The organism is Rhizobium sp. L9, from assembly GCF_002531885.1.
In the GTDB taxonomy this organism is placed as follows: domain Bacteria; phylum Pseudomonadota; class Alphaproteobacteria; order Rhizobiales; family Rhizobiaceae; genus Rhizobium.
This window is the reverse complement of record NZ_NWSZ01000012.1, coordinates 1-113,813: the sequence shown is the minus strand read 5'-3', so window position 1 is coordinate 113,813 and position 113,813 is coordinate 1. Positions and strand designations below refer to the sequence as shown.

The 113,813-nt window shown below is 61.2% G+C and carries 108 protein-coding genes and 1 riboswitch; of the genes, 48 read left to right on the top strand and 60 right to left on the bottom strand.

Going from position 1 to position 113,813, the window contains the following annotated elements; translation table 11 throughout:
- Positions 1-64 precede the first annotated feature (64 nt).
- The 7 genes from CO660_RS14315 to CO660_RS14285 all read left to right on the top strand — a co-directional run bounded on the left by CO660_RS14315 (position 65) and on the right by CO660_RS14285 (position 6,075).
- A complete protein-coding gene (locus tag CO660_RS14315; RefSeq protein ID WP_097599259.1) occupies positions 65-619 on the top strand; it encodes an alpha/beta hydrolase in 555 nt (184 codons plus the stop codon).
- 94 nt (positions 620-713) lie between these two features.
- Positions 714-3,005, top strand: a complete 2,292-nt coding sequence (locus CO660_RS14310; protein ID WP_097599258.1) for an EAL domain-containing protein — start codon at positions 714-716, stop codon at positions 3,003-3,005.
- A 271-nt stretch (positions 3,006-3,276) separates the two neighbouring features.
- The gene (gene purC, locus CO660_RS14305; RefSeq protein ID WP_085780082.1) at positions 3,277-4,041 is read left to right on the top strand and encodes a phosphoribosylaminoimidazolesuccinocarboxamide synthase; all 765 of its coding nucleotides are present in this window, start codon (positions 3,277-3,279) and stop codon (positions 4,039-4,041) included.
- 34 nt (positions 4,042-4,075) lie between these two features.
- Positions 4,076-4,318 (top strand): phosphoribosylformylglycinamidine synthase subunit PurS, encoded by a 243-nt coding sequence (gene purS, locus CO660_RS14300; RefSeq protein WP_085778308.1) that lies wholly within the window; start codon positions 4,076-4,078, stop codon positions 4,316-4,318.
- A 46-nt stretch (positions 4,319-4,364) separates the two neighbouring features.
- Entirely contained in the window at positions 4,365-4,919 is a 555-nt protein-coding gene (locus CO660_RS14295; RefSeq protein ID WP_097599257.1) for an RNA 2'-phosphotransferase, read from the top strand.
- Positions 4,916-5,587, top strand: a complete 672-nt coding sequence (gene purQ, locus CO660_RS14290; RefSeq protein ID WP_097599256.1) for a phosphoribosylformylglycinamidine synthase subunit PurQ — start codon at positions 4,916-4,918, stop codon at positions 5,585-5,587. The genes CO660_RS14295 and purQ overlap by 4 nt, the downstream gene beginning before the upstream one ends.
- Positions 5,588-5,676: 89 nt before the next feature.
- A complete protein-coding gene (locus CO660_RS14285; protein WP_097599255.1) occupies positions 5,677-6,075 on the top strand; it encodes a hypothetical protein in 399 nt (132 codons plus the stop codon).
- A 21-nt stretch (positions 6,076-6,096) separates the two neighbouring features.
- Here CO660_RS14285 and CO660_RS14280 read toward each other — a convergent pair whose 3' ends face one another.
- Positions 6,097-6,351 (bottom strand): DUF1127 domain-containing protein, encoded by a 255-nt coding sequence (locus CO660_RS14280; RefSeq protein ID WP_097599254.1) that lies wholly within the window; start codon positions 6,349-6,351, stop codon positions 6,097-6,099.
- A gap of 81 nt (positions 6,352-6,432) precedes the next feature.
- Between CO660_RS14280 and CO660_RS14275 the strand changes: the two genes are divergently transcribed.
- The 4 genes from CO660_RS14275 (at position 6,433) to CO660_RS14260 (ending at position 11,157) form a co-directional block, all read left to right on the top strand.
- Positions 6,433-7,851 (top strand): PLP-dependent aminotransferase family protein, encoded by a 1,419-nt coding sequence (locus CO660_RS14275; protein ID WP_097599253.1) that lies wholly within the window; start codon positions 6,433-6,435, stop codon positions 7,849-7,851.
- 121 nt (positions 7,852-7,972) lie between these two features.
- Positions 7,973-8,551, top strand: a complete 579-nt coding sequence (locus tag CO660_RS14270; protein WP_097599252.1) for an acyloxyacyl hydrolase — start codon at positions 7,973-7,975, stop codon at positions 8,549-8,551.
- Between the two features lie 121 nt (positions 8,552-8,672).
- Positions 8,673-10,904, top strand: a complete 2,232-nt coding sequence (purL, locus tag CO660_RS14265) for a phosphoribosylformylglycinamidine synthase subunit PurL (protein WP_097599251.1) — start codon at positions 8,673-8,675, stop codon at positions 10,902-10,904.
- 19 nt (positions 10,905-10,923) lie between these two features.
- Positions 10,924-11,157 (top strand): BolA family transcriptional regulator, encoded by a 234-nt coding sequence (locus CO660_RS14260; protein WP_004676237.1) that lies wholly within the window; start codon positions 10,924-10,926, stop codon positions 11,155-11,157.
- Between the two features lie 254 nt (positions 11,158-11,411).
- Here the strand turns inward: CO660_RS14260 and CO660_RS14255 are convergent, their stop codons facing one another.
- From CO660_RS14255 to CO660_RS14210, 10 genes are read right to left on the bottom strand one after another with little or no spacing between them, the layout of a single operon-like run.
- Positions 11,412-12,449, bottom strand: a complete 1,038-nt coding sequence (locus tag CO660_RS14255; protein WP_097599250.1) for a Gfo/Idh/MocA family oxidoreductase — start codon at positions 12,447-12,449, stop codon at positions 11,412-11,414.
- Positions 12,450-12,452: 3 nt separating this feature from the next.
- Positions 12,453-12,902, bottom strand: a complete 450-nt coding sequence (gene aroQ, locus CO660_RS14250; protein ID WP_097599249.1) for a type II 3-dehydroquinate dehydratase — start codon at positions 12,900-12,902, stop codon at positions 12,453-12,455.
- 31 nt (positions 12,903-12,933) lie between these two features.
- Positions 12,934-13,302 (bottom strand): 5-carboxymethyl-2-hydroxymuconate Delta-isomerase, encoded by a 369-nt coding sequence (locus tag CO660_RS14245; RefSeq protein WP_097599248.1) that lies wholly within the window; start codon positions 13,300-13,302, stop codon positions 12,934-12,936.
- 15 nt (positions 13,303-13,317) lie between these two features.
- Positions 13,318-14,178 (bottom strand): shikimate dehydrogenase, encoded by an 861-nt coding sequence (locus tag CO660_RS14240; protein WP_176536289.1) that lies wholly within the window; start codon positions 14,176-14,178, stop codon positions 13,318-13,320.
- Between the two features lie 18 nt (positions 14,179-14,196).
- On the bottom strand, positions 14,197-14,970 hold the full coding sequence (locus tag CO660_RS14235; RefSeq protein ID WP_085778319.1) for an amino acid ABC transporter ATP-binding protein: 774 nt from the start codon (positions 14,968-14,970) through the stop codon (positions 14,197-14,199).
- A 7-nt stretch (positions 14,971-14,977) separates the two neighbouring features.
- Positions 14,978-15,802: a transporter substrate-binding domain-containing protein gene (locus CO660_RS14230; RefSeq protein ID WP_097599246.1), complete on the bottom strand. Its 825-nt coding sequence runs from the start codon at positions 15,800-15,802 to the stop codon at positions 14,978-14,980.
- A gap of 44 nt (positions 15,803-15,846) precedes the next feature.
- The gene (locus tag CO660_RS14225) at positions 15,847-16,497 is read right to left on the bottom strand and encodes an amino acid ABC transporter permease (protein WP_097599245.1); all 651 of its coding nucleotides are present in this window, start codon (positions 16,495-16,497) and stop codon (positions 15,847-15,849) included.
- A gap of 9 nt (positions 16,498-16,506) precedes the next feature.
- Complete coding sequence (locus CO660_RS14220) at positions 16,507-17,175, bottom strand: amino acid ABC transporter permease (protein ID WP_097599244.1); 669 nt, start codon at positions 17,173-17,175, stop codon at positions 16,507-16,509.
- Between the two features lie 46 nt (positions 17,176-17,221).
- Positions 17,222-18,043, bottom strand: a complete 822-nt coding sequence (locus CO660_RS14215; RefSeq protein ID WP_097599243.1) for a sugar phosphate isomerase/epimerase — start codon at positions 18,041-18,043, stop codon at positions 17,222-17,224.
- The gene (locus CO660_RS14210) at positions 18,043-18,777 is read right to left on the bottom strand and encodes a GntR family transcriptional regulator (protein WP_097599242.1); all 735 of its coding nucleotides are present in this window, start codon (positions 18,775-18,777) and stop codon (positions 18,043-18,045) included. Before CO660_RS14210 ends, CO660_RS14215 begins: the two co-directional genes overlap by 1 nt.
- 253 nt (positions 18,778-19,030) lie before the next feature.
- On the opposite strand from CO660_RS14210, the gene CO660_RS14205 reads away from it, so the two are divergent.
- The 4 genes from CO660_RS14205 to CO660_RS14190 are packed head-to-tail and all read left to right on the top strand — an operon-like array spanning position 19,031 to position 22,193.
- Positions 19,031-19,924, top strand: a complete 894-nt coding sequence (locus tag CO660_RS14205) for an intradiol ring-cleavage dioxygenase (protein ID WP_097599241.1) — start codon at positions 19,031-19,033, stop codon at positions 19,922-19,924.
- A gap of 21 nt (positions 19,925-19,945) precedes the next feature.
- Positions 19,946-20,728 carry a 2-oxo-hept-4-ene-1,7-dioate hydratase gene (gene hpaH / locus CO660_RS14200; protein ID WP_097599240.1) on the top strand — a complete coding sequence of 261 codons (783 nt, stop codon included), beginning with the start codon at positions 19,946-19,948 and terminating at the stop codon, positions 20,726-20,728.
- 7 nt (positions 20,729-20,735) lie between these two features.
- Complete coding sequence (gene hpaI / locus CO660_RS14195; protein ID WP_097599239.1) at positions 20,736-21,500, top strand: 4-hydroxy-2-oxoheptanedioate aldolase; 765 nt, start codon at positions 20,736-20,738, stop codon at positions 21,498-21,500.
- 12 nt (positions 21,501-21,512) lie between these two features.
- Entirely contained in the window at positions 21,513-22,193 is a 681-nt protein-coding gene (locus CO660_RS14190) for a transporter substrate-binding domain-containing protein (protein WP_097599238.1), read from the top strand.
- Positions 22,194-22,283: 90 nt separating this feature from the next.
- On the opposite strand, the gene CO660_RS14185 is transcribed toward CO660_RS14190, so the two are convergent.
- On the bottom strand, positions 22,284-23,474 hold the full coding sequence (locus tag CO660_RS14185) for a hypothetical protein (RefSeq protein WP_097599237.1): 1,191 nt from the start codon (positions 23,472-23,474) through the stop codon (positions 22,284-22,286).
- 161 nt (positions 23,475-23,635) lie between these two features.
- On the opposite strand from CO660_RS14185, the gene CO660_RS14180 reads away from it, so the two are divergent.
- The 5 genes from CO660_RS14180 (at position 23,636) to CO660_RS14160 (ending at position 27,528) form a co-directional block, all read left to right on the top strand.
- Positions 23,636-23,860, top strand: a complete 225-nt coding sequence (locus CO660_RS14180) for a hypothetical protein (RefSeq protein WP_097599236.1) — start codon at positions 23,636-23,638, stop codon at positions 23,858-23,860.
- A gap of 168 nt (positions 23,861-24,028) precedes the next feature.
- Positions 24,029-24,364 carry a Grx4 family monothiol glutaredoxin gene (gene grxD / locus CO660_RS14175; RefSeq protein WP_011425564.1) on the top strand — a complete coding sequence of 112 codons (336 nt, stop codon included), beginning with the start codon at positions 24,029-24,031 and terminating at the stop codon, positions 24,362-24,364.
- Between the two features lie 137 nt (positions 24,365-24,501).
- Positions 24,502-25,707, top strand: a complete 1,206-nt coding sequence (locus tag CO660_RS14170; RefSeq protein ID WP_097599235.1) for a multidrug effflux MFS transporter — start codon at positions 24,502-24,504, stop codon at positions 25,705-25,707.
- 35 nt (positions 25,708-25,742) lie between these two features.
- Positions 25,743-27,020 (top strand): multidrug effflux MFS transporter, encoded by a 1,278-nt coding sequence (locus CO660_RS14165; protein ID WP_097599234.1) that lies wholly within the window; start codon positions 25,743-25,745, stop codon positions 27,018-27,020.
- A 34-nt stretch (positions 27,021-27,054) separates the two neighbouring features.
- Positions 27,055-27,528 carry a GNAT family N-acetyltransferase gene (locus CO660_RS14160; RefSeq protein WP_097599233.1) on the top strand — a complete coding sequence of 158 codons (474 nt, stop codon included), beginning with the start codon at positions 27,055-27,057 and terminating at the stop codon, positions 27,526-27,528.
- A 43-nt stretch (positions 27,529-27,571) separates the two neighbouring features.
- Here the strand turns inward: CO660_RS14160 and CO660_RS14155 are convergent, their stop codons facing one another.
- From CO660_RS14155 to CO660_RS14110, 10 genes are all read right to left on the bottom strand, one after another.
- Complete coding sequence (locus CO660_RS14155) at positions 27,572-28,396, bottom strand: inositol monophosphatase family protein (protein ID WP_097599232.1); 825 nt, start codon at positions 28,394-28,396, stop codon at positions 27,572-27,574.
- 33 nt (positions 28,397-28,429) lie between these two features.
- A complete protein-coding gene (locus CO660_RS14150) occupies positions 28,430-29,257 on the bottom strand; it encodes an inositol monophosphatase family protein (protein ID WP_097599231.1) in 828 nt (275 codons plus the stop codon).
- A gap of 48 nt (positions 29,258-29,305) precedes the next feature.
- The gene (gene ttcA, locus CO660_RS14145; RefSeq protein ID WP_097599230.1) at positions 29,306-30,178 is read right to left on the bottom strand and encodes a tRNA 2-thiocytidine(32) synthetase TtcA; all 873 of its coding nucleotides are present in this window, start codon (positions 30,176-30,178) and stop codon (positions 29,306-29,308) included.
- A gap of 58 nt (positions 30,179-30,236) precedes the next feature.
- Positions 30,237-31,166, bottom strand: a complete 930-nt coding sequence (locus CO660_RS14140; protein WP_097599229.1) for a glutaminase — start codon at positions 31,164-31,166, stop codon at positions 30,237-30,239.
- Positions 31,167-31,235: 69 nt separating this feature from the next.
- Entirely contained in the window at positions 31,236-31,853 is a 618-nt protein-coding gene (gene rpsD / locus CO660_RS14135; protein ID WP_064685423.1) for a 30S ribosomal protein S4, read from the bottom strand.
- A 225-nt stretch (positions 31,854-32,078) separates the two neighbouring features.
- Positions 32,079-33,590: an ATP-binding protein gene (locus CO660_RS14130; protein ID WP_085778337.1), complete on the bottom strand. Its 1,512-nt coding sequence runs from the start codon at positions 33,588-33,590 to the stop codon at positions 32,079-32,081.
- Positions 33,591-33,718: 128 nt separating this feature from the next.
- The gene (gene murI / locus CO660_RS14125) at positions 33,719-34,519 is read right to left on the bottom strand and encodes a glutamate racemase (protein WP_097599228.1); all 801 of its coding nucleotides are present in this window, start codon (positions 34,517-34,519) and stop codon (positions 33,719-33,721) included.
- Complete coding sequence (locus tag CO660_RS14120; RefSeq protein WP_097599227.1) at positions 34,500-35,330, bottom strand: RNA methyltransferase; 831 nt, start codon at positions 35,328-35,330, stop codon at positions 34,500-34,502. Before CO660_RS14120 ends, murI begins: the two co-directional genes overlap by 20 nt.
- 4 nt (positions 35,331-35,334) lie before the next feature.
- Positions 35,335-37,368, bottom strand: coding sequence for an FUSC family protein (locus tag CO660_RS14115; protein WP_097599226.1), 2,034 nt, complete (start codon positions 37,366-37,368; stop codon positions 35,335-35,337).
- Between the two features lie 74 nt (positions 37,369-37,442).
- Entirely contained in the window at positions 37,443-37,985 is a 543-nt protein-coding gene (locus CO660_RS14110) for a hypothetical protein (RefSeq protein WP_097599225.1), read from the bottom strand.
- A 188-nt stretch (positions 37,986-38,173) separates the two neighbouring features.
- Between CO660_RS14110 and CO660_RS14105 the strand changes: the two genes are divergently transcribed.
- From CO660_RS14105 to CO660_RS14095, 3 genes are all read left to right on the top strand, one after another.
- Positions 38,174-39,385 carry an NADP-dependent isocitrate dehydrogenase gene (locus CO660_RS14105; RefSeq protein ID WP_097599224.1) on the top strand — a complete coding sequence of 404 codons (1,212 nt, stop codon included), beginning with the start codon at positions 38,174-38,176 and terminating at the stop codon, positions 39,383-39,385.
- 65 nt (positions 39,386-39,450) lie between these two features.
- Positions 39,451-39,897, top strand: a complete 447-nt coding sequence (locus CO660_RS14100) for a GNAT family N-acetyltransferase (protein ID WP_097599223.1) — start codon at positions 39,451-39,453, stop codon at positions 39,895-39,897.
- 75 nt (positions 39,898-39,972) lie between these two features.
- Positions 39,973-40,599: a glutathione S-transferase family protein gene (locus CO660_RS14095; protein WP_097599222.1), complete on the top strand. Its 627-nt coding sequence runs from the start codon at positions 39,973-39,975 to the stop codon at positions 40,597-40,599.
- Between the two features lie 47 nt (positions 40,600-40,646).
- On the opposite strand, the gene CO660_RS14090 is transcribed toward CO660_RS14095, so the two are convergent.
- The 3 genes from CO660_RS14090 to recA all read right to left on the bottom strand — a co-directional run bounded on the left by CO660_RS14090 (position 40,647) and on the right by recA (position 45,534).
- A complete protein-coding gene (locus CO660_RS14090; RefSeq protein WP_097599221.1) occupies positions 40,647-41,498 on the bottom strand; it encodes an AraC family transcriptional regulator in 852 nt (283 codons plus the stop codon).
- Positions 41,499-41,635: 137 nt separating this feature from the next.
- On the bottom strand, positions 41,636-44,290 hold the full coding sequence (gene alaS, locus CO660_RS14085) for an alanine--tRNA ligase (protein WP_097599220.1): 2,655 nt from the start codon (positions 44,288-44,290) through the stop codon (positions 41,636-41,638).
- 155 nt (positions 44,291-44,445) lie between these two features.
- Entirely contained in the window at positions 44,446-45,534 is a 1,089-nt protein-coding gene (gene recA, locus CO660_RS14080; RefSeq protein WP_097599370.1) for a recombinase RecA, read from the bottom strand.
- Positions 45,535-45,763: 229 nt separating this feature from the next.
- On the opposite strand from recA, the gene CO660_RS14075 reads away from it, so the two are divergent.
- The gene (locus tag CO660_RS14075) at positions 45,764-46,708 is read left to right on the top strand and encodes a carbohydrate kinase family protein (RefSeq protein ID WP_097599369.1); all 945 of its coding nucleotides are present in this window, start codon (positions 45,764-45,766) and stop codon (positions 46,706-46,708) included.
- Positions 46,709-46,797: 89 nt separating this feature from the next.
- Entirely contained in the window at positions 46,798-47,724 is a 927-nt protein-coding gene (locus CO660_RS14070) for a pseudouridine-5'-phosphate glycosidase (RefSeq protein WP_097599368.1), read from the top strand.
- Between the two features lie 269 nt (positions 47,725-47,993).
- Here the strand turns inward: CO660_RS14070 and CO660_RS14065 are convergent, their stop codons facing one another.
- A complete protein-coding gene (locus CO660_RS14065; protein ID WP_097599219.1) occupies positions 47,994-50,594 on the bottom strand; it encodes a PAS domain-containing sensor histidine kinase in 2,601 nt (866 codons plus the stop codon).
- A 304-nt stretch (positions 50,595-50,898) separates the two neighbouring features.
- Between CO660_RS14065 and CO660_RS14060 the strand changes: the two genes are divergently transcribed.
- Positions 50,899-51,924 carry a flagellar biosynthetic protein FliO gene (locus CO660_RS14060; protein WP_176536288.1) on the top strand — a complete coding sequence of 342 codons (1,026 nt, stop codon included), beginning with the start codon at positions 50,899-50,901 and terminating at the stop codon, positions 51,922-51,924.
- 404 nt (positions 51,925-52,328) lie between these two features.
- Positions 52,329-52,964 (top strand): DUF1062 domain-containing protein, encoded by a 636-nt coding sequence (locus CO660_RS14055; RefSeq protein WP_097599217.1) that lies wholly within the window; start codon positions 52,329-52,331, stop codon positions 52,962-52,964.
- Between the two features lie 91 nt (positions 52,965-53,055).
- Here CO660_RS14055 and dksA read toward each other — a convergent pair whose 3' ends face one another.
- A complete protein-coding gene (gene dksA / locus CO660_RS14050) occupies positions 53,056-53,475 on the bottom strand; it encodes an RNA polymerase-binding protein DksA (protein ID WP_008525884.1) in 420 nt (139 codons plus the stop codon).
- A 275-nt stretch (positions 53,476-53,750) separates the two neighbouring features.
- On the opposite strand from dksA, the gene CO660_RS14045 reads away from it, so the two are divergent.
- The 4 genes from CO660_RS14045 (at position 53,751) to CO660_RS14030 (ending at position 57,633) form a co-directional block, all read left to right on the top strand.
- Positions 53,751-54,245 (top strand): histidine phosphatase family protein, encoded by a 495-nt coding sequence (locus CO660_RS14045; RefSeq protein ID WP_085778348.1) that lies wholly within the window; start codon positions 53,751-53,753, stop codon positions 54,243-54,245.
- Between the two features lie 75 nt (positions 54,246-54,320).
- Positions 54,321-55,796, top strand: coding sequence for a YcjX family protein (locus CO660_RS14040; protein ID WP_097599367.1), 1,476 nt, complete (start codon positions 54,321-54,323; stop codon positions 55,794-55,796).
- On the top strand, positions 55,793-56,872 hold the full coding sequence (locus CO660_RS14035; protein WP_097599216.1) for a TIGR01620 family protein: 1,080 nt from the start codon (positions 55,793-55,795) through the stop codon (positions 56,870-56,872). The genes CO660_RS14040 and CO660_RS14035 overlap by 4 nt, the downstream gene beginning before the upstream one ends.
- Before the next feature lie 209 nt (positions 56,873-57,081).
- Positions 57,082-57,633 carry a hypothetical protein gene (locus CO660_RS14030; protein WP_085778351.1) on the top strand — a complete coding sequence of 184 codons (552 nt, stop codon included), beginning with the start codon at positions 57,082-57,084 and terminating at the stop codon, positions 57,631-57,633.
- 67 nt (positions 57,634-57,700) lie between these two features.
- Here CO660_RS14030 and folK read toward each other — a convergent pair whose 3' ends face one another.
- From folK to folP, 3 genes are read right to left on the bottom strand one after another with little or no spacing between them, the layout of a single operon-like run.
- The gene (gene folK / locus CO660_RS14025; RefSeq protein ID WP_097599215.1) at positions 57,701-58,219 is read right to left on the bottom strand and encodes a 2-amino-4-hydroxy-6-hydroxymethyldihydropteridine diphosphokinase; all 519 of its coding nucleotides are present in this window, start codon (positions 58,217-58,219) and stop codon (positions 57,701-57,703) included.
- Positions 58,212-58,577, bottom strand: a complete 366-nt coding sequence (folB, locus tag CO660_RS14020) for a dihydroneopterin aldolase (protein WP_008525873.1) — start codon at positions 58,575-58,577, stop codon at positions 58,212-58,214. Before folB ends, folK begins: the two co-directional genes overlap by 8 nt.
- Positions 58,574-59,443, bottom strand: a complete 870-nt coding sequence (gene folP, locus CO660_RS14015; RefSeq protein ID WP_097599366.1) for a dihydropteroate synthase — start codon at positions 59,441-59,443, stop codon at positions 58,574-58,576. The genes folB and folP overlap by 4 nt, the downstream gene beginning before the upstream one ends.
- A 102-nt stretch (positions 59,444-59,545) precedes the next feature.
- Between folP and CO660_RS14010 the strand changes: the two genes are divergently transcribed.
- Positions 59,546-60,172, top strand: a complete 627-nt coding sequence (locus CO660_RS14010) for a DUF922 domain-containing protein (protein ID WP_097599214.1) — start codon at positions 59,546-59,548, stop codon at positions 60,170-60,172.
- Positions 60,173-60,522: 350 nt separating this feature from the next.
- Here the strand turns inward: CO660_RS14010 and CO660_RS14005 are convergent, their stop codons facing one another.
- Together CO660_RS14005 and CO660_RS14000 are read right to left on the bottom strand one after the other, a co-directional pair.
- Positions 60,523-60,843, bottom strand: coding sequence for a 2Fe-2S iron-sulfur cluster-binding protein (locus tag CO660_RS14005; protein WP_011425597.1), 321 nt, complete (start codon positions 60,841-60,843; stop codon positions 60,523-60,525).
- Between the two features lie 206 nt (positions 60,844-61,049).
- Positions 61,050-61,433, bottom strand: coding sequence for an Hpt domain-containing protein (locus CO660_RS14000; RefSeq protein WP_097599213.1), 384 nt, complete (start codon positions 61,431-61,433; stop codon positions 61,050-61,052).
- A gap of 463 nt (positions 61,434-61,896) precedes the next feature.
- Here CO660_RS14000 and CO660_RS13995 point away from each other — a divergent pair, with 463 nt between their 5' ends.
- The 3 genes from CO660_RS13995 (at position 61,897) to CO660_RS13985 (ending at position 70,825) form a co-directional block, all read left to right on the top strand.
- Positions 61,897-69,003 carry a hypothetical protein gene (locus tag CO660_RS13995; protein ID WP_097599212.1) on the top strand — a complete coding sequence of 2,369 codons (7,107 nt, stop codon included), beginning with the start codon at positions 61,897-61,899 and terminating at the stop codon, positions 69,001-69,003.
- A gap of 104 nt (positions 69,004-69,107) precedes the next feature.
- Entirely contained in the window at positions 69,108-69,689 is a 582-nt protein-coding gene (locus tag CO660_RS13990) for a cysteine hydrolase family protein (RefSeq protein ID WP_097599211.1), read from the top strand.
- Between the two features lie 260 nt (positions 69,690-69,949).
- A complete protein-coding gene (locus CO660_RS13985) occupies positions 69,950-70,825 on the top strand; it encodes a D-alanyl-D-alanine carboxypeptidase family protein (protein WP_097599210.1) in 876 nt (291 codons plus the stop codon).
- A 36-nt stretch (positions 70,826-70,861) separates the two neighbouring features.
- On the opposite strand, the gene CO660_RS13980 is transcribed toward CO660_RS13985, so the two are convergent.
- The 5 genes from CO660_RS13980 to CO660_RS13960 all read right to left on the bottom strand — a co-directional run bounded on the left by CO660_RS13980 (position 70,862) and on the right by CO660_RS13960 (position 76,295).
- Positions 70,862-72,115, bottom strand: a complete 1,254-nt coding sequence (locus CO660_RS13980) for a sensor domain-containing diguanylate cyclase (protein WP_097599209.1) — start codon at positions 72,113-72,115, stop codon at positions 70,862-70,864.
- Between the two features lie 147 nt (positions 72,116-72,262).
- The gene (locus CO660_RS13975; RefSeq protein ID WP_097599208.1) at positions 72,263-72,874 is read right to left on the bottom strand and encodes an ABC-type transport auxiliary lipoprotein family protein; all 612 of its coding nucleotides are present in this window, start codon (positions 72,872-72,874) and stop codon (positions 72,263-72,265) included.
- A gap of 25 nt (positions 72,875-72,899) precedes the next feature.
- The gene (locus CO660_RS13970; protein ID WP_097599207.1) at positions 72,900-74,270 is read right to left on the bottom strand and encodes an MlaD family protein; all 1,371 of its coding nucleotides are present in this window, start codon (positions 74,268-74,270) and stop codon (positions 72,900-72,902) included.
- Positions 74,271-74,278: 8 nt separating this feature from the next.
- A complete protein-coding gene (locus CO660_RS13965) occupies positions 74,279-75,124 on the bottom strand; it encodes an ABC transporter ATP-binding protein (protein WP_085778360.1) in 846 nt (281 codons plus the stop codon).
- Position 75,125: 1 nt separating this feature from the next.
- Positions 75,126-76,295 (bottom strand): MlaE family lipid ABC transporter permease subunit, encoded by a 1,170-nt coding sequence (locus tag CO660_RS13960; RefSeq protein WP_176536287.1) that lies wholly within the window; start codon positions 76,293-76,295, stop codon positions 75,126-75,128.
- 97 nt (positions 76,296-76,392) lie between these two features.
- Here CO660_RS13960 and dgcA point away from each other — a divergent pair, with 97 nt between their 5' ends.
- Positions 76,393-77,376 (top strand): N-acetyl-D-Glu racemase DgcA, encoded by a 984-nt coding sequence (gene dgcA / locus CO660_RS13955; RefSeq protein WP_097599205.1) that lies wholly within the window; start codon positions 76,393-76,395, stop codon positions 77,374-77,376.
- Here dgcA and CO660_RS13950 read toward each other — a convergent pair.
- Together CO660_RS13950 and CO660_RS13945 are read right to left on the bottom strand one after the other, a co-directional pair.
- Positions 77,328-78,545: an MFS transporter gene (locus tag CO660_RS13950; RefSeq protein WP_097599204.1), complete on the bottom strand. Its 1,218-nt coding sequence runs from the start codon at positions 78,543-78,545 to the stop codon at positions 77,328-77,330. The two genes, dgcA and CO660_RS13950, sit on opposite strands and share 49 nt — an antisense overlap.
- Positions 78,546-78,710: 165 nt before the next feature.
- Entirely contained in the window at positions 78,711-79,523 is an 813-nt protein-coding gene (locus CO660_RS13945; RefSeq protein ID WP_097599203.1) for a UDP-2,3-diacylglucosamine diphosphatase, read from the bottom strand.
- A gap of 269 nt (positions 79,524-79,792) precedes the next feature.
- Between CO660_RS13945 and CO660_RS13940 the strand changes: the two genes are divergently transcribed.
- Both CO660_RS13940 and CO660_RS13935 read left to right on the top strand, forming a co-directional pair.
- Entirely contained in the window at positions 79,793-80,125 is a 333-nt protein-coding gene (locus CO660_RS13940) for a hypothetical protein (protein WP_097599365.1), read from the top strand.
- Positions 80,126-80,307: 182 nt separating this feature from the next.
- Positions 80,308-81,057, top strand: a complete 750-nt coding sequence (locus CO660_RS13935; protein ID WP_097599364.1) for a phosphoglycerate mutase family protein — start codon at positions 80,308-80,310, stop codon at positions 81,055-81,057.
- A 65-nt stretch (positions 81,058-81,122) separates the two neighbouring features.
- Here the strand turns inward: CO660_RS13935 and CO660_RS13930 are convergent, their stop codons facing one another.
- Complete coding sequence (locus tag CO660_RS13930; protein ID WP_097599363.1) at positions 81,123-82,562, bottom strand: FAD-binding oxidoreductase; 1,440 nt, start codon at positions 82,560-82,562, stop codon at positions 81,123-81,125.
- A gap of 225 nt (positions 82,563-82,787) precedes the next feature.
- On the opposite strand from CO660_RS13930, the gene CO660_RS13925 reads away from it, so the two are divergent.
- Positions 82,788-85,100: an NADP-dependent malic enzyme gene (locus CO660_RS13925; protein ID WP_097599202.1), complete on the top strand. Its 2,313-nt coding sequence runs from the start codon at positions 82,788-82,790 to the stop codon at positions 85,098-85,100.
- 77 nt (positions 85,101-85,177) lie between these two features.
- Here the strand turns inward: CO660_RS13925 and CO660_RS13920 are convergent, their stop codons facing one another.
- The 7 genes from CO660_RS13920 to CO660_RS13890 form a co-directional block, all read right to left on the bottom strand.
- Positions 85,178-86,035, bottom strand: coding sequence for a transporter substrate-binding domain-containing protein (locus CO660_RS13920; RefSeq protein WP_097599201.1), 858 nt, complete (start codon positions 86,033-86,035; stop codon positions 85,178-85,180).
- A gap of 33 nt (positions 86,036-86,068) precedes the next feature.
- The gene (locus CO660_RS13915; protein WP_097599200.1) at positions 86,069-86,836 is read right to left on the bottom strand and encodes an ATP-binding cassette domain-containing protein; all 768 of its coding nucleotides are present in this window, start codon (positions 86,834-86,836) and stop codon (positions 86,069-86,071) included.
- Positions 86,833-87,573: an ABC transporter permease gene (locus CO660_RS13910; RefSeq protein WP_097599362.1), complete on the bottom strand. Its 741-nt coding sequence runs from the start codon at positions 87,571-87,573 to the stop codon at positions 86,833-86,835. The genes CO660_RS13915 and CO660_RS13910 overlap by 4 nt, the downstream gene beginning before the upstream one ends.
- Positions 87,573-88,295 (bottom strand): ABC transporter permease subunit, encoded by a 723-nt coding sequence (locus CO660_RS13905; RefSeq protein WP_097599361.1) that lies wholly within the window; start codon positions 88,293-88,295, stop codon positions 87,573-87,575. The genes CO660_RS13910 and CO660_RS13905 overlap by 1 nt, the downstream gene beginning before the upstream one ends.
- A gap of 81 nt (positions 88,296-88,376) precedes the next feature.
- The gene (locus CO660_RS13900) at positions 88,377-89,231 is read right to left on the bottom strand and encodes a transporter substrate-binding domain-containing protein (RefSeq protein ID WP_097599199.1); all 855 of its coding nucleotides are present in this window, start codon (positions 89,229-89,231) and stop codon (positions 88,377-88,379) included.
- Positions 89,232-89,287: 56 nt separating this feature from the next.
- Positions 89,288-90,964: a M28 family peptidase gene (locus tag CO660_RS13895; RefSeq protein ID WP_097599198.1), complete on the bottom strand. Its 1,677-nt coding sequence runs from the start codon at positions 90,962-90,964 to the stop codon at positions 89,288-89,290.
- The gene (locus tag CO660_RS13890; RefSeq protein WP_097599197.1) at positions 90,957-92,381 is read right to left on the bottom strand and encodes a M20 family metallopeptidase; all 1,425 of its coding nucleotides are present in this window, start codon (positions 92,379-92,381) and stop codon (positions 90,957-90,959) included. The genes CO660_RS13895 and CO660_RS13890 overlap by 8 nt, the downstream gene beginning before the upstream one ends.
- A gap of 175 nt (positions 92,382-92,556) precedes the next feature.
- Here CO660_RS13890 and CO660_RS13885 point away from each other — a divergent pair, with 175 nt between their 5' ends.
- A complete protein-coding gene (locus CO660_RS13885) occupies positions 92,557-93,198 on the top strand; it encodes a GntR family transcriptional regulator (RefSeq protein ID WP_097599196.1) in 642 nt (213 codons plus the stop codon).
- Between the two features lie 172 nt (positions 93,199-93,370).
- On the opposite strand, the gene CO660_RS13880 is transcribed toward CO660_RS13885, so the two are convergent.
- Positions 93,371-93,898 (bottom strand): ribonuclease H, encoded by a 528-nt coding sequence (locus tag CO660_RS13880; RefSeq protein WP_097599195.1) that lies wholly within the window; start codon positions 93,896-93,898, stop codon positions 93,371-93,373.
- Positions 93,899-94,050: 152 nt separating this feature from the next.
- On the opposite strand from CO660_RS13880, the gene CO660_RS13875 reads away from it, so the two are divergent.
- Positions 94,051-94,647 (top strand): demethoxyubiquinone hydroxylase family protein, encoded by a 597-nt coding sequence (locus CO660_RS13875; RefSeq protein ID WP_097599194.1) that lies wholly within the window; start codon positions 94,051-94,053, stop codon positions 94,645-94,647.
- Positions 94,648-94,673: 26 nt separating this feature from the next.
- Here the strand turns inward: CO660_RS13875 and CO660_RS13870 are convergent, their stop codons facing one another.
- The 3 genes from CO660_RS13870 to CO660_RS13860 all read right to left on the bottom strand — a co-directional run bounded on the left by CO660_RS13870 (position 94,674) and on the right by CO660_RS13860 (position 96,787).
- Complete coding sequence (locus tag CO660_RS13870; RefSeq protein WP_097599193.1) at positions 94,674-95,111, bottom strand: lactoylglutathione lyase; 438 nt, start codon at positions 95,109-95,111, stop codon at positions 94,674-94,676.
- Positions 95,112-95,189: 78 nt separating this feature from the next.
- Positions 95,190-96,428, bottom strand: coding sequence for a DUF6596 domain-containing protein (locus CO660_RS13865; protein WP_097599192.1), 1,239 nt, complete (start codon positions 96,426-96,428; stop codon positions 95,190-95,192).
- Positions 96,425-96,787, bottom strand: coding sequence for a YciI family protein (locus CO660_RS13860; protein WP_097599191.1), 363 nt, complete (start codon positions 96,785-96,787; stop codon positions 96,425-96,427). The genes CO660_RS13865 and CO660_RS13860 overlap by 4 nt, the downstream gene beginning before the upstream one ends.
- Positions 96,788-97,066: 279 nt before the next feature.
- Between CO660_RS13860 and CO660_RS13855 the strand changes: the two genes are divergently transcribed.
- Complete coding sequence (locus CO660_RS13855) at positions 97,067-98,167, top strand: DUF2865 domain-containing protein (protein WP_097599190.1); 1,101 nt, start codon at positions 97,067-97,069, stop codon at positions 98,165-98,167.
- Between the two features lie 3 nt (positions 98,168-98,170).
- Here CO660_RS13855 and bluB read toward each other — a convergent pair whose 3' ends face one another.
- Positions 98,171-98,860, bottom strand: a complete 690-nt coding sequence (gene bluB, locus CO660_RS13850; RefSeq protein ID WP_097599189.1) for a 5,6-dimethylbenzimidazole synthase — start codon at positions 98,858-98,860, stop codon at positions 98,171-98,173.
- Positions 98,861-98,901: 41 nt separating this feature from the next.
- A riboswitch (cobalamin riboswitch) is annotated at positions 98,902-99,088 on the bottom strand.
- Positions 99,089-99,369: 281 nt separating this feature from the next.
- Between bluB and CO660_RS13845 the strand changes: the two genes are divergently transcribed.
- Entirely contained in the window at positions 99,370-100,434 is a 1,065-nt protein-coding gene (locus CO660_RS13845; protein WP_097599188.1) for a 3-deoxy-7-phosphoheptulonate synthase, read from the top strand.
- On the opposite strand, the gene CO660_RS13840 is transcribed toward CO660_RS13845, so the two are convergent.
- Positions 100,431-101,258 carry a TolB family protein gene (locus tag CO660_RS13840; RefSeq protein WP_097599187.1) on the bottom strand — a complete coding sequence of 276 codons (828 nt, stop codon included), beginning with the start codon at positions 101,256-101,258 and terminating at the stop codon, positions 100,431-100,433. The two genes, CO660_RS13845 and CO660_RS13840, sit on opposite strands and share 4 nt — an antisense overlap.
- Positions 101,259-101,391: 133 nt before the next feature.
- Positions 101,392-103,071 (bottom strand): NAD+ synthase, encoded by a 1,680-nt coding sequence (locus CO660_RS13835; protein WP_097599186.1) that lies wholly within the window; start codon positions 103,069-103,071, stop codon positions 101,392-101,394.
- Between the two features lie 189 nt (positions 103,072-103,260).
- Here CO660_RS13835 and CO660_RS13830 point away from each other — a divergent pair, with 189 nt between their 5' ends.
- Positions 103,261-103,791: a DUF1003 domain-containing protein gene (locus CO660_RS13830; RefSeq protein WP_085778378.1), complete on the top strand. Its 531-nt coding sequence runs from the start codon at positions 103,261-103,263 to the stop codon at positions 103,789-103,791.
- 17 nt (positions 103,792-103,808) lie between these two features.
- On the opposite strand, the gene CO660_RS13825 is transcribed toward CO660_RS13830, so the two are convergent.
- On the bottom strand, positions 103,809-104,210 hold the full coding sequence (locus tag CO660_RS13825) for a GFA family protein (RefSeq protein ID WP_097599185.1): 402 nt from the start codon (positions 104,208-104,210) through the stop codon (positions 103,809-103,811).
- A gap of 286 nt (positions 104,211-104,496) precedes the next feature.
- Between CO660_RS13825 and CO660_RS13820 the strand changes: the two genes are divergently transcribed.
- Positions 104,497-106,335 (top strand): ABC transporter ATP-binding protein, encoded by a 1,839-nt coding sequence (locus CO660_RS13820; RefSeq protein ID WP_097599184.1) that lies wholly within the window; start codon positions 104,497-104,499, stop codon positions 106,333-106,335.
- A gap of 55 nt (positions 106,336-106,390) precedes the next feature.
- On the opposite strand, the gene CO660_RS13815 is transcribed toward CO660_RS13820, so the two are convergent.
- Entirely contained in the window at positions 106,391-107,764 is a 1,374-nt protein-coding gene (locus CO660_RS13815) for a 3-deoxy-7-phosphoheptulonate synthase class II (protein WP_097599183.1), read from the bottom strand.
- Positions 107,765-107,951: 187 nt separating this feature from the next.
- On the opposite strand from CO660_RS13815, the gene CO660_RS13810 reads away from it, so the two are divergent.
- A complete protein-coding gene (locus CO660_RS13810; RefSeq protein ID WP_097599182.1) occupies positions 107,952-109,235 on the top strand; it encodes a pilus assembly protein TadG-related protein in 1,284 nt (427 codons plus the stop codon).
- Positions 109,236-109,241: 6 nt separating this feature from the next.
- On the opposite strand, the gene gor is transcribed toward CO660_RS13810, so the two are convergent.
- Entirely contained in the window at positions 109,242-110,627 is a 1,386-nt protein-coding gene (gene gor / locus CO660_RS13805; protein ID WP_097599181.1) for a glutathione-disulfide reductase, read from the bottom strand.
- Between the two features lie 187 nt (positions 110,628-110,814).
- Between gor and CO660_RS13800 the strand changes: the two genes are divergently transcribed.
- The gene (locus tag CO660_RS13800; RefSeq protein WP_020921455.1) at positions 110,815-111,048 is read left to right on the top strand and encodes a hypothetical protein; all 234 of its coding nucleotides are present in this window, start codon (positions 110,815-110,817) and stop codon (positions 111,046-111,048) included.
- Between the two features lie 40 nt (positions 111,049-111,088).
- On the opposite strand, the gene CO660_RS13795 is transcribed toward CO660_RS13800, so the two are convergent.
- From CO660_RS13795 to rpiA, 3 genes are all read right to left on the bottom strand, one after another.
- Positions 111,089-111,373, bottom strand: coding sequence for an acylphosphatase (locus CO660_RS13795; RefSeq protein WP_085778384.1), 285 nt, complete (start codon positions 111,371-111,373; stop codon positions 111,089-111,091).
- 94 nt (positions 111,374-111,467) lie between these two features.
- On the bottom strand, positions 111,468-112,043 hold the full coding sequence (locus tag CO660_RS13790) for a DUF2059 domain-containing protein (RefSeq protein WP_097599180.1): 576 nt from the start codon (positions 112,041-112,043) through the stop codon (positions 111,468-111,470).
- 15 nt (positions 112,044-112,058) lie between these two features.
- Positions 112,059-112,757 carry a ribose-5-phosphate isomerase RpiA gene (rpiA, locus tag CO660_RS13785; protein ID WP_097599179.1) on the bottom strand — a complete coding sequence of 233 codons (699 nt, stop codon included), beginning with the start codon at positions 112,755-112,757 and terminating at the stop codon, positions 112,059-112,061.
- 238 nt (positions 112,758-112,995) lie between these two features.
- Here rpiA and CO660_RS13780 point away from each other — a divergent pair, with 238 nt between their 5' ends.
- The gene (locus tag CO660_RS13780) at positions 112,996-113,700 is read left to right on the top strand and encodes an HAD family hydrolase (protein ID WP_097599178.1); all 705 of its coding nucleotides are present in this window, start codon (positions 112,996-112,998) and stop codon (positions 113,698-113,700) included.
- The last annotated feature ends 113 nt before the right edge of the window (positions 113,701-113,813 follow it).

Sequence of the window (113,813 nt, the reverse complement as noted above, 5' to 3'; positions counted from 1 at the left end):
GTCGCTCTCTCCCTTGCCGCCCCCTCTTGACATCTTTGGCGGGCTTTCTCACATCGGCGGCACTATGAAAGCCTCAGACGCAGATATCCTTATCATCCCCGGCTATACCAATTCCGGCCCCGGCCATTGGCAGAGCCGCTGGGAGGCGAAGCTCAGCACGGCGCGGCGCGTCGAACAGGCCGAATGGACGAAGCCGGTCCGCGAGGACTGGATCGCCCGTATCGCCGAAGAGGTGAACGCCTCGACCCGCCCCGTTGTGCTCGTCGCCCATTCGCTCGGCGTGCCCTCGGCAATCCATGCCATCCCGCATTTCCGCAAGCGGGTGGCAGGCGCTTTCCTCGTCGCTCCGCCTGAAGTCACCAATCCGGATATCCGCCCCAAGCACCTGATGACCTTCGGGCCCTATCCGCGCGACCCACTGCCCTTCCCTTCCATCACCGTCGCCAGCCGCAATGATCCGTTCGGCAGCTACGAGCATGCCGACGATATCGCCAGTTGCTGGGGTTCCTTCCTCGTCGATGCCGGCGAGGCGGGACATATCAGCACTGAATCCGGGCACGGCCCCTGGCCGGAAGGAACAATGGTCTTCGCCCAGTTCCTCAGCCGCCTCTCTGTCTGATTTGGGAGACCCGGCGCTCGTCATTTCAGCGACTACTTTCTAAGGCTTTCTTAATAGAAGTGCCGCAGACTGCGCCGAGATGAAATCAGCGAGAATGCCCGTGAGGAAAGCCCATTCAGGGGCCCATGAAGCGCATGGCGATCCTGCAGCGGCTGAGGCCGGCGATGGGTCGACCGACGATTCTGATCTGGCTGAGCGCGAGAGCCGCTGGAACCATGCGCTTGTTGGTTCCGGCCTCGGCGTATGGGACCACAATTACCGTCTAAACCGGAAATATTATTCGCCGACGTGGAAAACCATCCGGGGAATGGCGCCGGACGAGGACGTCGCCGGCGACTACGAGGCTTGGCTGCAACTCGTCCATCCGGACGACCGCGACTTCGTCGCTCATGCGATCGACCGGCAGAATGCCGGCGATCCGGATTATCAGATCTTCCAATATCGTGAACGCCACAGGGACGGCCACTGGGTCTGGATCGACTGCCGTGGGGCCTGCGTCGAGTGGGATGAGAATGGCGTACCGACGCGCGTCGTTGGAACGGATACCGATATCACCGCCCGCAAGGAAGCCGAGGAGACGCTGTCGCGCCTGTCGCGCCGGCTCGACCTGGCGCTGGAAGTTTCCCGCATCGGCGTCTTCGAGGCCGATATCGAAAATGACGTCGTCGAATGGGATGATCGCCTCATTGCCATCTACGGCTTGCAGGGTGCGGCACGCAAGATCGGCGGTGACGCCTGGGCCAAGAGCCTGCATCCGGATGACCGTGAACGCGTGCTCGGCCTCGCCGATCGCAGCGTCGAAAGCGGCAGCGATTTTCAGCAGGAATACCGCATCATCCGCGGCGACGGAGTCGAACGAATCATCCGTGCCCGCTCGGCCTTCTTCGTCGACGGCAACGGCCAACGCAAACTGATCGGCGCCAATTGGGACGTCACCGAGGAGGTCGCGCTTCGCAACGAGCTGCAGCGCGCCAAGGATTTGGCGGAAGCCCGCAACCGCGAACTCGAAGCCGCCAAGGAGAGCATCGAGCATCTGGCGTTGCACGATTACCTCACCGGCCTGCCAAACCGCCGCTATCTCGACAAGATGCTGGACGACCGAGCAGCGGAATGCCGGGTTAACGGCCTCGCTTTGGCGGTTCTGCATATCGATCTCGACCGCTTCAAGCAGATCAACGATACCCTCGGCCATCGGGCGGGCGACGCAATGCTGCAACACACCGCAAATGTGCTCAGACATTCCGTTCGCGCCGCTGATTTCGTCGCGCGTATCGGCGGTGACGAATTTGTCATCCTCTGCGCCGTCGATGCTGCATCGAAGAAGATCGCCAGCCTGGCCGAACGCCTGATCCGCGAATTGCGCCGGCCCGTCAGATATGAGGGGCATGACTGCCGTTTCGGCGCCAGCATCGGCATCGCGGTCGATGGCGGCGCCAAGCTCGACGCCAAGCAGACGCTGCTTGACGCCGACATTGCGCTCTATCGCGCCAAGGGTCTTGGCCGAAACCGCTTCGAATTCTTCTCGGCATCGGCCCGCAACGATATCGTCTCCGCCAAGCAGCTCGCCGATGAAATCCTCATCGGCCTGGAGCGCGATGAATTCGTGCCGTTCTATCAGTTGCAGTTCGACGCCCGCACGCTCGATGTCACAGGCATCGAGACGCTCGCCCGCTGGCAACACCCCGTGCACGGGCTGCTGACGCCGGATCGCTTTCTCGATATCGCCGAGGATCTCGACGTCGTCTCGACGATCGACGCCTTGATCCTGGAGCGCGCGCTGGCAGACCGGCGTGCCTGGATAAAGGATGGGCTATCGATCCCCAAAATATCGGTCAACGTTTCCGCCCGGCGGCTGACCGATCCCGACCTCGGCAAAAAGCTCCGCGCCCTGAAGATCGAACCCGGCGCCATCGCCTTCGAACTGCTGGAATCGATCTCGCTCGACGATTGCGACGAGGCGGTGGCCGCCAATTTGAAAAAGCTGCGCAAGCTCGGCATCGACATCCATATCGACGACTTCGGCACCGGCCACGCCTCGATCGTCAGCCTTCTGCGCCTGAGCCCGAACACGCTGAAGATTGATCGCGAGCTGATCCGCATGCTGCCGCACTCGGCCGAGCAGCGTAAGCTCGTCGGCGCGATCATCGATATCGGGCGCTCGCTCAATATTCTCGTCATTGCCGAGGGCGTGGAGACGGCGGATCATGTCCGCATTCTGGAGCAACTCGGCTGCGACACGCTGCAGGGCTATGCGCTCGCACGGCCGATGCCGGCCATGCAGATCCCCTCCTTCATTCGCGCCGGATGCTGGCGCCTCGGGCTGACCGCCGCGCGCGGCCTGCAGACGCATCTTCGCCGCGCGCTGCCAAGCAGAAGAGTCAAATAAAACCTGTATAAGCGGCCCGCCATTTCGCCTTCATTCCACCGTAGAGGAAAAGCCGCTAGACTCGTAAAGCGAATTCATTCGATTCTCTTGGCGCTATTCCGTAAAATCCCGAAATAGAGCCACCAAATCCGGGAACCGCGGCCACGAAATCCGGAAACCGGGGAAGGAGCGACAGGCGGATTGTGAAACACTCTCTTTTCCTTTAAGGGGACGCCACGAGATCGATCCACTCGCGCTATCCCAAGAGCGCCAACAACAGAGAATGACCAAGATGAACCGTCGCCGCCGTATCTACGAGGGCAAGGCAAAGATTCTGTATGAGGGTCCGGAGCCGGGCACTTTGATCCAGTTCTTCAAGGACGATGCCACCGCCTTCAACAAGAAGAAACACGAAGTCATCGACGGCAAGGGCGTCCTCAACAACCGCATTTCCGAATATATCTTCAGCCACCTGAACAAGATCGGCATCCCCACCCATTTCATCCGCCGGCTCAATATGCGCGAGCAGCTGATCAGGGAAGTGGAGATGATCCCGCTGGAGATCGTCGTGCGCAACGTCGCTGCCGGTTCTCTCGCCAAGCGCCTTGGTATCGAGGAAGGCGTCGTGCTGCCCCGCTCGATCATCGAGTTCTATTACAAGTCCGATGCGCTCGACGATCCGATGGTCTCCGAAGAGCACATCACCGCCTTCGGCTGGGCCAATCCGGCCGAGCTCGACGACATCATGGCGCTCGCCATCCGCGTCAACGATTTCATGACCGGTCTCTTCCTCGGCGTCGGCATCCAGCTTGTCGATTTCAAGATCGAATGCGGCCGCCTCTTCGAAGGCGATCTGATGCGCATCATCCTCGCCGACGAGATCTCGCCGGACAGCTGCCGGCTCTGGGATATCGAAACCCGCGAGAAGATGGACAAGGACCGCTTCCGCCGCGACCTCGGTGGCTTGCTTGAAGCCTACTCCGAAGTCGCTCGCCGTCTCGGCATCATCAATGAAAACGAGCCTGTGCGCGGCACCGGCCCCGTTTTGGTTAAGTAAAGATCGTCTGGTCAAGTAAGGCAGGAAAGACAAAGTGATCAAGGCTCGTGTCACCGTCACGCTGAAAAACGGCGTTCTCGATCCGCAGGGCAAGGCCATCGAAGGGGCGCTCAGCGCCCTCGGCTTTTCGGGCGTCGGCCATGTAAGGCAGGGCAAGGTCTTCGACCTCGAGCTCGAAGGCGCCGACAAGGCCAGCGCCGAGGCAGACCTCAAGGCGATGTGCGAAAAACTGCTCGCCAACACGGTCATCGAGAATTACGCGATCGCGATCGACTGACCTGCAGACCTGCCCGTCAACCGGCGGGTCTTATGGATTGAGCGTCATGCTGAAGGCAAAGCTGGAGACGGAAGTCTCGAAATTCATGAGCTATGTTTTGCGCCATGCGCCGGATGCCGCAGGCTTGACGCTTGATGCCGAGGGTTGGGTATCGTTCGATGATCTCGAAAAGGTGCTGACGTCGAAATACGGCGTCTCCCGCGCCGATATCGTCGAGATCATCGACAACAGTCCGAAGAAACGCTTCACGCTTGTCGATAACAGGATCCGCGCCAATCAGGGCCACAGTGTCGAGGTCGATCTGGCGTTAGCCCCGGTTGAACCGCCGGCAGTTCTCTTTCACGGCACGTCACTCACGAACTGGCCGTCGATCGAGCGCGAAGGCCTGAAAAAGATGGAGCGGCACCACGTCCATCTGTCGGCCGACATCGAAACGGCGAAAATTGTCGCCGTGCGCCGCAAGGGCGACTATATCATTCTGCGTGTCGACGCAGCCGCCATGTTTTCAGAAGGCCATTCTTTCTTTGTCGCGGACAATGGAGTATGGCTCGCCGAGAGCGTTCCAGTCCAATATCTTTCGCGAAATGCGGGGACTCTATGAAATCAGCCGTCGTTCAACTTCCGGGCCTCAACCGCGATCGCGACATGATCGCCGCTCTCACCAAGATCTCGGGTCATCAGCCGGTGACGATCTGGCAAACGGAGACGGAAATCCCCGACGTTGACCTGATCGTCATCCCCGGTGGCTTCTCCTATGGCGATTATCTGCGCTGCGGCGCGATCGCCGCCCGAATGCCGGTCATGCAGGCGATCATCGACAAGGCTGCAAAGGGCGTGAAGGTGCTCGGCGTCTGCAACGGCTTCCAGATCCTCGTCGAAGCGCGCCTGCTGCCGGGCGCGCTGATGCGCAACGCCTCGCTGAAATTCGTCTGCCGCGAGATCAAGCTCGAAGTCGTCAATGCCGAGACGGATTTCACCCGCGCCTACGCGCAAGGACAGGTCATCCGTTGCCCGGTCGCCCATCACGATGGCAATTATTTTGCCGACGAAGCGACGCTGGCGAAGATCGAGGGCAATGGTCAGGTTCTGTTCCGTTATGCCGAGGGCACCAATCCGAACGGTTCGATCAACGACATTGCCGGCGTGATGAACGAAAAGGGCAATGTGCTCGGCATGATGCCGCATCCGGAAAACCTGATCGAGGCCGCCCATGGCGGTTCGGATGGCCGGGGCCTCTTCGCCTCGGCGCTCGACGTCGTCGCCGCCTGACCTCACCTCAGCCATGCCGCCCGCAGGCCTACCGCGGGCAACGGCATGCAGCCGAGAAGACCTTCATCCGGATCACTGGAGCAAGATCAATGCGCCCTCGCCTCACCGTCGCAAACGCCGCTTTGTTGACCGCTCTGGCAACCGTTGTCGCGGCCTGCCAGTCGCCGGCACCGGCGGCAGGCCCAAACCGGGCGGCGTTGCCGACGATGGAGCGCGTAGCGCTCGGCGCCAATGCCTGCTGGTTCAAATCTGGCGATCCGGCCTTTGCAGCCTATAAGCTCGCTCCGGAACTCAATTCCTTCTCCGGTCGGCCGCGCATCCTGCTCGTCCACAAGGGCAGCCCGGAAAGCCGGCCGCTGCTCGTCGTCCAGGCCGAGGGAAGCCCTGCCCATCTGCAGGCCTTTGGTCCGATTATGCAGGAGCCTGTCGCCGGCCGCATCGCCGCCGATGTCAATCGTTGGTCCGGCGGCAACAGGGCCTGCAAATGATCGCTGCGGTCGCCCGCAGCATCAGTCCCAGAAAAATGACTTGCTGATTTCGCGTGCGGCTTCGGACTGCGAAACCCCGATATCCTTGAGTCCTGCCGCAGTAAGCTCCCTGAGCGCGCGCCGGCCCTCCCGCTTCTGATGCCAGAGACGAATGGCGGCCCAGATCCGTCCCAGATGCGTCGTCGCTTCGGCAGGCGGGCTGGGAAGGATGAGGCGCCTGTCCTCATAAGAGACAATAGGTACAATTGGCGTGTTGATTTCGGGCAATGCAGACATTTCGGGGATCCTCTCGGCTCATCCTTGGGATTGACTCTTAATCTTGACATGTACGCGGTGACAATATAAGCAATTGTCACCATGACAAATTGGCTTCCTGATCTTTCCCGCGGCTCCGGGCCGGTCTATCTCCGACTTGCCGACAGCATCGAATCCGCCATTGCGAGCGGCGCCCTGCCCGCCGGCAGCAAGTTGCCGCCGCAGCGCAATCTTGCCTATGATATCGGCGTGACGATCGGCACGATCGGCCGCGCCTATGCGCTGGTGCACGAGCGCGGCCTGATTGCCGGCGAGGTGGGCCGCGGCACCTATGTGCTGAACCGCGCCGAGATGCCGCCCGGCGAACAAACCGATGCACTGGCCGTCTCGCTCGGCGGCACTCGCTTTCAGGACGCGCCCGCCGACAAGATCCGTTTCGATACGACAGCCGCCCCAGACCTCGGCCAAGGCAAGATCATCTCAGCCATCCTCGCCGAGATCGGCGAACAGCATCTCACCGAGATTTCCTCCTATTCCCGTAGTTTTCCGCGCAACTGGTTCGACGCCGGCCGCCGCTGGCTTGCCCGCAGCGGCTGGACACCGGAGGTCGAAAACATCGTACCGACGCTCGGCGCCCATGCCGCGGCGGTCGCCGTTATTGCCGCTGTCTCGGCGCCGGGCGACAAGATCGTCTTCGAAAATCTGACCTATACCCAGGTCAGCCGCAGCGCCCGTCTTCTCGGCCGCCGCACGGTGACGGTCGATTCCGACGAATTCGGCGTCATTCCCGACGATTTCGAAAGGCTCTGCCAGCAGCAGCATCCGAAGATCGCCTTCCTGATGCCGACGGTTCATAATCCGACAGTGACGATCATGCCCTACGAGCGGCGCGCAGCAATTGCTGCAATTGCCAGAAAGCACAGCGTCTGGCTAATCGAGGACGACCTCTACGGCGGCATGGCCGACGATGAGACGCCGCTCATCGCCGCGCTTGCGCCCGACCGCACCTTCCTGGTCAACGGCCTGTCAAAATCGGTCGCCGCCGGTGTGCGCGGCGGCTGGGTCGCCTGCCCGCCACACTTTGCCCAGCGCATCAAGGTGACGCACAGGATGGTCACGGGCGGCCTGCCTTTCATCCTGGCGGAGACCTGTGCCCGCCTGGTCGAAAGCGGCCGGGCGCACGAGATCCGCAAGGAAGTTATCGGAGAACTCTCCCGGCGCGCCCACCTCGCCCGCGAGCATCTGCAGGGTTTCGACTTCGCGTGGCACCCGCATGCGCCCTTCCTCTGGCTGAAACTGCCGGAGCCCTGGATGTCCGGCACCTTCAAGAATGCCGCCTTTCGCGACGGCGTGCTGGTCGATGACGAGGACGAATTCAAGGCGGCTCGCAGCGAGAAAACCTACTACCGCATTCGCATCGGCTTCTCCTCACCCAAAACGGGCCAGGAATTGACCGCAGGCCTGATTATCCTGCGCCGGCTGCTGGAAAATGGCGGATCCGCCTATGACGGCGAAATATGACCTGTTGCAAATACACGCCATAATTCCAAAAAACGCACACGCCTGACGAGAGCGCTTTACCACTGCGACCCCCATGCTACCTCTTTGTTATCCCCGCTTGGTGCGAATCAAAGGACGGCAGATGAGGGTCGAGTTCGGAAAGATCGCGTTACGCTTCTTGGGGCTGGCATCCGTGGCGGCCGTAGCCGTCACCTCGATGGCGGGTTCGGTCAATGCCGGCGAGCAGATATTCGATGAATTGCGTTTCGGGGCCTCCGCCTCGGTGCAATCGGGTCGTGCCGGGGAAGATGGCGTCTTTCCGGAGATTACCGCTCTCTTCGATCCTTTCGGATATGAGGAGGCTGTCGGCTGGCAGCAACAGCTGTTGCATCCTCGTGTCCATCTCGGCACGTCGATCGGCACTTCGGGTGAAGCAACCCAATTCTTCACGGGCTTCACCTGGACAGTCGATCTCAACGAAAAACTCTTTGCCGAAGCCGGATTCGGCGGCGTCATCCATACCGGCGAGCTGGACGACAATGATGACGGCCCGGAACTCGGCTGCCGCGTCCTGTTCCACGAATATGTCGGCGCCGGTTACCGTTTAACCCGCAATTGGAACGTGATGGCCCAGATCGCCCACTCCTCTCATGCCGATCTCTGCGACGGCCCGAATGACGGAATGACGCGCGCCGGCATCCAGATCGGCTACAAGTTCTGAGCGATTGGCGCCTTTACGAGAAAAGCCTGCCCGCCCTCTGTTGACGGCGGGCTTTTTTCTGTCGCGCGTCGCCGCTACATAAGCTAAAGACAGCGCAAAACGCGCCAGGGACTTTCCGCTCATGACCATTCCAAACACCATCCCGATCACGCCGGAACTCATTGCAAGCCACGGCCTGAAGCCGGACGAGTACCAGCGCATCCTGGATCTGATCGGCCGCGAGCCGACCTTCACCGAGCTCGGCATCTTCTCGGCCATGTGGAACGAGCACTGCTCCTACAAATCCTCGAAGAAATGGCTGCGCACGCTGCCGACCAAGGGGCCACGCGTCATCCAGGGGCCTGGCGAGAATGCCGGCGTCGTCGATATCGATGACGGGGATTGCGTCGTCTTCAAGATGGAGAGCCACAACCACCCCTCCTATATCGAGCCATACCAGGGTGCTGCGACCGGCGTCGGCGGCATCCTTCGCGACGTCTTCACCATGGGCGCGCGCCCGATCGCCGCGATGAACGCGCTGCGTTTTGGCGAACCGGATCATCCGAAGACCCGCCATCTCGTCTCCGGCGTCGTTTCCGGAGTCGGCGGTTACGGCAATTCCTTCGGCGTTCCCACGGTCGGTGGCGAAGTCGAGTTCGATGCGCGTTATAACGGCAACATACTCGTCAACGCCTTTGCCGCTGGTATCGCCAAATCCAACGCCATCTTCCTCTCCGAAGCCAAGGGCGTCGGTCTTCCGGTCGTCTATCTCGGCGCTAAGACCGGCCGCGACGGCGTCGGCGGCGCGACAATGGCATCGGCCGAATTCGACGAATCGATCGAAGAAAAGCGCCCGACAGTTCAGGTCGGCGACCCCTTCACCGAAAAATGCCTGCTCGAAGCCTGCCTCGAGTTGATGCAGACCGGCGCCGTCATCGCCATCCAGGACATGGGTGCGGCCGGCCTCACCTGCTCGGCCGTCGAAATGGGCGCCAAGGGCGATCTCGGCATTCTGCTGGAACTCGACAAGGTGCCGGTCCGTGAAGAGCGGATGACCGCCTATGAGATGATGCTGTCGGAAAGCCAGGAGCGCATGCTCATGGTGCTGCAGCCCGAAAAGGAAGAGCAGGCCAAGGCGATCTTCGTCAAATGGGGCCTCGACTTTGCCATCGTCGGCAGGACGACCGACGACCTGCGCTTCCGCGTCATGCATCAGGGCGAAGAAGTCGCCAACCTGCCGATCAAGGATCTCGGCGACCAGGCGCCGGAATATGACCGCCCCTGGCGTGAATCCGGCAAGCCTGCGCCCCTGCCCGCCAATCTCGTCGTGGCGCCTAAGGATTACGGCCAGGCGCTGCTCCAGCTCGTCGGCTCCGCCAATCAGTCGAGCCGCCGCTGGGTCTATGAGCAGTATGACACGCTGATCCAAGGCAACTCGCTGCAGCTCCCCGGCGGCGACGCCGGCGTCGTGCGCGTCGATGGCCACAAGAGCAAGGCGCTTGCCTTCTCCTCCGACGTGACGCCGCGTTATGTCGAGGCTGATCCCTTCGAGGGCGGCAAGCAGGCGGTCGCCGAATGCTGGCGCAACATCACCGCGACCGGCGCCGAGCCGCTCGCTGCCACCGACAATTTGAACTTCGGCAACCCCGAAAAGCCCGAGATCATGGGCCAGTTCGTGCAGGCGGTGAAGGGCATCGGCGAAGCATGCCGCGCGCTCGACTTTCCGATTGTCTCCGGCAACGTCTCGCTCTACAACGAGACAAATGGCGTCGCCATCCTGCCGACGCCGACGATTGCAGGCGTCGGCCTGCTGCCGGACTGGCGCAAGATGGTCCGCATCGGCAGCGCCAATGACGGCGACAAGGTAATCATGATCGGCGTCGACGGCAGCCATCTCGGTCAGTCCGTCTATCTCAGAGACCTGCTCTCCAGTCGTGAAGGGCCGGCGCCGGAAGTCGATCTCTTCGCCGAGCGCCGCAATGGCGATTTCGTCCGCTCCGTCATCCGCAACGGCCAGGCGACCGCCTGCCACGACATATCCTCGGGCGGTCTGGCCGTCGCGCTCGCCGAAATGGCCATGGCCTCGGACAAAGGCATGAAGATCGGTCTCGGCGAAGGCAAGGGTGCTGCGCATGCGCTGCTCTTCGGCGAAGACCAGGCCCGTTATGTGCTGACTGTGCCGGCCGATGTCGCCGATTTCGTCTGCGTCAATGCGGAAGGCGCCGGCGTTCCCTTCCGTCGCCTCGGCACGGTCGGGGGCGATACACTTGATGTCGGCGATCTTATTTCACTGCCGATTCAGCAATTGCGCGATGCCCATGAATCGTGGTTCCCTGACTTCATGGAAGGCCGCGGCGAGCTTGCCGCGGAATGATGCGCAAGGAGTAACGATCATGGCCATGAAACCCGGCGATATCGAAGACATGATCAAGGCTGGGATTCCCGGTGCCAAGGTGACTATCCGCGATCTGGCGGGCGACGGCGATCACTACGCCGCCGAAGTCGTCGCTGAAGCCTTCCGCGGCAAGAGCCGCGTACAGCAGCACCAGATGGTCTACGAGGCGCTGAAGGGAAACATGGGCGGCGTATTGCACGCTCTCGCCCTGCAGACCTCCGCGCCGGATTGACATGCCGGCTTCGGCCGGCCGAAGCTTTGAAATAAAGAGGCCCGGGCGGAAGGATTCTTTCCTTCCGGGTCTTTAGTTCTCTGCAAAGCGGTTCTGCATGACAACGGTATCCGGCCTCGCATGCGCCGTACTTCAACCTCCCTCATTCCTGTCCTCGGGCTTGACCCGAGGGACATCTCAGGAATGCCGCCACCGCGCTTCAGCTCGGTGAATGACTTAATGCTCCCCGACCGCCGTAACCTGGCGCGAACGATTTAGGTCAGACTGATACGCTTGCCCGCCGCGGCGGATCGCTTCACGGCGTCGATAACCTTTAAGGTTTCTAGTCCCTCACGTCCGCTGACCAGCGGCGCTTCTTCCCCTCTGATGACCCTGCAAAGCTGGCGTATCTGCAGGACTAGCGGATCCTCGTTCTCGATTTCGGCGCGATGACATTCGAACGGTTCCATCCAGCTCCTTTTGCCCGGATTGCTCCACATGTTGAGCGACGGCACCGACAGCGACCCGTGGGTGCCGCCGATCATGTAGCAAGCCTCCTCGGTTTTAGGGTAAGCGGGGTTCTCGCCGGTCGTCATCTCCCAACTCCATGGCGCGACGACGGAATCCGAAACGGAAGCAGTCCCGAGAATTCCGTTCTTGAACTCGATGAGGATCACCGCGGTCTCCTCAACGGCGTTTCCGCGAACTGCGTTGGATTCGAGCGCCTGGACCGCCGTGACATCCCCGAATAGGTAGCGAAGGTTGTCGATGTCGTGGATCAGATTGAGAAAGACTGGTCCCGCGCCGCGTTCGCGCCGCCAGGAAGTGTCGAAGTATTCCTCCGGTTTGAATAGCCAGAACATGGCATTCACGACCAGTATTCGTCCGAGCTTTCCGCTTTCGATAATCTGTTTAGCTCTTTGCATCATCGGATTATGTCGGCGATGATGTCCGGTCAGCAGCGGAACGCATTTGGCCTCGGCCATCTCAACGAGCCTCTCGCCAGCAGCAATATCGTCGACGATGGGCTTCTCGATCAATGCCGGGATGCCGGCCTCGAGGGCCTCAAAACCGTTTCTGACATGGATCTGGTTGGGCGTCGCGATGATAACGCCGTCAGGACGCGCTGCGGCGACCATCTCAGCAAAGGTGGAAAACCATTTGACGCCAACCTCGCTGGCGATCCCCTTTCCAACCGGGCTCGGGTCGACGATCGCGACAAGCTCCGCCATCGGTTCGTCCAGCACGTGTTTGATGTGGCGTTTCCCGATAAGCCCCGCGCCGAGGACCGCCAGTTTGACCGGAGGAGTCATTTGTCAGTCCTTCTTCGGTGCCGTGAGCATCGTCGCGACGCGGCGGATTCCGAGCGTATAGCCCTCCGTACCAAGACCGGTGATGATGCCGTCGGCGCGGTGGGAAACGAAGGAATGATGACGGAAGCTTTCGCGCTTATACATGTTGGAGATATGGATCTCGATGACGGGACCTTCGAACGTGTTCAAGGCATCGAGGATCGCAAGCGACGTGTGCGTGAATGCGGCCGGATTGATGACGATGCCGCCTCCGTCTTCGCGCGCTTCGTGAATCCAGTCGATGATTTCATATTCACGGTTGCTCTGGTGGAAACAGATCTCGTGGCCGAGTTCCGAGGCCACTTTCCGGCAGTCTGCCTCGACATCGGCCAGCGTCTCGTGACCATAGATGTGAGGCTGTCGCTTGCCGAGCAAATTGAGATTTGGGCCATTCAGAACGTAGATCAGGCTCATTGTAATTCTCCTTGTGAGGGCGTTGCCAAGCTTAGGCGAACGCTATTTCCTGGAATGCGAAATTCGGATCGGACTCGTAAAGATCGGCCCGCAGCCCCAGCCGCCCTGCTTGCAGCGCGGGGGCTGCGACATCGCGCGCAGCTTCGAGGACCGCCTTTAACAACTCCCGCTTCGTTTCTGCCGGCCGGCCAGGGGCCATGCGCACGATTATCTGGATGAAGTGATTTTCCGGATGCTCGTCACCGACGCAGGAGAAGGTCGCCTCCCTGGCGAAGGTCCGCACGGCCGTGGGCCTCACCAGGCCCCCGTCGCGCACCCGGTGGTGGACCGCTCTGGTCAATTCATCGATCGCCACCCGTTCGGCAGCACCCTGGCTATAGTCGATAATGATGTGCGGCAAGACATGTCCTCCCGGTCAGGCTGGAGCTCGACACAATTCTTCGAAGTGGCGCGACATGCGTTCCGCATCCGGTTTTACGCCCGTGAACAGTTCAAAGGCCGCCGCGGCCTGGAACACGGTCATGCCGCCGCCCGGCAAGGTCCTGCACCCCTTCTCCTCCGCCAGGGCCAGAAGTTCGGTCACGAGCGGCATGTAGACGATATCGGCGACCCAGTGATGTGGATGAAGCCATTCCGGATCGATCGGCAGACCGGGATGACTTCGCATCCCCGTCGGGGTAGCGTGGATCAGCCCATCCGCAGAATCGAGCGCCGCGCCGACCTCTCTGATCGGCTGCGCGCAGGTTCTTGAAAAGCGCCGGTTGAGCTGATCGGCAAGCGCGGCGGCGCGATTTGTGTCCTGGTCGAAGATCGAGAGCATCTCGATACCGAGCTTGATGGCCGCGTGCGCGACGGCGACTCCTGCGCCGCCTGCGCCGAGCAGGACGGCATGCGTTTTGGCGACACCGGGCATGCCCCGCTCGAAATTCTTATAGAAGCCATACCAATCCGTATTGTGCCCGATCCGCTTTCCATCCCGAAGCACGACTGTGTTGACCGCTCCGAGCATCTCGGCGTCCTCGGACAGGCTCGTAAGATGAGCGATGACCGTCTGCTTGCACGGGTGCGTGATGTTGCTTCCTGCGAAGCCACGGTCCTCAAGTTCTGCGAGCAGTCCTGACAACGCAGAAGCGGGTAGACCGCGCTCGGCGAGGTCGACGAGCTCGTAATGGTAATCCAGCTTCAGGTGCCGCGCCTCGGTTTCATGAAGCGCGGGAGACTTCGACATCTGGATGTCGGCCCCGATGAGACCGACGAGGAATGTGTTGTTGTTCATTTCGATAACCCAATCGGCTCAGTGATGTGCGAGGATCTCGCCAAGGAAGGCCTTGGTGCGCTCATGCGTCGGAGACTTGAAGAAGACCTCGGGCTCGGCCTCCTCTATGATCTCGCCGGAAGCCATGAAGATGACCCGGTCTGCAACTTGACGGGCAAAACCCATTTCATGGGTCACGCAGATCATGGTCATGCCGTCGCGTGCGAGGCCGATCATCGTGTCCAGCACTTCCTTGACCATTTCCGGATCGAGCGCCGATGTGGGTTCGTCGAACAGCATCGCCTTGGGCTCCATGCAAAGCGCCCTGGCAATAGCGACACGCTGCTGCTGGCCACCGCTGAGCTGCGCGGGATACTTCTCCGCCTGATCAAGGATCCGAACCCGTTCGAGGTATTTTCTCGCCAGCCTCTCGGCGTCAGCCCGGCTGGTTCCGCGGACCCTCATGGGCGCAAGCGCGCAGTTCTGCAGAACGGTCATGTGGGGGAACAAATTGAAGTTCTGGAACACCATCCCGACTTCGCGCCGAATGGCGTCAACCGCCTTGCTCGTGCCGTCGAGCGATTGTCCGTCGACGACGATCCTGCCTTCCTGGATCAACTCAAGAGCGTTGATGCAGCGGATTAACGTCGACTTTCCGGAACCCGAAGGCCCGCAAAGGACGATCTTCTCGCCTTTGCGGACCGACAGGCTGATATTTTTCAACGCATGGAAGGAGCCGTACCATTTCTGAACCTTTTCAAGGGATATCAATGTCGACTGGTCATTAGCGGAACTGAGCACGGCGCCCTCCATGTATGCTTTACTTGACGGTGAACGGGATGTTGGGGATGGATTCCGGGAACTTCGGCAGATCGATGTTCATCCACTTCTTGGTGATGGCGGCAAGTTCGCCATTCCCCTTGATCTTGTCGAGGAAGGCATTGACGGCCTCGTTCCAGTCCTTCTCGCCCAGTCGCGTTCCGACGCCATTGTAAGTCGTCAGAAAGTCGATCTTGCGCTCGTAGGTGCCGGGGCTGGCGGCATCGAGCCGCTGTCCGTAGAACATGTTGCCTCCGACGGCCTTGACCTGTCCGGAGACCAGCGCCTGAATGGTTGCAGCGTCGTCGTCGAAGCGGCGGATGGTCGCCGTCGATCCCACAGCGTCGGTAATGGCCTTGTCCTGCGAGCTGGACTTCGGCACGCCGATTTCCCACCCGGCAACATCGGCAGGCGTTTTCGCGGTATCGGCCTTTGCCGCATAGAGCGAAATCGTGTTTGCCGCGTATGGCTTGCTGTACTGGATCGATTTGGCGCGCTCTTCCGTCATCGCCATCGTGGCGAACAGGATATCGACCTTACCGGTGGTCAGGGCCGGAATGCGGTTGGCGACGGCGAGCGGCTGGAACTGGACCTTAACTCCGAGTTCCCTAGCGAAGAGTGTCGCGATATCAGCGTCGAACCCGTCCTGCTTGCCGCTCGAGTTGACGAAGCCCCATGGCGCGTTGTCGCCCTGAATGCCGACGACGATCGTGCCCTTGGCCTTGATCTCCTCGACGGTCGCCGCGGAAGCCGCTGCGGCGCCTACCGTGGCGAAGGCGGCCGTAGCGAGGGCCATTCCAAGAAATTGTCTGCGATTGTTATGCATTTCCATTCTCCTCCTCTGTGGTCTTTGCTTCGGGTGAAGCAAGGTTAGCGGGCGGCTTTCGCCATCCGTTTTTCGAGGCCGCTCCCGATGTGGGAGAGAGGCCAACAAATGATGAAGTAGACCATTCCGACGATCCCGAAGACGAGCAGTGGGCGGTAGGTCTGGTTCGAAATGATCTGTCCGGCACGGGTCAGCTCGATGAAGCCGACGATTGCTGCAAGCGATGTGCCCTTGATGAGTTGAACGAGAAATCCGATGGTCGCAGGCATCGAAATCTTCAGCGCCTGTGGCAGGACAACGTCCTTCATTCGGGAGATGTAATGCAGCCCGAGTGCGCTCGCGGCTTCGGTCTGGCCCTTCGGAACGGCTTCGATCGAACCGCGCCAGATCTCGCCCAGGAAGGCGCTTGCATGGAGGGTGAACGCGATGGCCACAGCGATCCATGCATTGACGTCCACGCCCAATAGCGCGACGCCGTAGTAGACGACGAAGAGCTGCATCAGCAGCGGCGTGCCCTGGAAGAGCGCTATGTAGCCCGACGACACCAAACGTGAGAAGCGGTTCTTCGACGTGCGTACCAGAGCGATCAGGATTCCGAATATGCCTCCGCCGACAAAGCCGATGATGGCCAGCAGCACGGTCCACTTCAGACCCTGTAAGAGGAAGAACAGCTCGTTTTCGCCGATGGGACCCATGAACGCCTCCTATCGGGTCGGGTAGTTGAAGTAGGAACGGGAGATAATGGCGAAGATGCCCATCATCAGGCTCGAGATGACCAGGTAGATTGCGGTCACGCTAAAATAGACCTCGAAGCTTCGAAAAGTGTCGGATTCGATCCGTTGGGCCGCCGAGGTCAACTCGTAGGCGGCGATCGAAGTGCAGACCGAGGTCGTCAAGGTCAGCATCACGAACTGGCTGGTCAGGGACGGATAGATCGCCCGCAGAGCCGGCTTCAGAACGATCAGCCGGAACACATCGGCCTTATGCAAACCCAAAGCGAAACCTGCCTCGACCTGGCCCTTGCTCACGCTTTCCACGCCGCCTCTAATGATCTCGATCGCATAAGCGCCGCCATTGATCCCCAGCGCGATGACAGCGGTAGCGGTGGGGTTCAACCGGATGCCCATGAGTGGAAGGGCGAAGTAGATGAAGAATATCTGCACCAGGAATGGTGTGTTTCGGACAATCTCGACGAAGGCAATCACCGGAGATCGAACGAGCTTGTTCCTGGATGTTCTTGCAGCGACGCCGAGGATACCGATCGCGAGCGCAAGGATCATTCCGGCAACGGCAAGACCGAGCGTCCCAAGCGAACCCCAAAACAATTCCGGGGCGCGGTCGAAGACCGCACCAAAATCGAACGTATAACCCATGTTAACTTCCTCCCTCCGACGCGGCTCACGCCCCGCCGGCGCCGGATCAGCGATCCGGCCCGAATAATCCCTCGGCCTTGTCGTACAGATGCTTCAAATGCGTCTCAGGCGAGGCAGACCCTGCGAGTGGGACTTCCACTGAGATCGCCGCCGAGCTGCCGATCGCTGCGACGAGTTCCTTCAACGGTAGTTCGCCCTCTCCCGGCGCGAACCGCCCGCCTCGAGCTTCAGCGATCATCTCCTCTGGCGTCACCGGCGCCGGTCCAGCGACATCGCACAACTGAACGTGCCTTACCCAGCGCATCTCGGTCCGGAGCGAGGCGAGCGTGCCGCCATTCCTGAAGAAATGTACTCCGTCGACAAGGGCGCCGGCATTGCGGGCATCACTCGCCTTCACAAGACTGATGCTGTCCCGGAAGGTTCTAGTCACCCGCCAACCCATGTTCTCGACATCGACAGCCAAGCCGTAGCGGTCCGAAAGGCGGCAGAGATCCGCGAAGTTCGAGACCAATCTGGATTGATCAGGATCGTCTCCGCAGACACTGAGCCGGCGTGCTCCAATGTCCGCAGCCGCGGCGACTGTGGCCTCCAACGACGACGCGTCGAAAGCGGGGTCGATTACGAAGAACTCGATATCGAAAACCTCGACGCCCTCACCGGCAAGCACGGATTTCAACTCGCCTGCAGCCGAACCACCGACAGGCAGCTCGTAGTAAGGCGCACCGGGGAACGCCGGATGCAGCCTGAGCCCGACCCTGGAGAACCCCGCACGCGCTGCGGCCTTCGCAAACTCCGCGGGAGGCAGCAATATCGATGAGAAGTGCGCGACGCCAATTGGGGGCGCCGATTTCGCTGTTGCGGCTGCCATCACACGATTCCCTTCGTCGCGAGATGGTTGCGCAGATTGGTGCCGGTGCGATGAATGTGCTGGCGGAGCTTGTCGCAGGCATAGTCGACATCACGCGCGACTGCGCCCTGGGCAATCTCGCTATGTTCCTGCCCGACGTTGCGATCGCCCGACGTACGAATCAGGAAGACGCGGCGATATCGGTCGTTGAGATTGAGCAGAAGACTGCAGAAATGAAGTAGCAGAGGTTTCCCGCAGCCCGAGATCAGTGTCAGGTGGAACTCGCGGTGAAGCGCTTCCCAGTGCTCCAGCGTTTCTGGATGCGCGGCGTCGCGCTCAGTGCGGTTGAGACGATGAAGTGCACGCATGACGTTGCCCTCCCAATCGACGTCTCCGAGACGCATGGATTCACGCAGCGCGAACACTTCGAGTTCCTCGCGTAGGCTGGTGACCTCTTCGAGATTGGCCAGGGAGATCGGCGCGACGCGATAGCCTCTGTTGTCCTGAAACTCGACGAGACCGTCTGAAATGAGCCTGGCCAAGCCCTCCCGCAACGGGCTCAGACTGACATTGAAAGTCTTCCGCGCCTTATCGAGATTGATCTTGCTGCCAGCTTCCAGTTCACCGGAGATGATCGCCTCCCGAAGGCGCGATGCGAGCTGACTGCCGATGGTGTTCTTGCCATCGTCGAGGAAGCCGGCTGACGGCCCGTCTTCTGTCAACGGCGCAAGAGAGCTGTCGTCGGCCGAGTTCATCCTTCCTCCCAAAGCAACCTGCCAAAGTTTCGATAATCGATATGATAAACGATTATTGATGTCAACTTGAATACGTCAGAAACCACTAGATGCCCCCGCATCTACGCTCCGTAAAGGCAATTAAAAACGCAATTCCAATCACTTAATTAACAAAAACCACGGCTGCTCCTCTGCCAACAGCATTGAGCGCTTGGTCGCCGGTTGACAAATAATCGATTATTCTGATAGTCGAACCTCATTGGGAGGTAGCCTTATGGTAATTAGAACCGAAAGCGAGTTGACGCCTGCCGTCCTCGCCGTGATGAACCGCACCGCGGATCCACGGCTCCGGGAGATACTTGTTGCAATGGTGAAGCACCTCCACGCATTCGTGCGGGAGGTCAGACTGTCGGAAGTCGAGTTTCGCGAAGCGACCGCCATCCTCAACGAAATTGGGCAACTGCAGACCGACAGCCACAATGAGTTCGTGCTCATGGCCGGATCGCTTGGCGTCTCGGCGCTCGTGTGCCTGCTCAACAACGGCGACAACGGGCAGACCGAGACGTCACAGTCGCTGCTCGGGCCCTTCTGGCGGCTCAACTCACCGCGGGTCGAGAACGGCGGAACCATCATCCGCTCGGAAACGCCCGGAACACCCCTTTTCGTCCACGCGAAGGTGGTTGATCGAGGAGGCAAGCCCATCCAAGGCGCGGAGATCGACGTATGGCACGCCTCGCCTGTCGGCCTTTACGAGAACCAGGATCCTGATCAGGCGGAAATGAACCTGCGCGGCAAGTTCACTACGGACGACGAGGGTCGATTCTGGTTCAGAACGGTCAAGATGGTGGGCTATCCCATCCCTGTTGACGGGGTCGTAGGTCGGCTTCTCCAAGCGCAAGGCCGCCACCCTTACCGACCTGCGCATCTGCACGCCCTGATCTTCAAAGAGGGATACAAAACCCTCATCTCCCAGGTCTTCGACCCGAGCGATCCGAACATTGATTCCGATGTGCAGTTCGGCGTCACCGCGGCTTTGACAGGCGACTTTGTCCGTCATGACGAGCCGCACCCATCCGATACGGACGTCAGTGGGCCCTGGTTCTCGCTCGACTACACCTACGTCATGGAGCCGGGCGAGGCCATCCTGCCGCGTCCCCCGATCAAATAACGAAACCAGCAGAGCCACATTATGATTACCGAAAAGGAACGCCAGGCGGCAGCCGACGCACTGCTGAAGGCAGAAACCGAACGCAAGCCGATCGTCCAGCCGAGCAGGACATATCCGAATTTGGAACTTGAAGACGCTTACGAGATCCAAGCACTCTGGGCGCAGGCCCGGATTGCAAAGGGGGCGCGGATCGCGGGTCATAAGATCGGACTGACATCGCGGGCGATGCAGATGGCCTCGAAAATGACGGAGCCCGACTACGGCGTCATTCTCGACGACGCCCTTTTTAACGACGGAGCGCAGATCAGAGCGGAGCTCTTTATCAAGCCTCGCCTCGAAGTCGAACTCGCTTTCGTGATGGGTGAGGATCTCGAGGGACCGGGCACTCGGATCTATGATGTCATGCGCGCAACGGAGTTTGTCGTCCCTGCGCTTGAGCTCATCGATTACCGAACCGAGGTACCCAGAGCGATCACCGATACGATCGCCGACAACGCTGCTTTTGGAGCGATCGTCGTTGGTGGTCGTATCATCCGACCAATGGATATTGACATCCGCTGGGTTGGCGCGACCCTTTCAAAAAACGGCATCATCGAGGAATCGGGTGTTTCAGCAGCTATCATGGGGCATCCGGCCGCGGGTGTCGCTTGGCTTGTGAACAAGCTTCACGCCGTCGGAGCCGGGTTGAAGAAGGGCCAGATCGTTCTTGCAGGCTCGTTTACTCGCCCGGTGGACATAGCCAAGGGCGATGTCATCCAAGCCGACTATGGTCCGGTCGGCTCGATCGGCGTCTCGTTCGTGTGAGGCGCCGATGGAACTTCCTATCAATCACTTCAAACGAAAATTGAGAGCCGGTCAGAGCCAGATCGGTCTCTGGTGCGGCCTTCCCGGAAGCTACGCGGCAGAAATCGTCGCGCCGTCGGGCTTCGACTGGGTGCTGTTCGATACCGAGCACTCTCCAAGCGACGTCCTTACCGTCCTGCCGCAATTGCAGGCGGTCGCGCCTTACGACGTTTCCCCAGTCGTACGCCCGGCATTCAACGATCCCGTGCTGATCAAGCGCTTTCTGGACATCGGCGTCCAAACGCTCCTCATTCCCTATGTGCAGAACGAGGAGGAAGCGAAGGCAGCGGTCGCCGCCATACGGTATCCGCCGCACGGGGTTCGCGGGGTCTCCGCCTTGACGCGCGCCACCCGCTTCGGGCGCGTGCCGAACTACGCGCGGGTTGCCGAACAGGAGATCTGCCTGCTTCTGCAGGTCGAGACCCGAGAGGCACTCGGTCGGCTGGAGGCGATCGCAGCGGTCGAAGGCGTCGACGGTGTCTTCATCGGTCCCGCCGATCTGGCAGCCAGCTTTGGCCATCCTGGACAACCGGGACACCCCGAGGTGGTCGCGACGATCGAAGATGCGATCGGACGCCTGAAAATTCTCGGAAAGCCGGCAGGCATCCTCACGCCGGACGAGACTTTCGCCGCCCGCTGCATTTCGCTCGGGACGTTGTTCACCGCCGTTGGCGTAGACGTCGCCCTCCTTGCAAGAGGATCGGAGGCGCTCGCAGCCCGCTTTGCATCTTAGGAGTTCGCGCCGATGTCGACGCGCGAGAAAGTTCTGTCCGAGATAGCACCGGCGGGGATAATCCGGGCCGCCGTCAACATGTCGAATGCAGCGTTGGTCCGTTGGGACGATCAGGCCGGCGCCTTGGTCGGCCCAAGCGCTCAGATCGGTCACAAGATTGCCGAGCAACTGGATTGCGGCCTGTCGCTGATCCAGTACGGCTCAGCCGCCGACATCCTCACCGCTTCCGATCGCGGCGAGTGGGACATTGCTTTTATTGCCTCGGATCCCTCGAGAGCCGACCGGTTCTCCTTTTCACCCCCCTACATCTCAGTCAGAGCGACCTATTTGGTACCGGAGGACACGGCGTTCCGATCCGTCGGAGACGTCGATGCTGAAGGAGTGCGGATAGCCTCCGCAAAAAGCGCCGCCTATACGAAGCAGCTCGAGCGTATTCTTGAAAAAGCTACTGTCTCGCATACTGACAGTCCGGCAGCTGCAATCGATCGTCTTGTCAGATCGCAGTGCGACGCGGCTGCAGGATTGACCGAATTCCTCGTTCAGAGTTTGGAGCGAATTACCGGCTTCCGGCTGGTGGAGGGAGCGTTCTCTGAAATTCCCCAGACGATCGCCGTCCACCGAAGAGCCATTCATGCCTCAGCCTTCTTTGCGGATTTCGTACACCGTCTGAATGCAAGCGCTGGAGCGCCGTAAAGTAACGTCCTCGGCTCTTGGACGCGTGCTGGCTGTGGCGGGATCAGAACGGCAATATCGTAACCAGCCAACAGCGCTGGAGGCCAGCCTTCAAGCCGGCAGCTTATTCTGTTCCGGAGAGGCAAAGACCGAGGCCGGCATCGGTCCTGACGTCATCAGGGCGAAATCAAAGGACGCCTTGAGATCTGGGCCTAGCACATATTGCCGATGGACCCGCAGCTGGTCCTTGCGGATCTTCCGGTAATGTTCGCTCGTCAGCATCTGCTTGACGCGGATAAGAAGGATCTTTGCAGGCGGCGCATCTGCATGGCCGGAGACGGCAACGACCGGCACCTTGTAGAAATTGATCGAATCCGTCAGGCATTGCACGTCAAGCCAGAAGATCTCCGGACAGCGGGCGATCAGGCCAACGCGGGCGCGAAGCGATGTTGCCGATGACAGCAGGGCGCATTGCAGAATGGCGCTGCCGAGTGTGGCAAACACGACGCGCCTGCCCTTGAAGATCTCCGGCTCCCTTTCAAGCAATATGCCGATCACATGGGCGGCGACGCTCGATCCCATGCTATGCGAGGAGATCACGTACTCGTCCGCCTCCTCGGCGAGCGCCTTGCGCACCGCGGTCGCCCGCTCTTCCAGCCAGTCGTTGAAGTCGGCCCGATCCATACGGCCGAGCGCCACTGCCATTTCCCAATCGGCAAAAAGATGCAGCGTATGGAAACGCTCGGAAAAAGGCAGGAAGGCGAAGATGAAGAAGCAAAGCGCCAGTGGCCCGCTCCAGAGCACATGCCAGGCGGAGAAGCCGAGACCATAGGGCAGGACAACGATCTCTGCCGTCAGCGCGATTGCCAGCGCCGTCAGCAGGAATGGAAAGAGGAAGAACAGGCCAAAACGCCACGCATGCCTGAAATATCCCTGCATGCCACCTTCCAGCATGATCTCGGCGCAGCTTCGAAAGCCTCCAATGATCCGGCTCAGCGTATTGCGGCTGCCCAGCCCGCGCACGAGCATGTCGTGATCAATCATGTGGATCCGGCTCTTCGTCCGCCAGCCGGCGGAACTGGTCTCGGCCGCAGGCGCCGTTTCGCGCGCTTCTGCGCTGCCCGTCGTGACCTCGAAGCTGAGAGGATCGCTTCCCGCCTCCGGCGCGCCGGTTTCGACCGAGTAGCCCCAGACGGCAGCACTCTGTCTGGCTGAGCGTTCGTACCGCGCTCGGTGGGCAAGGCCGTCGAGCGGCTCGAAGCCCGGGAAATGCAGGACGACCCGCTTCTTTATCAATTTCATTTCGGTGTTCCGCCCTGCTAACGCCGGTCTGTTGCTGCGATCCGGCTGCCGGTCACTGATATCGCCAAAAAGCAGGCATGATCTCAAAGGCGCCTTGCTAACCGAACTCTTCTGGAATTCAATAGGAGCCACGTTGTTTTCGCGGCGAATGGAGGGGTTTTGTGGCTGATCTTGTCAAGGAATTGATATCGGGCGTCGTCGATAGCGTTCTGAAGGAAATTCTGAAGAAAACCACCGGCCGCGTCACGACGAAGCGCAGGAGGCGCAAGGCGCGCCCTGCCGCGACCACGACGGCTGCCCGCAAGGCGCCCAAGCGCAAGCCGGCCCGCAAGCAGATCAGCAAGCGCAGAACCGCCGCCGGCCGCAGCCGTCAGCGTCGCGTCTGAGACACGCGGCAACACTTCGGCCGTAACGCGACGGCAACAATCCCGAAGTGGTCTCACCACATTGGTTTTTTTGGATCGGGCGGCTGGAATTCCTGTTGTCACATGCTATCTAAGGAAAACGATTGAAACGGCGGGCCTTTAACTCGCCTGTTGAAAGGATCAGATCCCATGAGCGGCATTCACGAATTCATCGACAACGAAATCAAGAGCAACGACGTCGTCCTCTTCATGAAAGGCACGCCGCAGTTTCCGCAGTGCGGGTTCTCCGGCCAGGTCGTGCAGATTCTCGATTACATCGGCGTCGACTACAAGGGCATCAATGTGCTCGCCGATTCGGAAATCCGCCAGGGCATCAAGGATTATTCCAACTGGCCGACGATTCCGCAGCTTTACATAAAGGGCGAGTTCATCGGCGGCTGCGACATTGTCCGGGAAATGTTCCAGGCCGGTGAACTGCAGCAGCATCTCCAGGAAAACGGCGTCACCGTTCGCGGCGCCGCCTGACCGGTCACCGGACGTCCGCCCGGTTTCCAAATCTGTTTCTCGAGTCCGAGGCGCTGCGGTGAGCAGCGCCTTGGCCTGTTTATGGGAATTTCATTGTGACAGATTCATCACAAGCCGTGTCCGCGGGCCGCCTGCCCATGGGCAAGCGTGAGTTCATCGCGCTTGCCGCCTTCCTGATGGCCATCAACTCACTTGCCATAGACATCATGCTCCCGGCGCTGCAGCAGATCGGCGCGAGCCTCGGAGTCGAAAGCGAGAATCACCGGCAATTCGTCGTCTCCTCCTATCTGCTCGGTTTCGGCTGCGCCCAGCTTTTCTACGGTCCGCTCTCCGACCGCTTCGGCCGCCGCACGCCGCTGCTGATCGGCCTCGTAGTCTATATCACGTCCGCCATCGGAATCGTTTTCGTTCCCTCCTTCGCAGGCCTGCTGGTGCTGCGCTTCATCCAGGGCGTCGGCTCGGCCGCCACCCGCGTCATCACCATCTCCATCGTCCGCGACATCTATGGCGGCCGACAGATGGCCGAGGTCATGTCGCTCATCATGATGGTCTTCATGATCGTGCCGGTGATTGCGCCCGGCACCGGCCAGGTCGTCATGTTCTTCGGCAACTGGCACCTGATCTTCCTCTTCATCGCCACAATGGCGACGGCGATCGGCGTCTGGGCCTATGTCCGCCTGCCGGAAACCCTGCATCCACGGAATGTCCGCCCCTTCACCGCCCGCTCGATCTTCGGCGCCTTCAAGCTGGTGCTGACCAACCGCGTGGCGCTCTGCTATACCATCGCCAGCACCTTCATCTTCGGTGCGCTGTTCGGCTTCATCAACTCCGCCCAGCAGATCTATGTCGGCATCTACGGCCTCGGCGTTTATTTCCCGTTCGCCTTTGCCGGCGTGGCGATCTTCATGTCGCTGTCGTCCTTCTTCAATTCCCGTTTTGTCGGCAAGCTCGGCATGCGCCGCCTGTCACACGGCTCGCTCCTCGGCTTCATCGCCATCAACACCATCTGGCTGATCGTCCAGATGGCAAGCTCCGAGCCGATGCCGTTTGCACTGTTCATCTCCTTCTTCGGGCTTGCCATGTTCCAGTTCGGCTGGATCGGCTCGAACTTCAATTCGCTGGCCATGGAGCCGCTGGGACACGTCGCCGGCACCGCTTCCTCCGTTCTCGGCTTCATGAGCACGGTCGGCGGCGCCCTTATCGGCGCCGGCATCGGCCAGGCTTTCGACGGCACGGCGCTGCCGATGGTCGCCGGTTATTTCATCGTCTCGATCATCGGCCTTATCTTCGTGCTGATCGCCGAGAAGGGCCGGCTCTTCCATCAGCATAATCCGGCCGTTTGAACGGCCGGTCCCTTCCGCATCCAGGATTTCACCGCATGACGCCGCACAAACCGCACCAGGAAAACCAGGGGTCCCGCCGCATCGGCATGGGCTTCGGCGAATTCGTCGTCACCATCGCCGTCATGACCGCCAGCATTGCCATGGCGATCGACAGCATGCTGCCGGCATTGCCCAATATCGGCCATTCACTCGGCGTCACCAACACCAACGACGCCCAGCTCATCATCGGCGTGTTCTTCCTCGGCTTTGGCGTCTCGCAGATATTCTTCGGCAGCCTTTCAGACACGTTCGGCCGCCGCAATATCCTGCTCGGCGGCCTCGCCTGCTATGTGGTCGCAATGTTTGCCGCTGCCGCAACCGGTAGCTTCGAAATGCTGCTCCTCATGCGCTTCATTCAGGGCGTGGGCGGCGCGGCCGTGCGCATCACCACCATGGCCATCGTCCGCGACTGCTTCGGCGGCCGCGAAATGGCCCGCGTCATGTCCTATGTCATGATCGTCTTCATGATCGTGCCGATCGTTGCTCCTTCGGTCGGCCAGCTCATCATCCTCTATGCCAACTGGCACTGGATCTTCATGCTGCTCGGCGCCGTCGCCAGCATCCTGTTCGTCTGGGCTCTTCTCAGGCTGAAGGAATCGCTTCCCCCGGCAGAACGCCTGCCTTTGTCGGTCGGCTCCGTCGCGGACGGCTTCAAGACCGTGCTCACCAACCGCATCACCTGCGGCTACATGATCGGTCTGACCATGTTCACCGGCGTCATCAGCGCCTATGTGATTTCCGTGCAGCAGGTTTTCGGCGAAGTCTATGGCCTTGGGGATTGGCTGCCGATTGCCTTTGCGGCGACCGCCGGCGGCATTGCCGTCGCCAATTTCGCAAACGGCTTCTTCGTCCGCAAATTCGGCATGCGTCGGATCTCGCACGCGGCGCTGCTGATCTTCACGGCGCTGTCAGCACTCGGCTTCGTCACCGCGTTGGCGGGCAAGCCGGATTTCGCCACCGCCTACAGCATCTTCACAATTGTTCTGATGATGTTTGCGGTGATCGCCACCAATTTCACCGCCATCAGCCTTGAGCCGATGGGCAATCTCGCCGGCACGGCGACCGCCATCACCGGCTTTGTCTCGACGACCTTCGGCGCTATTCTCGGTGGCCTGGTCGGGCAGATGTTCAACGGCACGGTGCAGCCACTCTTCGGCGGATTCGCGCTGTTCGGTCTGCTGACGATCGCAGCCACGCTGTGGGCTGAGAACGGCAAGCTCTTCACCCATCCGGGCGACAGTCCGCAACTCGATCCGGGCGCCGCCCATTTCTGAGGCGGGTGGACCGGATCAACTCAAGGCATTCTCGATGGACGAGCGAATTCTGATCAGGCCTTATGCGCCAAGTGACGTGGACGCCACGATCGAGATTTTTCTGCGCTCCATTCGGGAGATCTCGTCAAGGGACTATTCCGCCGCCGAGATCGAAGCTTGGGCAGAGGTGGAGGATCGCCGCTCGTGGGCGGAACGAAGGATGAGCAAGCCGGCCTGGATGGCAGAGATTGCCGGAAACCGCGTGGGTTTTTCGGATCTCACCAGCGACGGGTGCCTCGACATGATGTTCGTGCACCCTGGCTATCAAGGGATCGGCGTAGCAACCCGCCTATTGGGCAGAGTCGAAGAAGAGGCTCTCACGCTGGGGTTTCGCCGAATATATACAGAAGCAAGCAGAACTGCTCGCCCGTTTTTTGAACGCAAAGGATTTCGCGTGATAACCCGGCAAACCGTCAAAAAGCGCGGACAGGACCTGGAAAACTTTTTGATGGAAAAATTCTGCACCTGAATTGTCAATTTGCGACCGGCTTGCGACGGCCGGTCGCATAGGTTTAGACGGTAACGACCTCACGCCGCAGCCTGTCCCAGGATGCCTTGTCGGGCGCAATCAGCAGTCCGCCGTCGAGATGCTGCGGCAGGTAGGGCGAGCCATCGAAGCGGGCCGCATAGGCGCCGGCCTCCTGCGAGATCAGCGTGCCGGCAAGATGATCCCAAGGCATCAGCTTGTTGTACATCAGGTAATGGACGTGCCCGCCGGCAAGGGTGCGGTATTCGTGGGCAGCACAGCGGTAGTTGGTGAGGAAACGCACCTTGGCGAGATTGCCAAGCACCTCGGCGCGCTTCTCCACCGGCAGGTAGCCGGTCGAAGCCATGCCGACCATCTGGTCGAGGGCAACAGGCTCGGCTGCACGCAATCGCTGCGCCTCGCCATCCGGCCTGCGCAGCCAGGCGCCGCCGCCCTTCTCCGCCATCACCCAATCATCGCCCATCGGGTCGTAGATCATGCCGGCAATGGTTTCGCCGCCTGATATGACCGAAGCCATGACACCGAAGGCCGGGATGCCGGCAGCGAAGTTGAACGTTCCGTCCACCGGATCGACCACGATCGCGAAATCGGCATCGGCAAGCCTCCCAAGCAGCGCCGGGTCGGCCGCGACCGACTCTTCCCCGAGGAACAGCGCGTCCGGCCAGAGCTGTTGCGCTTCCGCCTTGATCATCCGCTCGGCCCGCTCGTCGGCCTCGGTGACAAGATCGGTCGCCTCGCTCTTGGCACGCACCTCGTCCCGGCCGAGCCGGCGGAAACGCGGCAGGATCTCGGCCTTTGCCGCGCGGCGCAAGAGATCGGCAAGAACAGTCACGTCAATACTGGTTGTCATATCAAATCCTCTCACTGCGGCCGAAGCCTCAACTCAGATGCCGACGATTTCGCGCCGGATCAGCTGCCAGCTTTCTTCATCAGGCGCCGAGATGATGCCGCCGACTGTCTCGCCCGGACGATAGGGCGTGCCATCGAATTTCGCCGTGTGGCCGCCCGCCTCCTGGTGCGCGAGCACGCCGGCCAGGTGGTCCCAGGGCATCAGCTTCGCATGCCCGATGAAGTGCATCTTGCCGGACGCGACCATCCAATATTCGTAGGCTGAGCAGTTGAAGGCGAAGGTCATCCGCGCCTTTGCCATGTTGGCGCAGATGCGCGAGCGATCGGGCTCTTCCATATGGCCCCACGACATGCCGCCGACCATCTGGTTCAAGGCGGCAGGCTCAGCCACCTTCAGCCTGCTCGATTGTCCATCCTGGCGAACCAGAAAGGCGCCCGCCCCCTTGATCGCCGTCACCGTGTCGCCAAGAGCGGGATCGTGAATGATGCCGGCGACGGTCTCGCCCCTGACGGTAACCGCAAGCATCGTTCCGAAAACGGGAAGCCCGGCAGCGAAATTGAACGTGCCGTCGACAGGATCGATGACAAAGGCAAGCTCGGCATCGGCAAGCGCCGGCACCACCGATTTGTCGGCGTCATAGGCTTCCTCGCCGACGACAAGCGCTGAGGGAAAGCGCTCTTTCAGGGCCGCGGTGATGCGGTGTTCGGCAAGCAGATCCGCCTGCGTCACCAGATCGGTTGCCGAGGTCTTTTCAGAAACATCCGTATCGCCGAGGTTGCGAAAGCGCGGCATGATTTCCGCGCGCGCCGCCTCCCTCACGCATTCGCCGAGAAAGAGAATATCCTGATCTGAAATAGTCATGCGAATTGCTGTCCTTCATGCAAAGAGCCAGCCTGCTTAGCCGGCCTTTCATGAAGGATCGGTGACACCAAGGCTGGAAAAGTCGAAGAGTTTCGGATCGAGCAGATGCGACGGATTCACATGCGAAAGCGCCCGCAGCATCGTGTCCTTGCGTCCAGGCATGCGCCGTTCGATATCGGCGAGCATGTCCTTCATCGCATTGCGCTGCAGCCCGTCCTGGGAGCCGCAGAGATCGCAGGGGATGATCGGGAACTGCATGGCGACGGCAAACCTGGCAAGATCGTCCTCGGCGGCATAGGCGAGCGGCCGAAGCACCATCAGGTCACCCTCGTCGTTCAGAAGTTTTGCCGGCATCGAGGCAAGCCGCCCGCCGTGGAAGAAATTCATGAAGAAGGTTTCGAGAATGTCCTCACGGTGATGGCCGAGCACCAAGGCGTCGCAGCCCTCCTCCCGCGCGATGCGGTAGAGATTGCCGCGCCGCAGCCGCGAACAGAGCGAGCAATAGGTGGCGCCTTCGGGCACCTTCTCCTTCACGATAGAATAGGTGTCGCGATATTCGATGCGATGCTGGACGCCGATCTTCGTCAGATAATCCGGCAGCACATGCTTTGGAAAGTTGGGCTGTCCCTGGTCGAGATTGCAGGCGACGAGCTCGACGGGCAGCAGCCCGCGCCATTTGAGATCAAGCAGCAGCGCCAAGAGACCGTATGAATCCTTGCCACCGGAAAGGCCAACCAGCCAGCGCTTCTGCCCCTTCAGCATGTCGAAGTCGTCGAAAGCCTGACGTACTTGCCTGAGCAGGCGCTTGCGCAGCTTGTTGAAGGAGACCGAACGTGGCGCATCGGCAAAGAGTGCAGGGCCTGCGCCGTCGTCGATTTTGCCAGTCTCCGGATCATCAGCGATGTTGGCTGCGATATTCATTGCTCCGTCCTATCGAAAGTCTGCCTGCCTTAGCAGAAAGTCATCCGGCAACACAGTCTCAATCGCCGAAAACCGACCAGCCGGTGCGGGCCGCAAGCATCTCAAGCGCCACGGCGCCAAGCTGTGAATTTCCGACCTTGTTCAGCCCCGGCGACCAGGCCGCAATCGAGGCAATGCCGGGCGCCACCGCAAAAATGCCGCCGCCGACGCCGCTCTTGCCGGGCAGGCCGACATGATAGGCAAAGTCGCCCGAGCCGTCATAATGGCCGCAGGTCAGCATCAGCGCATTGATGCGCCGCGCCCGCTTCGGCGAGACCACGGAGTGACCCGTCATCGGATTGCTGCCGCGCGCCGCCAGGAACAGTCCCGCCCGCGCCAGTTGCTCGCAGCTCATCGACAGAGCGCATTGGTGGAAATAGACGCCGAGCACGTGGTCGACGGGATGGTCGAGATTGCGATAGGCACGCATGAAGTTGGCAAGCGCCACGTTGCGGTATCCGGTCTGCGTCTCCGACCGCGCCACCTTGTCATCGATGGTGATCGACTCGTCATCGGCAAGATAACGCACGAAACGCAGCAGCTCGCCGATCGCCTCGCGCGGCGCATGGCCGGCCATGACGACGTCGGTGACGGCGATCGCGCCGGCATTGATGAAGGGATTGCGGGGAATGCCGCTCTCATGTTCGAGCTGCACGATCGAATTGAAGGCCGATCCCGATGGTTCGCGCCCGACGCGCTTCCACAGGCCCTCCCCGACCTTGCCGAGCGCCAAGGTCAGCATGAAGACCTTGGATATGCTCTGGATCGAAAAGGCGATATCGGCATCGCCGACACGAAAGACCTGGCCGTCGACGGTGACGATCGCCATGCCGAACTGCCGCGGGTCCACCTTGGCTAGCTCGGGAATATAGTCGGCGACCTTCCCCTCGCCGATACGCGGCAGGATATCGCTGTAGATGCTATCAAGGGTCGCCTGCAAATCCGCCATCGCTTCTCTCCGGATAACAAAAAAGCCGCCCGAAAGAGCGGCTTTTCCATATGCGAAACGCCTGGTTTTTTAACGCGAATAGAATTCGACGACCAGATGCGGTTCCATGACGACCGGGAACGGAACGTCGCTGAGGGTCGGAACGCGGCCGTAAGTGGCGACCATCTTGTTGTGATCGACTTCGATATAGTCGGGCACGTCACGCTCGGCGAGGCTGACGGCCTCCAGAACGGTCACCAGCTGCTTCGACTTTTCGCGAACTTCGATGACGTCGCCAGCCTTGCAACGGTAGGAGCCGATGTTGACGCGGACGCCGTTGACGGTCACGTGGCCATGGTTGACGAACTGACGGGCAGCAAAGACCGTCGGAACGAACTTGGCGCGATAGACGATCGCGTCGAGGCGGGATTCCAGCAGACCGATCAGGTTTTCCGAGGTGTCGCCCTTGCGGCGGGCGGCTTCGGCGAAGATCGCGCGGAACTGCTTCTCGCGCAGGTCACCGTAGTAACCCTTGAGCTTCTGCTTGGCGCGCAGCTGCACACCGAAGTCCGACAGCTTGCCCTTGCGGCGCTGGCCGTGCTGGCCCGGGCCGTATTCGCGGCGGTTCACCGGGGACTTCGGACGGCCCCAGATGTTTTCGCCCATACGGCGGTCAATTTTATACTTGGACGATTCGCGCTTGCTCATCGTATTTCCTTTCAAAGGTTTATGCCGGCTTGTTGCCAAACCGCGCGAAGGAAACACGCCCTCCTCTGACCTCTTCCGAGGCCTGACAGGATGTTTCGGTTACGCGAACAGAAACGATCCACGGGACATGTCAAATGAAACACCGGACATTGCTGCCCGGTGCTTGGGGCGGTCTTTAGAGGCCCGTCATGAAAATGTCAACAGCGCCGAAGCGCGGTAAGCCTACTATTCCGCAGCCAGAGGCTGATCGCCCGTATCCGGCGCGTTTGCGTCGCCAGGCGCCGTCTGGCAGTTCATGTCGGGGAAAGCGACGATGCGCTTGCCGGAAAAATCCGTATGCACGACCACGATGCCCTGCTCCTCGAAATAGCCGAGCAAACGGCGGGCGCGGCGTGCGGAATGGGTGCCATAGGCGCGGGCGATGCGTGCGTCCGACGGGCACGGCTCATCGCAGACCGCGGCCTTGGCGAGCATCAGGAAGACGCCCTGCAGGTCGTCGGTGACTCGCGCCGATAGCGACAGTGCCGTTGCCCAGGCCTCCGTTCCGGCCGTCGCCGCATCGACTCCGGAGCGGGAGATCGCCACGCGCCTTCGAAAATCCGGCAGCGCGATCGGCGGTCCCGGAACACGACGCATGCGCAGCCGGACGAGAAAATCCTGGTAGAGTACGGAGTCGGTGCGAAAGCCGGATGCGGGATCGTCAAGAATTTCGGCAAGCACGCCGGCCAGGCGCTCCTCCCGTTCCTCGGGGGAGATCTCCACCTGGCTCGCCCTCGCCTCCACCGGTGCTGGGGATGCGGCCGGCGTCGAGCGCGAGAGTTCCGCCAGGATATCGGTCGTGGGCCGCGGCGCCGGCGGCGCGCGACGCATGATCGGGCGCTGAAATTCCTCCGGGTCGGGTGTGAAGATCAGGTCTTCCACATCCTGCGGCGCATCGGGCAACGGCATCAGCTTGGGGCTCGATGAGCGCGCCGAGGTCTCCACCGCGCCGATCTGGATCGGCAGCGGCCGGCGGGACAATGCTGGTCCAAGAGCGACGAAATTGCCACGCTTCAGATCCCGGAACATTTCCGCCTGGCGCCGGTCCATGCCGAGCAGGTCGGCTGCGCGCGCCATGTCGATATCGAGGAAGGTGCGGCCCATCAGGAAGTTCGAGGCTTCGGCTGCGACGTTCTTTGCGAGCTTCGCAAGCCGCTGCGTGGCGATGACGCCGGCAAGTCCGCGCTTGCGGCCGCGGCACATCAGATTGGTCATCGCGCCCAAGGACATCTTGCGCGCATCTTCCGAGACGTCTCCGCCAACCGACGGCGCAAACATCTGCGCCTCATCCACGACGACCAGAACGGGATACCAATATTCACGATCGGCATCGAACATGCCGTTGAGGAAGGCGGCGGCGGCGCGCATCTGCTGCTCGATATCGAGACCTTCGAGCGTCAGAACGCAGGAAACGCGATGCTGGCGGATGCGGTTGGCGATGCCTGCCAGTTCCGCCTCGGTGCGTTCGCCGTCAACGACGATATGACCGAACCTGTCTGAAAGCGTGACGAAATCACCTTCGGGATCGATGATGACCTGCTGCACCCATTGGGCGGATTGCTCGAGCAGGCGGCGCAGGAGATGCGATTTGCCGGAGCCTGAATTCCCTTGCACGAGCAGACGGGTCGCCAGCAGCTCCTCGATATCGAGCGTCGCCGGAGCGCCGGACGCCAATCCCATATCGATGCCAACCTGCAATGCTGATCCTCGCGGCGAAGAGACTCACATGAATGAAGTGCCATTCTTCCGAAACGGCAGCGCCCCGTCTATCAAAGAATCTGCTGATTTTCAGGGCCGGATTTCGCCAACCCACAGGACAATTCCGCTCATGCCCTCAGGCCGAATCCCTGCATCAGCCGCCGCGTGGGAAAATCGGGCTTGCCTGACGTGAAGACTGAAAAGTCGAAATTATCCGGATGCACGGCATCGGCAATCAGCGGCACCAGCGTGCGGGCGCGGCGCGCGATTGCCTCGGCCGGATCGAGCCAGTCGACCGGCCAGGGCGCAAGACGGCGGAAGAGGTTGGCCATGAACGGATAGTGCGTGCACGCAAGCACCACGATGTCGGTCTTGCGTCCCTCTTTCTCGACGAAGCACTGGTCGATCTCGGCAAGCACGGCCTCGTCGGATACGGCGTCGCCGCGAATATAGGCTTCGGCCATGCGCGCAAGGTTTTCCGAGCCGACAAGACGCACATGGCATTGCTGCGCGAAGGACTGAATGAGGTCGCGCGTATAGGCTCGCTTCACGGTACCCGGGGTTGCCAGCACCGAGACCAGGCCCGAACGCGTCCGCTCCGCCGCCGGTTTGATCGCCGGCACGGTGCCGACGAAGGTCATCTGAGGAAAGGCCGCGCGCAGGTCGGCGCCGACGAGCGTGAAGGCGGTGTTGCAGGCTATAATGCAGACTTCGGGATCGTGCTCCTGAAGCAGCTTGCCGAAGAGCCCGATGATGCGCTCCTTCAGCGCCTGTTCTTCCCAACCACCATAGGGAAAGCCGGCATCGTCGGCGACATAGATGAAGCCCCGCTCCGGCATCAGCACACGCGCCTCGCGCAGCACGGTCAGCCCGCCTATGCCCGAATCGAAGACGAGGACGGGCTTCAGCTCATTGGTCGGCGCTGTCATCGGTTGGCGCTTCCTTGCCGGATCTGGTGGAACCGCCTTTGCGCGGAGTGTTACGCGAAAAGCGATCGAGGGAGGAGATAACGCCGCGCAACACGCTGATTTCCTGTTCGGTGAAGGCCCGGCGGGAGAGAACAGCGCGAAGGTTGTCGACCATTTTCGGCTTTTTCGAGGGCGGATGGAAATAGTTGCGCGAATCGAGCGCTGCTTCCAGCTGGTCGAACAGGCCGAAGAGCTGCTCCTTGGTGGAAGGCCGCTGCTCGAGCGCTTGGAACGGCACGGCCTCCAGATCTTCCATGCCGGACTTCATCCATTCATAGGACATCAGAAGCACTGCCTGAGCAATATTCAGCGAGGCAAAGGCGGGATTGACCGGAAAGGTCACGATCTCGTCCGCCAGCGCCACTTCCTCATTGGTCAGGCCCCAACGCTCGCGGCCGAAAAGAATACCTGTTGCCTCGCCTGCCCGGAACCTTGTGCGCAGCGTCTGCGCGGCAAAAACCGGTGAGCGCACCGGCTTGTAGTTGTCGCGGCTGCGCGCCGTCGTCGCATACACGAAATTGAGGTCGGCGATCGCTTGCTCCAGCGTGTCATAGACCTTCGTCGCTTCTATCACGTGATCGGCCTTGGAGGCAGTCGCCTGCGCCTTCTCGTTTGGCCAGCCGTCGCGCGGATTGACGAGGCGCAGTTCCGCAAGGCCGAAGTTCGCCATGGCGCGCGCAACCATGCCGATATTTTCGCCCATCTGCGGCTCGACCAGAATGATGGCCGGCCCCTCGGCCAAAAGTTGACGCTCGCTGTTCGTGCCCGCCATGCTCTTATCCCTGTTTCGAGCGCGCAATAGCCTCGCCCGGCGCAAACGGCAAGACGTCAGGCTGCGGATAGAGCCTCTCCAGCGCCGAACCGATCATTTCGAGCCCCACCCTGGCGCCTTCGCGCGACACTGGCAAATGCCTTCCCGTCGTTCGCGACGCCTTGCGCTTGATGAAGAAACAAGCAGAGCCGCGTGGCGCCGCATCAGCGATCAGCGCCAGATCCGCAGCGATCAGCTTCTCCTGATCAGTGACAGCCGTCGCTTCGTAATTCTTCGCCAGGATGCGTGCCCAATAGGTGCAGGAGAGGAAGATCGCCAGCGTTTGGCGGATTTGGCCCGGCCGCGTCACCACCGACCAGGAGGAGCCGAGCGGGCGGGCCGCCACCGTCACATCGCGGTAGCAGGCATCGATCCTCTGCGACAGGGCGATCAGCTCGAAGCCGCTCTTGCCCTCGCCGATCGCATCGAGCAGGGCGCGCAGCGCCAGGAACCAGCGATCGAGCGCCGTATCGAGCGCGCCGCGCGTGCGGGTTGGGAAAACGAGGAAAGCGACCGCCGTTCCGGCCGCCGCCCCAATCATGGTCTCGCCGATACGCAGCTTCAGGAGATCGAGCGTCAGCACGCCGGTCATGCCGTAGACCAGACATAGCACGATCGAGATGAAGAAGGTCATCGTCGCGTAGGAAACCTGCAGGAAATAAAAGGCGAGGAAGATGCAGATGACCGCGACTGGAATGGCGATCGCCGACTGGCCTGAAATGAGCGTTGCAAGCACGAGGCCCATGGCAATTCCGAGCACGGTGCCGAGTGAACGCGACAGCGCCTTCATCGCCGTATCACCACGCGAATTGGTGTTGGTGAAGACCAGAAAGGAGGCAAGCACTGCCCAGAACCAACGCTCGCGCGACAAAAGCAGGCCGAAACTCATGGCGATCGCCGCGGCGATCGTGATCTGCAACGCTGCTCTCAGCAGCGGGTTGGCCAACGAAAAATCGACCACCGGGGATCGTCCGGTGTCCTCGGCCGCATCGATACTGGAAAAAAAGTGGGCCTGACCCTGGTTGATCACTTCGCTCAGTTGCTGCCGCGCCTCACCGAGCCAGAGAAGCGCCCGCATGGTTTCACCCTGCGGCTGATCCCTGATGGCTTCGGCCATACCCTCATATCTTGCCAGCTCCGCCGTATCCGCTTCGATCACTGCGTGGACGAGTGCAAAGGGCGGCGGGCTCTGAACGCTCAGCACGATTGCGCTTTCAGCGGCAAGATGGGCATCGAAGAGCCGGATCGCCAGCTCCGCGGCCGGATCTGCGGCGCCGTCGAACACGCCCCCGGGCGGACGCGGGATGAAGGTCTCGGCCATCAGCACCGCCTCCTTCAGCCGATCTTCCAGTAGGCGCAGCTCCTGCCGGTCGTCGTCGCCGACATCGCCGGCGGCAAGGGCAGCAAGCTTGAAGAGGATCTGGTTGATCCGGCCGCGGACGCTTTCTAGCGAGCGCAGCAGATCGCGCCGCCAATCGTCCGGCAGCAGCACCGCCCTCACCACATGGCCGACAAGCACCGCGACAATAGGACCGAACGCCACTTCAGGCAGCTCGGCAAACGACGGCTGGAAATAGGCGCCCATGAAATAGGAGGTGAAAGCGAACATGCCGATCGCAAAGCCGCGGGGCCCGAACACCCGTGCGGCTGACGCCAGCGCGATCACTGCCAGAAAGACGAGATCGGAGAAAAATCGGTGATCCTCCAGCCCGGCCGCGATGCCCACAACTGCAATGCTTGCGCCACAACCGAGAAGCCGCGTCACCAGTTGGCGCGAATTGCCCTTGTCGCGCACAGCCACCCCGCCCTCGATCGACAGAACGATACCGAGGCCGAAGGCGGCCCTCGGCAGTGGTGCGATCAGCGCCTGGATGGCAAGCAGGATCAAGACCGAAAGGACGATCGTCAATGTCACCCGCGTCGCCATGCGAAGGCGTGACAGCGCCGGATCGTTGGCAAGCAGCCAGTCGCGGAACTGAAACTTGGAAGACAAATGCATGAGCCCCTCATGCCATGACGATCGATAGATACCGCCGCGGGAGCGGAAATCAAACCGCCGCTTGAATGTCTCGCTTACTGGCCGTTGGCAATCTGCGCCATGGTAGCCTTGAGCGAGATCGGCCCCTGCCCCTCCTCACCCTGAACCATGATGTCGTCGACGACCGATTTGCCATTCTCCTCGATTACCTCGAAACGCACCGTCGTAAAGTCATCTCTGTTGGGGGCGCCTTCCAGGCAAGTCGCTGCCTTGAATTTCACAGTCACCTCTGTCGTGCCGTTTGCCGGCTGGCCGTTTTCGATAGAGAGATCCTGCAGCGGGCAGGCATCCTGCCCGTTGACGATCACGTCATAGTCGAAGGGAGAAATGCCATCCTCGTCGGCAGCGGGGTTCTGAGCGGCTGCTTTGTACTTGTCGCTGAAATCCTTGCTGTAGAGTCGGCCGAGCATGCTTTCCTCGAAGACATCGATCCAGTCGCTGGCGTCGCTCGCCCAGTTCGTCTGCGTGTCCTTCACAATTTCCTTCACCGGCGCAGCCGCGTCAGCTGCAAGCGAGAGGCCAGGTGCGGCAGACCCGGCGGCAAGCAGGCCGGCGAACAGAACGGCGATCTTCTTCATGGTAAATGTCCGGGACTCGGGGCTCAGGCGGCGGAGGGTAGCCATTTTCCAGCACTTGGCAATGGAGGCAAAAACGTCATGTCCCTGCCCGTTGCAGCTTTGCGTTCCCGGCTCACAATGCTATAGCGCTCCGGATTACATCACCCAGCCGGGACAACATCCCCTTCCAAGCTTAACGAGGCAGATACATGAAGAAGATCAAGGTCGCTAATCCCGTCGCCGATCTCGACGGCGATGAAATGACGCGCATCATCTGGCAGCTCATCAAGGATAAGCTGATCCATCCGTATCTCGACCTCGACATCGACTATTACGACCTCTCGGTCGAAAATCGCAACGCCACCAACGACCAGGTCACGGTCGACGCCGCCAACGCCATCAAGAAGTACGGTGTCGGCATCAAGTGCGCGACCATTACGCCTGATGAAGCCCGCGTGAAGGAATTCAACCTCAAGGAAATGTGGAAGAGCCCGAATGGCACGATCCGCAACATCCTCGGCGGCGTCATCTTCCGCGAGCCGATCATTTGCCGCAACGTGCCGCGCCTCGTTCCCGGCTGGACGCAGCCGATCGTCGTCGGCCGCCATGCCTTCGGGGACCAGTATCGCGCCACCGACTTCAAATTCCCCGGCAAGGGCAAGCTGACGATCAAGTTCGTCGGCGAAGACGGCACCGTCATCGAAAAGGAAGTCTTCAACGCGCCGGGCGCCGGGGTTGCCATGGCCATGTACAACCTTGATGAATCGATCCGCGAATTCGCCCGCGCCTCGATGATGTACGGCCTGATGCGCAAGTGGCCGGTCTATCTTTCGACCAAGAACACCATCCTCAAGGCCTATGACGGCCGCTTCAAGGACATCTTCGAGGAAGTCTACGAGACCGAATTCAAGGATCAGTTCAAGGAAGCCGGCATCACTTACGAACACCGCCTGATCGACGACATGGTCGCTTCCGCCCTGAAGTGGTCCGGCGGTTATGTCTGGGCCTGCAAGAACTATGACGGCGATGTTCAGTCCGATACCGTCGCCCAGGGCTTCGGCTCGCTCGGCCTGATGACCTCGGTTCTGCTGACGCCGGACGGCAAGACGGTTGAAGCCGAAGCGGCTCATGGCACGGTGACCCGCCACTATCGCCAGCACCAGAAGGGCCAGGAAACCTCGACGAACTCGATCGCGTCGATCTTCGCCTGGACCCGCGGCCTCGCGCACCGCGCCAAGCTCGACGACAATGCCGAACTTGCCAAGTTCGCCTCTACGCTGGAAAAGGTCTGCGTCGACACCGTCGAATCCGGCTTCATGACCAAGGACCTGGCGCTGCTGATCGGCCCCGATCAGCCGTGGCTCTCGACCACCGCATTCCTCGACAAGATCGACCAAAACCTGCAGAAGGCAATGGCGTAAGCCCGTCTTTTCGCAATAGCATTGAACGGCGGGGATTTCCCCGCCGTTTTCATTTGGGAGAGAAAATGACGGTGACCGTGCACCCGCTCAAACCTTCAGATCGTGCCGCCTGGGAGCCGTTATGGGCAGCTTACCAGCGGTTCTACGAAGTGGTTATCCCGGCCGAGACGACCGATCTTACCTGGGCTCGCTTCCACGATCCCGACGAACCGATGCATGCGCTCGGCGCCTTCGACGAAGACGGCCGCCTCGTCGGCATCGTGCATGCAATCTTCCATCGGTCCTGCTGGCTGCCGCAATGGACCTGCTATCTGCAGGATCTCTATGTCGAAAACAGTCAACGCGGGCTCGGCACCGGAGCCGCGCTGATCGAGGCCGTCGCCGAGCTTGCCCGCTCAACGGGTGCCGGCAGGCTCTACTGGATGACTCATGAAAGCAATGCGACCGCGCGGCGCCTCTATGACAAGATCGCCGAACGCTCGGGTTTCATCCAGTACCGCAAAGTGCTTTAGCTCCGGGCTTGCACAAAGACCTCGCCGCGCTATTGATTCCGGACGATAGCGACACGAGAACACGAGGAGGACTTCATGACCGAAGAACTGGTATTCTATACGAACCCGATGTCGCGCGGCCGCATCGCGCGTTGGATGCTGGAGGAGATCGGCCAGCCCTATCGTACCGAGCTGCTGACTTTCGGCGAAACCATGAAGGCGCCGGAATATCTTCGGGTCAATCCAATGGGCAAAGTGCCGGCAATCCGCCACGGCGACACCGTCGTCACCGAATGTGCAGCGATCTGCGCCTATCTGGCAGAAACTTTCCCGGAAAAGGGCCTGGCGCCGAGGCCGGAGGAACGCGCCCGCTATTACCGCTGGATGTTCTTTGCTGCCGGCCCCCTGGAATCGGCGGTGACGATGAAGGCGCTCGGCTTCGAAATCCCTGCGGAACGCCTACGCATGGCCGGTTGCGGCGGTTTCGGCGACGTCATGAATACACTTGAGATGGCGGTCTCCCAATCGACCTACGTCACCGGCGAGCGCTTTACCGCCGCCGACGTCTATGTCGGTGCGCATATCGGCTGGGGTCTGGGTTTCGGCAGCATCGAGAAGCGCCAGGCCTTCATCGACTATTTCGGCCGCATCAGCGAGCGCGAGGCCTACAAACGTGCGAACGCATTGGACGACGAGGCCGGCAAGACGATGCAGGCTGCCTGACTGTCAATCCGGCGCGACGTCCGGAACGCCGCGCCGGGATCCAGCCGTCAGGCAAGCGGCATGTGAATATCCGTCATCAGTTCTGTCGGCGGCACATCGCGCGGATTGTTGAGATATTCCTCGAACATGACACTGTCCTTCAACTGTCGTCCCGAGTTCGGCAGCCATTCGGAATAAAGCCACTGATAGGCCTTATACATGTCCGCATAGGGACCCTTATGGCGCAGGACGGCATAGTTGCCACCCTCGATCGTATGTCGCTCGAACGGCGCTTCGGTGGGAACTCCTGGGGTGCTGGTGACGCAGGCGATGGAGCGCAGTTTTTCGGCCGGCACGATGTCGGGATCGTCGAGATAGACGCCGATCATCCGCATATCGGGCTTAGCAAGGCCGCGGGCGTAAAGCGTGCCGAACAATGTTTCGAAGGCTTTGCCGATCTGCATGTAGGAACCGGTGTGGGCGACGCCGATCAGCTCGATCGGCCCGATCTGCCGCAAGGTAACATCAAACATGGCTTTGGACTTTCCGTTAGGTGAGGGTTGGAACGCTGCATGGCTTCCCTCTTTCCGGTAGCGCGCCGGCGGCATGCCATAGACCGATTTGAAGATGCGGTTGAAAGATTGGAGATTGGGATAGCCTGATCGCTTCGCAATATCACTGACGGCAAGCTCCGTGCGGACGATCTCGCCCGCGGCGCGATGCAGCCTGAGCCGCTTGACGGTGGCTGCCAGCGCCTCGCCATAGATCGCCCGGTAAATCCTGTGCCAGTGATAGCTCGACAAACAGGCGATCTCGGCCAGACGTTCCATATCCAGCTCTTCATCGAGATGGTCGTGAATGTAGGCCGAAACCCGTCTTAGACGGGTCTCGTAAAGCGCCCATGCCGTGCCGCCGTTCATGTCAAGCCTTATGCAAACCGAACGACCACAGACAACCGTATATCGAATTGACAAATCCTGCGGACCTGCTGCGGAAGCTGAAACGAAAATGGCGGAAGCCGAGCCTCCGCCGTTCGAAAATCCCGCAGATCTGATGATCAGCCGGCGAGCGCCAAAGCCACGGCCTCTATGGCGTCATCAGCCTTCGATCCGTCGGGGCCGCCGGCCTGGGCCATGTCGGGGCGGCCGCCGCCCCCCTTGCCGCCGAGAGCAGCCGAGGCGATGCGGACGAGGTCGACAGCGCTGTAGCGCTGAACGAGATCCGACGTCACCGCAACCACTGCGCTCGCCTTGCCGTCGTCGGACACGCCGACGAGGGCGACGACGCCGGAGCCGATGCTGGTCTTGCCGTCGTCGGCGAGGCCCTTCAGATCCTTGGGGTCGACGCCCGATATAGCCTTGCCGAGGAACTTTACGCCGGCAACTTCGCGCACGGCATCGGCCGAGTTGCCCTGCCCGCCGCCCATGGCGAGTTTACGCTTGGCGTCGGCCAATTCCTTCTCGAGCTTGCGGCGCTCGTCGATAAGCGCCTCGACGCGCGACAGGACCTCCGACGGCTGCACCTTGAGCGACGCCGCGAGCGTCTTTACGCGCTCGTCCTGCTCGGCAAGATATTCACGCGCCGTTTCACCGGTCACGGCTTCGATACGACGGACGCCGGCGCCGACTGCACTTTCGCCGAGGATTCGGACGAGCCCGATCTGGCCGGTGGCCGACACATGCGTACCACCGCAGAGTTCGACCGAGTAAGGCTTGTCGGTCTTCGCGCCGTGCAGACCCGTGCCCATCGAAACGACGCGCACCTCATCGCCGTATTTCTCGCCGAAGAGCGCCATTGCGCCTTCGGCGATCGCGTCATCAACGCTCATCAGGCGGGTCGTGACGGGGGCATTCTGCAGAACGATCTCGTTTGCCATGTCCTCGACGACCTTCAACTCCTCGGCCAACATCGGCTTGGGGTGCGAAACGTCGAAACGCAGACGCTCGGGCGCAACCAGCGAGCCCTTCTGCGCGACATGGGTTCCGAGCACTTCGCGCAGTGCCTCGTGCAGCAGGTGGGTTGCCGAATGGTTGGCGCGCAGGCGCGAACGGCGGGCATGGTCGACAGTCAGAACGACAGCATCGCCGGTCTTGAATGCACCTTCGACGACCGTGCCGGAATGCACGAAGAGGCCCTCGCCCTTCTTCTGTGTGTCCGATATCTCGATCTTGCCGTGGTCAGAGGAGATGACGCCCGTATCGCCCATCTGACCACCGGATTCTCCATAGAAAGGCGTCTGGTTGACGACGATCTGCACCTTGTCGCCGGCCTTGGCTTCGTCGGCCACGGCGTTGTCTTTGACGATCGCCTGCACCACGCCTTCAGCGCTCTCTGTGTCGTAACCGAGGAACTCGGTTGCGCCATGCTTTTCCCTAAGCTCGAACCAGACGGTTTCAGTTGCCTTCTCGCCGGAGCCGGCCCAGTGCGACCGGGCTTCGGCCTTCTGGCGCTCCATGGCATCGGTGAAACCAGCTATGTCGACGCCGATCTCGCGAGCGCGCAGGGCGTCTTGCGTCAGGTCGAGCGGGAAGCCGTAGGTGTCGTAAAGCTTGAAGGCGGTCTCGCCATCCAGCATGTCGCCCTTGCCGAGATCAGCGGTCGCATCCGACAGCAGCGACAGGCCGCGCTCCAGCGTCTTGCGGAAGCGACCTTCTTCGAGCTTCAGCGTCTCCGAGATCAGCGCCTCGGCCCGCACGAGCTCCGGATAGGCGCGGCCCATCTCCTGCACCAGCGTCGGCAGCAGCTTATACATCAGCGGCTCCTTGGCGCCGAGAAGCTGGGCGTGCCGCATGGCGCGACGCATGATACGGCGCAGCACATAGCCGCGGCCCTCATTCGACGGCAGCACGCCATCGGCAATTAGGAAGGCCGAGGAACGCAGATGGTCGGCGATGACGCGGTGGCTGGCGCTGCCTTCCGCCTTGACTCCTATCGTATCCTCGATGGTGCCGGTCAGCGTGCGGAAAAGATCGGTATCGAAGACGCTCTGAACGCCCTGAAGGATGCAGGCCATGCGTTCCAGACCCATGCCGGTGTCGATCGACGGACGCGGCAGCGGATTGCGAACCCCCGGCTCGGTCTGCTCGAACTGCATGAAAACCAGGTTCCAAAATTCCAGGAACCGGTCGCCGTCTTCCTCAGGCGAACCGGGAGGGCCGCCCCAGACATTTTCGCCCTGGTCGATGAAGATTTCCGAGCAGGGTCCGCAGGGTCCGGTATCGCCCATCTGCCAGAAATTGTCTGAGGTCGGGATGCGGATGATCTTGTCGTCGGAGAAACCGGCGATCTTCTTCCACAAAGCCGCTGCTTCCTCGTCTTCGGAATAGACGGTCACCAGCAGGCGATGTTTCGGCAGGTCGAAGCCTTCGGTCACGAGCTTCCAGGCCAGCTCGATCGCATTCTCCTTGAAATAGTCGCCGAAGGAGAAATTGCCGAGCATCTCGAAGAAGGTCAGGTGACGCGCGGTATAGCCGACATTGTCGAGATCGTTATGCTTGCCGCCGGCGCGCACGCATTTCTGCGAGGTTGTCGCGGTTGCATAAGGACGTTTTTCCAAACCGGTGAAGACGTTCTTGAACTGCACCATGCCGGCATTGGTGAACATCAGCGTCGGGTCGTTGCGCGGCACGAGCGGACTGGACGGAACGATCTCGTGGCCGTTCTTCTTGAAATAGTCGAGGAAGGTCGACCGGATGTCGTTTACGCCGCTCATTCTATGCCCTTCAATGCTGCCGTAGGCAGATAAATTCAAATCCATCGGCTTTTAACGTTCGCCTCCGCCACTGTCCAGCCGACAAACAAAACCGGCCGCATTCTGATGAGGGAATGCGGCCGGCTGAGATTTCAAATCAAGTTCAAGCGCGAAAATTACATCTCCGCGGCAGCATCGCCGTCATCGGCATCCGGACCACCATTCTGCAGGAAACGATCGGCGATTAGGCCGGCATTCTGGCGCAGCGCCAGCTCGATCTCGCGGGCGAGATCCGGATTGTCACGCAGGAAGGTCTTGGCGTTTTCGCGACCCTGGCCGAGACGCTGGCTGTTATAGGAGAACCAGGCACCCGACTTCTCGACGATACCGGCCTTGACGCCGAGATCGACGAGTTCGCCCGTCTTCGACACGCCTTCGCCGTACATGATGTCGAACTCGACCTGCTTGAAGGGAGGCGCCATCTTGTTCTTGACGACTTTGACGCGGGTCTGGTTGCCGACCACCTCTTCGCGCTCCTTGACCGAGCCGATGCGGCGAATGTCGAGGCGCACAGAGGCATAGAATTTCAGCGCATTACCGCCGGTGGTCGTTTCCGGAGAACCGAACATGACGCCGATCTTCATGCGAATCTGGTTGATGAAGATCACCATGCAGTTCGACTTGGAGATCGACGCGGTCAACTTGCGCAGCGCCTGGCTCATCAGGCGTGCCTGCATGCCCGGCAGGCTGTCGCCCATCTCGCCTTCGATTTCGGCGCGCGGCGTCAGCGCGGCGACCGAGTCGACGACGAGAACGTCGACGGCGCCGGAGCGCACCAGCGTGTCGGTGATTTCGAGCGCCTGCTCTCCGGTATCTGGCTGCGAGATCAGCAGATTCTGCAGATCGACGCCAAGCTTACGGGCATAGACTGGATCGAGCGCGTGTTCGGCATCGACGAAGGCGCAGATGCCGCCCTTCTTCTGCGATTCCGCAATGGTCTGCAGCGCAAGCGTTGTTTTGCCCGAGCTTTCCGGCCCATAGATTTCAACGATGCGGCCCTTCGGCAAGCCGCCAATTCCGAGCGCGATATCGAGACCAAGCGAGCCCGTCGAAACCGTCTCGATCTCGACGACGTTCTCGTTGGAGCCGAGTTTCATGATCGAGCCCTTGCCGAACGACCGCTCTATTTGTGAGAGTGCCGCTTCAAGCGCCTTGCTTTTGTCCACCGATTTGTCCTCTACCAGCCGCAATGTATTCTGAGACATCCGATCCACCTTTAGGTTATTGAAGCCGCTCAAGCAATGTCGAGTTTGTACCCTATTTGTTCCATTCCCGCAATAGGCGCACAAACATTTGAAAGAAAAAGGTAAAACGGTCCGTGTTCTACATTTGTTTTATCGATGCAAAGCAACGGCTTAGACCCTCTGCGCAAGCTTTGCCGCGGCCGGGCAATGAGCATCGATTCGCCCTTCGCACTTTATGATCCCGGGTAAGTTGATGAAAAAGATTCTCGTTCTCGGCGGTGCCCATATCGACAGGCGTGGCCGCATCTCCGGCGAAACGGCGCCAGGCGCCAGCAATCCCGGCACCTGGTTCGAGGAGCCGGGCGGCGGCGGTTTCAACGCGGCGCGTAACCTTGCAAGACTGGGTTTTCACGTGACCATGATCTCGCCGCGCGGCGGCGATCCCTCCGGCGAAATGGTCGGCGAAGCTGCCGATTTCGCCGGAATCGACGACCGGCCCTTCGTCTTCCTCGACCGCAAGACACCGAGCTATACGGCGATCATCGAGAAGAACGGCGACCTCGTGATCGCCCTTGCCGACATGGATCTCTACCGTTTCTTCGTGCCGCGGCGCCTGTCCATCCGCTGGGTGCGCGAGGCCTTCGCCGCCCATGATTTCATTCTCGTCGACGCCAATCTGCCGGAAGAGACAATCGCGGCGATCGTCGCCAAGGCGAACTCCCTGGCCAAACCCGTTGCGGCCATCGCCATCTCGCCGGCCAAGGTGGTCCGGCTGAAACCCTGCATTAGGGATATCGATTATCTGTTCCTGAACGAGGCCGAAGCCGCCGCCGTTACCGGCTTGCAGCCGGAGGATTCGGGCGGTTGGCCGCCGCTCCTGAATGAGATCGGCATCAGAAACGCCGTCGTCACCCGCGGACGGCGCGAGCTCGTTGCGATTTGCAAAGACCGCGCCGTGGCGCTGCAGCCGCCAATCGCCGGAACCGTCGCCGATGTTACCGGCGCCGGCGATTCCCTTGCCGCCGGCACGCTCGCCGCCTTGATATCAGGCCTGCCGCTTGAGGAGGCCGTTCGCTACGGCGCGGCGGCGGCAGCGCTCACGGTGCAGTCACGGCACGCCGTCAACGAAAATCTGACTCCGGATCTCTTGAATGAGGCGCTTGCCCTTGTTCCCAAGGTCAGAATTCTGCATTGAAGCGGCTGAATTAAAGAGTTGAGCAAGATGCCGTTTCGAAAGCCGCCCACGCTTTTGGTATCATGCTCTGCCGATCACAGGACAAGACCATGACCAAGCCCATCTCCCCTCTTCTGCCGATCGCCTATTCGAAGGAGGTCGCCAGCGCCAAGCAGCGCGGCGCGCCACTGGTGGCGCTGGAATCGACCATCATCACCCATGGCATGCCCTATCCCGGCAATATCGAAATGGCGCGCAGCGTCGAGACGATCATTCGCGAACAGGGCGCGGTGCCGGCGACGATCGCGGTCATCCACGGCACCCTTCATATCGGCCTTGAAGCTGCGCAACTTGAGCAGCTTGCCAAGGCAAAGGAGGTCATGAAGGTGTCACGCGCCGATCTCGCCTTCGCGATCGCCGAACGGCGCACCGGCGCAACGACGGTTGCTGCGACGATGATCGCGGCGGCCCGCGCCGGCATTCGTGTCTTTGCCACAGGCGGCATCGGCGGCGTGCATCGCGGCGCCGAGGAAAGCTTCGATATATCAGCCGATCTTGAGGAATTGGCGCGCACCGACGTTATCGTCGTCTGCGCCGGCGCCAAGGCGATCCTTGACATTCCAAAGACGCTTGAAGTGCTGGAGACCCGCGGCGTACCTGTGGTCACCTATGAGAGCGAAGAATTCCCCGCCTTCTGGTCGCGTTCATCAGGTATCCGCAGCCCGCTCTCGCTGAACAGCCCGGCGGCCATCGCCAATTTCCAGACGGTGCGCGAACAGCTCGGCATCGACGGCGGCATGCTCGTCGCCAATCCGGTGCCGGAAGCCGACGAAATCGCGCGTGAGGAGATGGAGATCTATATCGAGCGGGCGCTTGATAGTGCCGAACGCGACGAAATCACCGGCAAGGCGGTGACGCCTTATCTACTCTCGACCATTTTCGACCTGACGGACGGCCAGAGCCTGAAGACGAATATCGCGCTGGTGGAAAACAATGCGCGGCTTGCGGGAGAGATTGCCGTGGCGTTGGGTGAGTAATTGGTGGATTCGTTTTATCGGCTTGAGGATTTTCAGAGAGGGTTGGCCGTGTGGCACCCCCTCTGTCCTGCCGGACCTCTCCCCCACTAGGGTGGAGATCGGCAAGAAGCCGGACCATCGTTCCCTCGCCACAGTAGCGGAACAATCATACGGCAGTTGTTTGAGGAATCCATCGCGCCCAGCCGATCTCCCCACCTGTGGGGGAGATGCCCGACAGGGCAGAGGGGAGTGCCACATAGTGTGCCTCTCCGCAAACCATCAAGCCGTAATCAGCTATCCAACGTTTCCTTCACCACCACGGCAAGCTGCTTCAGCGAGAACGGTTTCGGCAAAAATCCGAATTTCGCATCCGGCGGCAGATTGCGGGCGAAGGCGTCCTCGGCATAGCCGGAAACGAAGATGAATTTCAGGTCGGGATAGTTCTTACGCAACTCGCGCAGCAGCGTCGGGCCATCCATTTCGGGCATAACCACGTCGGAAACGACGATGTCGACCTTGCCCTCGAGCTCCTCCATGATGCTCAGCGCCTCGACGCCCGAGCCAGCCTCATGCACGGTGTAGCCGCGCGTTTCCAGCATGCGCTTGCCGCCGCGGCGCACCGCTTCCTCGTCTTCGACGAGAAGGACGACGGCCGAGCCGGTCAGGTCCTCCGGCTGCTGCGCGGCCACCGCCGGCGCGGCTGGGACTTCATTGATGGCGTTGTCGATCGAACCCGCCTCCGCGGCAATCGCCGGCTCCGGGATATAGCGCGGCAGGAAGACCCGGAAGGTCGTGCCTTTGCCGACTTCGGATTCCGGCTGGATGTAGCCGCCCGACTGCTTGACGATGCCGTAGACCATGGCGAGACCAAGCCCGGTGCCCTTGCCGACATCCTTGGTGGTGAAGAAGGGCTCGAAAATCTTGTCCATGATCTCGGGCGCGATGCCTGTACCAGTATCGGCGACCTCGACCAGCACCATGTCCTCGGCCGGCATGTAGGAATAATTGAAGGCCGCGACCTCGGCTGCGGTCAAATTGCGGGTGCGCAGCGTCAGCGTGCCGCCGTCAGGCATGGCGTCGCGCGCATTGACACAGAGATTGATGAGCACCTGCTCGAATTGCGAAAGGTCGGTTTTGACGGGCCAGAGATCGCGGCCATATTGCACATCGAGCTTGACATTGGTGCCGGAGAGCAGCCGGTCGACCAGCATGCGGAGGTCGCCGACGACATCGGTGAGGTTCAGAACCGAGGGCCGCATGGTCTGCTTGCGTGAGAAGGCGAGCAACTGGCGCACCAGCACCGCGGCGCGGTTGGCGTTGCGCTTGATCTCCATCAGGTCCGCGAAGCTTGCATCGGAAGGACGCGCCTGCAGCAGCAGGTGATCGGAAGAAAGCAGGATCGCCGTCAGGACGTTGTTGAAATCATGCGCGATACCGCCGGCGAGCGTTCCGACAGCGTTCATCTTCTGCGTCTGCGCCATCTGCGCTTCCAGCGCCTTCTGCTCGGTCACCTCGACGGCATAGACGATCGCCGCCTCTTCCGGCGCCTCGTCGCTCTGGTCGATAACGGCGTTGACATAAAAGCGGAAATAGCGCGCCTCGTCTGTCGGCGTGCGGGTGTCGAGCGGCGGGATGTCGCTCTGCCGGTCCTTGGCGGCCGTCAGCGCCGCGGCCAGTTGCGGCCGATCGCTCTCCTGCACGATCGTTTCCAGATATGGCGCCTTTTCCAGGTCGTCGCGCGAGACGATGCCGGAGAACAGCTTGAGGAACGGCGCGTTGGTGCGCAGGATGCGTCCGTCGCCGTCGACCGAGGCGATTGCCATCGGTGTATTGTTGAAAAAGCGGGTAAAGCGCATGGCGGCCGCCGAAGCCGACTGGCCGCTCTCGCTGCTCTTTTCGCGCGCCAGCACGATCGTCCGGCTTTCGCCAGGCGCGCCGTCGCGCATCGAGGTGACGCTGTGAATGATCTGCACCGGCAGGCTCTGTCCATTGGTCTTGCGCAGATCGAGATCCAGCGTCACGGTTTTTTTCAGGCCGGGCTCGGCCTGCACCGACTGGATCAGCGCCAGCCCCTCGCCCGCCACCAGGTCGCCGATCGACATCGAGCCCGGCAGGAACTTGGTTAGGTCGAGGCCCAGCCACTCTGCAAGCGTCGCGTTCAGGTAGAAGATCTCGCCCTTCCTGCCGGCGGAGAAGAAGCCGGCCGGCGCGTGGTCGAGATAATCGATCGCATTCTGCAGCTCCTTGAAGAAGCGCTCCTGATCGTCGCGTTCGGCGGTGATGTCAGTGATCTGCCAGATCTGCAGCGGCTTGCCGCCACCATCCTCCGGCTGCAGCAGCCGCACCTTCAGCCGGTACCAATGCGCGCCCGAGCTGTTGCTGCCGGGCCCGACGGCGCGCAGCAGGCGGAATTCCTCCCGGCCCTCCTTGCCCTCGCGCAGACCATTGACCAGCCGGTAGAGCGCCTCGTTGGATTCGCGGTGCCGCGACAGCAGCGTTTCCAGCGTCTGCACTTCTGTTGCCTTGCGCGCGCCGGTGAGCGCGCCATAGGCGGCGTTGGCATAGATGATCCGGCCCTTTTCGTCGGTGATCAGCGTGCCGTCCGGGTGGCTGTTGAGGAAGGCGCGCGCCAGGCTGTCGGACTGGCGCTGCGGCATCACCTCGATGAAGCCGATAACGGAAGATACCAGGAAGAAGATGCCGACCATGGCGAGAACGCCGAGACCGCCGAGCACCATCTCGTTGTCGAGCGATCGCTTGAAGACGACAAAAGCCCCTGCGGCCGCGATCAGCACGAGCGCCAGGAGAAGAATGCGCAAAACCGTGCCAGAACGCCCCCCACGATCCACAAGCGGTGCGTTATAGTCGTCGACCTGACGCGGTTTCGTCATATATTCCTCGCATAAGCCTTTCCCACCTCGTAGCACGAACAAGAAGCGGGAATCAGGCGCTCTTTCCTTCTTAGCAATTTGCCACGCCGGCAAAAACACCGGTCGCCGGCAAGACCGCTTGAATTCACAGGCAAGAGCGCCATCTGCGCCGGATACCTGCGGCAGCGGCCCTCGCGAAGCCGGCAGCTGCAATTCGGCATAACACGAAATCGCGTTCGTGCATGGCTGGACAGGACCGGCTACCCTTGCCTAAGGAACGGAAAAGTCGTCAATATGTGCCGAATGTGAAATGGAGTGAGTGACCATGTTCGATGATCTTGTCGCAGCCTATGGCAGCCGTTTCCTGCTTGCGGCCGGTGGCGTCGGCCTGGCGCTCCTCCTGCTCATTCTCGCACTCTGGCTGATGCGAGGTCGCGCCCCTTCGCCCTTCGTACGCGGCGGCCGTAACCGTCAGCCCCGCCTGCAGGTGCTGGATGCGGCAGCCGTCGACGCCCGCCGCCGGCTGGTGCTGGTGCGCCGAGATGATGTCGAGCATCTTATCATGATCGGTGGCCCGACCGATATCGTCATTGAAAGCCGTATCCTGCCGGAGAAGTCCGAACAGCCGGAAAGCCCCTCACGCCCGGAGCCTGCCGCCGAGCGGCCGATCGCAGTCCCGCGGCCGGAAACACCGCCTGTTTCCGCCGCCCGTGCGCCGGTCACCCCCCGCGCCGAGCCGGCCACCGAGCCCTCCTTCGCTGCGCCCGCGTCGGAGCCGCGGCCGCGCCCCGAACCATCGGCCCCGCCCACCATGCCGCCGCCGGTGGCCACCAGCCCTCTTCCCCCAGAACCGGCGACGGCACCTCTATCGGCCGAACGCGACCAGCCCCTGCGCGCTGCCTCGCCCCAGCCGCGCACCCCGGAGCGCCCCTCTGCTCCCGCCAGCGCGCAACCGGCATCGTTCCGGGATACCGCAAGCGCTGCCGAAATCCTGGATGCCGCCCGCCAGCGCGTGCTGCCGCAGCAGCGCATCGAGCCCGAGGTCTCCGCCCCGGAGATGCCGGCGCCGCGCACCGCTGCCGCTACGGCCGAGGATGATGCGGCTGCCCAATCGGCAGCGGCGATCCGCCGTGATTTCCAACGGGTGTTGGAAGAGGAAATGTCGAACAATCTGACGGCCGAGCGGCTCGTGCCGGCTCCGGCAAACCAGGCCCCTCGCCAGGCCGCACCGCAGCCGGCCAACCAGCCGCGCCGTGATCCCGAGCTTGCCCCCATCACCGGTGCCGACACCGACCTGCAGAAAGAAGTCGCCCGCATCTTCGGCGAAATGAGCGTCAATCGCGACAAGTAAGACAAACGCTTACATCTCGGTTGTCATCCGTTAGCTTCGTCATTAAGTTGCATAAAAGCCGCAATGCTGCGGCTTTCACCTCGCCGACGCCTTGGGGACTCCCTATCACGCCGATCATTTGCTATCGGTCAGGTTGAAGAGCATTGGCGCATCCGAGGTAGACTTTGCCTAAGTAAATACCGGTCTCACCCCAGTTTCACCCGTGTAGCCGCAAGTGACGCGCTGGCGGCTTGCGAACATGTTCATCGGGTGGTGGCGAGAGACCGGTCTGGCATTGTTACAATGTGCCATGTGCAGCTCCGCTGTCTCAGCTCTTCAGCCGCCCACAACATCGCAATACCGCGCCCACAAGGGTTTTCTCATGCACCATCTTGGTGGACTTCCGAACGGAAGACCAAGACGATATGTGCAAGACACTTCGGGTCCGATGGACCATCACTCCCAAAACGGCGCCCCAGCCATGGATTGCCTGCGGTGGATGTGGGGGCCTCAGACCTTTCCGATCCAGCGGCAAGGTCCGGCTCAATGCCAACGGTCGCAAGCTCGACGCCTGGCTGATTTACAAATGCCTGATCTGCGAAAGGACATGGAACCGCCCGATCTTCGAACGCCGGAATATTCGAGACGTCGATCCGATGATTCTCGACGCGCTGCAGTCCAACGACCCGGACTGGATTCGCGCGGAAACCTTCAATCTTGATGCGCTGCGGCGCAAGTCACAGCGTGTGGACGAGTTCGCCGAATTCGACATCGCCAAGGAGATCCGGCACGAGACCGGAGGCTGGACGAGCCTGGAAATCGAACTGGCGGCTCCGTTTCCAACGAGCATACGCCTGGATCGCCTGCTGGCCGGCGAGTTGCAGATGTCACGCTCCCGCCTCCAGGCTCTTCACGATCGGGGCCCCTGTCGAACAGAGCCCGACCGGGCCGACATCATGCGACGGCGGATCATGAATGGCACCCTCGTCACAATCGATCTCCCCACGCAGGCGGAGCGGGAACCAATCTGGAAAGCTCTGGCGACCGACTCTTTCCCGTAACCTCCTCTTCGACACGACGGGAGATGGCTCAACAAAAAGCGCCGCGATTAGGTCGCGGCGCTGAATTTGTCTCATCTCTGCATGGGGATGGTCATTCGTCGCGGTAGACCTTTTCGCGACGTTCGTGGCGCTCCTGCGCCTCGATCGACAGCGTCGCGATCGGGCGGGCGTCGAGACGCTTGAGACCGATCGGTTCGCCGGTTTCCTCGCAATAGCCGTAGGTGCCGTCCTCGATGCGCTGCAGCGCCGCGTCAATCTTGGAGATCAATTTTCTCTGCCGGTCGCGGGCGCGAAGTTCGATCGCCCGGTCGGTTTCCGACGACGCCCTGTCGGCGAGATCGGGATGGTTTGCGCTTTCCTCGGCCAGATGGTCGAGTGTTTCGCGCGCTTCTCTAAGGATATCGTTTTTCCAGGCGACCAGCTTTGCCCTGAAGTAGGCACGCTGGTTTACGTTCATGAATTCTTCCTCTTCCGAGGGAACGTAATTGCTAAGATCGATCTTCTCACTCAACGCGATTCTCCTGAAGAACATCTCATCTGGCGGGGTGTATATCCCAAGCGCTAGCCGCGATTCAAGCCAAATACGACAGCTAAACAGATTTTTAAATCTGTTACAATTTTCAGCTAACGGACTATTTTCTCATGATTATTCGCGGCCGCAATTTTCGTCTCGTCTTCAAAACGCCGTGTTTTCGGCCACGTTTTGGGCCGTTGCGGCATGGCTGGCGGTTGACGGCGGAGGATCGCAACCGCTACTGAAAAGACCCGCCGATCCTGGATTTGCCCATGACCGTACCGCTGCCTCCGCCTAATCGCATCTATCTCCTGCGTCATGCCGAGGCCGCCTGGGCAGAACCCGGACAGCGCGATTTCGACCGGCCGCTCAACGAAAAAGGTTACGGAGATGCCGAGGTTATCGCCGACAAAGCCGCCGACAAGGGCTACCGTCCCGATCTTCTGATCAGTTCGACGGCGCTGCGCTGCCGCGACACCGCCGATGCCGTCCATCGGGCGATGGGTGTGGCACTGGACGTGAATTACATCGACGCGCTCTACAACGCCACGGTCGATACCTATGTCGAGATCGTCGATGCGCAGGATAAGGCCGCCGTCATGCTGATCGGCCACAACCCGACGATCGAGCAGGCGCTTGAGGCGCTGATCGGCCACGAGGCTATGGTGAACGCACTTCCCGCCGGCTTTCCGACGGCGGGCCTCGCCGTTGTCGATTTTGACGCTTCCGCAAGCGGCTGGCGCCTTATCGATTTCCTCGTCGTCTGAAGTCTTTCACTGCGCTTCTTTTTCGGGGGGCGCAGTCTTCCTATATTGCCGGCAGTCATCAACCGGAATTGCGCCTTGCCGCCACGCCTGACATCCCTCGCCGACGACGCGCGCATCGCGTTTGATAATCTCGCCGACAGGGCAAGCGGCCTCGTCAATCCGACCGTGCGGCTCGGCGTCACCGGCCTCTCCCGTTCCGGCAAGACGGTCTTCATCTCCTCGCTTGTTCACAATCTCCTGCATGGCGGCCGGCTGCCGCTGTTCGAGCCGGTGCAGTCGGGGCGCGTTTCAGCCGTGCGGCTGGAGCCGCAGCCAGATGACGCTGTGCCCCGTTTCCAATATGAGGATCATATCCGGGCGCTGGTGAAGGATCGCGTCTGGCCGGATTCCACTCGCGCCATTTCCGAACTGCGCATCACGCTCGATTATCAGAGCGCCAGCGGCTGGAACCGCCTGTTCTCTCCCGGCCGGCTGTCAATCGATATCGTCGATTATCCAGGGGAATGGCTGCTCGACCTGCCGCTGCTCGGCAAGGATTACCGCACCTTCAGCGAGGAAACGATCGCGCTTGCGCAAATCGGCGTGCGCTCCGAACTGTCGCGGCAATGGTTGGCGCTGACCCGTGCCGCCGAACTAAATGCCGGCGCCGACGAGATGGCTGCCCGCGCGCTTGCCACCGCCTTTGCGGATTACCTCAAGGCCTGCAAGGCCGACGAGCGCTCGCTATCCACCTTGCCGCCCGGACGCTTGCTTCTACCCGGCGATCTCGACGGCTCGCCGGCGCTGACTTTCGCCCCGCTCGTCCTGCCGCCGGGCACACGTCCCGATCGCGGCTCGCTCTGGACGATGATGGAGCGGCGTTACGAGGCCTATAAATCCGTCGTCGTCAAACCATTTTTCCGCGAGCATTTCGCCCGGCTCGACCGCCAGATCGTGCTCGTCGACGCGCTGCAGGCCATGAACCGCGGCCCCGAAGCCGTCCAGGATCTCGAGCGCGCGCTGACCGACGTGCTCGCCTGTTTCCGCCCGGGCACCAATTCGCTGCTCTCGTCGCTGCTGGGGCGCCGCATCGACCGTGTGCTGGTCGCCGCAACCAAGGCCGACCATCTCCATCATGAGAGCCATGATCGGCTCGATGCGCTGACCCGCCGCCTCGTCGATCGCGCCATCGCCCGCATCGGCATGGCCGGAGCCGGCATCGACGTGATGGCGCTCGCCTCCGTACGCGCCACGCGCGAGGCATCGGTCAAACGCGACGGCCATGAACTGCCTGTCATCGTCGGCACGCCGATGGAGGGCGAAACCATTGCCGGCGAACGATTCGACGGCCAGAGAAAGACCGCGATCTTCCCCGGAGACCTGCCGCGGGATCCGGAAAGCCTGTTCGACCGCATCGCTTCCGGCGAGACCGCCGATATCCTGCCCGACGTTAACGTCGTCAGATTCCGCCCACCCCATCTCGAGGAGACCGGCGGCGGCATCAAGCTCTCGGTGCCGCATATCCGCCTTGACCGCGCCATGCAGTTCCTGTTCGGAGACCGTCTCGCATGAGTAAGCCCCCCTCCGATTTGCCGCACCGCCCACCCGCCGCCTTCGCCTATGAGGATGAGGCTGCCGTGCCGCGCGACAATGGTCGGCAACAGCAAGGCCGGCGCAGACCGGAAAGCTTCTCGGACGACATCGTCTTGACGCCCGACGAGGAGGATCCCTTCATCAATCCGGACAAGGATGCGAGCGCAGTGCCGGTGGCAACACCGCGCAAGCGGCACCCCTCCTTCGGCCAGATCGCACTAAGCGCCTTCGGGATCCTGCTGTCGCTCGGCATCGGCCTCTGGACCGACCGGCTGATCCGCGATCTCTTCACCCGCGCCGACTGGCTGGGCTATGCAGCTCTTGGCGTGCTGGCGATCGGCATTCTCGCCGTTCTCGCCCTCGTCATCCGCGAAACCGCGGGCATGATGCGCCTTGCCGCTGTTCAGGCGATCAAGGCGGAAGCAGAGGCAGCGATCCTCGAAACGCGGCCGGCGAAAGCGCGCGCCGTCGTTGCGCGCCTCACTACGCTTCTTGCGGCCAATCCCGAGACATCGAAGGGACGCGCGACGCTGAAGGCGACCGAGGGTGAGGTCATCGACCCCCCGCATCTGATCGCCCTGGCCGAACGCGAGCTGCTGGCCCCACTCGACCGCAAAGCGCGGGCGCTCATCGTCAACGCCTCCAAGCGTGTCTCGATCGTCACCGCCGTCAGCCCGCGCGCGATCGTCGATCTGCTTTATGTGCTCTACGAGTCCCTGCGACTCATCCGCGCCATGGCCGAGCTCTACGGAGGCCGCCCCGGCACGCTCGGCATGTTCCGCCTCCTGCGTGACGTGCTGGCCCACCTCGCCGTCACCGGCTCGATCGCTGTCGGCGACAGTCTCGTCCAGCAGGTGCTCGGTCACGGGCTGGCCTCAAAGCTATCGGCCCGACTCGGCGAGGGCGTGATCAACGGTCTGATGACTGCTCGCATCGGAATCGCGGCGATGGATCTTTGTCGTCCACTTGCCTTTCGCGCGGTAAAGCGACCGGGAATCGGCGATTTTATCGGAGATCTCACACCTTCAATGTCGCCGCGCGGCAACAATCCTTAACCGACGAGGCGATTCCGCAGCTCTCTCCTTCCCTTGGGTGAAGTTGGCGAAGTTAAGTAGATTCAACACTGTAGCCGCCGGATCCTAAAATCCGCGGGGCATGACAGAAATCCAATCCCTCGCATTTCGGCACAATCGAAAGGAAGGATTAACCATTCTTCGGCAAAACTTGGCACCAGTTCGTGAGTGGTGTTTGCCAAGGAAAATCCATGTATTCGCGCCAGTTTCTCTTCTTATGCGGCCTCGCCGCCGCGGCATTGTCTCCTGTCGCAGACGTCGCTCCGGCAGCCACGGCCGCAACACGCGACAAGGCCTTCTTCGAATCCGTCACCGGCTCGTGGAAGGGCCCCGGCGAGATCGTCGCCGGCAAGTACAAGGGCACGAAATTCACCTGCAATCTGACCGGTGAACCCACCGGCGACGGCACTGCCGGCATCAAGCTCGACGGCACCTGCCGCGTCGGCGTCTTCAAGCAGCCGATGTCCGCCGTCATCTCGCAGTCTGGCTCCACCTACAAGGGCAAATTCCTCGACGGCGCCGCCGGAAAGGGTCTTGACGTTGTCTCCGGCGCCGTCACCGAGGATACCGTCGTGGTCGGCATCAACCGCGCCAAACTGAACGGCGCAATGATCGCCCGCGTGCGTGACGACAAGACGATGAACGTCACCGTGTCGGTCAAGGTCGAAAGCCAGATGATCCCGGTTATCGGCCTGACATTGACTCGTCAGGTCGACGAAATGGCCGTCGGCTCCATCCAGTAGACGGTGCATGACGGATTTTCCTGAAGCGGTGGGTTTCCCCGCCGTATCGCGTTTTAGGATCCGTGCTTCAGGCGCTCCGCCACCAGTCGCCGCTGTCATCGGCGACCTCGATGCCGGTCACGTCGGCCTCGAGCAGCCAATCGCTGACCGGCCGGCCCCTGACGAGAAGGCCTGGGGCGATATCAGCAAGCGGCATCAGGACGAAACCGCGGTCGGTCATACGGGGATGCGGCAACTCCAGCCGCGGCGCCTGCTGGACGACATTGCCATAGGTCAGCACGTCGATATCGAGCGTACGCGGTCCCCAGCGCTCGATACGCTCGCGTTTCATCTCGCGCTCGATCGACAGGCAAACGTCGAGCAACGCCTCTGGAGGGAGCCGGGTTTCGACCGCAGCGCAGGCATTGAAGAAGAACGATTGGTCCGTTTTACCCCACGGCGGCGTGCGATAGAGCCGCGACACGGCGGTGACACGACAGTCGTCGCGCCCGTCCAGTCTCTGCAGCGCCGTGGCCATCGCCTTTACCGGATCGCCGATATTGCCGCCGAGGCCGAGTGTGGCCGATTGCGATGCAGCCTCAGGCAAAATGCTCAACACTCACCTGCACGAAATCGAGCACGCCGGGCACCGGCGCATTGGGCTTGCGCACTGTGATCTTCGCCCGCCGCACCTGCGGGAACGTCTGACAGAGGCCCTTGGCGATATCGAGCGCCAGGGCTTCGATGAGATAGCGTCGCTTGCCGGTGACGATCTCCTCGATCACCGTAAAGGCAATGCCGTAATTGACGGTGTCGTTGATCGAATCGCTTTCCAGCGCCTCGCCCGCGACGACATCGAGCTCGGCATCGACGAAGAATCGCTGACCGAGGAATTCCTCCTCGTCATGCACGCCGTGGCGCGCGAAGAAGGCGCAGTTCTGCAGCGTGATCGTGTAGGTGGTCATGTCGGCCGCTTCCTCTCGAATTCCTGGCGCGCATTGAGCATAGCATCGGCGATAGCAAGCGCATCCCTGTTGATTGCGACATTGTGCACCCGGAAAACCGCAGCCCCTTGAAGCCTGAGCAGCGCGCTTGATGCGGCCGTCGCTGCATCCCTCTCCGGCGCCTCGCGCCCCGTCACCGCGCCGAGGAAGCGCTTGCGTGACGTGCCGGCAAGCAGCGGCAGACCGAAGCGCGACAGTTCGGAAAACCGCGCCATCAGCTCCAGGTTTTCCTCCGCCGTCTCCTTGGCGAAGCCGAATCCCGGATCGAGCACGATCCGGTCGCTGGTGACTCCGGCCGCGGCGGCGATCGCCAGCGACCGTTCGAGGAAATACGCTTGGTCGGCAATCACATCGGCAAGTTTGACCCTGTCGCGGCCGGTATGCATGATGCAGAGCCCCGCCCCGGTGGCCGCGGCCACATCCGCGATACCTGCATCTTTCTGCAGTCCGAAGACGTCGTTGACAATATGGGCGCCGGCGCCGACCGCCAGCCGCGCCGTCTCGGCACGGTACGTATCGATCGAGATCAGCGCCTCGGTACGACGGCGCAGCGTCTCGATCACGGGCAACACCCGCGCCTGCTCTTCCGAAGGGCTGACCGACGCCGCACCCGGCCGAGTCGATTCGCCACCGATATCGACGATCGCAGCACCGTCGCTGACCGCCTGCAATGCGTGTTCGACGGCGGCATCGAGGGTTTCAAAACGTCCGCCGTCGGAGAAGGAGTCCGGCGTCACATTGATGATCGCCATGATCGCCGAACGACGGCCGAGTTCAATTTCCCGGCCATGGCCGACACGCCAGAAACTGCCTTCGAGCCCTGTCACCAGACTTGTCCTATTGATGACGAAAAAAGCCGCCATCCGATATTGCGCTTACGGTGGCTATGCCCCAAGCTCCTGCCGATTTCAACATGGGTTGCGTTCAGAATGCCGCTTGCAATGCGTTATATGTGCCTTCCTGTCGCCTTTTCCATTGCTCTTTCCCTCAGCAGTCCAGCGGCAGCTGAAGTGATCGCATCGAAAAGTTATTCCTATTTCGACATCCGCGGCAAAACCGCCGATGAGCTAGACCGGGAACTCAGCCGCCGCGGCCCGACGGCGAGCGGTTCGTCGGCACGCCATCCCGGCGCCACCAAGATTCGCTTCGGCGGCGAGGCCACCTATATCCAGGATGACGGCCGATGCCGCGTCGGCAATGTCAAGGTCACGGTTCACACCCAGATCATCCTGCCGCGCTGGAACAGCCGCAGAGGCGCCAGCAAGGAGCTGTCGATGATATGGGACGCATTGTCGAGTGACATCAAGCGCCACGAGGAGCGTCATGCCGAGATCGCCAGAGATCAGGCCCGCGCCATGGAGCGCGCCATCGGCGCATTGCCGCAGCAGCGCAGTTGCGAGGCCATGCAGGAGCTCGTCTCCAACGAATCAACTCGCGGCATAGAGGAGCACGATCGGCTGCAGGCGCGATTCGATCGGGTTGAGGCGGTCAACTTCCAGAAGCGCATGCTGAGATTGCTGAAAAATCGAATCAACGGTCGAGCCGGCGGAAAATAAGGCTTTTTCGAGCTGGTGACGAGCAGAAAAACTTAGCTGCGCAACGAAACTTGTGCGAAACTTACGCCTTCTCCAGCGTTTTAATGGTCATTTTTCATCCTGGCAGACTCAACCGGAACGCGTTAATATGAACACATTCGAAAGTTCAGGTACGGCATCTGGACTTTCCTCGCTGGGTTCTCCTGGCGCGTTCCGAAGCCGCGGATGTTCCTCCCTCATCCGTTGGTAATGCGCCCGCCTCGCCTCGCTCGCACCAGCGCGCGAGGCGTCTTTTTTGTGGTTATGATTGGCGGATATTCGCCTCGAAGATCGGACTCCGATTTTCGGGACAATGTGCTGGCAGCGATATCTCAGGCCTGGCGTTCGGGCACGTGCACGACAAGCCCGTCATAGGCCGCCTTCATCCGGATCTGGCAGGAGAGCCGCGAGGTCGGGCGTACGTCGAAGGCGAAGTCGAGCATATCCTCTTCCATCGCTTCCGGCTGGCCGACCTTCTCCGTCCATTCCTCGTCAACATAGACGTGACAGGTGGCGCAGGCGCAAGCACCGCCGCATTCTGCCTCGATGCCGGGCACCGAGTTGCGCACGGCATTCTCCATCACGGTGGAGCCTTGGTCGACGTCGAGGTCGAAGCGCGTACCGTCGAAGGCGACGATGGTAAGTTTGGGCATCAGGACTATTTCCGGTCTTCAAATGGGTGGGCGGAGTTTCTTCCGACAAATCGACGCGTCAGTCAACATTCGGAAATCCGCCCTAACCTCGCAGATCGGGCCTTCGACCGCCGTCTTCAAAGCGTCATCTGGGACGTCGCAAAAAGACCCGTGGTTCCGCAATGAAACAACGGGCCCCGTTCGATCAACGAAAGAAGAGTTGGAGGTCAGCCGCGGCAGAGCTTGAGAATGAAATTCTCGGCGTCGAGGACGGCAGCGCCGAGCGCCGCCATTGCGCCGGCATCGCCGCCGGTTTCCTCGACGACCTCAGCCGTCTGCGAAACGCGGAATGCGCCGACCGAACTCGCCGCACCTTTCAGCCGGTGCGCAGCCGCGCCGACACGCAGGGTTTCGCCGCTCGCCATATCCTGGAGGCACGCCCGCGCTTGGCGCGCAAACATCTGAAGGACTTCGATTTCCAGAGACTTGTCGCCCATTGTCTGTTTCGCGAGATGGACGAGATCGATCGGCCGTACCTTCGAGGGACACGGCCCTTGTCCATTATCAGGCGCCTCGAATACGATTTTCAATGCTGCCAGCTGGCCTGCCATTTGCCACGTCTCCCGTCTCACATCGTCCGCACTTGCTACAGTTCTGCGTCAGGAGGGTGGCCATCGCGTTAAATTCCGGCACATCGGGCACCGAAATCTCACCGTATGGTTAACATCCGTTAAACATCCCTAAATTATTGGTTTTTAAGCAGGGCTTCGGATTCAAAGGTGTTAACAACAAGTTAACACGTCATGAATCGCAAGCCTTCATTAATTGTGTGCTGAGCCCAGATGTGTCACTACGATACTGGTGGAGCGGGTTTATGGTACGCGCCTTTGCCGAGTGAGTGGATAATGGTAGTGTTTTGATACCTTCCGTTTGAAAAAGCGGCTATCTACTCTGAAATGACATGCTTATCCGTCCGCGATTGGGATGGAGAGCCGTAACGGCAAAGTTGTTCCCGGGCAGGCGGAAACCGGGGATGCACTACCGGGCCGGCCGACAGTAACGAGGCGTAATCGAATGGCGAATAACAAATACAATGAGTCGATCGAGGACAAGGCGTTCAAGGCGTTGGACGAGGCGCTCCAGATCGACTTCGGCAAGGATAACGTGCCGTCTCGCCGCGGCGACGCGCCTCAGGCGCCGGAGGGAAATGTGTCTGATCCATCGAATGCGCGCAATCAGCAGGCCCAGGAAGAAGCGCAGCGCCGCAACCGCCGCGGCGCCGGGGCCGAGCAGGCCTCCCGAGCGCCGGCCTTCGCGCCCGCCAATGATGCCAGCCGCAATACGCCCGCCTCGATCCTAAAATCCTTCGACGGCGCCTCCAGCCGCTCGGCAGTGCGCACCGCTACCTTGTTTTCCGTGCTTTGGGTCATGGCGGGCCTCGGCCTGATGTCGCTGATTTATGCGCCGCAGATCTGGCAGATCCGCTCGATCGCCGATCTGGTTGCCCTACCCGGCGTTATTGCCGGCCTCGTCGGCATCATCATTCCGGTGATGATGTTCTATGCTTTCGCCACCATGATCTCCCGAGCTCAGGACATGCGCAACGCCGCCCGCTCCATGGCAGAGGTGGCATTGCGCCTGGCGGAGCCGGAAACCATTGCCTCCGAACGCATCATGACCGTTGGCCAGGCAGTGCGTCGCGAGGTCTCGGCCATGAACGAAGGCATCGAGCGCACCATCGCGCGCGCTTCCGAGCTGGAAACGCTGGTCCATTCCGAGGTCAACGCGCTGGAACGCTCCTATGCGGACAACGAGTTGCGCGTGCGCGGCCTCGTCCATGAACTCGGTTCGGAGCGGGAGGCGATCGTCAACCATGCCGACCGCATCCGCACCTCGATCGGCAGCGTCCACGACCAGCTGAAGGAAGAACTGTCGCTGGCGACCGAAGAAATCGCCGTGCGGCTCGCCACGTCGGGCGAAGCCTTCGCCTCGCTGATCGACACGCGCGCAGCGACGATCCTGGAAAAATCGGACAGCGCCCTGCAGTCGATGGGCAGCCTGCTCGCCGCCAAGACCGACAGCCTGCTCCAGACCCTCAACGCCTCCGGTTTTGCGCTCGCCACCGAATTCGACAACCGCCTCGAGGCGCTCTCCGTCAACCTCAATGAACACGGCGAAAAACTGCTCAGCCAGTTCGAGACGCGCGCGTCGACCATGGACAGCAGCACCGAGAAGCTGAACGCGGCGCTAAACGAGCGCACGCATCAGCTCAATGAAATCCTGATCGCCCGCACCCGCGAGATCAACGAGAGCCTGACATCGGGCGAACGCACCATCAGCGGCACGCTCGACGACGTGCTCTCGAAGCTGAACAGCGCGCTCGATGAGAAGGGCGCAAGCTTCCGCCAGAGCCTGCAGAGCACCGCCGATGACGCCGTCATGGATCTTGATCTGCGCTCCGGCTTCTTCGAAGAGCGCCTGCAGACGACCGTTGCCCAGCTGTCGACCGCCTTCGATGAGCGTGTTGCCGAATTCACCAGCGCTTTCGACAAGCGCACCGGGTCGCTCGACACCAAGCTGATGGAGAGCCTTGCCCGCATCAACGAAACGCTGACCGGCGGTTCGGATTCGATCGAGGGCATTTTGAGCTCCAGTATCGACCGGCTCGGCTCGTCGATGACCGACCAGTCGCTGGCGCTTGCGACGGCGCTCGCAACCGGCCATGAAGTGCTGGAGAGCACGCTCAATAGCCGCACCGAAGAAATCACCACCGCACTCACCAGCCGCACCGGCGAGCTGACCTCGGCGCTGCAGAGCGCCACCTCGGACATCGCGCTGGCGCTGGCATCCGGTACCTCCGACCTGCACAACAATCTTCAGGCCCGCTCAGCCGAATTCCGCGATACGCTGCGCACAACCACTGCCGACTTGACCGCCGCCGTTGCCGCCGGCACCGAGCAGGTCACGACGGCCTTCGGCGGCCGCGCCGAGGAACTCACCAGCGTATTGACAGCGCGCGCAGCAGAAATCCGGGACGCGGTTGGCACAGCCCATGAGCGTATCGACAGCGTCATGGCGGAGCGCGGCGGAGCGCTGATCGATGCGTTGACAACCCATCACGGCCGCTTCGAGGAAGCGCTGACGACCCGCTCCGACGCCATTATCAACGCGGTTTCCGGCACCCATGACCGTCTTGCGGAAACGCTCGACGAAAAGGCGATGGCGCTCGCCATCTCTTTGAACGAGAGCCAGGCCCGCATTGAGGATACGCTCGAAACCCGCTCCGAGGCGCTGCTTAACGCCGTTTCCGGCACGCATGACCGCCTCTCCGAAACGCTCGACGAAAAGGCAATGGCGCTCGCCATCTCTTTGAACGAGAGCCAGAGCCGCATCGAAGACACGCTGGAGACCCGTTCCGCAGCCTTCCTCAACGCCGTCTCAGGCACGCATGATCGGCTGTCGGAAACATTGGATACCAAGGCTGCGGCCCTGACGACCTCGCTCGACGAGCGCCATGCCCGCATCGAGGACGCGCTCGGAACCCGCGCCGAAGCCTTGTTGAACAGCGTGTCCGGCACGAGCGACCGGCTTGCCGAGACCCTTGATGAAAAGGCGATGGCGCTTGCTATTTCCTTGAACGAGAGCCAGGCCCGCATCGAGGAAACGCTCGAAAATGGTTCCGCAGGCCTGTTGAACGCCGTCTCCGGCACGCACGACCGGTTTGCCGAGACGCTGCAAGGTAAGGCGGCAGCTTTTGCCAACTCGCTGAACGAAACTCAGGCACGCATCGAAGATACGCTCGAAACCCGCTCCGCTGCCCTGCTGAATGCCGTATCCGGCACTCATGAGCGTCTCTCGGAGACCCTCGATGAAAAGGCGATGGCGCTTGCCATCTCACTGACCGAAGGCCAGGCTCGCATCGAGGACACGCTGCAGACCCGGTCGGCGGCGCTGCTGAATGCCGTTTCAGGCACGCATGACCGCCTGTCGGAAACGCTGGACGAGAAGGCGATGGCGCTCGCAATCTCTCTCAACGAGAACCAGACGCGGATCGAAGACACGCTGGAATCCCGTTCCGAGGCTTTCCTCAAGGCCGTCTCCGGTACGCATGAGCGTATCGCCGCGACCCTCGAGGAGAAGGCATCGGCACTTACCGCCTCCTTGAACGAAGGCCAGAGCCGTCTGCAGGACACGCTGGAGAGCCGCTCGGAATCCTTCCTCAATGCAGTTTCCGCCACCCATGACCGCCTGTCCGAGACGCTCGACGATCGGGCGATGGCCCTTGCCATTTCGCTGAACGAGAGCCAGAGCCGTCTCGAGGAGACGTTGACATCCGGCGCCGATGCGATCACCAATGCGGTCTCCGGCACACATGAACGCCTGAATGGCGTGCTCGACCAGAAGGCCAGCGCGCTGGCCGCCTCGCTAAGCGAAGGGCAGATCCGCCTCGAGGAAGCCCTGGGACACCGCGCAGCCGCGCTCGTCGGTGCCGTAACGGCAAGCCATGATCGGCTCACCGATGCGCTCGACGAAAAGACCATGGCGCTCGCTATTTCACTCGATGACAACCAGAGCCGATTCGACAGCGCCCTCGAAGCCCGCAGCAATGCAATCATGGAGGCTGTCACCAGCGCCGAGGCCCGCGTCGCCGGCGCCTTTGCCGACAAGACGGACGCCATCCATAACGCCTATGCCGATAATCAGCGGCGGCTTGAATCCGCGCTCTCCGAGCACAGTGCGGTGATTTCGGGGGTTCTCGATGCGGGCGGTGCTCGCTTTGAAGATCTCGTCGGCGGCTTGACCGGCCGCATCGAAGGCCGCCTCAGCGATGCCCATGCGCGGCTCGGGAGCCTGGCCGAGGAGGCCGCGGCGCGCATCGAAGGCGGGCTCGCTTCCGCCCATGAGCGCATCCGCACGACGCTTGAGGATCGCGGCAATGCCATCGAGCTGTCGCTGAGCCAGGCGCATGCGCAGATCAGCGATACGCTCACTGAACAGGCGACCAGCATCGGCACTTCAGTGGCGACGAGCGTCAGCATGCTCGAAATGTCGCTGGAAGACCGTGAAGCCTCGATCCGCCAGGCGATCGATGCCGGCGCCCAGACATTGGAAGATCGCATGCGCGCCGGCGCCGGCCAGATCGCCGGCCGCTTCCAGGAGGCGGCGAACACGATTTCGAGCTCCGCCCAAGACCTTTCCGCCCATCTCGACCAGTCGGTTGAGAACCTTGCGGGACGTCTTGAAGAAACCGGTTCTCGTATGGAGGCCGGCCTTACGGCGATCGAGACCCGCATCCGCGACGGCGTCGGCGGCGTTGCCGAAAAGGTCGAAGCCGCCAGCAGCCAGCTCTCCGGCGTGCTTGCCGACGGCATTTCCCGCCTCGGCGCGCTCGGTGACGACGCCACCCGACGCATCTCGGCGACGCTCGAAGGCAGCGCTTCCAATCTTACACAGGCAATCGACAGCCGCACCGCCAATCTCGCCGAGACGTTGGACAGCCGCACGATCACGCTTGCAGGCGCCATCGAGCGCCGCACGACAAGTCTCGGCGAAACCCTGGACCGCGGCAACGCACGCATCGAGGAACGCCTCTCCACTATGGATCGCGCATTGACCGTCGGCCTCGACGCCGTCAACCGCACCATCGAGGGCAAGGCCGCCGGCCTCGCCTCGACGCTTCGCAGCGCGGTGGCCGAAGCAGCCCAGGGAATGGAAGGCGAAGCGACGAGAACGACGGAACTGCTCGGCAAGACCGGCCAGCAGTTCGCCGAGGATCTCAATGCGAAAAGCGACGAATTCACCCGCACCATGGATGAGCGCTCTTCGCAGATCGTCACGCGGGTTGCCGAAGCTCAGAACCGCCTGGCAACCCAGGCCGCTGCCGTCGCCCAGACCTTCTCGGAAGCCGGCAATGCCATCGTCAACAAGGTCGCCGAGGCGGAGACCGTTGTCGGCACGCAGGTCAATGCCATTTCCAGGGCCCTGTCGGACGCCGGCCAGTCTCTCGAGGCGCGCGGCAATGCCATCCGCAAGACGCTGTCGGGGGCCGGCAGCGAGATTTCCGCCACCATGGCGGATGTCGAGCGGGCGCTCGAAGCGCGCAGCAGCGCCATCCGCTCCAATCTCGAGGAGCGCGCCCGCGAGATCGACACCTCTCTCTCCGACGTCGACCGGGCGCTCGAAGCGCGCGGCAACTCGATCCGCTCGACGCTTGAGGAACGCACCCGCGACCTCAATTCGATGCTGTCAGGCCGCTCTGTCGAATTGACCCGCATCCTTGACGAAACCGCCCGCCCGATCATCGATCGCTACACCGATGCCGGCGAGCAGGCGGCTGCCCGCATTACCGCCGCAGCCAATCTCAGCGCTGACCGTCTGCGCGCCGAGAACGAAGCGCTCGCCAGCGCCGTTGCCGCCCGCACCGAGAATGTCGCCAACGCCGTCAGCGCCATCGAGAATAGCCTGGTCGGCAACGTCAACGGCCTGGTTCAGCGCATGTCGGAAAGCAGCGCGGCGATGGCGATGATGATGAACCGCGCCGCCGAACAGTTGACGAGCGTCGACGGGCGTCTCGGCGAAACCACGACCCGCTTTGCCGACTCCGCCACCAAGGCGGCTGAAATGGTCAACGCCTCGACCAGGCTTCTCGAAGGCAAGGTCGACCGCCTCTCCGACATCTCTGGCCAGACGCTGGCCCAGGTCGGCAGCATCATCGGCCGCTTCGACGAACATTCCAAGGTTCTGACCCAGGCCTCGCAGCTTCTGGGTGCCGCCCAGTCCAACCTCGCCTCGACGCTCGAGGAGCGTGAAGGCGCGCTGCAGGCCCTCTCCGTCAGCCTGGTCCAGCGCTCCGATGAGATCGAAAAGACCATGCGCGGCCTCGGCGACATGATCGAAACCGTGTTCGAGCGGGCCGAGCAACGCTCCAACCAGGTCACCGGCAACCTGCGCCAGGGCGTACAATCTTCCTTTGCCGATATTGGCCGCGTTCTGACGGAAACCGAGAAGCGCGCTCAGGAGGCCGCCGAGACGATGCGCGAGGCGATCACCCGCGCCGGCGACGAGGCCAATACGACGATCGACAGCACCTTCGCCAATGTCGAACGCCGTTCCGGCGATCTCTCCAATCGCATTCGCGGCGGCCTCACCGCCTCCTTGTCGGAAGTCGAGCGCATGCTCGGCGAAGCCGGCCGCGCCTCCGATGGTGCTGCCCAGCACATGCGGGAATCGCTGCGCGAGGCGATTGAAGATGCCGTCGGCCGCTTCTCCGGCGCTACCGAGGACATCCGCCGCTCCGCTGCCGACATCCGCAACGAGCTCGACGCCACCCGCGCCGAACTGAAGCGCGGCGCCTTCGACCTGCCCGAGGAAGCCAAGGAAAGCGCCTCGGCCATGCGCCGCGCCGTCGCCGAACAGATCAAGGCCCTGCAGGATATCTCGCAGCTTGTCGGCCGCTCCAGCCAGCAGCTCGAAATCTCCGAACCCGCCGCCCGCTCGCTTGCCCAGGCGCAGCCGGCTCCGCGCCCGGCTCAGCCGATCGCAGCCCAGCCGCCGCAGCCGGCAGCGCCTGCGCCGATCGAAGCGGCAGGTCTGCGCGGAACGATTACGCCGTCCGCTTCGGCCGCCGCTCCTCAGCGGGCCGCTCAGCAGCCAGCCCCCACTCGCCAGGAATTGGGCCGCCAGGAACCGGCCCGGGAAAGCGGAGGCTGGATTAGCGATCTTCTGCGAGGCGCATCCCGTGAAGAGGCCGCGGACCAAGCGCCGGCCCGTGCTCCCGCCCGCTCGGCGGAAACCGCCGCACCGGCCGCACGCAGCAACGACAGCCGCAATCCGCGCCATGTCGTGGAATCGCTGAATTCGCTCTCCGTCGATATCGCCCGCGCCATCGATCACGATGCCTCGGTCGATCTCTGGCGCCGCTACCAGCGCGGCGAACGCGACGTCTTCACTCGCCGCCTCTACACGCTGAAGGGCCAGCAGACCTTCGACGAGATCAAGCGCAAATACGACCGCGAACCGGAATTCCGCACCGCCGTCGACCGCTATATCGGCGATTTCGAAAAGCTGCTCGCCGACGTCGCCCGAACCGACCCGAACCAGACAGTCACACAGTCCTATCTGACGTCGGATACGGGCAAGGTTTACACCATGCTCGCCCACGCAGCGGGCAGGCTGAGATAGAGTCTGGCCGATATCGTGGAAATGAAGCCGCCTGAACATGTGTCAGGCGGCTTTCACTGATGCCGGGGGTATGATCTTCTCCCCAGCCTGGAACCGCGAACAAGATGACCAAGGCCCTCCTGATTATCGACGTACAGAATGCAATTCTCTCCGGAAAGGCAACGCCGGAGCGCCAGCCCGAGGTCGATTCCGCACTTGATGAGACCGTTGCTCGGCTGGCGTTGCTCAAGGAAAAAGCGCGACAGGCCGGCGTGCCGGTCGTGCTGGTGCAGCATGATGGCGACAGCGGTCATCGATTGGCCGTGGGCACGCCGGGATGGGCGCTGCGCCGGGAGATTGCGCCGCAAAAAGGTGAGATCGTCGTGCGCAAGAAAAGCGCCGACTCCTTCTTCGGGACCGATCTTGCCGACCGCTTGCAAGAACGTTCAATTACACACCTCATAGTCGGCGGCTGCATGTCGCAATTCTGCGTCGACACGACCGTCAGGCGGGCCGTTTCGCTCGGCTATGACGTGACCCTGGTTGCCGACGGCCACACAACCGGTGACACGGCGACCCTCACCTTCTCCGCGATCATCGCCCACCACAATGAAACGCTTGATGGTTTCGATGCCGGCGACGCGACGGTGAAGGTCCGCCCCGCCGTCGGCATTTGCTTTTCACAAAGCTCTGGCCACAACACCTGACATCAAATCGGAAGCAAGCGCTCGGTCCTAAACGTGACGACCAAAACTTAATCAATCTCAGGTACATCCCTCGCAGCCGTATCGACCATGATCGGCCTTTGCCCCAGTCGTCATATATCCGGGGGCCGAGACAAAGGGCATCATCTGTGGATAGGCCTTTTTTATTGCCCCCTTCCTTCATTCCGTCACAAACTTTTTCGATCCGCTTGCGTTAAAGCCAACGGCTCCTCGGCCGCGTAACAAAAGAGACAGCAACACCGATGACCACGACGACATCCCGGCTTCTTGCCATCGCGCTTTCGTCCACCCTGCTGATGGGCGCTTTCATTCCGGCTGAGGCCGGTCAGGCAAGCTTTGTGATTGATGCGCAATCCGGTCAGGTCCTTGAAGCCTCCAACCAGGACGATCTCAACTATCCCGCGTCGCTGACCAAGATGATGACGCTTTATCTCGCCTTTGAGGCGCTGCACGAGGGACGTCTCAGCTGGGACCAGAAGCTCACCATGTCGGAAAATGCCGAGAGCAAGGAACCCTTCAAACTCGCTATTGGCGCCGGCCGCCAGGTGACGCTGCGTGAAGCTGTCGAAAGCATCGTGGTATTGTCCGCCAACGATTCTGCCGTGGCGATCGCCGAACATCTCAGCGGCTCCGAACAGACCTTCGCCAGAACGATGACCGACAAGGCGCACCAACTCGGCATGAACGACACGGTTTTCAAGAACCCTTCGGGCCTGCCTGATCCGGAGCAGGTCACCACGGCGCGTGATATGGCGACCCTGGGCGCCTCGCTGATGCGGGACTTCCCCGAGGAGTTCAAGCTCTTCTCCATGCGCGGCTTTAAGTTCCGGGGCATGAAACTGCGCGGCCACAACAATCTGATGTACCGCTATGACGGCGTCGATGGCATCAAAACGGGCTATACCGATGCCTCAGGCTACAATGTCGTGACCTCGGCGCTGAAAGATGGCCGCCGCGTCGTCGGCGTCGTCATGGGTGAAAAGACTGCAAGCCTGCGCGACGACAAGATGGCGAGCCTCCTCGACAGCACGCTGCCGTCATCGCCCACCGCCACCGCCTCCACCACGCCAGGCAGCCAGCCTGCAGCGACGATGACGGATGCGCAGCCGACGAAGTAACCGGCATGCGACGTTGAAGGATGGCGACACGTTTTGCTACCGAAAAGCCACTTCCAGGTTTTGCCGGTCTTGCGCGATCACTCGGCAATTGGTTTCGAAACCTTCGCCCTTGATGGCAAGAGTGAATTCCGAGGGGATGCCCGCCGTATTCGAAACCGAAATGCCTGCGCTCTCCGCGCCGATCGATTTGACGGTGCAGTCGATAGTCGAGCGCCGGTCGTTAAATAGGATCGAACCTGCCTTCAGCACGCGCCGCCGCGCGCCAATGGCGTGATCGGCGTGAATGGAACTCCATGAGACGCAGCGATTGCGCCCGCCCTGTTTTGCCTGATACATCGCCGCATCCGCTTGAGCGAGCAGTGTTTCGATGTCTCTGCTGACGATAGATAGCGCCGAAGTTCCGAGGCTTGCCGTGACGGTCAGCGAGCCGTGATCGCCGAAAATGACCTGCGAGGCGATGGCGGCTCTGAGTTTTTCGGCGACGGCGGCCGCTCTCTCCCGATCGACATGCGGCAGAACGACGGCAAATTCCTCACCCCCGATACGGCCGAACAAATCACCGGCGCGAAGGGTCGCCCTGCAGATAGATGCGACCGACTTGAGAACCGCGTCACCTGCGGCATGCCCGTACCCATCGTTCACCTTCTTGAAATGATCGATGTCGAAAACGATGCAGGACAGGTCATGCTGATGCCGCAGGGCGAGGGAAATCAGCTGATCGGCTTCCTGCTTGAAGGCTCGCCGCGTCATGGCCTCGGTCAGGCTGTCGGTAGCGGCAGACTGCATGAGTTCGAGGCGGTCCATCGCTGCTCCCGCCAATTCTTCGAGAATACAAAGATCTTTGCTGCCGAACGATCTGGGCCGGCGATCGATGGCGCACACGGTTCCAATCATGTGGCCGGCCTTCGTTCTGAGCGGAACGCCGGCATAAAAGCGGATATGGTCCGCGCCGGTGACCGCAGGATGCGTTGCAAAGCGCAGATTCTTGCTGGCATCAGGAACGATGACAGGCTCGTCACAATCCACCACGTAGCGGCAGAATGTGTCTTTGAGCGAGACCTCGTCGCCCGACATGCCGGAACAGGCCTTGTACCATTGCCGGTGCGCATCGATCAGCGACACGATGCCGATGTCGACGGAAAATACCTGCTTTATAAGGCGGACGATTCGCTCGAAGCCTTCGTCCTTGGGCGTGTCGAGCAGATCGAGTTGCTGCAAGGCTGCCAGCCGTTCCTTTTCTCGCTGAACCGCTTCAGATGACGACTTTCCGAATACTCGTGCGACCACCATGCAGCATGCCTCCTGACAGCGCTAACACGACGCTTTCCACAAATTCATGAATAAATTTAATACGATGAACGCCTCAACCTCGTGGCGCCAAATTTTTTCCGTATCGGCAACCTTTGATTTCCAAGCTGCACCTGCGAAAACGCAATCTCAGATTGCGCGCAGCGTCCAGCCGACGATCTCCGACACCACCGTCGAAAAGGCGCGGTCGAGACCCTTGACGAAGCCAACGTTGTCGCCGCCGGCCGGCGTCATGGCGCGGAACACCTTCTGGGCGCGTACCGAGCCGTTTCGGTCGTTGAGAAGCTTGGCAGAGATTTCGACCACCGCCTGGTTGCCGCTCGAGGCGTCGATTTCGAATGCGCGGATATCGGTGACGATCTGGTAATCGATCGCCAGCCCCTGCCCCGGCATGCCGACGCCGCCGAGCTTTCCCGAATTCTCAAATGCCTCGACCAGTTTCGATTGCACGATGCGCGGCAGCTTGTCGCCCCACTGCGCCCGCGACAGATACTGGATTTCCGACGGCGAGACGCGGATAACGATCTGATCGCTGTCGAGCGATCTGAGTGCCGTCGGGCCGGCAATCAGGATCTGGCGGGATTTGGCAGCAGGTCCATCGCCATCGACGGCCGCAGAGAGATCATAGGTATCGTTCTTGGCTGAAGTGCCACAGCCCGACAGGATCAACGCAGTCAGCGGCAGCGCGATCGCCGTTCCCCTGATCCACGAACGGCGCGACAACAGATGCGATGCGACCATACTGGGCTACCCCTGACTTTCCCTGTTAACGCCGCGTCCGGCCGTCGTACTGTTTGACCGTGTCCCCGCCGAAGATCAGGCGTTGCGGATTGCGGTCGAAGTTGCTGATCGTATCGTTGAGATTGCTCACGGTTCCGCGCATGTCGTTGATGAGGGTCTGCACGTCGCGCAAGCCGCCGCTCGAGAATTTCTGAAGATTATCGGCGATCGGACCGATTCGCGAGTTCAGATTATCGGCCACCTTCTTGAAGGATTCCAGCGTATCGCGCGCCTCGGCGAACAGCGATTGCGTGTTGTCGGTTCCAAGCAGCGCATCGACCTTGATGAGAATGCCGTCGATGCGTGTCGAAGCCGAATTCAGCTTGTTGGCAAGCTGCGACACGTCCTGGATCGTCTGGTCGATATCTTTCTGGCGCAGCGAAACCGTATTGGCGACGTCGCGGATCGAGGCGACTGCCGCACGCGCATCCTTTGTGGCTTGCGAAATATCGTCGACCGAACCCTTGATCTTCGCCGGGTCGATCTGCGCGACGAGCGTATCGACGCGGTCGAGCGTTGCCTGCGCCTGCTTGCCGAAATCGTTGAAGGTGGTGGCCGTCTCGTCGAACTTCTTGATCGCGCCCTTGAGATCGCCTGAGGCATCGGCGACATTGGCGGTGATCTTCTCGGCATTGGAGACGATATTGTCGACCTTCTGCGCGTCGACGGCCCTGACCAGCGATTCCACGGCCTGAAGCGTCGAATCGACACGCCCGGAAACCGCCTTCACCGTGTTGGAGAGCTCACCGACGCTCTGCAGGAAGGCGTCGATATTGCCGGAATTCTTGGCCAGCGCATCCGAGAAGGTTTCGGCATTCTTGAACGTCTGGGTCAGCGGAGCACGCGAATCTTCGATGAAACCCTGAAGTTCGCCAACCGCGTCATTGGCGCGATCAAGGATCTTATCGGCGGTCGCCAGGAGATTGGTGACGCTCGACTGGTCGGCGACGATAACGGCGCGTTTGCCGTTTTCGATCGCATGTTTAAGGATACTCTCCTCACCCTTGCGGCCGCCCGACAGCTCGATATAGGCGGCCCCCGTCAGGCCCTGAATTTCAAGCGCGGCCTTGGTGGAAGGGTAGATCGGTGCGTCCGTGCGCACCTGGGTGAAGGCCAGCGAATATTGCGGATCGTCGGCATCGATCGACAGCGTCTGCACCGAGCCCACCTGGATGCCGTTGAAGCGTACCGGCGAGCCGACGCTGAGTCCGTTCGCCGAGCCGGGAATACGTACGATCAGCTCCGTCATCGGGCCGCCACGGCCATATTCGGCCATCCAGTAGACGAAGCCGAAGGCGGCCGCGATCACCAACACCGTGAAAAAACCGACAATCGTATAATTGGCTTTGGTTTCCATCTATCCGGTCACTTCCCGCCGCTGCCGTTGCCGTGCCGCGCGCCATTGTCCTGCGGCACGATCGACCGTGCTCGCTTACCTCTAAAATAGGCCTGCACCCACGGATCGTCATAGGCCAGCATGTCGTCGATCGTGCCTTCCACCATTACTCGCTTCTTTCCGAGCACGGCAATACGGTCACAAACCGAAAACAGGCTGTCGAGATCGTGCGTCACCATATAGACGGTCAGTCCGAGACTATCGCGCAGGTTGGCGATCAGTTCGTCGAATTCGGCTGCACCGATAGGGTCGAGACCGGAGGTCGGCTCGTCCAGGAAGACGAGCTCCGGATCGAGCGCCAGCGCGCGGGCAAGAGCTGCGCGCTTGATCATGCCCCCTGAGAGTTCGGACGGGTATTTGTCGGCGGCATCGGCCGCGAGCCCCACCATGCGAATCTTCAGATGCGCCAGCTCATCCATTAGCGAGTGCGGCAGATCGAGATATTCGCGCATCGGCACCTGGATGTTTTCCTTGACAGTCAGCGACGAAAACAATGCGCCCTGCTGGAAGAGCACGCCGAGCCGCATGTCGAGCGCGTTACGCTGCGGCTCGTTGAGCTCGTCGAAGTCCTGGCCCAGGATCTTGATCGTGCCGGAGCGGCGCGGCAGCAGCCGCAGCACCGTTCGCATCAGCACCGATTTGCCGGTGCCCGAAGCACCGACGAAGCCGAGGATCTCACCGCGATAAATATCGAGATTCAGTTTGTCGAGCACCACCTTGGAGCCAAAGGCGACGGTGACGTCGCGCGCCGAAAGCACGACATCCCTGCCCCGTCCTTCGCTTTCGATCGGCTGCTCGTCCACCCTGCCCGCCATACTAGAAGTTGATTGCTGCATAGAACATCGCAAAAAGCCCGTCCATCAGGATGACGACGAAAATCGCCTTCACCACCGAGGCCGTCACGTGCTGGCCGAGCGACTCCGCACTGCCACCGACCTTCAGCCCTTCGACGGCGGCGACGATGCCGATGACGAGCGCCATGAATGGCGCCTTGATCATACCCGACAGCACGGTCGACAACGTAATCGCCTCGTGGAGTCGCGCCAGGAAATTGGCGAAGGTGATACCGGAATAGCCCCAGGCGACGACCGCAGCCCCCGCCAGCGAAGCGAAATTCGCCAATACCGTCAAAAGCGGCAGCGCGATGGTCAGCGCCACCAGCCGCGGGAAGATCAATACGCCGATCGGGTTAAGCCCCATCACCTTCAGCGCGTCGATTTCCTCGCGCATCTTCATCGAGCCGATTTCAGCCGTGATCGCGCTGCCGGAGCGCCCGGCGATCATGATCGAAGTCAGCAGCACGCCGATTTCGCGCAGCTGCAGAATGCCGACCAGATCGACGACGAAAACCTCCGCCCCGAAATAACGCAGCTGGAAAGCGCCTTGCTGGGCGATGATCGCGCCGATCAGAAACGACATCAGCAGGATGATCGGAACGGCGCGAACCCCCATATGATCGATCTGGTTGACGATGGAGGCCGGCGAGACGCCACTGCCGCGGCCGAGCTTCATCTGAGCGCCGCGCACCGCCGAACCCAGGATATACATCGAGGCAGCGAGATTATCCCAGATATCGTAAGTCATCTTGCCGATCGGCGCCAAGATGCGCGCGGCAAGCGAGACCTTCTCCTTGTGTTCCGGCTCCGGTTTGGCCGGTTCCTCGGAAAACATCTCCAGCATTTCATCGATATGCGGATTGGTGCCGACGAAGCGCACCGTGCGCCCGGCTGCTTCCTCCTCCTTCTTTAGACGGCAAAGAAGCCAGATGCCGGCGGTATCGATCTCCGATATATCAGAGAGGTCGAGCGTCAGATTGCCGGTCTTCTCTCGCCGAAGCTTTTCGAAGTCGCGCAGCACAAGATGCACATAGGCGCTGCGCCAATTGCCGCTGAGACGAACATGCTGCCCCGAACCATCTGGCCGGTCGTCCACTTGCAGTGAGGCGGCGTTGCGATTCTCGGCGTTCAAGATACTTGTGTCTTTCAAGGCTTACGGCGACATTGCCGACTCGCGAAGCGGATCGCCGCCGGCGCGTCAATATACAGAAGCAACGTCCAATTTCCATGCTCGCAGGATAGCAATAATGCCGCGCACCCTCGATATCCAGATGAATTCCTTTCCGATTGCCGGGACCTTCACCATCTCGCGCGGCGCAAAGACTAAGGCCGAGGTCATTAGCTGCGAAGTCACGGAAGAAGGCGCGCAAGGGCACGGCGAATGCGTGCCCTACCGCCGCTACGGCGAGACCATGGAGAGCGTCTTGGCCCAGATCGAGGCAGCGCGCCCGCTGATCGAATCCGGCATTTCGCGCGACGACCTCTTGTCGGCGATGCCGCCGGGTGCCGCACGCAACGCCGTGGATTGCGCTCTCTGGGATCTCGAAGCAAAACGGACGGGCCAAACGGTCGCCGCCCGCCTCGGCCTCACGGCGCTCAAACCGCTCACGACAGCCTACACCATCTCGCTCGGCGAGCCGGAAATGATGGCCGCGCAGGCGCGCGAACATGCCGGTCGCGCTCTGCTCAAGGTCAAGGTGGGAACCGGTGACGATGAAAGCCGCATCCGCGCAGTCCGCGCGGCCGCACCCGATGCTGCGATCATTCTCGACGCCAATGAGGGCTGGCCGGAGGCGGTGCTGGAACGTCATCTGCAGATCGCCGCGGAGGCGGGCGTTGCCCTCGTCGAGCAACCGTTGCCGGCAGGCCGCGATGCGCTGCTTGCCGAAATCCGCCGCCCGCTGCTCGTCTGCGCCGACGAGAGTGTGCATCACACCGGAGACCTCGCAAGCCTTGCCGACCGTTATGATGCGATCAATATCAAGCTCGACAAGACAGGCGGCCTCACCGAGGCCTTGGCGATGAAGGCCGAAGCGGAGAGGCTCGGCTTTTCGATCATGATCGGTTGCATGGTCGGCACTTCGCTTGCGATGGCGCCAGCCGTGCTGCTCGCGCAGGATGCCGATTTCGTCGATCTCGACGGCCCGCTGCTGCTTGCCCGCGACCGCCAACCCGGCCTGCGCTACGCCGCTTCCCTGGTCTTTCCGCCGGAAAGCACCCTCTGGGGCTGAAGATAGTAGGCTGAGATGACCAGCCCGAGGCCGGAAAGCGCGACGAGCGCCATGACGTAATAGCTGACAAGGCCGAGCCAGGCGTAGAGGTAGCCCGAAGCGATGGTCATCAACCCCATCGCCATGCCGACATAGAAGAAATAGGCGCCCTGCGCCGAGGCCTCCTGCGTTTCCTGCACCGTCGCCACGATTCTCCGCTGCACGCCGGTATGCACGAAGGCATAGGTGAAGCCGTGGAAACATTGCAGCAGGAAGAAGCCGGCAAAGCCGGCATTCATGGGAAACAGGATCCAGCGGCAGACGCTGATGGCGCAGCCGAAGCGGATCAATGTCCAGGCATTGAAGCGCCGATTGAGACGCTTCGATAGAAAGAACACCGTCACCTCCGAAGCAACGCCGGCGCTCCAGAGCAAGCCGACCTCGGTGCCGGAAAAGCCGAGCTGATGCCAATAAATCGAGGAAAAAGCATTAAGCACCGCGTGGCTCGACTGCTGGATGGCAACTCCGATCAGGAGCAGCAGCAAATGTGGTTCGCGCAACCCGCTGCCGGTGGCGGCCGGCAGGTCGATCGGCTGGCCGCGCCGCCGTGTGGGCCCGATCCGCGGACAGAAGATCGCCATCGCCACCGTCATCGTGAAGCCGAACACCATGACGACGAGCACCATGCCGCCGCCCCCCCGGCCGATCAGCTGACCGCCGAGGAGCGTCGAGACGATGAAGGCGATCGAGCCCCATACGCGCATCGACCCATAATCGAGCCCCCAGCGGCGCACGCCTGAAATGACGATCGATTCGACCACGGGCACATAGGGCGCAAAGGTGGCGCCCTGCAGCGCGAAGACGATTGTCACCGGCCAAAAGCTGGTCGTCCAGTAAAGCGCGATCGCCGTCAGCAGCGACAGGCCACCCGACCAGAGCAGCACGGTGGCGCGCTCCTTCATGAGGTCGGCGATCATGGCGACGACAGGTGCTACCAGGACTCGAACCACCATCGGTATGGCGAGAACAATGCCGATTTCACGGTCACTGAAACTATGGGTTTGCAGCCATACCGGGAAAAATGGCAGCACGACACCATTGACGAGCAGCGGCGCGCAATAGGACAGCGCGCTGAGCAGCCGGAAGCGCGGCGGCGCTCCCTCACCCGGAGAATGTTGAGCGGGAATCATCGGTGGACCTGAAGGAAACTAGATGTTTTCCTAACACACCACCCCGGGGGGCGACCATTGCGAGAAATAGCCGTCCGGAAACGTTTTAGAAAATAAATTGGGCCTGTTACCTCGCGGTGACGGCTAAATTGCTGGCGAGCCGCCGCGACTGCGACAGCTGTAAATTCACGCTGCCTGCGCGGCGAGTTCCGCCTCTTCGAGACGCTCGACTGCGGTAAGCGCCGGCACTGCGCTAGCAAGCGCTCGCCAGGTGATCAGTTCGAACGTGCCGTCCTCATGCTCTGCAACCGCTGTGCAGCTTTCCACCCAGTCGCCAGTGTTGATGTAGCGGATGCCGTCCATCTCCTGGATGGCGGCGTGGTGGATGTGGCCGCAGATCACCCCGTCGGCTCCGCTCTTGCGCGCCTCTTCAGCCACGACGCGTTCGAACTCGCCGATGAAATTGACCGCATGCTTGACCTGCAGCTTCGCCCAGGCGGAAAACGACCAATATGGCATGCCAAGGCGACGGCGTACGGCGGCGAGCAAGATGTTGATGCGGATTGCCGTATCATAGGCCCAGTCACCGAGATAGGCGAGCAGGCGGGCGTTGCGGACAACGACGTCGAACTCGTCGCCGTGCAGGATCAGGTATTTCTTGCCGTCCGCGCCGTCATGCATCATGCGCTCGACGACCTCGATGCCGCCGAAATGCATGCCCGGGAAGTCGCGCAGGAATTCGTCGTGATTGCCGGGGATGTAGACGACGCGCGTGCCCTTGCGCGCCTTGCGCAGCAGTTTCTGGACGACGTCGTTGCAGACCTGCGGCCAGTACCAGCTGCGCTTCAGGCGCCAGCCGTCGACGATGTCGCCGACGAGCACGATCGTATCGGCTTCGTGGTAGCGCAGGAAATCCAGCAGGAAATCAGCCTTCGCGGCCTTCGAGCCGAGATGCACATCGGAAATGAAGAGCGTGCGGAAATGTCTGGGTTCCATCATGTCTGTCACGAACAGTGCTCGTGCCCCATCTTTCATCTAGCCTTCCAAAACCAGACTCGTGTTTCAGGAAGATGACAAGCTGGGGAAAAGCCCTGCAAACCCGCCGTGCCGTCTGGATGGTAAACGCAGATCCCATCGAAGCTCGCAATAGCGATATCGGAAATCCGATTATCATAATTTCTAGCCGCGAGGTCCTGGATCTTTCCCGCATGCCGAGAATCAAATTAACAGCAGCTGCCGATCAAGGCGTAACCTGGGGGATACTGATGATGCGCGCCCGAACCGCGACAATAATGATTTCTATGGCAATGCTTGCCAGCTGTGCACCGACGCAGCAGGACTATGATGCGACAGTCACGCTACTGCAAGGCAGCGCGAGAGCAAGAAACGAGTTCGTCAAAGTGTGCACAAAGGATTTCGATGCAAATGCGCGGCGCGCCGCGGGGATCGTGACAAACGTCTCCGACAATGACGCTCCGAGGATCGCTTGCCAGCGATATCTGACGGCCGCGATCTCCGGTCGCGCTACGTATCAGGATCTGCTCGACATCAAGGCTCACCGGTTTACGCCAAAACTCATCAAGATCTTCCAGGGCCGCTGATAGCCCGGAAGACGCTCTCTCGCTTCTCGATTTCGAACCGAGTGAACAAGATCGACGGGCCAAGCGGATTGGGGGCAAGCGGCGACCAGACGCTACGCCCCTTTTCGGCCGGCAATATTGCCCTGCCGATCGAGCGCGTTCATGATGACAACGATTCCATGTCCGACAAAGCGGGATGGCCGATGCGTCTCTTTCTCGTTCGCCACGGCGAATCCCTCGGCAACATCAACGAACAGGCCTACCGCCAATTCGGCGATCATAATGTGCCGCTGACTGAATGGGGCTATCGCCAGGCGGCTGAGGCAGGCGCTGTTATCGCTTCGTACCTCAAAGGGCTGCCGAGCCAGGGATTCCAGAAGCTGCATATCTGGTATTCGCCGTTTCTGCGCACGCGCCAGAGCAAGGATGCGCTGCTCGAAGCGCTGCCGGAAAACTTCGTCGGCGATGTCAGGGAAGATTATCTTCTGCGCGAGCAGGATTTCGGCCTCTTCACCGAAATCTACGACCGTGCCGAGCAGAAGCAGAAATTCCCCGAGGAGTTCGAAAAATGGGCGAGGCTGCGCAACAATAGCGGCAAGTTCTATGCGCGCCCGCCGGACGGCGAAAGCCGGGCGGACGTGGCGCAGCGGGTGCGTCTCTTCCTTCAGACCGTCATGCACGAGGCTGAAAACGGCGACCACAACGTCGCGATCGTCGGCCACGGGGTCACCAACCGGGCGGTCGAAATGAATTTCCTGCACCACTCCGTCGACTGGTTCGAGCGCTCCGACAATCCTGGGAATTCCGACGTTACGCTGATCGAGGGAACGCGTTTGCAGGGCTACGACACGATACCGCTGCACCAGGCCGCCGACCGGCAGCCGGGACAGGAGAACAAGCTGCGCGATGCCTATGGCGCTGACGTGACGATGACGCCGAAGCGCGGTGGGTAAACCGCTCCCCACAAGGGACCCTTGTGGGGAGCGGTTTGGGGCGGGGTCTTCTACGCTGCATCTATTCAAGCAGCTCGCACCGCCGCCATCGGCTTCACATTCTGATTCATCCGGAACAAATTGTTCGGATCGTAGCGCAGCTTGATTTCCGAAAGGCGCGCATAATTAGCCCCGTAGGCCATTTCGACCCGGTCGGTCTCGTCCTCAGGCATGAAGTTGATGTAGGCAGTGCCCACAGCATGCGGCTTGGTTGCCTCGAAAAGTTCGCGCGCCCAGCCGATGCAGTTTCCGTCCAATTCGGTTTCCCGCCAGCGTGCATGGACATTCATGACGAAATGCGAACTGCGCTGTGGAAATGCCGTGGCTTCGGTCGGCACGCGGCCGGCGGCGCCGCCGACATGGCCGATGAATATTTCGCATTCCGGCCCTGGCAGCTTCCGCACGGCATTGATGAGAACCTCGATCGCCGCATCGGAAAGGGAGGCGAAATCCTGGCTCTTCCAATAGTTACGGGCACCGGGCGTTAGAAGCGGGTCGAATGCCTGCTGCCAGCCGATGAACGGCATCGGGCTGACGATGTCGGCGATCGGCTTTCCGATTCTGCGCAATCTCGCTGCCGCCTTTTCGCCCGCCGCCATGTCCCCGCAATAGCACATGGCGAGCACCAATATCTCCTTTCCGTGCCATTCGGCCGGCAGGAACGGCAGCGGCGGCGCCTGGCGCATCACCACCCAGCAGGTCAGCTCGTCGGGTGCTGTTTCCAGCGCCTCGCGATATTCCCTGAGAACGTTTTCCGCATCGGCGAAGGGATGCACGACCAGTCCGGCGAAAACTTCGGGCTGGAGCGGGTTGAGCTGGAATTCGAAGGAGGTCACGACGCCGAAATTGCCGCCGCCGCCGCGCAGCGCCCAGAACAGGTCCGGCCGCTCCGTCTCGCTCGCCTTCACCAGTTCGCCGTTGGCCGTCACCACATCGACCGAAATCAGATTGTCGAGGGTCAGCCCGAATTTCCGCGTGAGCCAGCCGAAACCACCGCCGAGCGTCAGGCCGGCTATGCCGGTCGTGGAATTAATGCCGGTTGGCAGCACCAGCCCGAAAGCAAGCGTTTCCTTGTCGACATCGCCGAGCGTAGCGCCCGGCTCGATCCTGGCGCGGCGCGTCTCTGGATCGACCCGCACGGACTTCATCGGCGACAGATCAATGACGACACCACCTTCGCAGACGGCATTGCCGGCAATGCCGTGCCCGCCGCCGCGCACTGAAACCAGCAGATTGTTATCGCGTGCAAGGCGCACCGCGCGCACAACATCAGCCGCCCCTGCGCAGCGCGCAATCAGACCCGGACGGCGATCGATCATCGCATTCCAGATCGCCCGCGCCTCGCCGTAATTCATGTCTTTGCTGGTCAGGAGACTGCCGCGAAAACCGGCGGCAAACGCTTCCATGGCCACGTCGTTGACCGTCGTCTGACCCCGTTGCAGGGTCGTGAGGTTCAAATTGTCCATGATTTCCTCCATGCGACCGGCGCCCCGCACCGTCGCGGGCCGCATCTTGCGCTCGCACGAGGCGTCAAACAAGTTTTCCAAAAGGATTAGTACCGGCGATTGCCCATGACATCGTAGGAAACGCCGTCTCGCGAAAACTTCTCCCATCCCTCATTTCCATACTGTCGCCTGTATCCGATTGATGTATGGAGGGAACTCCAGAAAAAGACGTGCACGGAGGCGGCAATGGATCACCAGGATAAATCCAAGACGGACAAGAACGCACCGGGCGGCGATCTCGACGAACAGGCGCTATTTTTCCACCGCTACCCCCGCCCCGGCAAGCTGGAGATCCAGGCGACCAAGCCGCTCGGCAACCAGCGCGACCTGGCGCTTGCCTATTCGCCGGGCGTTGCCGCTCCCTGCCTTGCCATCCGTGACAACCCTGAAATGGCGGCCGAATATACCTCGCGCGCCAATCTCGTCGCCGTCATTTCCAACGGCACCGCCGTGCTCGGTCTGGGCAATATCGGGCCTCTGGCTTCGAAGCCGGTCATGGAGGGCAAGGCCGTGCTCTTCAAGAAATTCGCCGGCATCGACGTCTTCGACATCGAGATCGACGCTGCGAGCGTCGAACAGATGGTCTCGACCGTTTCCTCGCTGGAGCCGACCTTCGGCGGCATCAACCTTGAAGACATCAAGGCGCCTGAATGTTTCGAGGTCGAGCGGCGCCTGCGCGAGAAGATGAAGATCCCTGTCTTCCACGACGACCAGCACGGCACGGCGATCATTGTCGCCGCCGCTATCCTGAACGGGCTGGAACTCGCCGGCAAAGCCATCGAGAACGTCAAGATCGTTGCCTCGGGCGCGGGTGCTGCCGCCCTTGCCTGCCTCAATCTGCTGGTGACCCTCGGCGCCAAACGCGAAAACATCTGGGTCCACGATATCGAAGGCCTCGTCTACGAGGGCCGCACCGAACTGATGGACGAATGGAAGTCCGTCTATGCCCAGAAGAGCGACACCCGCACGCTCGCCGAAAATATCGGCGGCGCTGATGTCTTCCTGGGTCTCTCGGCCGCCGGCGTGCTGAAACCGGAGCTGCTGGCGCAAATGGCCGACAAGCCGCTGATCATGGCGCTCGCCAATCCGACTCCGGAGATCATGCCGGATCTCGCCCGCGCCGCCCGTCCCGATGCGATGATCTGCACCGGCCGCTCGGATTTCGCCAACCAGGTCAACAACGTCCTCTGCTTCCCCTACATCTTCCGCGGCGCGCTCGATTGCGGCGCCGAGACGATCAATGAGGAAATGAAGATGGCGGCCGTGCGCGCCATCGCAGCGCTTGCCCGCGAAGAACCGTCCGATGTCGCCGCCCGCGCCTATTCCGGCGAGACTCCGGTCTTCGGCCCCGATTATCTGATCCCTTCCCCCTTCGATCCGCGCCTCATCCTGCGCATCGCGCCTGCAGTCGCCAAGGCCGCCGAACAGAGCGGCGTTGCGCGCCGGCCCATCCAGGATTTCGACGCCTATCTCGACCAGCTGAACCGTTTCGTCTTCCGCTCCGGCTTCGTCATGAAGCCGATCTTCACGGCAGCCAAGGCAGCCGAACACAAGCGCGTCATCTTCTCCGAAGGCGAGGACGAGCGTGTGCTGCGCGCCGCCCAGGTGCTGCTTGAGGAAGGCTTGGCAAAACCGATCCTGATCGGCCGCCCGCAGGTCATCGAGACGCGTCTCAAGCGCTACGGCCTGCGCATCCGGCCGTTGCAGGATTTCGAAGTCATCAATCCGGAAGACGATCCGCGCTTCCGCGAATATGTCGATCTCTATTTCTCGCTCGTCGGCCGGCGTGGTGTCATCCCGGAAGCGGCCCGCACCATCGTGCGCACCAACACGACCGTCATCGGCGCGCTGGCGCTGAGGCGCGGCGAGGCCGATGCGCTGATCTGCGGCCTCGAAGGCCGTTACGAGAAACACCTGCGTGACGTGCGCCAGATCATCGGCAAGCGCAAGGATGTCCGCGATTTCTCGGCGCTCAGCCTGATGATCTCACAGCGCGGCGCCACCTTCTTCACCGACACCTATGTCACCTTCAATCCGAGCGCCGAGGAGATCGCCGAGGCGACTGTCATGGCGGCCGAGGAAATCCGCCGCTTCGGCATCACCCCGCGCGCCGCCCTCGTCTCGCATTCCAACTTCGGCTCACGCGAATCCGAAAGCGCCACGAAAATGCGCAATGCCCTGCAGCTCGTGCGCGATGCTGCCCCGGATCTCGAAGTCGACGGCGAAATGCACGGCGAGAGCGCGATCACCGAAGCGCTGCGCAAGCGCGTCATGCCGCACACCACGCTGCACGACGAGGCAAACCTGCTCGTCTTCCCCAACCTCGACGCCGCCAACATCACGCTCGGTGTGGTCAAGTCGATGACCGACGGCCTGCATGTTGGCCCGATTCTGCTCGGCGCCGCCATGCCCGCGCACATCCTCGCGCCGTCGGTTACCTCGCGCGGCGTCGTCAACATGGCAGCGCTCGCCGTCGTCGAGGCATCGCAGCCGGCATAAGCCGGCATTGTGACCGGAAGATTCACGGATAACCAGCACTCGCCGAGATTTCGCAAGTGCTGGCATCCAGCCGCGTTTTACCTCGGCGTCACGTCAAAGCCGAACCACTTCTGCGATAGCTTGACGATCGTGCCGTCTGCTTTGGCTGCTGCGATCGCCTCGTTGAACATAGATTTGAGTTTCGTATCCTCCTTACGCAGACCAACTGAGCTTCCACGCCCAAGCATGCCGCCCTGGAAACGAGGGCCAGTGACGATGAAGTCCTCGTTGCCCGGCTTTGCCGCCGCTGTCGAAAGATATGCCATGGATGCCATGACGAGGTCGACGCGACCGGCCTTAAGATCGAGATCGTGCTGTTCCGTCGTCTTGTACTCACGGACATCAACGACGCCCTTCAAATATTTGTCGAGGAAGCTCGCGGCGATCGATGCAGTCTGCACGCCGACTGTCTTTCCCTTGAGCAACGGCTCGATCTGCTTCAGCGCGGCCACAGCGCCAGCCTCATCGGTGGCGAGCGAAAATACCTCGCCCTTCAAAGGCAGATTTGCGAGCGGGGAGTCTTTCAATGTCGCAAAGGTCTGACCCGTCGTGCCGTAGGAATCGCTGAAGGCAATGACCTCCTCGCGCTTGGCGGTTGCAGACATCCCCGAAACGATTGCGTCGAACTTTCCAGCGTTAAGAGCCGGGATCATGCCGTCAAAAGGCTGGATCACGGTCGTGCATTCGACCTTCATATGAGCGCAAAAATACTTGATCAGCTCGATTTCGTAACCGTCAAGGCTGCCGTCTGCCTTGGTGAAGTTCCACGGCCGAAACGCTCCCTCGGTCGCAATCGTCACATGCGTCCAGTTCTTCTCCTCGGCGCGTGCCGCCGTCGAAACGGCTAAGCTGGCGACCATAGTGATCGCGGCCATGATTGCGGTCAGGTATTTCATACTGAGTTCCCCTTCTTGATTGAGCTTGATGAACTATTGATTGATGAACTGGCGGAAGCGCTCCGACTTCGAATTCGAGAAGACATCCTGAGGTTTGCCCTCTTCCTCGACCACGCCCTTGTGTAAAAAGACGACGCGGCTGGAGACGTCGCGCGCAAATCCCATCTCATGTGTGACGACCAGCATGGTGCGTCCTTCTTCCGCCAAGGCGCGCATGACGCGTAGGACCTCTCCTACAAGCTCCGGATCGAGCGCCGATGTCGGTTCATCGAAGAGCATCACCTTTGGATGCATAGCGAGGGCGCGGGCAATGGCGGCGCGCTGCTGCTGACCGCCGGAAAGATGAGCGGGATAGAAATTGCGTTTATCGGCGATGCCGACTTTGGCCAGCAACGCTTCAGCTTCGTCGATGCATTCGGCGCGTGAACGGCGCTGAACATGGATCGGTGCCTCGATAAGGTTTTCGAGGACGGTCTTGTGAGACCAGAGGTTGAAACTCTGGAACACCATTCCGAGCTGTGAGCGGACACGATCGACCTGCTTTCGATCCGTGGGGCGGTGCTTGCCGCCGGCGTTGCGCTGCATCGAGATCGTTTCGCCGGCGACAGTCACTTCACCCGAATCCGGCGTTTCCAGCAGATTGATGCAACGCAGGAACGTCGATTTCCCCGAGCCCGAGGAGCCGACAATGGAAACGACATCGCCTTCCAGGGCATCAAGCGAGATGCCCCTGATGACCTGGACAGGCCCGAAGCTCTTGTGCATGTCGCGCACGCTGAGTGCGATTGGTGTGGCCGTCATCGATGCTCTCCTGCAGGGGTCGCCATAGTGCTGCTCGCTCGGCTGACGGGAACAGGAGCGCGCAAGTGCGGGCTAAGCCTGTACTCGGCGAATTGAATGAGACGCGTCAGCAAGAAATTGAGGGCGAGGTAGATAGCCCCGGAGACGACGAAGACCTCGATTGCGCGATAGGTCTCGGAGATGATCTTGGCCGCAACCCCGGTTACCTCCATCAGCGTAATGATCGAGGCAAGTGACGTCGCCTTGACCATTGATATCATCTCGTTACCGTATGCGGGCAATGCCTGACGGATTGCCAGCGGCAGAACGATCCGGCGAAACATCAGGAAGCGATGCATGCCGCAGGCGCGGGCAGCCTCAATTTGGCCGTGCGGTACCGAGAGCAGGCCGCCGCGAATGATCTCGCTGGCGTAGGCGGCTGTATTCAAGGTCAGCGCCAGCACCGCGCACCAGTAAGGATCGCGGAGAAACGGCCAGAAGACGCTGTGCCGTACGGCTGGAAACTGGCCGAGACCGTAATAGATGAGAAATATCTGCACCAACAGCGGCGTGCCGCGGAAGATGAAGACATAGAGCCGCGCGAACCAATCGAGCGCGGCAACGCCGGAGAGGCGGGCAAGCGCCAGCAACAGCGCCAGAATGGCCCCAAGGCAGATCGATGTCACGGCAAGCTCGATCGTTAGCGGAATTGCGGCGACCAGGCTCACAAATGTTTCGTTGAGAAACTGCCAATCCATCATCCCCTCCTCCCCAGGCCGCGCGACAGGCGCCGCTCCGCCTGCTGGAGAACGAGGCTCGAAACTGTCGAGATCATCAGGTAGATCGCGCCGGCCATCAGGTAGAAATCGAATGGCAGCCCGGTCGATCCAGCGCCGACCTGGGCCTGGCGCAGGAGTTCGGCAACACCGGTGATCGATACCAGTGCCGACTCCTTCAGGACGACCTGCCAGACATTGCCGAGACCGGGAAGCGCGTGACGTAGGGTCAGCGGCGCAACGATCCGCCGCAGGCGAAGCCAGCGCGGCATGCCGCAGGCGATAGCCGCCTCGATCTCACCCGGATGGACCGCCTTGAAGCCACCTCGCAGCACTTCCGTGAACTGAGCGCCGGATGTGACGCCCACGGCGAGGGAGCCGGCAAGAAAGCCCGGAAAGCCGAGGAAACCTTCGGCGCCGAAAAGCCGGCCGACCGCCGTAACCACGGCGCTCCCGCCGAAATAGAAGAGATAGATGACCAGCAGATCGGGAATGCCCCGCAGCACCGTCGTATAAGCATCGGCAGCCGCGCGAGCAAAGCCGTTGCCGGCAATCTTGGCCCATGCCCCAAGCGTCCCGATACAGGCGCCGACGGCATAGCCGGCGATTGCAACAAGGATGGTCATCCATGCTCCGGCCAGAAGAGCATGGCCCCAGCCGTCCGCACTGAAGCCGGCAAGCTCAAAAAAACCAGGCTGGCTCATGATGCTGCTCCGGAAGAGCATGTTTTTGCAGCAACTAACATTGTCATAGCCTCTGCTGAGCGTGATGCGCCGAAAGGGCGCTTAGGGAGCGTCAAAGGTCGGTGTCAGGTCGATCTTGCTCCATTTTTCCGAGAGCTGCCTAATCGTGCCATCCTTGGCGGCTTGCCTGATTGCGTCATCAAATTTGGCCTTCAGATCGGTCTCGCCCTTGCGCATGCCGAGTGCGACTTCGGTAGCCAACATCGCGCCTTTCACCAGCGGGCCGGACATCATCAGATCGTCATTGCCGGGCTTGCCGAGCACGGAGGTTTCATAAACGCCGCTATCGAAACCGGCATCGATGCGCCCGGCCTTCAGATCGAGGTCGCGCTCGCCGGAATTCTTATAGGCGCGCACTGTTACGTCGGATCCGAAATAGGCGTTGATCAACTGCTCCTGGCTGGTCGACTGGACGACGCCGACCGTCTTGCCTTTGAGGGCTTCGCCGATTGCGGCCATCACCGGATCTGCCTTGGACTTGTCGTTCAAATTCAGCCGCTCTCCGGCCATCGGCAGAGGGGACACCGGCCCGTCCTTCAGAAGCAGGAAGCTCGCGACCCCGCTCGCGTAGGGCACGGTGAAATCGACCACCTGCTTCCGCTTCTCGTTGATGCCGAGAGTCATCACCAGATCGAATTTTCCAGCATTGAGGCTCGGGATCATCGCATTCCAATCGCCTGCGATGAGTTCGCAGTCGGCTTTGGCGCGTTTGCACAGGTCATTGATGAGGTCGACGTCGAAGCCGGCCAGCTTGCCGCTGGAATCCATGAGGTTCCAGGGCGGGAAAGCCCCTTCGATGCCGACCTTGACATGCGTCCAGTCCTTGGCGCCGGCAGCGAATGAAGTCAGGAAGGCAATGGCGCCGAACAAAACGGCAGGCAATTTTCTATTTTTCATTTTCTGTTCCCCTTTCGGCGGCCAAATGGCCACCTGTCAGTTCTGCTATGGCTGCGTCAGTCCTCCAGGGCCGCACGCAAAGCCGCATTGGCTTCCCTCAGTCCATGGATCAGGCGATTTCTCGTCTGGCGCGCATGAACAGCGTAGAAAGGTATGTCTGGCGATCCGACGGGCTGCGCGGCCAGCGCCCGCAGCCCCTCAAGTGACGGCCAGGCCGGGTGCGGGAGGGCGGAATCATGGTGAAAGCGCTCGCCGCTCGTATAATTCAGCGGCACGAGATGGCGGCCGGCGCGCATCAGCGATGCGTTGACGCGCGCCGTCTTTGCAGAAGACGGGTCCTTCATCTCCATTACCGCCTTCGCGCTGATGCCCAACTCGTCAATTGCATTTGCGAGGGCCGAGATGTCGATACGACCGGAAAGCTCAGCATGCAGTCGCGCAACCTCGTGGCTGAGAGCGTGTGCGTAGACGGAATAGTCAAGTGGCAGGACGGGCGAGGTCAGCAGGCGCCAAAGTGTTTCCAGCACGATTCGCGTATCCCGGCTCAGATTGTCGGGATCGATGTGCTCTGCCGTGTCGTGCGGCGTGTGCCACCACCAACCGAGCGCCGTCAGCGTCTTGACGGGGCCTGGCGGCTGATGACTGAGGCTGCCGAACATCGAGGGGATGCCGACACCCCAGAATGAATGATCCGCCGCTCTGCCATGCCGCCTGCCCGCATGCCTTTGTCCGGTGACGTCCTCGATCACCTCAAGAGCCAGCGGCTTCAACTCGTCGATGACACCGGAATTGGTGAGGACGGTTGCGCCCTCGCCGCCCGTGGAGTCGACATTGACATGCACGGCGCAGCGGCGATCGAGCTCGTCGAAAAATTCATCCGCATACCAGGCGGAGCCGGAATAGCGACCGTGCGAATGGCCTGACCAGAAGCAGATGCGCAGGCCGCGTCGCCAATCACCCGCATGAAGGGCAAGCAAGCGTGCCGCCTCAAGCATGGACGCGTTCGCGCCGCCATTGTCCATGACGCCGAAGTGCCAGGTGTCATGATGGCCCGAAAACAGTACGAACGGTTTGTCCTCGCCCGCCGGCTGAAGCTCGGCGACAAGCAGCGGCGTCCTGCGCCAGCCGGTGTCGACCTCTGCAGTGAGCGTCGCACGGACCTTCTGGCCGCGCGCGAGCCTGTCGCGCAGGCGCACTCCATCTTCCCGCGCGATGGTGCAGATCACTGTTTTCGGCAGATGGGCGCGCGTGTGTTGCGACGGGCTGCCCCAGACCGGCGACACGCACATTTCGTAGAGATGCTCATTCGGGCTGACATGGATTTCGCCGAGGGCGCCGGCCGCGCTCGCCAACGCGGCGACTTCCTCCGTCGCAATCCCGTCGACCAGGACGATCTTGCCGGACAAGTCCTTGCCGACGAAATCGGCTTCCTTGCCGTCGCCGACATATTCAAGGTCTCCGCTGATGCCCACTGCAGCCGTCGAAACCGACATCGAATGGGTAATGCAACGGAGGTCTTCACCTTCGACCCCGACCTTCGCCGGGCCAGGCAGGCTGATGAAAGCATCATGTGACAGCAGCTGCGTTCCGTATCCGTAGCTCTCCATCTGCGCCTGAAGATAATGAAAGCTCTCGAGCTCCTCCGGCGTTCCGGACAATTTCACCCGACGGGCAAACTTGCGGATATGCGCCATCAGGCGTTCACGGTCGGGCAGCAGGTCGGGGTTAGGCATCAGCCTTCTCCGGCAATGGCGGCTTAACGTCATCCGGAATCGGATTGACGAAAGGCGTACGCTCCAGACGCGCCCTGTGATCGGCCTTGGCAGCTTCGATCAATGCGGGGTTACCGATGAGATCGGCGGCCGTGCTCGCCATTACCTTGGCGGCGTGTTCGGTTCCCTTGTGGGCAGCCGGCAGTTTCCCTTGCGCAACCAGCTGCCAGGAGTGTCCGGGCGTACCGACAGCGTAGGTAGCCCCTCGCATCTGCACGGTCGGCACCACCCAGCTGACCGTCCCGACATCGGTGGAGCCGACCAGAGTGCCGTCACCGGCATTCAACGGAAAAATCTCCTCACAGAGCGGCTGGTCGTCGTTCGGTTTCAGCCCGAAACGACCATAGGACGCGGCGATATCCTCTGCGTTGAAGGTCTGCTGGAACTTGCGGGCCGTTTCTCGGTCGGCATCATCAAACACTGGTGGGCCAAGCCGCTGCAGATGGGCGAACATGCACTCTTCGAGTGGTGTATTGCCAACGAGATTGGCATCCCCGCTGACAATTTCACTCCGGACCGTCGTCTCGGTCATCAGGGCAGCACCTTCGGCAACTTTCTTGACGCGGGCAACCAGAGACAGGAGTTCCGGCAAGGTCCGAGCACGGACGAGATAGCGTACCGTCGCGCGTGCCTGCACGACGTTAGGCGCCCCACCGCCCGCGTCAGTGATGGCATAGTGGATACGCGCAGTGGAAGGCATGTGCTCGCGCATATAATTGACGCCTACATTCATCAGTTCCACTGCATCGAGAGCGCTGCGGCCGAGATGCGGCGTCGCGGAAGCATGCGACGCCCGCCCCGAAAAATGGAAGTTGATCTCGTTGCAGGCGAGCGAGATGGGATTGTTGACGCCGGCAAAGGCTGCCGGATGCCAGGAGATCGCGATATCCACGTCGTCGAAAACGCCGGCGCGCACCATGAAACCCTTCGAAGAGCCGCCTTCCTCCGCGGGGCAGCCGTAATAGCGCACCCTTCCCGTCAAGCCGCTTTCGGCAAGGAAATCCTTGACCGCAGCGGCAGCGAGCATGGATCCGGCGCCCAGCATATTATGGCCGCAGCCGTGACCATTGCCGCCGTCGACCAAGGGCCGCTGCTCGGCAATACCGGCCTCCTGGCTCAATCCCGGCAGCGCATCGAACTCGCCAAGGATTGCGATGACCGGGCCACCCTCGCCCGCCTCTCCCATGACCGCCGTCGGCAACCCGGCAATGCCGCGGTCGACGCGAAAGCCCTCTCTTTCCAGCATGCGGGCGTGTTCTTCGGCTGATTGATGTTCGAGGTAATTGGTCTCGGGAATATCCCAGATGCGGTCACTCAACTCGAAGAACGCCGCGCGCTTTCTCTCGACGATTTCCCAGACCGCATCGGAGTTCTGCATGGATTTACAACCCGCTTCATATAATGGTAATCAAATTGGCGCCAATTTTATGCTCCAATTAAATCGGGCACGCAAGCTATGAGCTGGAATATTTTTCGACGCTGTCAATCGGCCTCGTTGTTGGCCGGGGGAGAGCTATGATAGTCATCGCCGAAATCGGGCTGGGGAGAATTGCATGAATTCGCTGGAAAGCGGAGCGACGGCGCAAGCACAAGAGCCGCAAACCTCCGATGTGACCGAACTCATTCTCCAGGATATCCTTGCCGGCCGTCTCCCGCCCGGAACCTGGCTGAAGCAGATCGATCTGGAAAGGCGGTATAACTGTACGCGACCCGAGGTCCGCAGAGCTCTCGACAGATTGGTGCAGAAGCGACTGGTGGAGCATGTCCCCAATCGTGGTTACCACGTCCATGAGCAAGACGGGCGCCGCGCCCGGGAGGTCAGCGACATTCGCGTCATCCTCGAAGTCGCCGTCAGCGACCGTATCGTCGCGAATGCGAGCGAGGGAGATATTGCGAAATTGCGGGTTCTGGCTTCACGCTTCGACGATCTGGTGCTGAACGGCACCACCCTCGAACTTTACGAAGCCAATCTCGCCTTCCACCGCCATCTGCTTGCTCTCGCAGGCAACCAGGAACTCGTGGAACTGATCACGGAAATTCGGCAGCGGACATCCTCCGCGCCGGTGTCGCAGTGGCGAACGCGCGCCCGCATCGAGCAATCCGGCCGCGAACATCAGCAGATGGTCGATGCGATAGAGCGACGCGATACCGATGGTCTGATGGAGCTGACGCGCAGGCACATTCTTCAAGCCTGATCGGCTTCGATGACGCCGTTAGCTGATGCTGAAACTTGGACATAACCGGAAATCGCTGAAGGGTGCATTTATGCCATCTCTGGCGGCGGCCTTGTGCCCTGATGCAATGGCGCCGCGTGGAGTTTTGACGCCGTGCCATCCCAGGCATCCGCAGCCAGTTGATATCCCCATATCACGCGTCCCGTATCGACAGCCGTCCTCCATCCGCAAGCTCATCCGCGCGTTCGTTGCCTGATATGCCGGAATGGCCCTTGCACCAGGCAATGGTTACGAGGGCGTTCCGGGATAACTGAAGATCGACCGCTTTCCAGAGTTCCGCATTAGCGATCGCCCGGCTGCGGGCGTTCCCATTCGGATTGTTTTTCTTCCAGCCGTTATTCTTCCAAATGTGCCGCCTGTCGTTGCAGCCTTTGACGGCATAGATCGAATCCGACCAAATGGTCGCGGCTTCGCCCGTTGCATCGCTACTGATCCACATGACTGCCTGCAAGACCGCGGTCAATTCCATCGAATTATTGGCGGAATCACGCACACCGCCGAAGCTGGACGCGATTTCCACAGAATCGCGATAGGCGACAAAGGCCCAGCCTCCGTGTCCGGAACCGGGGTCATAACAACCATCCGCGAAGACGTAGAGACCGTGTTGGGCTGTCGGGGCCGTCGTTGTGGGGGAGCTTAGCTCCTTGCAAATGCCTGCCATTTTCGCCTTCGCTGCGCCCCCGCCCTGACCTGCGCGATTTGCGACGGCCACCCGAAGCCGACATTGGAATTGCACGTCCCCTCGTGTCAACTATTGACGACGCTGGCACCGAAAGCGCCTACTGCCGATGGGAAACTGTGAGGGGCAGCGCCATGGACAATCCGTTGAGCAGCGCCGGCAAGCGCGATCATGCCGTAACCGTTCGCCGCATTCTCAAGGTCAATCACGCCGGCGAATTCGGCGCGATTCGCATCTACGGAGCGCAGATCTGGATGGCCGATCGGCTGTTTCCTGATATCGTGCCAGTACTTCGCAAAATGCGGAACGACGAGATCGAGCATTGCCGCCTGTTTCACGACGCGATGCCATCCAGGAATGCCAGACCATGCCGCGTCATGGCATTCTGGAGCCTCGGCGGTTATCTGCTCGGTTTGCTGACGGCCCTCGGTGGACGCAACATGGTCTGGATCTGCACCGAGGCGGTCGAGAGCACGGTTCACCGCCATCTCGAAGATCAACTGGCCTTCCTCACGACCCGTGATCGGGAGCTTCACGGCCTCATCGCCTCGATCCAGCAAGAGGAGTTGGCGCATCTCAGGGAGGCTGAGAGCAACCAGACGAAACGCGGCATCGGCCACGCCCTGCTTCTGCCAGTCGTCGCCGCGCTCACCGACCTGATGATCTGGCTCTCGACATGGGGAGACTCAAGCTGGATGCGCGCTGAAATGGCGCGCTCCAAGGGTGTTTGATGGTCTGGCAGCCGCTTCCGTGCCATTCAGTTATCGCCGGTCTTGGCCCAAATTGCTCTGGGCCAAAGGCTTAATGGTCTGGAGACGGCGAAGTCATTGTTCGCAGATCGTTTGGGAGGCTCGGCCAGGTTGATCCGGTTGCCCTCACCGTCGAGTATCTGAGCCACGCGCCCAAAGTCGCCTTCGATTTTGTTGGCGGGTTGCAAGCCCTGGTGCGAAAGCCTTTCGAGCTCAACCTCGAGCTCGGGTACGACGATCGTTATGATCCCGTTGCCGGCGCGTTCGTCATCCTTCCAGACCTGCAGGCCGGCTTCGCCCATATTACGCCACTGAGCCATGCCCGGTATCGGTTTGCTGTCTGCGGGACGTCCCATGAACTTCTCATACCAGACGAGCGCCTCGTCAAAGTTGGAAACGGTGGCGGAGGCGAAGATGCTCTGGACGATTATTGAAGTGGTGGTCATGTCGTACTCCTTGGTTGGACAAGTGGATGTCGTGCAGGAGTTCTCGATTTCGACAGGCCGCGCAAAAAAAAGCTCGCGTCAATACAAAACTTTCGAGCGCTGTTCTTCGAGGTGGCGTCGTTCTGCCTCCGACCAACACAATCCGATAGCGACCGTGAAAGCTTCCGCCGCCTCGACAAGCCTGCCTAGATCGGCGCAAATCTGCGCGCGGGCCGTCCAGTACGGCAGGTAGTCGGCCATTCGCAGATCCCCGGCAAGCGCATGTATGTCAGCAAGAGCCGCCTCTGCCTGCCCTATCCGCATGAGAGCCACGGACCGATTGAGCGTCACGACGGGCGACGGAGCAATCCTGCCCAGCACGTCATAGAGGGAAATCACGGCCTGCCAGTTTAAGATGCCGCTCAAACGGCGCGCGACATGAGCAGATTGGATGGCCGCCTCGATTTGGTAGCGGCCGGTCGGACCGTTTGCATTTGCTTCTCTGAGGAGACCTTCAGCGAGGCGCAATTGCTCATGATCCCAAAGCCCGACATCCTGGCTGTCCAGCGATACGAATGCGCCATCGGGGCCTCTGCGAGACGATCGCCGCGCCTCCGTATAAAGCATCAGCGCGAGAAGACCTTTCGGTTCCGGCTCTTGCGGAAGCAGTGATACAACCACGCTTGCAAGCCAGATTGCCTCATGTCCAAGCGCTTCCGCCCCGTCGATGTCCATCCACCCGTTGGTATAGGCGGCGTAGATGGAGGCGAGTACTGGCGGCAGGCGGTCCGACAGTTCCTCCTTTTCCGGCACGAGGAACGGAATTTTCTCATCCCTGATCCTCGCCTTGGCTCTTACAAGCCTCTGCCCCATGGCCTTCGGAGAGACGAGAAACCGCGCGGCGATGTCCGCAGCGGTCAGGCCTAGCACGGTCTGGAGGATCAGCGGCGTCCGCGCCGACGCATCGATGCCAGGATGTGCGCAGGCAAACATGAGCGCTAGTCGCCTGTCCGCAATCTCCTCGTCCATTTCCGCCGCGGCCGAGAGTTCCTCGGTAACGAGGGCAAGATGATCGGCGCTCTTCGCCTTCACTTTGTCTTTGCGCCAGTCATCGAGTTTGCGCCTGCGCGCGATGGTCAACAGCCAGGCATCGGGGTTGTCGGGCACGCCATCGACAGGCCATTTTTCGAGAGCCGTGAGGAAAGCCGTCGCGAGCGCATCCTCCGCGGACGCGATATCACCCAAACGCCCGCCAATGTAAGCGACGAGTCGTCCATAGCTCTCGCGCGCCACCCGCTCTGCTACACCTCGGGCAACGCTGGAACCAGAAACCGTCATCCCGCATATTCCGACGCATCCCTGATGCGACGAACCTCAACCGTTCCCCAGGTCGCGGCAGGACAGCGTGCCGCCCATTTGTTGGCCTCGTCCATATCGGCGACGTCGATGATAAAGTACCCACCGAACTGTTCGCGAACATCGGCATAAGGGCCGTCCAAAACGCTGACCTCGTTTCCTTGAACACGAACGAGACTGGCCTCAGAGGAACTGACGAGCGCATTGCTGGAGACAAATGCTGCCGCCTTCTCCAGCGCTTGTTGATAGGCATACATCTGCTCCATGAAGCGCCCCATGTCCTGAGGCGCTATGGACCTCCCGGCAGTTTCGTCCGCATGCAGCATCAGCATGTAGCGCATCGCTTTATCCTCAGTGAAACCAATTCCCCGCGGGAACGAGCGCCGAGAATAACAATTCGGATGAAGAAGGGAACTGCTGGTGACGGCTGCAGTGTCCGCCTCCGGATGCAACGAGTGCCGACTTACCTCACGGAAGAATACCCGCATCTTCTGGATAAAATCTCGAAAATGCGCTAGGAATTGATCCAAGCTTATTAAGAGAAACACGTTAAGAGACAAGGTACGGCGGATGGACGCCACCTTTGACCGATCGACACTTTCTCATTCCCGGACGACGCCGTGAAACGCCGAAATCTGTCTCTTGCTCTTATGCTTGCGCTGGCATCACCGGCCGCAGCACAGACCAGCGCTATTTGCAACGACTTGCGCGGTCGCCTTGCCGACCTGCCACGATCGATCGGTAGCAATAACGGGCCGGAAGCGCGCCAATATGCAAATGCCATGGCCGAGCAGAACCTCGAGCTGCGCAAGGTCCGCAACGATCTGCGCAATAACGGATGCACTTCAGGCAGCATGGTCGTGATTGGCAGTGACAACGCCGACTTTTGCGCCGAACTCTCTGACGCCGAAGCCCGGATGATCGACAATATCCGTTATCTCCAGGAGCGCCGCGACGAGCTGCGCAACCACGGCGACGGCAGTGACGACGCGCGCCGAGAATTGACGGCGGCACTCGAACGCAACGGCTGCAACAGCGACAATTTCTATGCCCCGACCGAGCGTAGCGCAGACGACCCCGCCCCGAGTGTCGAGGAACAGGCGATGCGCACCGATACCTTCATTCCGCTCGGCGGCGGTGAAGAGACCGATCTGCGTTACGGCCTGCCGAGGGCCGAAATGTTTTCACCGATCAGCACCATCTGCGTGCGCAGCTGCGACGGTGGCTTCTTCCCGATCAGCTCAAATACCACCTCGGTGGATTTCGGCCGCGATGCCCAGACCTGCGCCAAGATGTGCCCCGGCATTGAAACCGAGCTCTTCTATCGCGACGTGACCAGCACCGACTCCTCGAACATGATCTCGGTCGCAACGGGCGCGCCCTATAGCGCCATGAAGAACGCTTTTGTCTACAAGAACCGCGCGCCTGGCGAGAAAAATTCCTGCGCCTGCAATCTCACCGCCTATTACGAGGAGATGCGCGGCAAGCAGGCCCTGAGCGAACCGCCGCAGCAGGGCTCGATCACGACGGTCCGCACTAAACCGCCGACGAAAGATACTGCGGCAGCATCAGCCCCGCCGCAGCCATCCGTTGCCGAACGTCCCTACGACCCCACGCAGAACAAGGTTCGTCAGGTCGGCCCGCAATTCCTTGCCGGCGACCAGGGCTCGATCGACCTTGCCAATCCGGCGACGCCGGGTCCGCAACCACAGCAGCAGTAATTGCTACGGGTCGTTGCGTCCCCATCCGTCGTGGAAAACGAGTTCCTCGAGCGGCAGCCGCTGCCGCCAACCTTTGACCGAAAGTTCCGGTTCGTCATAAAGACGGTCGACAAAGCCGGCGCAGAGCCAGGCGACCACCTCGATATGCTCCGGTATGCCGAGAATTGTTTTCAGGTCGCCTTCATGAAAGATGCTGACCCAGCCGATGCCGACCCCTTCGGCGCGGGCCGCGAGCCAGAGATTCTGAATGGCGCAAACGGTCGAATAGGAATCCATCCTCGGATTGTGCGTCCGTCCCAGCACCACGCTGCCGCCGCGGGTGGGATCGCAGGTTACGCATATGCCGAGCGGCGCCTCCACGATGCCTTCGAGCTTGAGGGATCGATAGGCCTGCCGCCGCTCGCCTTCGAACATCGAAGCTGCCTCTTCGTTGGCCACGGCAAAGGCGTTGCGCACGCGGGTGCGGACGGTTGCACTTTTCACGAGAATGAAATTCCATGGCTGCATGAAGCCGACCGACGGCGCATGATGGGCGGCGGTCAGGAGCCGCGCCACGACATCGTCGGGCAAGGGATCGGGCAGGAACTGGCTGCGCACGTCACGCCGCGTCATGATTGCGTGATAGACGGCTTCACGTTCGGCCATGGAAAAACCGGATGCCGCCGAAAGGGCATCCGCATAAGAGGGTCGCATCGTCAAATCCCCAACAACGCAACCGCCCGCCGTCCGCGCGGGTTGGGTCTATCTCGCCAGGCCGGTCTTCTGACTCGGCTTCATCCATCTGCCGCAGCCTTCCCGGCAAAGCCAGTGGCGTGATGAAGCGGCAGACGTCGGCCTTACAGCGTTGGGCACGTTCCGGCCTTGCACCGGATTCCCGATTCTCCCGCCTCGAGGGCGGGCACCTGACGGCGCATCTATTTCAGGAAATCGGAACGGAGGCAAGCGTCGGCACGTCAGCCTTAAAGAGGCGAACCCGTGATTTCGCCTCGCAAATTTTGCGTGACAATGAGCGGCCGCGACGCTACATACGCGGAATGTCGACGACTTCAGCCTACGCCTCCTCGCGATTTTATTCGTACCGCTGCTTCCAGCGGATGCGGGTCTGTGCGTAACTGAATTCAACGCGACGACAACCCGAACAGCCGCTAGTCTACCTGGCGGCTTTTCTGTTCCGCACGGTATGACCAAACAGGAGCCATGCCGTGCCCGACACCATCGATGATCTGCGTATTCTCGAGATCACCCCGCTGACCAGACCCGCCGATGTCATCGCGGAAATCCCCCGAACCGCCGCCGTCAGCGAGACGGTGACCAGCAACCGCCACGCGGTCCATAAGATTCTCGAGGGTGAAGACGACCGCCTGATCGTCGTCATCGGCCCCTGCTCCATCCACGATCCGGTTGCTGCACGCGAGTATGCCGCGCGGCTGGCCGAGCAGCGACAGCGCTTCTCCAGTGATCTGGAAATCGTCATGCGCGTCTATTTCGAAAAGCCGCGCACCACAGTCGGCTGGAAGGGCTTGATGAACGACCCGCATCTCGACGGCAGCTACCGTATCGAGGAAGGGCTGAGAATTGCCAGAAGGCTGCTGCTCGACATCAACGCGATGGGCCTTCCCGCCGGGGTCGAATTCCTCGAGACGATCACACCGCAATACATTGCCGACCTCGTCAGCTGGGGTGCGATCGGCGCCCGCACGACCGAGAGCCAGATCCATCGCCAGCTCGCCTCCGGCCTCTCCTGCCCGATCGGCTTCAAGAACGGCACCGACGGCGGGGCTCGCGTCGCGATCGACGCGATCCTGGCCGCTTCACAACCGCATCACTTCCCGGCCGTCACCAAGGACGGACAGGCGGCAATCGCCTCGACAAAGGGCAATGAGGACTGCCACATCATTCTGCGCGGCGGCAAGCGGCCGAATTATGAGGCGGCCGATGTCGGAGCCGTCACAGCGGAATGCCTGAAACTCGGGGTCACCCCGCGCATCCTCATCGACGCCAGCCATGCCAACAGCAGCAAAGATCCGATGAACCAGCCACGGGTTGTCAAGGACGTCGCCGGACAGATCTCCGCGGGCAATCACCACATCAAGGGCATGATGATCGAAAGCAACCTCGTTGCCGGCCGCCAGGATCTCGTTCCCGGCAAGCCGCTCGTCTACGGCCAGTCCATCACCGATGGCTGCATTGACTGGGATATGTCGGTGAGTGTGCTGGAAGATCTGGCGGACGCCGCTCGCAGGCGGCGCCGAGCGGCAGCGGCTTAAGCCGCCGGAAAATACCTGACATAGGCAAACTCGTCACCATCAGGTGACCAGCAGGGCACGTTGATCGTGCCCTGCCCGCCGAAAAGCTCGAACAGCGTCTTCAGGTTGCCGCCGTCCATATCCATCAGCCGCAACCGCACGTCGAGATCGCGCGGATGGTCAAAGACCGAAGGATCGTAGGACAGGATCAGCACCTTGTCGTTTTTGGGCGATGGATGGGGAAACCAGTTCCCGTGATTGTCCGACGTCACCTGTTCGAGGCCTGTGCCATCCGGATGGATGCGCCAGATCTGCATCAGCCCGGTGCGGCTGGAATTGAAATAGACCCATTGGCCGTCGGCGGAATAATCCGGCCCGTCGTTGCGGCCTTCGCCATACGTCAGCCGCGTCTCGACGCCGCCGTCGACTGAGATCGTATAAATATCGAAAAGATCGTCGCGAATGCCGCAATAGGCGAGCTGGCGGCCATCCGGTGACCAGCCATGCCAATAGGACGGCTGGTTTTGCGTGATGAGCCGCGGCGTGCCGCCTTCGACCGGCAGGATGTAGATCGTCGACTTGCCGAACTCCGTCTTGTCCGAGATGACGATCTCAGTGCCATCAGGCGAAATGCCGTGATCATTGTTGCAATTGACGGCAAAGCCCGTATCGACCTTCACCACCTCGCCGCCATCGAGCGGCAGCCGGAAGAGCAGCCCGTTGCCGTTCAGCAGGAGATAGGAGCCATCGGGCGAGAAATTCGGCGCTTCCACCAGCCTGTCCGTCTGCCAGACCTCGCGAGCCCTGCCCGTCCTGACATTGTAGATCTCGACCGAGCTGCGCATGTTGCCTCCCTGATGTGTCGATTGCGTCAGCGATCGAGCTGCGTCAGCGATCTCGATTGCGTCAGCGATCCCGATCGCGTCAGCAATCCCGATTGCGCTAGCGATCCCGATTGCGCTAGCGATCCCGATTGCGCTAGCGATCCCGGAACCGGTTGGTGATCGGATAGCGCCGGTCGCGCCCGAAATTCTTCTTGGTGATCTTCACGCCCGGCGCCGATTGCCGGCGCTTGTATTCGGCAAGATAAAGCAGGTGCTCGACGCGGTGGACGGTGGCGACGTCATGGCCGCGCGCGACGATCTCCTCGACCGCCATTTCCTTCTCCACCAGGCACTCGAGAATATCGTCGAGGACGGGATAGGGCGGCAGCGAATCCTGGTCCTTCTGGTCCGGGCGAAGCTCGGCCGAGGGTGCCTTGTCGATGATATTCTGCGGGATCACCTCGCCCGACGGCCCGAGCGCAGTCGGCGGCACATTCTCGTTGCGCCAGCGCGCCAGCGCATAGACCTGCATCTTGTAGAGGTCCTTGATCGGATTGAAGCCGCCGTTCATGTCGCCATACAGCGTGGCGTAGCCGACCGACATTTCCGACTTGTTGCCCGTCGTCACCACCATCGAGCCGAACTTGTTGGAGATCGCCATGAGGATGACGCCGCGCGCGCGGCTCTGCAAATTCTCCTCGGTGATTCCGCTCTCCGTTCCCTCGAAGAGGTTGGACAGCGCGCTGCTGAAGCCGGTTACTGGCTGCTCGATCGGTACGATGTCATAGCGGCAGCCGAGCGCCTTGGCACAGTCGGCTGCATCCTTCAGTGAATCTTCCGAGGTGTAACGATAGGGCAGCATCACCGTTCGCACCCGCTCCTCTCCGAGAGCATCGACCGCGATCGCTGTGCAGATCGCCGAATCGATGCCGCCGGAAAGGCCGAGAACGACGGTTTTGAAACCATTTTTGTTGACGTAGTCGCGGAAGCCGAGCAGGCAGGCGCGATAATCGGCCTCCTCGCCCTCGGGAATGCGCGCCATCGGTCCTTCGGCGCAGCGCCAGCCGGCTTCCCCACGTTTCCACGTCGTCACAGCAAGTGCCGTCTCGAACTGGCTCATCTGGAAGGCGAGCGATTTGTCGGCATTGAAGGCGAAGCTCGCCCCGTCGAACACGAGCTCGTCCTGCCCTCCGAGCTGGGCGGCATAGATCAGCGGCAGGCCGGTCTCGATCACCTGCTTCAGTACCACCTGGTGACGGATATCGACCTTGCCGCGATAATAGGGAGACCCGTTCGGGGACAGCAGGATCTCCGCCCCGCTTTCGGCCAGCGTCTCGCAAACGCCGAGATCACCCCAGATATCTTCGCAGATCGGAATGCCGAGCCGCACGCCGCGGAAATTCACCGGCCCCGGCATGGCTCCCTGCACGAAGACCCGCTTCTCGTCGAACTCGCCGTAATTCGGCAGATCGACCTTGTCGCGCACCGCGACGACCTTTCCGCCGTCAAGCACGGCGACGGAATTATAGCGTCCGGTCTGGTCCTGCCGGGGAAAACCGATGATGACGCCCGGCCCGCCATCGGCGGTATCGGCCGCAAGGCTTTCCACCGCCTTCCAGCAGGCACGGATGAAGGCCGGCTTCAGCACCAAGTCCTCCGGCGGGTAGCCGGAGATGAAAAGCTCGGTCAACACGAGCAGATGCGCGCCCTCTCGGCCCGCATCGGCGCGGGCTTCGCGCGCCTTGGCGAGATTGCCGGCGACATCGCCGACCGTCGGATTGAGCTGGCCGATAGCGATGCGGAAGATATCGGAGAGAGCGTTTTCCTGTGTCATGTCATTTGTTTAGCCTGCGGCTCCCGTTACCGCAACACGTTCGCGGCCAAAGCGTTGCATCCGGCTCACGAATTTTTTGTGAACAGGCCTGCTGGAGGGTTACGGCACCGATGCATTGCAATTTACCGGCGGAGCGGAATACTGACGAACGAAAGCGGCAGCATCGATAACGGTCATTGGAAACAGGCCATGAATAACTTTTCGAACTTCGTGCACCATCATTTCGACAAACCGGCCGACGAACTCGGCGACACGGAAAAGCGCGTGCTGGCGAAAGCGCACGAGCGCAAGATCATCTCGACCGACGTCAACGCCGCCTTTTCTGCCGAGGCCTCTTTTGGAGAACGTATCGCCGACAGCATCGCCCGTGTCGGCGGCTCATGGTCGTTCATCCTCGGCTTCTTGGCCTTCCTCGTCGTCTGGACGGCGATCAACACCATCGTTTTGGCGAGTGGCGCTTTCGATCCCTACCCCTTCGTCTTCCTGAACCTGATCCTTTCGATGCTCGCCGCCATCCAGGCGCCGATCATCATGATGTCGCAGAATCGTCAGGCCGAGCGCGACCGCTTCGAGGCGGCCAAGGACTACGAAGTCAATCTCAAGGCCGAACTCGAAGTGCTCTCCTTGCACCAGAAGATCGATATGCGCGTCCTGACGGAGCTGACGGCGCTGCGCGAAGACGTCGCTCGTCTCAGCGCCGCGCTCGCGACCAAGACCTGAGGCGGGGCACTCTCAAATCAACGGGGTGGATACCTGTCATATTGCGGCAGACCATCTGTTATCTCGTAGAAATCACCCTTGTCGGTGCAATAAATGTGATGGCTGAAGGAAAGGCCGCTCGGTTCGTCGAAGGCTCCGGCCAGGACCGAAACCTCCGGTGATTCATCCCCCTGCCAAAACAGCGCCGAGCCACAATTGCCGCAGAAGCCGCGTTGCGCCTCGCCGCTCGACCGATACCACCGGACTGCGCCGGGATCTTCCACCGAAAGCGCCGCGCGCGGCACGTTGACCGCAGCATAATAAAGTCCCGTCTGGCGGCGGCATTGCGAACAGTGGCAACCGACAACAGGCCCGGGCTTTGCCCGAATTGAAAATCGCACGGCGCCGCAAAGACAGCCGCCTAGATGTTGTTCGCTCATGATAGCTCTCTCCTGGCTCCTGGAGAAACTTGCGGCCACGAAACCTCGTCGTCAAATCCATTCCCCTGAACAAGCAATCAGAAATCTTGAAGCGTTCACGATTGGCCGGCGGTCGCCGGATGTTGCCCGTTGACCACACCCGCCGATCTCCTCTCGTCACCGCGTTGAACCGGACGCTGATCTCGGTGATACTGATGGCTCAATTTATTCAACCGCCGGGAGACTGACATGAGAGCGACCCTGTCCAAACAGAAAGGAAACATCGCCCACAAGGACATTCTGCCTCATGAATATTCGGTTCTCCCGCGCGAGGAAAAGCTCGCGCCGTCATAACCTTTTCCTGAATTTCTTCCGCAACGATTCAAACGCCGTCGGCCGCGAGCGGCGCTGGTCGCGCATGCGCAAGTTCATCTCCTATTACCGCCCGCATCTGCCTTTGCTGCTGGCGGATGTGCTTTGTGCCATACTCGTGGCCGCCACCGCCGTGGCGTTGCCCCTCTGCGCCAACATCGTGACGAGCCGGCTTCTCGCTCTGCCGGACGCCCCCGACGCCTTCGCTCAGATCCTTGCCATGGGCGGCGTGATGCTGGCCGTTCTCACAGTCCAGATAGCGGCGATCTTCTTCGTCGATTATCGCGGCCATGTCATGGGCGCCCGCATCGAGGCGACGGTGCGGCAGGAACTCTTCGAGCATTACCAGAAGCTGTCCTTCAGCTTCTACGATGGCCAACGCACCGGGCAGTTGATGAGCCGCATCACCAACGATTCCCTCTGGCTGGGCGAGCTCTTTCACCACGGCCCCGAGGATATCTCCATTGCCGTCCTGAAATATGGCGGCGCCATGCTGGTCTTGTTCTTCATCGACCCGCTGCTGGCAACCCTCATCCTGCTGCTCACTCCGGTGGCGGTGGCCTATGCACTCTATTTCAACCGGCGCATGAACCATGCGCTCGAAGCCAGCAAGCGCCAGGTCGCCGCCGTCAACGAGCGTGTCGAGGATGCGCTTGCCGGCATCCGTGTCGTCCAGTCTTTCGCCAACGAAGCATTGGAACGGCAGCGCTTCGCCGCACAAAACCAGCGTTTCCTGCAAAGCCGCGCGGACGGCTACCGCAGCGAGGCCTGGTTTTCGGTAGGCACCGAAAGCTTTGCCCAGCTCGTCACCATATTGGTGATCATCGCAGGAGGCCTACGCATCCTGACAGCGGACCTTACCGTCCCGGACATGCTAACCTTCCTGCTCTGCGTCGGCGTGCTGGTCGATCCCGTGCAGCGGCTCGCGAATTTCGTGCGCCTCTGGCAGGAGGGTTACACCGGCTTCACGAGGGCCATGGAAATCCTCGAGATCGATCCGGATATCACCGATCGGCCGAACGCACGTCCGATGCCGGCGCCAAGGGGCGAGATCAGTTTTTCCGACGTCGCCTTCGGCTACCAAGCCGATGGTCCCAGGGTGCTGGAGCGGCTTTCCCTCACCATCGCCCCCGGAGAGTTTGTCGCGCTGGTCGGCCCTTCTGGAGTGGGCAAGAGCACGCTTTGCGCGCTGATACCGCGCTTCTACGATGTCGAAGCTGGGGCGATCCGTATCGACGGAACCGATATCCGCGACGTCACTCTGGCTTCGCTGCGACGCCATGTCGGGGTGGTGCAGCAGGACGTCTATCTCTTTGCCGGCACCGTTGCGGAAAACCTGCGTTACGGCAAGCTGGACGCGACCGATGGCGAGCTCGAAGCGGCCGCCCGCGCCGCCAATGCGCACGACTTCATCATGGCTCTGCCGAACGGCTATGACACCGATATCGGCCAGCGCGGCGTCAAGCTTTCGGGCGGCCAGCGCCAGCGCATCACCATCGCCCGCGCCTTCCTCAAAGATCCGGAAATCCTGATCTTCGACGAAGCGACCAGCGCCCTCGACAACGAGAGCGAACGGGCGGTGCAGCAGGCGCTGCTCAGTCTGGCGAATGGCAGGACCACCCTGGTCATCGCCCACCGCCTGTCGACAGTCCGCCACGCCGACCGCATCCTGGTCCTGACGGGCGATGGCATTGTCGAACAGGGCACGCATGATGATCTGATGGCGCAAGGCGGCGTCTACGCCAACCTGCACAGCGTTCAGGCCAGCATCTGAAGCCAATAAAAAGCCCGGTCGAGCCGGGCTTTTCATCATCTGTTTCGGGCTATCCTCAGCCGTTGACGACCATGCGCTTCTCGTCGCGGCCGCCCTTCATCCGCTCGGCAAGCAGGAAGGCGAGTTCGAGCGCCTGGTCGGAATTGAGGCGCGGGTCGCAATGGGTGTGATAGCGGTCCTGCAGATCGTCGGCTGTGACGGCGCGGGCGCCGCCGGTGCATTCCGTCACATCCTTGCCGGTCATCTCGACATGGATACCGCCTGGATGTGTGCCTTCGGCGCGGTGAATCTGGAAGAAGCTTTCGACTTCCGACAGGATTCGCTCGAAGGGACGGGTCTTGTAGTTGTTGAGCGTGATCGTGTTGCCGTGCATCGGGTCGCAGGACCAGACGACCTTGCGGCCTTCGCGCTCGACGGCGCGAATGAGACGCGGCAGGTTTTCGGCGACCTTTTCATGGCCGAAGCGGCAGATCAGCGTCAGACGGCCCGGTTCGTTAGCGGGATTCAGAATGTCGATCAGCTGCAGCAGATCATCGGCCTGCAGCGACGGGCCGCATTTCAGGCCGATCGGGTTCTTGATGCCGCGGCAATATTCAATATGCGCATGATCTGCCTGGCGCGTGCGGTCGCCGATCCAGATCATGTGACCTGACGTGGCATACCAGTCGCCGGAGGTGGAATCGACGCGGGTCAGCGCTTCCTCGTAGCCGAGCAGCAGCGCCTCGTGGCTGGTGAAGAAATCGGTCTCGCGCAGGCTCGGGTGGTTTTCCGAGGTGATGCCGATCGCTTTCATGAAATCCATGGTTTCGCTGATGCGGTCGGCAAGCTTGCGGTAGCGCTCGCCCTGCGGGCTGTCCTTGACGAAGCCGAGCATCCACTGATGCACGTTTTCGAGGTTGGCGTAACCGCCCATCGCAAAGGCGCGCAGGAGGTTCAGCGTCGCGGCCGACTGGCGATAGGCCATGGCTTGGCGTTCCGGGTTCGGAATGCGCGACTCCTCGGTGAATTCGATGCCGTTGATGATGTCGCCGCGATAGGCGGGCAGCGTCACGTCGCCCTGCTTCTCGACATTCGACGAGCGCGGCTTGGCGAACTGGCCGGCGATGCGGCCGACCTTGACGACCGGCAGCTGCGCGCCGAAGGTCAGCACGACGGCCATCTGCAGGAAAGCGCGGAAGAAGTCGCGGATGTTGTCGGCGCCGTGTTCGGCGAAGCTCTCGGCGCAGTCGCCGCCCTGCAGCAGAAAACCGTTGCCCTCAGCGACATTGGCGAGATGCTTCTTCAGGCGGCGCGCTTCGCCTGCGAAGACGAGCGGCGGATAGCTGGCGAGAGTGGCCTCTGTTGCCGCCAAAGCGGCTGCATCGGGATATTCGGGAACCTGCAGGATCGGTTTCTGCCGCCAGCTGCTCGGGGTCCAGTTCTCTGCCATTTTACCAACCTCACTCACATCCATTCCTCGGATGCCCTGTCTTAATATCCGGCGGCTTATAGACCTTTAGATCAAGCTTGCAAAGGCCAATCGCCGGAAGCTTTAAACCAGCATATACCATGTCGATTTCCCCATATTTCAGACTTTGCATGTAGAAGCTGAAGGAGTTTCAATTCGGGGACATGTCATGGCGATCCTTCCGCCCGGCTTCATATTGGACCGCTCGGGCAATTTCGGCATCATGACGGCATTGCTGATGGTGCCGCTCGTGGGTGCGGCCGGCATGGCGGTGGATGTGGCCCACGCACTGAGCCTGAGAACGCAGCTCTACGCCGCCGCCGATGCTGCGGCCGTCGGTTCGATCGCCGAAAAATCGGGCGCGGTCGCCGCCGCAATGACAATGAACGGCAACGGCACGGTCTCGCTTGGCAACACCGACGCCCGCAACATCTTCATGTCGCAGACGTCGGGTGAACTGACCGACATTCATATCGATCTCGGCATCGACGTCACCAAGACCGCCAATAAGCTGAACTCGCAGGTTTCCTTCACCGCGACCGTGCCGACTACCTTCATGCGCATTTTTGGCCGGGATTCGATCACCATCTCCGGCACGGCGACAGCTGAATACCAGACTGCCGCCTTCATGGATTTCTACATCCTGCTCGACAACACGCCTTCCATGGGCGTCGGCGCGACCGCAACCGACGTTTCGAAGCTGCAAGCCAAGACCGGCTGCGCTTTCGCCTGTCACCAGATGGACCAGAGCACCAACAACTACACCATAGCCAAGAGCCTCGGCGTCACCATGCGCATCGACGTGGTTCGCCAGGCTACCCAGGCGCTGACCGATACGGCCAAGGCCGAGCGCGTCAGCAGCGATCAGTTTCGGATGGGTGTCTACACTTTCGGCACCAAGGCCGAGGACGCGAAGCTGACGACGATTTCCAGCCTCACCTCCGACCTGACAAAAGTCAAGAATTATACCGACGCGGTCGACCTGATGACAATTCCTTACCAGAATTACAACAGTGACCAGCTCACTAGCTTCGACAGCGCGATGACGCAGATCAACACTATTATCGACCCCGCGGGCGACGGAACCTCGAATATCAGCCCTGAAAAAATCTTGTTTTTCGTCGCCGACGGCGTCGGCGACAGCTACAAGCCCTCGACATGTACCAAGAAGACGACCGGCGGTCGCTGCCAGGAGCCGATCGACACGTCTTTCTGCAAGCCGCTGAAGGACCGAGGCGTCAAGATCGCCGTGCTCTATACGACTTACCTGCCGCTGCCCAGCAACAACTGGTACAACACCTGGATCAAGCCCTTCCAGAGCGAGATACCGACGAAAATGCAGGCCTGCGCCTCGCCCGGCCTTTATTTCGAAGTCACGCCGACCGACGGCATCGCCGACGCGATGAAGGCGCTTTTCCTCAAAGTCATCCGCGCGCCGCGCATCACCAGTTAACAGGGCTCAGAGGCGCTGCCCATCACGGATGCGGTAGCTCGGCGCATACATGGTGACGAGCTCTTCGGCCGCGGTCGGGTGCAGCGCCATCGTCCGGTCGAAATCGTCCTTGGTGCAGCCGGCCTTGAGCGTGACGCCGAGCAGCTGCGCCATCTCACCGGCATCGTGCCCGAGGATATGAGCCCCCACCACCTTGCGGCTCGCCGCATCGACGATCAGCTTCATGATCATCCGCTCGGACCGGCCCGAAAGCGTCGCCTTCAGCGGCCGGAACTGGGCCCGGTAGACTTCGAGCTCGCCATAACGCTTGCCCGCCTCCTCTTCCGACAGGCCGACGGTGCCGATCTCGGGCTGTGAGAAGACGGCGGTGGGGATCAGGTCATGGTCCGGCCGGGTCGGATTGTTCTTGTACTCGGTCTCGATGAAGCACATCGCCTCGTGAATCGCCACCGGCGTCAGCTGTACCCGATTGGTGACATCACCGAGAGCATAGATATTTTCGACGTTTGTACGGGAATAATCATCGACTATGATGGCGCCGCGCTCGTCGATGGCGACGCCGGCTGCCTCGAGGCCGAGGCCTTCCGTATTCGGATCGCGCCCGAGCGCGAGCATCACGACATCGGCCTGCAGCGTGCCGCTGTTCAGCGTCTCCAGCACCAGCCCATCGTCGGTCTTCGAAAGCTGCTGCAGCGTGTCATGACAGAGGATGCGGATGCCCTTTGCGACCATCGCCTCGTGCAGCCCCCGCCTTAGATCCTCGTCGAAGCGGGACAGGATCTCGGCGCCGCGATAGATCAGTGTCGTCGCCACGCCGAGGCCATGGAAGATATTGGCGAATTCGACGGCGATGTAACCGCCGCCTGCGATCACGATCGATTTCGGCAGTTCCTCGAGATGAAATGCGTCGTTGGAAGAAATGCAAAGCTCGTGTCCGGGAAGCGCGACATGCGGGTTCGGGCGTCCGCCGGTGGCGATTACGATCGTCTTAGCCGTCACCGTCTGCCCTGTTTTCACGAGCCGCACCGAATGGGCATCGACGAGTTCAGCGCGCGTTTCCAGAATCTCGGCATTGGCGCCGGCGAGCCCTTTCTTGTAGAGGCCTTCCAGCCGCGCGATCTCCGCATCCTTGGCGGCCACCAGCTTCTTCCAGTCGAAGCTGCTTCGGCCGACCGTCCAGCCGAAACCCGCCGCATCCTCGAAGTGCTCGTGGAATTGCGAAGCATAGACGAAGAGCTTCTTCGGCACGCAGCCGCGGATGACGCATGTCCCGCCATAGCGATATTCCTCGGCAATCGCCACCTTCTTGCCGAGCGAGGCGGCGACGCGCGCAGCGCGCACGCCTCCGGAACCACCGCCGATGACGAAGAGGTCGTAATCATAGGAAGACATGAGAAGCTCCGGAAGGGAATCGCTGGAAGGACGTTGCTGATATAGGGGTGATCATCATAAAAACAAAAGCCCCGCTGCTGCGTCTTCCCGTACTCCATGGCCGAATCTTGATCGGAAGGTGCCCCGGTCGCCGTTTACGGTTGACCGCGTCGGCAGAGGCTGGCAGGCAATGCACGAGACTGAAAGGATGCCGGAGCAAAAGATGGATCAAACTCTCTTCGCCAACCTGTGCAGGGCCGGCAAGTTCAAGGAAGCGCTCAACCTCGCCATCCAGGGCCACGAGGGCGAAAAATTCACGCCAAGCCGCTTTGCCATGGACAAGAAAACAGGGCTGCCGATCTTCTACCGCGGCAACAAGCGCGTAGAGCCGGATGAGACCGGCGTATGGCAGCTGGCCAAGAGTTCGAAGGATTGGGGCTGATCGCCCGTGGCGTATTTTCTCTCTCGAGGATTTGACGCTCTCAGCCGGTAATGCGGAAATCCCTCGGCATATTCTCGAGCTGAGCCGCTTCCGTCTCGACGCTTGAGACCGATGCCCCTGCAGGTCCGCGCCTCAAACGCTCGATCATCATCGAAATCGCATTATCCGCTCCAGCGATCAAGACGGAGACAGATCCGTCGGCTTCGTTGCGCACCCAACCCGTTACGCCGAGCCGCAGCGCCTCATCGCGAGTCCACATGCGAAAACCGACACCTTGGACCCTGCCTGATATCCGCACTTGCACCGCCTCGTGATGATCGGACATGTAGCCTCACCAAAACCTCGCCGTTATTGCCGTATCCATCATAACAAAAAAGCCCGGACGATGCCGGGCTTTTGCAAATCTGCGGAGGCAGCCCTTACTTCTGGGCAGCCGGGGCTGGCGCCGGAGCGGGTGCAGGAGCCACTGGGCTCTCGGTTGCCGGCGGTGGCGCCTTGATGACCTTGGACAGCTCGGCATTGCTCTGCTTTTCCAGGTCTCGCGAAATGCCCTGCGCCCAGATGTCGGCAGCCTTGGCCGTTTCGCGGGAGGCGACTGGACCATCGCGCAGCAGCTTCTTGCCGACGTCGGAATTATAGAAATCCGCAATCGCCTTCAGCTCGTCGACCGTGAAGGCCTTGGCATAAGTGAGCGCCGCCTCCTTTTCCAGATCACCGCGGCGCGGCGCCAGCTTCAGCGCCTGCGCGTCGACGGTCGATGAGATGATGTCCTGATAGTTCGGCGAATCCTGGATCAGGCCGGCCTTCAGGCGCTCGGCGAGGCCGGGCAGGATATTGTCGAACTGGGCGGTGGCGCCGATCGCGTCAATCGCCGCGCGCGCGGCCTTCAGCTGCTCTTCGGAAACTTCCTGCGCCTTGACGGCGGAGCCGAAGGCAAGCCCGGAAAGAACAATGGTCGCAGCGGCAAGACGGCCAAGACCTGCAATGTTCATCATAAGTGTATGCTCCTGTTATCTGTTTGCCTGCAGCGTGCGCGCACCCGCAGGACCGGCGATGATCGCAAGTGCCGCCATATTGATAAAGAGCCCGTGTTCGACGACGCCGGGTATGGAATTCAGCTCGCTCGAAAGCGCCTCTGCATCAGGAATGCGGCCAAAAGATGCATCGATGATGTAATGGCCGCCATCCGTGGTAAACTCTCCGTCACCGGACTGGCGCAGGTTGAGCTCGCCGGAAAGCCCGAGCCGAGCGGCGACCTTTTCAATGGCGATCCGCGTCGAGACGAGACCGAACGGATTGATCTCGATCGGCAGCGCGAAGGCGCCGAGTGTCTCGACCAGCTTGCTCTCATCGGCAATGACGATCATCCTCTGCGAAGCGGCGGCGACGATCTTTTCGCGCAGCAGCGCGCCGCCGCCGCCCTTGATCAGCCTGAGCGCCGGATCGACCTCATCGGCACCGTCAACCGTCAGATCGAGCGCCGGCAGCTCGTCGAGCGACTTCAGTGGCACACCGAGCTCGACACAGAGCCGCGCCGTCCGTTCGGACGTCGGAACACCTTCGACCTGGAAGCCGCCTGCGACCTTCTCCGCCAGCAGTCGGACGAATTCTTCCGCTGTACTCCCAGTTCCGATGCCGAGTCGCATCCCGCTTTCGACATGGGCGAGCGCGGCCTCGGCGGCCTTGATCTTCATTTCGCGCGCATCCATGCGCCGCCAGCTCCGAATTATTGCGTTGGGTGTGCTGTTTACACGGCTCGCCTGGCAAACGAAAGTCAAAATCATCACGGAAAATGAAAAGCCGAAACAAACGCCTGCGGCTTCCCGCTAATCCTCAGGCCGTTGCTTTCCTCCCCGCGATCGCCTACCGATATCATCATTCCTGGGAATGACGCGTCGTCCATCGAAGCCGCTCGCAAGACGCCCATCGCTCAATGAGGCAAACCCCTTGACCCCTGCCCCCGCCCCACTCGTCGTCTTCGATCTCGACGGCACCCTTCTCGACACCCACGCCGATCTCGTCGAAAGCCTGAACCATACGATCGCAGCCCTCGGCCTCGAACCGGTCAGTTATGATGACCTCACTCACCTCGTCGGCCAGGGAGCGCGGGTGATGATCGAGCGCGCCTGCCGGCTGCGCGGCCATTCGCTCGCGGAAGACGGCCTGCCGCTGCTGGTGGAACGCTTCGTCGCCCATTATGCCGGCAATATGCCCGGCCATACGGAACCCTATCCCGGTTTGGTCGCCGCGATGAACCGCCTGAAATCCGCTGACTACCGCCTCGCCGTCTGCACCAACAAGATGGAGAGCCTCGCGCTCGGTCTGCTCGGCAAGCTCGATCTCGCCCACTATTTCAAAGCAGTCATCGGCGGCGACACCTTCCAATACCGCAAGCCCGACGCCCGTCACCTCACCGGCACCATCGAGCGCGCCGGCGGCAATATTGCCCGCACCGTGATGATCGGCGACAGCATCAACGATATCGCCGTGGCCAGAAACGCCGCCGTGCCGTCGATTGCCGTGCCCTTCGGCTACTCGGATGTGCCGGTCTCGACTTTGAACCCGAACGTGATCATCACGCACTATGATGAACTGACGGTGGAGTTGGTGGAAAGGCTGCTGCGGGAGAATGCGGAGAAGGTTGCTGTTTGAGGGCTGGAAACTTCGCCGATGCCCTGCAGTTGTAGCCCCCTCATCCGCCTGCCGGCACCTTCTTGGATAAGAAAAATGTAGGATATTGATGCTTGCCGGGCGGGTGGCCGCCC

Bases quoted from the DNA above. Each gene is read 5' to 3' on its own strand.
- CO660_RS14315 (WP_097599259.1), top strand. From the start codon at position 65: ATGAAAGCCTCAGACGCAGATATCCTTATCATCCCCGGCTATACCAAT.
- CO660_RS14310 (WP_097599258.1), top strand. From the start codon at position 714: ATGCCCGTGAGGAAAGCCCATTCAGGGGCCCATGAAGCGCATGGCGAT.
- purC (WP_085780082.1), top strand. From the start codon at position 3,277: ATGAACCGTCGCCGCCGTATCTACGAGGGCAAGGCAAAGATTCTGTAT.
- CO660_RS14295 (WP_097599257.1), top strand. From the start codon at position 4,365: ATGCTGAAGGCAAAGCTGGAGACGGAAGTCTCGAAATTCATGAGCTAT.
- purQ (WP_097599256.1), top strand. From the start codon at position 4,916: ATGAAATCAGCCGTCGTTCAACTTCCGGGCCTCAACCGCGATCGCGAC.
- CO660_RS14285 (WP_097599255.1), top strand. From the start codon at position 5,677: ATGCGCCCTCGCCTCACCGTCGCAAACGCCGCTTTGTTGACCGCTCTG.
- CO660_RS14280 (WP_097599254.1), bottom strand. From the start codon at position 6,351: ATGTCTGCATTGCCCGAAATCAACACGCCAATTGTACCTATTGTCTCT.
- CO660_RS14275 (WP_097599253.1), top strand. From the start codon at position 6,433: ATGACAAATTGGCTTCCTGATCTTTCCCGCGGCTCCGGGCCGGTCTAT.
- CO660_RS14270 (WP_097599252.1), top strand. From the start codon at position 7,973: ATGAGGGTCGAGTTCGGAAAGATCGCGTTACGCTTCTTGGGGCTGGCA.
- purL (WP_097599251.1), top strand. From the start codon at position 8,673: ATGACCATTCCAAACACCATCCCGATCACGCCGGAACTCATTGCAAGC.
- CO660_RS14260 (WP_004676237.1), top strand. From the start codon at position 10,924: ATGGCCATGAAACCCGGCGATATCGAAGACATGATCAAGGCTGGGATT.
- CO660_RS14255 (WP_097599250.1), bottom strand. From the start codon at position 12,449: ATGACTCCTCCGGTCAAACTGGCGGTCCTCGGCGCGGGGCTTATCGGG.
- aroQ (WP_097599249.1), bottom strand. From the start codon at position 12,902: ATGAGCCTGATCTACGTTCTGAATGGCCCAAATCTCAATTTGCTCGGC.
- CO660_RS14240 (WP_176536289.1), bottom strand. From the start codon at position 14,178: ATGAACAACAACACATTCCTCGTCGGTCTCATCGGGGCCGACATCCAG.
- CO660_RS14235 (WP_085778319.1), bottom strand. From the start codon at position 14,970: ATGGAGGGCGCCGTGCTCAGTTCCGCTAATGACCAGTCGACATTGATA.
- CO660_RS14230 (WP_097599246.1), bottom strand. From the start codon at position 15,802: ATGCATAACAATCGCAGACAATTTCTTGGAATGGCCCTCGCTACGGCC.
- CO660_RS14225 (WP_097599245.1), bottom strand. From the start codon at position 16,497: ATGGGTCCCATCGGCGAAAACGAGCTGTTCTTCCTCTTACAGGGTCTG.
- CO660_RS14220 (WP_097599244.1), bottom strand. From the start codon at position 17,175: ATGGGTTATACGTTCGATTTTGGTGCGGTCTTCGACCGCGCCCCGGAA.
- CO660_RS14215 (WP_097599243.1), bottom strand. From the start codon at position 18,043: ATGGCAGCCGCAACAGCGAAATCGGCGCCCCCAATTGGCGTCGCGCAC.
- CO660_RS14210 (WP_097599242.1), bottom strand. From the start codon at position 18,777: ATGAACTCGGCCGACGACAGCTCTCTTGCGCCGTTGACAGAAGACGGG.
- CO660_RS14205 (WP_097599241.1), top strand. From the start codon at position 19,031: ATGGTAATTAGAACCGAAAGCGAGTTGACGCCTGCCGTCCTCGCCGTG.
- hpaH (WP_097599240.1), top strand. From the start codon at position 19,946: ATGATTACCGAAAAGGAACGCCAGGCGGCAGCCGACGCACTGCTGAAG.
- hpaI (WP_097599239.1), top strand. From the start codon at position 20,736: ATGGAACTTCCTATCAATCACTTCAAACGAAAATTGAGAGCCGGTCAG.
- CO660_RS14190 (WP_097599238.1), top strand. From the start codon at position 21,513: ATGTCGACGCGCGAGAAAGTTCTGTCCGAGATAGCACCGGCGGGGATA.
- CO660_RS14185 (WP_097599237.1), bottom strand. From the start codon at position 23,474: ATGAAATTGATAAAGAAGCGGGTCGTCCTGCATTTCCCGGGCTTCGAG.
- grxD (WP_011425564.1), top strand. From the start codon at position 24,029: ATGAGCGGCATTCACGAATTCATCGACAACGAAATCAAGAGCAACGAC.
- CO660_RS14170 (WP_097599235.1), top strand. From the start codon at position 24,502: ATGGGCAAGCGTGAGTTCATCGCGCTTGCCGCCTTCCTGATGGCCATC.
- CO660_RS14165 (WP_097599234.1), top strand. From the start codon at position 25,743: ATGACGCCGCACAAACCGCACCAGGAAAACCAGGGGTCCCGCCGCATC.
- CO660_RS14160 (WP_097599233.1), top strand. From the start codon at position 27,055: ATGGACGAGCGAATTCTGATCAGGCCTTATGCGCCAAGTGACGTGGAC.
- CO660_RS14155 (WP_097599232.1), bottom strand. From the start codon at position 28,396: ATGACAACCAGTATTGACGTGACTGTTCTTGCCGATCTCTTGCGCCGC.
- CO660_RS14150 (WP_097599231.1), bottom strand. From the start codon at position 29,257: ATGACTATTTCAGATCAGGATATTCTCTTTCTCGGCGAATGCGTGAGG.
- ttcA (WP_097599230.1), bottom strand. From the start codon at position 30,178: ATGAATATCGCAGCCAACATCGCTGATGATCCGGAGACTGGCAAAATC.
- CO660_RS14140 (WP_097599229.1), bottom strand. From the start codon at position 31,166: ATGGCGGATTTGCAGGCGACCCTTGATAGCATCTACAGCGATATCCTG.
- rpsD (WP_064685423.1), bottom strand. From the start codon at position 31,853: ATGAGCAAGCGCGAATCGTCCAAGTATAAAATTGACCGCCGTATGGGC.
- murI (WP_097599228.1), bottom strand. From the start codon at position 34,519: ATGACAGCGCCGACCAATGAGCTGAAGCCCGTCCTCGTCTTCGATTCG.
- CO660_RS14120 (WP_097599227.1), bottom strand. From the start codon at position 35,330: ATGGCGGGCACGAACAGCGAGCGTCAACTTTTGGCCGAGGGGCCGGCC.
- CO660_RS14115 (WP_097599226.1), bottom strand. From the start codon at position 37,368: ATGCATTTGTCTTCCAAGTTTCAGTTCCGCGACTGGCTGCTTGCCAAC.
- CO660_RS14110 (WP_097599225.1), bottom strand. From the start codon at position 37,985: ATGAAGAAGATCGCCGTTCTGTTCGCCGGCCTGCTTGCCGCCGGGTCT.
- CO660_RS14105 (WP_097599224.1), top strand. From the start codon at position 38,174: ATGAAGAAGATCAAGGTCGCTAATCCCGTCGCCGATCTCGACGGCGAT.
- CO660_RS14100 (WP_097599223.1), top strand. From the start codon at position 39,451: ATGACGGTGACCGTGCACCCGCTCAAACCTTCAGATCGTGCCGCCTGG.
- CO660_RS14095 (WP_097599222.1), top strand. From the start codon at position 39,973: ATGACCGAAGAACTGGTATTCTATACGAACCCGATGTCGCGCGGCCGC.
- CO660_RS14090 (WP_097599221.1), bottom strand. From the start codon at position 41,498: ATGAACGGCGGCACGGCATGGGCGCTTTACGAGACCCGTCTAAGACGG.
- alaS (WP_097599220.1), bottom strand. From the start codon at position 44,290: ATGAGCGGCGTAAACGACATCCGGTCGACCTTCCTCGACTATTTCAAG.
- recA (WP_097599370.1), bottom strand. From the start codon at position 45,534: ATGTCTCAGAATACATTGCGGCTGGTAGAGGACAAATCGGTGGACAAA.
- CO660_RS14070 (WP_097599368.1), top strand. From the start codon at position 46,798: ATGACCAAGCCCATCTCCCCTCTTCTGCCGATCGCCTATTCGAAGGAG.
- CO660_RS14065 (WP_097599219.1), bottom strand. From the start codon at position 50,594: ATGACGAAACCGCGTCAGGTCGACGACTATAACGCACCGCTTGTGGAT.
- CO660_RS14060 (WP_176536288.1), top strand. From the start codon at position 50,899: ATGTTCGATGATCTTGTCGCAGCCTATGGCAGCCGTTTCCTGCTTGCG.
- CO660_RS14055 (WP_097599217.1), top strand. From the start codon at position 52,329: ATGTGCAAGACACTTCGGGTCCGATGGACCATCACTCCCAAAACGGCG.
- CO660_RS14045 (WP_085778348.1), top strand. From the start codon at position 53,751: ATGACCGTACCGCTGCCTCCGCCTAATCGCATCTATCTCCTGCGTCAT.
- CO660_RS14035 (WP_097599216.1), top strand. From the start codon at position 55,793: ATGAGTAAGCCCCCCTCCGATTTGCCGCACCGCCCACCCGCCGCCTTC.
- CO660_RS14030 (WP_085778351.1), top strand. From the start codon at position 57,082: ATGTATTCGCGCCAGTTTCTCTTCTTATGCGGCCTCGCCGCCGCGGCA.
- folB (WP_008525873.1), bottom strand. From the start codon at position 58,577: ATGACCACCTACACGATCACGCTGCAGAACTGCGCCTTCTTCGCGCGC.
- CO660_RS14010 (WP_097599214.1), top strand. From the start codon at position 59,546: ATGCCGCTTGCAATGCGTTATATGTGCCTTCCTGTCGCCTTTTCCATT.
- CO660_RS14005 (WP_011425597.1), bottom strand. From the start codon at position 60,843: ATGCCCAAACTTACCATCGTCGCCTTCGACGGTACGCGCTTCGACCTC.
- CO660_RS14000 (WP_097599213.1), bottom strand. From the start codon at position 61,433: ATGGCAGGCCAGCTGGCAGCATTGAAAATCGTATTCGAGGCGCCTGAT.
- CO660_RS13995 (WP_097599212.1), top strand. From the start codon at position 61,897: ATGGCGAATAACAAATACAATGAGTCGATCGAGGACAAGGCGTTCAAG.
- CO660_RS13990 (WP_097599211.1), top strand. From the start codon at position 69,108: ATGACCAAGGCCCTCCTGATTATCGACGTACAGAATGCAATTCTCTCC.
- CO660_RS13985 (WP_097599210.1), top strand. From the start codon at position 69,950: ATGACCACGACGACATCCCGGCTTCTTGCCATCGCGCTTTCGTCCACC.
- CO660_RS13980 (WP_097599209.1), bottom strand. From the start codon at position 72,115: ATGGTGGTCGCACGAGTATTCGGAAAGTCGTCATCTGAAGCGGTTCAG.
- CO660_RS13975 (WP_097599208.1), bottom strand. From the start codon at position 72,874: ATGGTCGCATCGCATCTGTTGTCGCGCCGTTCGTGGATCAGGGGAACG.
- CO660_RS13970 (WP_097599207.1), bottom strand. From the start codon at position 74,270: ATGGAAACCAAAGCCAATTATACGATTGTCGGTTTTTTCACGGTGTTG.
- CO660_RS13965 (WP_085778360.1), bottom strand. From the start codon at position 75,124: ATGGCGGGCAGGGTGGACGAGCAGCCGATCGAAAGCGAAGGACGGGGC.
- dgcA (WP_097599205.1), top strand. From the start codon at position 76,393: ATGCCGCGCACCCTCGATATCCAGATGAATTCCTTTCCGATTGCCGGG.
- CO660_RS13950 (WP_097599204.1), bottom strand. From the start codon at position 78,545: ATGATTCCCGCTCAACATTCTCCGGGTGAGGGAGCGCCGCCGCGCTTC.
- CO660_RS13945 (WP_097599203.1), bottom strand. From the start codon at position 79,523: ATGATGGAACCCAGACATTTCCGCACGCTCTTCATTTCCGATGTGCAT.
- CO660_RS13940 (WP_097599365.1), top strand. From the start codon at position 79,793: ATGCGCGCCCGAACCGCGACAATAATGATTTCTATGGCAATGCTTGCC.
- CO660_RS13935 (WP_097599364.1), top strand. From the start codon at position 80,308: ATGCGTCTCTTTCTCGTTCGCCACGGCGAATCCCTCGGCAACATCAAC.
- CO660_RS13930 (WP_097599363.1), bottom strand. From the start codon at position 82,562: ATGGACAATTTGAACCTCACGACCCTGCAACGGGGTCAGACGACGGTC.
- CO660_RS13925 (WP_097599202.1), top strand. From the start codon at position 82,788: ATGGATCACCAGGATAAATCCAAGACGGACAAGAACGCACCGGGCGGC.
- CO660_RS13920 (WP_097599201.1), bottom strand. From the start codon at position 86,035: ATGAAATACCTGACCGCAATCATGGCCGCGATCACTATGGTCGCCAGC.
- CO660_RS13915 (WP_097599200.1), bottom strand. From the start codon at position 86,836: ATGACGGCCACACCAATCGCACTCAGCGTGCGCGACATGCACAAGAGC.
- CO660_RS13910 (WP_097599362.1), bottom strand. From the start codon at position 87,573: ATGGATTGGCAGTTTCTCAACGAAACATTTGTGAGCCTGGTCGCCGCA.
- CO660_RS13905 (WP_097599361.1), bottom strand. From the start codon at position 88,295: ATGAGCCAGCCTGGTTTTTTTGAGCTTGCCGGCTTCAGTGCGGACGGC.
- CO660_RS13900 (WP_097599199.1), bottom strand. From the start codon at position 89,231: ATGAAAAATAGAAAATTGCCTGCCGTTTTGTTCGGCGCCATTGCCTTC.
- CO660_RS13895 (WP_097599198.1), bottom strand. From the start codon at position 90,964: ATGCCTAACCCCGACCTGCTGCCCGACCGTGAACGCCTGATGGCGCAT.
- CO660_RS13890 (WP_097599197.1), bottom strand. From the start codon at position 92,381: ATGCAGAACTCCGATGCGGTCTGGGAAATCGTCGAGAGAAAGCGCGCG.
- CO660_RS13885 (WP_097599196.1), top strand. From the start codon at position 92,557: ATGAATTCGCTGGAAAGCGGAGCGACGGCGCAAGCACAAGAGCCGCAA.
- CO660_RS13880 (WP_097599195.1), bottom strand. From the start codon at position 93,898: ATGGCAGGCATTTGCAAGGAGCTAAGCTCCCCCACAACGACGGCCCCG.
- CO660_RS13875 (WP_097599194.1), top strand. From the start codon at position 94,051: ATGGACAATCCGTTGAGCAGCGCCGGCAAGCGCGATCATGCCGTAACC.
- CO660_RS13870 (WP_097599193.1), bottom strand. From the start codon at position 95,111: ATGACCACCACTTCAATAATCGTCCAGAGCATCTTCGCCTCCGCCACC.
- CO660_RS13865 (WP_097599192.1), bottom strand. From the start codon at position 96,428: ATGACGGTTTCTGGTTCCAGCGTTGCCCGAGGTGTAGCAGAGCGGGTG.
- CO660_RS13860 (WP_097599191.1), bottom strand. From the start codon at position 96,787: ATGCGCTACATGCTGATGCTGCATGCGGACGAAACTGCCGGGAGGTCC.
- bluB (WP_097599189.1), bottom strand. From the start codon at position 98,860: ATGCGACCCTCTTATGCGGATGCCCTTTCGGCGGCATCCGGTTTTTCC.
- CO660_RS13840 (WP_097599187.1), bottom strand. From the start codon at position 101,258: ATGCGCAGCTCGGTCGAGATCTACAATGTCAGGACGGGCAGGGCTCGC.
- CO660_RS13835 (WP_097599186.1), bottom strand. From the start codon at position 103,071: ATGACACAGGAAAACGCTCTCTCCGATATCTTCCGCATCGCTATCGGC.
- CO660_RS13830 (WP_085778378.1), top strand. From the start codon at position 103,261: ATGAATAACTTTTCGAACTTCGTGCACCATCATTTCGACAAACCGGCC.
- CO660_RS13825 (WP_097599185.1), bottom strand. From the start codon at position 104,210: ATGAGCGAACAACATCTAGGCGGCTGTCTTTGCGGCGCCGTGCGATTT.
- CO660_RS13820 (WP_097599184.1), top strand. From the start codon at position 104,497: ATGAATATTCGGTTCTCCCGCGCGAGGAAAAGCTCGCGCCGTCATAAC.
- CO660_RS13815 (WP_097599183.1), bottom strand. From the start codon at position 107,764: ATGGCAGAGAACTGGACCCCGAGCAGCTGGCGGCAGAAACCGATCCTG.
- CO660_RS13810 (WP_097599182.1), top strand. From the start codon at position 107,952: ATGGCGATCCTTCCGCCCGGCTTCATATTGGACCGCTCGGGCAATTTC.
- gor (WP_097599181.1), bottom strand. From the start codon at position 110,627: ATGTCTTCCTATGATTACGACCTCTTCGTCATCGGCGGTGGTTCCGGA.
- CO660_RS13800 (WP_020921455.1), top strand. From the start codon at position 110,815: ATGCCGGAGCAAAAGATGGATCAAACTCTCTTCGCCAACCTGTGCAGG.
- CO660_RS13795 (WP_085778384.1), bottom strand. From the start codon at position 111,373: ATGTCCGATCATCACGAGGCGGTGCAAGTGCGGATATCAGGCAGGGTC.
- CO660_RS13790 (WP_097599180.1), bottom strand. From the start codon at position 112,043: ATGATGAACATTGCAGGTCTTGGCCGTCTTGCCGCTGCGACCATTGTT.
- rpiA (WP_097599179.1), bottom strand. From the start codon at position 112,757: ATGGATGCGCGCGAAATGAAGATCAAGGCCGCCGAGGCCGCGCTCGCC.